This window comes from Pandoraea nosoerga (genome assembly GCF_902459585.1).
In the GTDB taxonomy this organism is placed as follows: Bacteria; Pseudomonadota; Gammaproteobacteria; order Burkholderiales; family Burkholderiaceae; genus Pandoraea; species Pandoraea nosoerga.
This window is the reverse complement of record NZ_CABPSC010000001.1, coordinates 170,759-286,101: the sequence shown is the minus strand read 5'-3', so window position 1 is coordinate 286,101 and position 115,343 is coordinate 170,759. Positions and strand designations below refer to the sequence as shown.

The 115,343-nt window shown below is 66.8% G+C and carries 98 protein-coding genes and 1 pseudogene (1 of these 99 cut by a window edge); 45 read left to right on the top strand and 54 right to left on the bottom strand.

The features are described from left to right. From phnA to PNO31109_RS01235, 4 genes are all read left to right on the top strand, one after another. Positions 1-1,058: the 3' portion of a phosphonoacetate hydrolase gene (gene phnA, locus PNO31109_RS01250; protein WP_150553816.1), read on the top strand. It extends 196 nt beyond the left edge of the window; only the last 1,058 of its 1,254 coding nucleotides appear in the window; the start codon falls outside the window, past its left edge; it ends in the stop codon at positions 1,056-1,058. Positions 1,059-1,193: 135 nt separating this feature from the next. Next, positions 1,194-2,648: a phosphonoacetaldehyde dehydrogenase gene (gene phnY / locus PNO31109_RS01245; RefSeq protein ID WP_150553815.1), complete on the top strand. Its 1,455-nt coding sequence runs from the start codon at positions 1,194-1,196 to the stop codon at positions 2,646-2,648. Positions 2,649-2,941: 293 nt separating this feature from the next. Further along, positions 2,942-4,750: a Na/Pi cotransporter family protein gene (locus PNO31109_RS01240; RefSeq protein ID WP_150553814.1), complete on the top strand. Its 1,809-nt coding sequence runs from the start codon at positions 2,942-2,944 to the stop codon at positions 4,748-4,750. Then, on the top strand, positions 4,710-5,258 hold the full coding sequence (locus PNO31109_RS01235; RefSeq protein WP_150553813.1) for a phosphonate degradation HD-domain oxygenase: 549 nt from the start codon (positions 4,710-4,712) through the stop codon (positions 5,256-5,258). The genes PNO31109_RS01240 and PNO31109_RS01235 overlap by 41 nt, the downstream gene beginning before the upstream one ends. An 80-nt stretch (positions 5,259-5,338) precedes the next feature. Here the strand turns inward: PNO31109_RS01235 and PNO31109_RS01230 are convergent, their stop codons facing one another. From PNO31109_RS01230 to uvrA, 6 genes are all read right to left on the bottom strand, one after another. After that, positions 5,339-6,334: a hypothetical protein gene (locus tag PNO31109_RS01230; RefSeq protein WP_150553812.1), complete on the bottom strand. Its 996-nt coding sequence runs from the start codon at positions 6,332-6,334 to the stop codon at positions 5,339-5,341. A 184-nt stretch (positions 6,335-6,518) separates the two neighbouring features. Further along, on the bottom strand, positions 6,519-6,917 hold the full coding sequence (locus PNO31109_RS01225; RefSeq protein ID WP_150553811.1) for a RidA family protein: 399 nt from the start codon (positions 6,915-6,917) through the stop codon (positions 6,519-6,521). Then, the gene (locus PNO31109_RS01220; protein ID WP_150553810.1) at positions 6,914-7,894 is read right to left on the bottom strand and encodes a threo-3-hydroxy-L-aspartate ammonia-lyase; all 981 of its coding nucleotides are present in this window, start codon (positions 7,892-7,894) and stop codon (positions 6,914-6,916) included. Before PNO31109_RS01220 ends, PNO31109_RS01225 begins: the two co-directional genes overlap by 4 nt. Beyond that, positions 7,891-8,619, bottom strand: a complete 729-nt coding sequence (locus PNO31109_RS01215; protein ID WP_150553809.1) for a helix-turn-helix transcriptional regulator — start codon at positions 8,617-8,619, stop codon at positions 7,891-7,893. Before PNO31109_RS01215 ends, PNO31109_RS01220 begins: the two co-directional genes overlap by 4 nt. A gap of 142 nt (positions 8,620-8,761) precedes the next feature. Beyond that, entirely contained in the window at positions 8,762-9,790 is a 1,029-nt protein-coding gene (locus PNO31109_RS01210) for an AI-2E family transporter (protein ID WP_150553808.1), read from the bottom strand. A 116-nt stretch (positions 9,791-9,906) separates the two neighbouring features. Beyond that, a complete protein-coding gene (uvrA, locus tag PNO31109_RS01205; RefSeq protein ID WP_150553807.1) occupies positions 9,907-12,771 on the bottom strand; it encodes an excinuclease ABC subunit UvrA in 2,865 nt (954 codons plus the stop codon). A 491-nt stretch (positions 12,772-13,262) separates the two neighbouring features. Here uvrA and PNO31109_RS01200 point away from each other — a divergent pair, with 491 nt between their 5' ends. From PNO31109_RS01200 to PNO31109_RS01160, 9 genes are all read left to right on the top strand, one after another. Continuing rightward, the gene (locus tag PNO31109_RS01200) at positions 13,263-14,426 is read left to right on the top strand and encodes an MFS transporter (RefSeq protein ID WP_150553806.1); all 1,164 of its coding nucleotides are present in this window, start codon (positions 13,263-13,265) and stop codon (positions 14,424-14,426) included. Positions 14,427-14,456: 30 nt separating this feature from the next. Then, the gene (locus tag PNO31109_RS01195; protein WP_150553805.1) at positions 14,457-14,951 is read left to right on the top strand and encodes a single-stranded DNA-binding protein; all 495 of its coding nucleotides are present in this window, start codon (positions 14,457-14,459) and stop codon (positions 14,949-14,951) included. Between the two features lie 143 nt (positions 14,952-15,094). Next, entirely contained in the window at positions 15,095-15,754 is a 660-nt protein-coding gene (locus tag PNO31109_RS01190; protein WP_150553804.1) for a GntR family transcriptional regulator, read from the top strand. A 455-nt stretch (positions 15,755-16,209) separates the two neighbouring features. After that, the gene (locus PNO31109_RS01185) at positions 16,210-17,277 is read left to right on the top strand and encodes a TauD/TfdA family dioxygenase (RefSeq protein WP_150553803.1); all 1,068 of its coding nucleotides are present in this window, start codon (positions 16,210-16,212) and stop codon (positions 17,275-17,277) included. A 177-nt stretch (positions 17,278-17,454) separates the two neighbouring features. Next, on the top strand, positions 17,455-18,339 hold the full coding sequence (locus tag PNO31109_RS01180; RefSeq protein ID WP_150553802.1) for an ABC transporter substrate-binding protein: 885 nt from the start codon (positions 17,455-17,457) through the stop codon (positions 18,337-18,339). A 13-nt stretch (positions 18,340-18,352) separates the two neighbouring features. Then, positions 18,353-19,492, top strand: a complete 1,140-nt coding sequence (locus tag PNO31109_RS01175) for an amino acid ABC transporter permease (RefSeq protein WP_150553801.1) — start codon at positions 18,353-18,355, stop codon at positions 19,490-19,492. Positions 19,493-19,506: 14 nt separating this feature from the next. Continuing rightward, complete coding sequence (locus PNO31109_RS01170) at positions 19,507-20,250, top strand: amino acid ABC transporter ATP-binding protein (protein ID WP_150553800.1); 744 nt, start codon at positions 19,507-19,509, stop codon at positions 20,248-20,250. Positions 20,251-20,375: 125 nt separating this feature from the next. After that, positions 20,376-21,044 carry an HD domain-containing protein gene (locus PNO31109_RS01165; protein ID WP_150553799.1) on the top strand — a complete coding sequence of 223 codons (669 nt, stop codon included), beginning with the start codon at positions 20,376-20,378 and terminating at the stop codon, positions 21,042-21,044. A gap of 194 nt (positions 21,045-21,238) precedes the next feature. Next, complete coding sequence (locus PNO31109_RS01160; RefSeq protein ID WP_241013720.1) at positions 21,239-23,398, top strand: TonB-dependent receptor; 2,160 nt, start codon at positions 21,239-21,241, stop codon at positions 23,396-23,398. A 141-nt stretch (positions 23,399-23,539) separates the two neighbouring features. Here PNO31109_RS01160 and PNO31109_RS01155 read toward each other — a convergent pair whose 3' ends face one another. Next, entirely contained in the window at positions 23,540-24,013 is a 474-nt protein-coding gene (locus tag PNO31109_RS01155; RefSeq protein WP_150553798.1) for an Lrp/AsnC family transcriptional regulator, read from the bottom strand. A gap of 271 nt (positions 24,014-24,284) precedes the next feature. Here PNO31109_RS01155 and PNO31109_RS01150 point away from each other — a divergent pair, with 271 nt between their 5' ends. The 3 genes from PNO31109_RS01150 (at position 24,285) to PNO31109_RS01140 (ending at position 28,192) form a co-directional block, all read left to right on the top strand. After that, the gene (locus tag PNO31109_RS01150; protein WP_150553797.1) at positions 24,285-25,553 is read left to right on the top strand and encodes a Zn-dependent hydrolase; all 1,269 of its coding nucleotides are present in this window, start codon (positions 24,285-24,287) and stop codon (positions 25,551-25,553) included. A 174-nt stretch (positions 25,554-25,727) separates the two neighbouring features. Further along, positions 25,728-27,029 (top strand): diaminopropionate ammonia-lyase, encoded by a 1,302-nt coding sequence (locus PNO31109_RS01145; protein WP_150553796.1) that lies wholly within the window; start codon positions 25,728-25,730, stop codon positions 27,027-27,029. Beyond that, entirely contained in the window at positions 27,026-28,192 is a 1,167-nt protein-coding gene (locus tag PNO31109_RS01140; protein WP_150553795.1) for a M20 aminoacylase family protein, read from the top strand. The genes PNO31109_RS01145 and PNO31109_RS01140 overlap by 4 nt, the downstream gene beginning before the upstream one ends. Before the next feature lie 26 nt (positions 28,193-28,218). Here PNO31109_RS01140 and PNO31109_RS01135 read toward each other — a convergent pair whose 3' ends face one another. Next, positions 28,219-29,028 (bottom strand): GntR family transcriptional regulator, encoded by an 810-nt coding sequence (locus tag PNO31109_RS01135; protein ID WP_150554152.1) that lies wholly within the window; start codon positions 29,026-29,028, stop codon positions 28,219-28,221. Between the two features lie 339 nt (positions 29,029-29,367). Here PNO31109_RS01135 and PNO31109_RS01130 point away from each other — a divergent pair, with 339 nt between their 5' ends. Further along, positions 29,368-30,822, top strand: coding sequence for a 2-hydroxymuconic semialdehyde dehydrogenase (locus tag PNO31109_RS01130; RefSeq protein ID WP_150553794.1), 1,455 nt, complete (start codon positions 29,368-29,370; stop codon positions 30,820-30,822). A 75-nt stretch (positions 30,823-30,897) separates the two neighbouring features. On the opposite strand, the gene PNO31109_RS01125 is transcribed toward PNO31109_RS01130, so the two are convergent. The 3 genes from PNO31109_RS01125 to PNO31109_RS01115 all read right to left on the bottom strand — a co-directional run bounded on the left by PNO31109_RS01125 (position 30,898) and on the right by PNO31109_RS01115 (position 34,780). Beyond that, on the bottom strand, positions 30,898-32,121 hold the full coding sequence (locus tag PNO31109_RS01125) for an aminotransferase-like domain-containing protein (protein ID WP_150553793.1): 1,224 nt from the start codon (positions 32,119-32,121) through the stop codon (positions 30,898-30,900). 21 nt (positions 32,122-32,142) lie between these two features. After that, positions 32,143-33,642, bottom strand: a complete 1,500-nt coding sequence (gene amaB / locus PNO31109_RS01120) for an L-piperidine-6-carboxylate dehydrogenase (RefSeq protein ID WP_150553792.1) — start codon at positions 33,640-33,642, stop codon at positions 32,143-32,145. A 112-nt stretch (positions 33,643-33,754) separates the two neighbouring features. Next, positions 33,755-34,780: a DUF1338 domain-containing protein gene (locus PNO31109_RS01115; protein WP_150553791.1), complete on the bottom strand. Its 1,026-nt coding sequence runs from the start codon at positions 34,778-34,780 to the stop codon at positions 33,755-33,757. Positions 34,781-34,964: 184 nt separating this feature from the next. Between PNO31109_RS01115 and PNO31109_RS01110 the strand changes: the two genes are divergently transcribed. Then, entirely contained in the window at positions 34,965-35,888 is a 924-nt protein-coding gene (locus PNO31109_RS01110) for a LysR family transcriptional regulator (RefSeq protein ID WP_150553790.1), read from the top strand. Here PNO31109_RS01110 and PNO31109_RS01105 read toward each other — a convergent pair. After that, positions 35,873-36,532, bottom strand: a complete 660-nt coding sequence (locus PNO31109_RS01105; RefSeq protein WP_150553789.1) for a YitT family protein — start codon at positions 36,530-36,532, stop codon at positions 35,873-35,875. The genes PNO31109_RS01110 and PNO31109_RS01105 overlap by 16 nt on opposite strands. A 134-nt stretch (positions 36,533-36,666) precedes the next feature. Continuing rightward, positions 36,667-37,764 (bottom strand): branched-chain amino acid aminotransferase, encoded by a 1,098-nt coding sequence (locus PNO31109_RS01100; protein WP_150553788.1) that lies wholly within the window; start codon positions 37,762-37,764, stop codon positions 36,667-36,669. A 472-nt stretch (positions 37,765-38,236) separates the two neighbouring features. On the opposite strand from PNO31109_RS01100, the gene PNO31109_RS01095 reads away from it, so the two are divergent. Beyond that, complete coding sequence (locus PNO31109_RS01095; RefSeq protein ID WP_150553787.1) at positions 38,237-38,590, top strand: hypothetical protein; 354 nt, start codon at positions 38,237-38,239, stop codon at positions 38,588-38,590. On the opposite strand, the gene yfcF is transcribed toward PNO31109_RS01095, so the two are convergent. Beyond that, positions 38,577-39,278, bottom strand: a complete 702-nt coding sequence (yfcF, locus tag PNO31109_RS01090) for a glutathione transferase (RefSeq protein WP_244958109.1) — start codon at positions 39,276-39,278, stop codon at positions 38,577-38,579. The two genes, PNO31109_RS01095 and yfcF, sit on opposite strands and share 14 nt — an antisense overlap. A gap of 215 nt (positions 39,279-39,493) precedes the next feature. Here yfcF and PNO31109_RS01085 point away from each other — a divergent pair, with 215 nt between their 5' ends. The 6 genes from PNO31109_RS01085 (at position 39,494) to PNO31109_RS01060 (ending at position 45,991) form a co-directional block, all read left to right on the top strand. Then, positions 39,494-40,393 (top strand): LysR substrate-binding domain-containing protein, encoded by a 900-nt coding sequence (locus PNO31109_RS01085; RefSeq protein WP_150553785.1) that lies wholly within the window; start codon positions 39,494-39,496, stop codon positions 40,391-40,393. 117 nt (positions 40,394-40,510) lie between these two features. Then, positions 40,511-41,431 (top strand): LysR family transcriptional regulator, encoded by a 921-nt coding sequence (locus tag PNO31109_RS01080; RefSeq protein WP_150553784.1) that lies wholly within the window; start codon positions 40,511-40,513, stop codon positions 41,429-41,431. A 146-nt stretch (positions 41,432-41,577) separates the two neighbouring features. Next, positions 41,578-42,441: a VOC family protein gene (locus tag PNO31109_RS01075; RefSeq protein ID WP_150553783.1), complete on the top strand. Its 864-nt coding sequence runs from the start codon at positions 41,578-41,580 to the stop codon at positions 42,439-42,441. A 55-nt stretch (positions 42,442-42,496) separates the two neighbouring features. Continuing rightward, complete coding sequence (locus tag PNO31109_RS01070; protein WP_150553782.1) at positions 42,497-43,237, top strand: class II aldolase/adducin family protein; 741 nt, start codon at positions 42,497-42,499, stop codon at positions 43,235-43,237. A gap of 126 nt (positions 43,238-43,363) precedes the next feature. Next, positions 43,364-44,692, top strand: a complete 1,329-nt coding sequence (locus tag PNO31109_RS01065; protein ID WP_150553781.1) for an MFS transporter — start codon at positions 43,364-43,366, stop codon at positions 44,690-44,692. Between the two features lie 156 nt (positions 44,693-44,848). Beyond that, entirely contained in the window at positions 44,849-45,991 is a 1,143-nt protein-coding gene (locus PNO31109_RS01060) for a porin (RefSeq protein ID WP_370749587.1), read from the top strand. Positions 45,992-46,162: 171 nt separating this feature from the next. Here PNO31109_RS01060 and PNO31109_RS01055 read toward each other — a convergent pair whose 3' ends face one another. After that, positions 46,163-47,212, bottom strand: coding sequence for an aldo/keto reductase (locus PNO31109_RS01055; RefSeq protein WP_150553779.1), 1,050 nt, complete (start codon positions 47,210-47,212; stop codon positions 46,163-46,165). 415 nt (positions 47,213-47,627) lie between these two features. Here PNO31109_RS01055 and PNO31109_RS01050 point away from each other — a divergent pair, with 415 nt between their 5' ends. Next, the gene (locus PNO31109_RS01050; protein ID WP_241013721.1) at positions 47,628-48,599 is read left to right on the top strand and encodes an AraC family transcriptional regulator; all 972 of its coding nucleotides are present in this window, start codon (positions 47,628-47,630) and stop codon (positions 48,597-48,599) included. Between the two features lie 28 nt (positions 48,600-48,627). Here the strand turns inward: PNO31109_RS01050 and ligD are convergent, their stop codons facing one another. Together ligD and ku are read right to left on the bottom strand one after the other, a co-directional pair. Next, the gene (gene ligD, locus PNO31109_RS01045) at positions 48,628-51,240 is read right to left on the bottom strand and encodes a DNA ligase D (protein WP_150553778.1); all 2,613 of its coding nucleotides are present in this window, start codon (positions 51,238-51,240) and stop codon (positions 48,628-48,630) included. Positions 51,241-51,248: 8 nt separating this feature from the next. Then, on the bottom strand, positions 51,249-52,241 hold the full coding sequence (gene ku, locus PNO31109_RS01040; protein ID WP_150553777.1) for a non-homologous end joining protein Ku: 993 nt from the start codon (positions 52,239-52,241) through the stop codon (positions 51,249-51,251). A 220-nt stretch (positions 52,242-52,461) separates the two neighbouring features. Between ku and PNO31109_RS01035 the strand changes: the two genes are divergently transcribed. Next, the gene (locus PNO31109_RS01035) at positions 52,462-53,250 is read left to right on the top strand and encodes a hypothetical protein (RefSeq protein WP_241013722.1); all 789 of its coding nucleotides are present in this window, start codon (positions 52,462-52,464) and stop codon (positions 53,248-53,250) included. Between the two features lie 31 nt (positions 53,251-53,281). Next, positions 53,282-53,533 carry a hypothetical protein gene (locus tag PNO31109_RS01030; protein ID WP_150553776.1) on the top strand — a complete coding sequence of 84 codons (252 nt, stop codon included), beginning with the start codon at positions 53,282-53,284 and terminating at the stop codon, positions 53,531-53,533. Between the two features lie 52 nt (positions 53,534-53,585). Here PNO31109_RS01030 and PNO31109_RS01025 read toward each other — a convergent pair whose 3' ends face one another. From PNO31109_RS01025 to gtdA, 6 genes are all read right to left on the bottom strand, one after another. Continuing rightward, on the bottom strand, positions 53,586-54,527 hold the full coding sequence (locus PNO31109_RS01025; RefSeq protein WP_150553775.1) for a 2-hydroxyacid dehydrogenase: 942 nt from the start codon (positions 54,525-54,527) through the stop codon (positions 53,586-53,588). Positions 54,528-54,800: 273 nt separating this feature from the next. Beyond that, the gene (locus PNO31109_RS01020; RefSeq protein ID WP_150553774.1) at positions 54,801-56,144 is read right to left on the bottom strand and encodes an MFS transporter; all 1,344 of its coding nucleotides are present in this window, start codon (positions 56,142-56,144) and stop codon (positions 54,801-54,803) included. Between the two features lie 236 nt (positions 56,145-56,380). Further along, positions 56,381-57,598 (bottom strand): 3-hydroxybenzoate 6-monooxygenase, encoded by a 1,218-nt coding sequence (locus PNO31109_RS01015; protein WP_150553773.1) that lies wholly within the window; start codon positions 57,596-57,598, stop codon positions 56,381-56,383. A 36-nt stretch (positions 57,599-57,634) separates the two neighbouring features. Beyond that, a complete protein-coding gene (maiA, locus tag PNO31109_RS01010; RefSeq protein WP_150553772.1) occupies positions 57,635-58,276 on the bottom strand; it encodes a maleylacetoacetate isomerase in 642 nt (213 codons plus the stop codon). A 7-nt stretch (positions 58,277-58,283) separates the two neighbouring features. Continuing rightward, positions 58,284-58,982: a fumarylacetoacetate hydrolase family protein gene (locus tag PNO31109_RS01005; protein ID WP_150553771.1), complete on the bottom strand. Its 699-nt coding sequence runs from the start codon at positions 58,980-58,982 to the stop codon at positions 58,284-58,286. A gap of 149 nt (positions 58,983-59,131) precedes the next feature. After that, on the bottom strand, positions 59,132-60,169 hold the full coding sequence (gtdA, locus tag PNO31109_RS01000) for a gentisate 1,2-dioxygenase (protein WP_150553770.1): 1,038 nt from the start codon (positions 60,167-60,169) through the stop codon (positions 59,132-59,134). Positions 60,170-60,358: 189 nt separating this feature from the next. Between gtdA and PNO31109_RS00995 the strand changes: the two genes are divergently transcribed. From PNO31109_RS00995 to PNO31109_RS00985, 3 genes are all read left to right on the top strand, one after another. Next, positions 60,359-61,309: a LysR family transcriptional regulator gene (locus PNO31109_RS00995; protein WP_150553769.1), complete on the top strand. Its 951-nt coding sequence runs from the start codon at positions 60,359-60,361 to the stop codon at positions 61,307-61,309. A gap of 94 nt (positions 61,310-61,403) precedes the next feature. Further along, the gene (gene ruvA, locus PNO31109_RS00990; RefSeq protein ID WP_150553768.1) at positions 61,404-61,985 is read left to right on the top strand and encodes a Holliday junction branch migration protein RuvA; all 582 of its coding nucleotides are present in this window, start codon (positions 61,404-61,406) and stop codon (positions 61,983-61,985) included. 147 nt (positions 61,986-62,132) lie between these two features. Then, positions 62,133-63,041, top strand: a complete 909-nt coding sequence (locus tag PNO31109_RS00985; RefSeq protein WP_150553767.1) for a LysR family transcriptional regulator — start codon at positions 62,133-62,135, stop codon at positions 63,039-63,041. 57 nt (positions 63,042-63,098) lie between these two features. Here PNO31109_RS00985 and PNO31109_RS00980 read toward each other — a convergent pair whose 3' ends face one another. Next, positions 63,099-64,418, bottom strand: coding sequence for an MFS family transporter (locus PNO31109_RS00980; RefSeq protein ID WP_150553766.1), 1,320 nt, complete (start codon positions 64,416-64,418; stop codon positions 63,099-63,101). Positions 64,419-64,908: 490 nt separating this feature from the next. Here PNO31109_RS00980 and PNO31109_RS00975 point away from each other — a divergent pair, with 490 nt between their 5' ends. Continuing rightward, positions 64,909-65,856, top strand: coding sequence for a 2-hydroxyacid dehydrogenase (locus PNO31109_RS00975; protein ID WP_150553765.1), 948 nt, complete (start codon positions 64,909-64,911; stop codon positions 65,854-65,856). A gap of 4 nt (positions 65,857-65,860) precedes the next feature. Further along, the gene (locus tag PNO31109_RS00970) at positions 65,861-66,592 is read left to right on the top strand and encodes a GntR family transcriptional regulator (protein WP_150553764.1); all 732 of its coding nucleotides are present in this window, start codon (positions 65,861-65,863) and stop codon (positions 66,590-66,592) included. A gap of 85 nt (positions 66,593-66,677) precedes the next feature. Here the strand turns inward: PNO31109_RS00970 and PNO31109_RS00965 are convergent, their stop codons facing one another. From PNO31109_RS00965 to PNO31109_RS00915, 11 genes are all read right to left on the bottom strand, one after another. Next, positions 66,678-68,366, bottom strand: coding sequence for an ABC transporter ATP-binding protein (locus PNO31109_RS00965; RefSeq protein WP_150553763.1), 1,689 nt, complete (start codon positions 68,364-68,366; stop codon positions 66,678-66,680). 36 nt (positions 68,367-68,402) lie between these two features. Beyond that, complete coding sequence (locus tag PNO31109_RS00960; protein ID WP_150553762.1) at positions 68,403-69,191, bottom strand: SDR family oxidoreductase; 789 nt, start codon at positions 69,189-69,191, stop codon at positions 68,403-68,405. Continuing rightward, entirely contained in the window at positions 69,188-70,750 is a 1,563-nt protein-coding gene (locus tag PNO31109_RS00955) for a class I adenylate-forming enzyme family protein (RefSeq protein ID WP_150553761.1), read from the bottom strand. Before PNO31109_RS00955 ends, PNO31109_RS00960 begins: the two co-directional genes overlap by 4 nt. A gap of 49 nt (positions 70,751-70,799) precedes the next feature. Continuing rightward, positions 70,800-71,711: an ABC transporter permease gene (locus PNO31109_RS00950; RefSeq protein WP_150553760.1), complete on the bottom strand. Its 912-nt coding sequence runs from the start codon at positions 71,709-71,711 to the stop codon at positions 70,800-70,802. Between the two features lie 69 nt (positions 71,712-71,780). Then, the gene (locus PNO31109_RS00945; protein WP_150553759.1) at positions 71,781-72,773 is read right to left on the bottom strand and encodes an ABC transporter permease; all 993 of its coding nucleotides are present in this window, start codon (positions 72,771-72,773) and stop codon (positions 71,781-71,783) included. A 17-nt stretch (positions 72,774-72,790) separates the two neighbouring features. Beyond that, the gene (locus PNO31109_RS00940) at positions 72,791-74,470 is read right to left on the bottom strand and encodes an ABC transporter substrate-binding protein (protein WP_150553758.1); all 1,680 of its coding nucleotides are present in this window, start codon (positions 74,468-74,470) and stop codon (positions 72,791-72,793) included. Positions 74,471-74,559: 89 nt separating this feature from the next. Further along, complete coding sequence (locus PNO31109_RS00935; protein ID WP_150553757.1) at positions 74,560-74,991, bottom strand: PaaI family thioesterase; 432 nt, start codon at positions 74,989-74,991, stop codon at positions 74,560-74,562. After that, positions 74,988-76,004, bottom strand: a complete 1,017-nt coding sequence (locus PNO31109_RS00930; RefSeq protein WP_150553756.1) for a quinone oxidoreductase family protein — start codon at positions 76,002-76,004, stop codon at positions 74,988-74,990. The genes PNO31109_RS00935 and PNO31109_RS00930 overlap by 4 nt, the downstream gene beginning before the upstream one ends. A 187-nt stretch (positions 76,005-76,191) precedes the next feature. Further along, entirely contained in the window at positions 76,192-77,298 is a 1,107-nt protein-coding gene (locus PNO31109_RS00925) for a M14 family metallopeptidase (RefSeq protein ID WP_150553755.1), read from the bottom strand. Then, a complete protein-coding gene (locus PNO31109_RS00920; protein ID WP_150553754.1) occupies positions 77,295-78,155 on the bottom strand; it encodes a VOC family protein in 861 nt (286 codons plus the stop codon). Before PNO31109_RS00920 ends, PNO31109_RS00925 begins: the two co-directional genes overlap by 4 nt. A gap of 281 nt (positions 78,156-78,436) precedes the next feature. Then, on the bottom strand, positions 78,437-78,778 hold the full coding sequence (locus PNO31109_RS00915; RefSeq protein WP_150553753.1) for a hypothetical protein: 342 nt from the start codon (positions 78,776-78,778) through the stop codon (positions 78,437-78,439). Between the two features lie 31 nt (positions 78,779-78,809). On the opposite strand from PNO31109_RS00915, the gene PNO31109_RS00910 reads away from it, so the two are divergent. Continuing rightward, a complete protein-coding gene (locus PNO31109_RS00910; RefSeq protein ID WP_150553752.1) occupies positions 78,810-79,040 on the top strand; it encodes a hypothetical protein in 231 nt (76 codons plus the stop codon). 357 nt (positions 79,041-79,397) lie between these two features. On the opposite strand, the gene PNO31109_RS00905 is transcribed toward PNO31109_RS00910, so the two are convergent. Genes PNO31109_RS00905 through PNO31109_RS00895 form a run of 3 tightly spaced genes read right to left on the bottom strand, consistent with a single transcriptional unit; the run spans position 79,398 to position 83,249 of the window. Next, complete coding sequence (locus PNO31109_RS00905; RefSeq protein WP_217433177.1) at positions 79,398-80,840, bottom strand: c-type cytochrome; 1,443 nt, start codon at positions 80,838-80,840, stop codon at positions 79,398-79,400. Between the two features lie 52 nt (positions 80,841-80,892). Further along, positions 80,893-82,551: a GMC family oxidoreductase gene (locus PNO31109_RS00900; protein WP_150553750.1), complete on the bottom strand. Its 1,659-nt coding sequence runs from the start codon at positions 82,549-82,551 to the stop codon at positions 80,893-80,895. After that, the gene (locus tag PNO31109_RS00895; protein ID WP_150553749.1) at positions 82,548-83,249 is read right to left on the bottom strand and encodes a sugar dehydrogenase complex small subunit; all 702 of its coding nucleotides are present in this window, start codon (positions 83,247-83,249) and stop codon (positions 82,548-82,550) included. The genes PNO31109_RS00900 and PNO31109_RS00895 overlap by 4 nt, the downstream gene beginning before the upstream one ends. 505 nt (positions 83,250-83,754) lie before the next feature. Here PNO31109_RS00895 and PNO31109_RS00890 point away from each other — a divergent pair. The 3 genes from PNO31109_RS00890 (at position 83,755) to PNO31109_RS00880 (ending at position 87,047) form a co-directional block, all read left to right on the top strand. Further along, positions 83,755-84,264: a ferritin-like domain-containing protein gene (locus tag PNO31109_RS00890; RefSeq protein WP_150553748.1), complete on the top strand. Its 510-nt coding sequence runs from the start codon at positions 83,755-83,757 to the stop codon at positions 84,262-84,264. A 357-nt stretch (positions 84,265-84,621) separates the two neighbouring features. Next, positions 84,622-85,950: an MFS transporter gene (locus PNO31109_RS00885; protein WP_150553747.1), complete on the top strand. Its 1,329-nt coding sequence runs from the start codon at positions 84,622-84,624 to the stop codon at positions 85,948-85,950. Positions 85,951-86,063: 113 nt separating this feature from the next. Continuing rightward, positions 86,064-87,047 carry a M14 family metallopeptidase gene (locus tag PNO31109_RS00880; protein ID WP_150553746.1) on the top strand — a complete coding sequence of 328 codons (984 nt, stop codon included), beginning with the start codon at positions 86,064-86,066 and terminating at the stop codon, positions 87,045-87,047. Positions 87,048-87,050: 3 nt separating this feature from the next. Here the strand turns inward: PNO31109_RS00880 and PNO31109_RS00875 are convergent. From PNO31109_RS00875 to PNO31109_RS00865, 3 genes and pseudogenes are all read right to left on the bottom strand, one after another. Further along, positions 87,051-87,406, bottom strand: a pseudogene (locus PNO31109_RS00875) (hypothetical protein); the annotation flags it as partial. Beyond that, a complete protein-coding gene (locus PNO31109_RS00870; RefSeq protein ID WP_241013749.1) occupies positions 87,407-88,417 on the bottom strand; it encodes a patatin-like phospholipase family protein in 1,011 nt (336 codons plus the stop codon). 203 nt (positions 88,418-88,620) lie between these two features. Continuing rightward, on the bottom strand, positions 88,621-89,019 hold the full coding sequence (locus tag PNO31109_RS00865; RefSeq protein ID WP_150553744.1) for a winged helix-turn-helix transcriptional regulator: 399 nt from the start codon (positions 89,017-89,019) through the stop codon (positions 88,621-88,623). 174 nt (positions 89,020-89,193) lie between these two features. On the opposite strand from PNO31109_RS00865, the gene PNO31109_RS00860 reads away from it, so the two are divergent. Then, positions 89,194-90,195 carry an LLM class flavin-dependent oxidoreductase gene (locus PNO31109_RS00860; RefSeq protein ID WP_150553743.1) on the top strand — a complete coding sequence of 334 codons (1,002 nt, stop codon included), beginning with the start codon at positions 89,194-89,196 and terminating at the stop codon, positions 90,193-90,195. A 109-nt stretch (positions 90,196-90,304) separates the two neighbouring features. Here PNO31109_RS00860 and PNO31109_RS00855 read toward each other — a convergent pair whose 3' ends face one another. Then, complete coding sequence (locus PNO31109_RS00855) at positions 90,305-91,573, bottom strand: NAD(P)/FAD-dependent oxidoreductase (RefSeq protein WP_150553742.1); 1,269 nt, start codon at positions 91,571-91,573, stop codon at positions 90,305-90,307. Positions 91,574-91,734: 161 nt separating this feature from the next. Continuing rightward, complete coding sequence (locus PNO31109_RS00850; RefSeq protein WP_370749694.1) at positions 91,735-92,568, bottom strand: aldo/keto reductase; 834 nt, start codon at positions 92,566-92,568, stop codon at positions 91,735-91,737. Positions 92,569-93,014: 446 nt separating this feature from the next. Here PNO31109_RS00850 and PNO31109_RS00845 point away from each other — a divergent pair, with 446 nt between their 5' ends. After that, complete coding sequence (locus tag PNO31109_RS00845; RefSeq protein WP_150553740.1) at positions 93,015-93,587, top strand: cytochrome b; 573 nt, start codon at positions 93,015-93,017, stop codon at positions 93,585-93,587. A 317-nt stretch (positions 93,588-93,904) separates the two neighbouring features. Here the strand turns inward: PNO31109_RS00845 and PNO31109_RS00840 are convergent, their stop codons facing one another. The 6 genes from PNO31109_RS00840 to PNO31109_RS00810 form a co-directional block, all read right to left on the bottom strand. Further along, a complete protein-coding gene (locus PNO31109_RS00840) occupies positions 93,905-96,199 on the bottom strand; it encodes a TonB-dependent receptor family protein (RefSeq protein WP_244958108.1) in 2,295 nt (764 codons plus the stop codon). Positions 96,200-96,545: 346 nt separating this feature from the next. Then, positions 96,546-97,052, bottom strand: a complete 507-nt coding sequence (locus PNO31109_RS00835; RefSeq protein ID WP_150553739.1) for a DUF2946 family protein — start codon at positions 97,050-97,052, stop codon at positions 96,546-96,548. 416 nt (positions 97,053-97,468) lie between these two features. Beyond that, the gene (locus PNO31109_RS00825) at positions 97,469-98,161 is read right to left on the bottom strand and encodes an OmpW/AlkL family protein (RefSeq protein WP_150553738.1); all 693 of its coding nucleotides are present in this window, start codon (positions 98,159-98,161) and stop codon (positions 97,469-97,471) included. A gap of 130 nt (positions 98,162-98,291) precedes the next feature. After that, complete coding sequence (locus tag PNO31109_RS00820) at positions 98,292-98,921, bottom strand: LutC/YkgG family protein (RefSeq protein WP_150553737.1); 630 nt, start codon at positions 98,919-98,921, stop codon at positions 98,292-98,294. After that, positions 98,918-100,342 carry a lactate utilization protein B gene (locus tag PNO31109_RS00815; protein ID WP_150553736.1) on the bottom strand — a complete coding sequence of 475 codons (1,425 nt, stop codon included), beginning with the start codon at positions 100,340-100,342 and terminating at the stop codon, positions 98,918-98,920. Before PNO31109_RS00815 ends, PNO31109_RS00820 begins: the two co-directional genes overlap by 4 nt. After that, a complete protein-coding gene (locus PNO31109_RS00810) occupies positions 100,339-101,142 on the bottom strand; it encodes a (Fe-S)-binding protein (RefSeq protein WP_150553735.1) in 804 nt (267 codons plus the stop codon). Before PNO31109_RS00810 ends, PNO31109_RS00815 begins: the two co-directional genes overlap by 4 nt. Positions 101,143-101,497: 355 nt before the next feature. Between PNO31109_RS00810 and PNO31109_RS00805 the strand changes: the two genes are divergently transcribed. From PNO31109_RS00805 to PNO31109_RS00790, 4 genes are all read left to right on the top strand, one after another. Beyond that, positions 101,498-102,214 carry a FadR/GntR family transcriptional regulator gene (locus PNO31109_RS00805; protein ID WP_150553734.1) on the top strand — a complete coding sequence of 239 codons (717 nt, stop codon included), beginning with the start codon at positions 101,498-101,500 and terminating at the stop codon, positions 102,212-102,214. Between the two features lie 86 nt (positions 102,215-102,300). Next, on the top strand, positions 102,301-104,859 hold the full coding sequence (locus PNO31109_RS00800; protein ID WP_370749570.1) for a transglycosylase domain-containing protein: 2,559 nt from the start codon (positions 102,301-102,303) through the stop codon (positions 104,857-104,859). 108 nt (positions 104,860-104,967) lie between these two features. Further along, positions 104,968-105,474 (top strand): GNAT family N-acetyltransferase, encoded by a 507-nt coding sequence (locus PNO31109_RS00795; RefSeq protein ID WP_150553733.1) that lies wholly within the window; start codon positions 104,968-104,970, stop codon positions 105,472-105,474. 157 nt (positions 105,475-105,631) lie between these two features. Beyond that, entirely contained in the window at positions 105,632-106,486 is an 855-nt protein-coding gene (locus PNO31109_RS00790) for a class I SAM-dependent methyltransferase (RefSeq protein ID WP_150553732.1), read from the top strand. 1 nt (position 106,487) lies between these two features. On the opposite strand, the gene PNO31109_RS00785 is transcribed toward PNO31109_RS00790, so the two are convergent. Next, complete coding sequence (locus PNO31109_RS00785) at positions 106,488-107,195, bottom strand: glutathione binding-like protein (RefSeq protein WP_150553731.1); 708 nt, start codon at positions 107,193-107,195, stop codon at positions 106,488-106,490. Positions 107,196-107,713: 518 nt separating this feature from the next. Here PNO31109_RS00785 and PNO31109_RS00780 point away from each other — a divergent pair. Continuing rightward, entirely contained in the window at positions 107,714-108,535 is an 822-nt protein-coding gene (locus tag PNO31109_RS00780; RefSeq protein ID WP_150553730.1) for an alpha/beta fold hydrolase, read from the top strand. Positions 108,536-108,686: 151 nt separating this feature from the next. On the opposite strand, the gene PNO31109_RS00775 is transcribed toward PNO31109_RS00780, so the two are convergent. The 3 genes from PNO31109_RS00775 to hppD form a co-directional block, all read right to left on the bottom strand. Next, positions 108,687-109,886: an amino acid aminotransferase gene (locus PNO31109_RS00775; protein ID WP_150553729.1), complete on the bottom strand. Its 1,200-nt coding sequence runs from the start codon at positions 109,884-109,886 to the stop codon at positions 108,687-108,689. 221 nt (positions 109,887-110,107) lie between these two features. Beyond that, positions 110,108-111,493, bottom strand: coding sequence for an amino acid permease (locus PNO31109_RS00770; RefSeq protein ID WP_150553728.1), 1,386 nt, complete (start codon positions 111,491-111,493; stop codon positions 110,108-110,110). Positions 111,494-111,700: 207 nt separating this feature from the next. Beyond that, complete coding sequence (hppD, locus tag PNO31109_RS00765) at positions 111,701-112,774, bottom strand: 4-hydroxyphenylpyruvate dioxygenase (protein ID WP_150553727.1); 1,074 nt, start codon at positions 112,772-112,774, stop codon at positions 111,701-111,703. A gap of 322 nt (positions 112,775-113,096) precedes the next feature. On the opposite strand from hppD, the gene PNO31109_RS00760 reads away from it, so the two are divergent. Continuing rightward, entirely contained in the window at positions 113,097-113,570 is a 474-nt protein-coding gene (locus PNO31109_RS00760; RefSeq protein WP_150553726.1) for an Lrp/AsnC family transcriptional regulator, read from the top strand. A gap of 30 nt (positions 113,571-113,600) precedes the next feature. Here PNO31109_RS00760 and PNO31109_RS00755 read toward each other — a convergent pair whose 3' ends face one another. Continuing rightward, complete coding sequence (locus PNO31109_RS00755; protein WP_370749566.1) at positions 113,601-114,887, bottom strand: MFS transporter; 1,287 nt, start codon at positions 114,885-114,887, stop codon at positions 113,601-113,603. Positions 114,888-115,343: the final 456 nt, after the last annotated feature.

The window sequence follows — 115,343 nt, the reverse complement described above, 5'->3', positions numbered from 1 at the left end:
CCAACCCGAACAACCTGTCCATCGTGACCGGCGCCCCCCCCGCCGTGCATGGCATCTGCGGCAACTACTTCTTCGATCCGGCGGCCGACGGCGGCCGCGGCGCGGAAGTGATGATGAACGATCCGGCCTATCTGCGCGCCGGCACGGTGCTTGCCGCCGCGGCCGACGCGGGTGCGAGCGTCGCGGTAGTGACAGCCAAGGACAAGCTGCGCAAGCTGCTCGGCCACCGCATGAAGGGCATCTGCTTCTCGTCCGAGAAGGCCGATCAGGTCACGCTGGCGGAAAACGGCATCGAGGACGTGCTCGGGCTCGTGGGCATGCCCGTGCCGGACGTCTACAGCGCGGCGCTCTCGGAGTTCGTGTTCGCTGCCGGCGTGCGTCTGCTCGAGACGCGCCACATCGACCTGATGTACCTGTCGACGACGGACTACGTGCAGCACAAGTGGGCGCCGGGCACCGAGGGCGCCAATGCCTTCTACGCCATGATGGACAAGTACCTGCGTCGCATGGACGAACTCGGCGCAGTGATCGGGCTGACCGCCGACCACGGCATGAACGCCAAGCACGATCCGAAGACCGGCCAGCCCAACGTCATCTATCTGCAGGATTTGCTCGACGACTGGCTCGGCAAGGGCGTCGATGCGGGCGGCGCACGCGTGATCCTGCCGATCACCGATCCGTATGTGGTGCACCACGGCGCGCTCGGTTCGTATGCCACGATCTATCTGCCGCGCGACATCGACGCTGACGCGATCGGCCAGCGCATTGCCGCGATGCCGGGCATCGACGTGGTGCTGACCAATGCGCAGGCCTGCGCGCGCTTCGAACTGCCGCCCGACCGCGTTGGCGATCTCGTGGTGGTGAGCGATCAGTCGGTGGTGCTCGGTACGAGCGCGAGCCGTCACGATCTGACGGGCCTCACCGTACCGCTGCGCTCGCATGGCGGCATCTCCGAGCAGACCGTGCCGCTGTTGTTCAACCGCAAGACCGAGGGCATTCCAGGCAAGGCGAGACTGCGCAACTTCGACATTCTCGACGTGGCGCTCAACCACGTCTGAGGCCAAACGCGTGTGACGAACACAGAGATAGCGAGATAGCAAGATAGCGAGATAACGAGAACCAGCGGCGACGCGGCCCGCGCAAGGGCCGCACCGCCGGGCCCCTGTCCAGTTGGATATGCTGTGGAGAACCCCATGAACGCGCCGCACAAGCTGCATCCCGAGTTCCGTGCCGAAGCCCTTCGCATCGGCGGTGAAAAAGTGACCCGTGAACGGATCATCGAAGTCTTCAATCCGTACACGGGCGATCTGGTCGGCACCGTGCCGAAGGCTTCGCTCGAAGACGTGCGCCGCGCGTTCTCGATCGCCAAGCAATATCGCTCGACGCTCACGCGCTTCGAGCGTGCCAACATCCTCGAGAAAGCCGCGGCGCTGCTGCGCGAGCGCACCGCTGAAGCGGCGGCGATCATCACGATGGAGTCGGGGCTGTGCAAGAAGGACGCCGTCTACGAAATCGGACGCGTGGCCGACGTGCTCGGTTTCGCCGCCGGCGAGGCGCTCAAGGACGACGGTCAGGCGTTCTCCTGCGATCTCACGCCGCACGGCAAGAAGCGCCGCGTGGTCACGCAGCGCGAGCCGCTGCTCGGTGCAATCTCGGCCATCACGCCGTTCAATCACCCGATGAACCAGGTGGCGCACAAAGTCGCGCCCTCGATCGCGACGAACAATCGGATGGTGCTCAAGCCGTCCGAGAAGGTTCCGCTCTCGGCCTACTATCTGGCCGACACGCTCTACGAGGCCGGCTTGCCCGCGGAGATGCTGCAGGTCGTCACCGGCGATCCGATGGAGATCGCCGACGAACTGATCACGAACGAGAACATCGACATGATCACGTTTACGGGCGGCGTGGCGATCGGCAAGTACATCGCGTCGAAGGCCGGGTATCGCCGCATCGTGCTGGAGCTGGGGGGCAACGACCCGCTCATCGTGATGGAGGACGCCGATCTGGATCGCGCGTCCGACCTCGCGGTGCAGGGCTCGTACAAGAATTCCGGCCAACGTTGTACGGCCGTCAAGCGCATGCTCGTGCACCGCGATGTCGCGGCGGCGTTTACCGATCTCGTGGTGGAGAAGACGCGCGCGTGGAAGTACGGCGATCCGACCGACGGCGCGAACGACATGGGCACCGTCATCGACGAGGCGGCCGCGCGGCTTTTCGAGGCGCGCGTGAACGAAGCGATCGCGCAGGGCGCCCGCCTGCTCGTGGGCAATAGGCGCGAGGGCGCGCTCTACTCCCCGACCGTGATCGATCGCGTGGACCCGAAGATGACCGTCGTGCGCGAGGAGACCTTCGGCCCGGTCTCGCCGATCTTGACGTTCGGCAGCATCGACGAGGCGATCGCTATCTCGAACGGTACGGCCTTCGGCCTGTCGTCGGGGGTGTGCACGAATCGTCTGGACTACGTGACGCGCTTTACCAACGAACTGCAGGTGGGCACCGTCAACGTGTGGGAAGTGCCGGGCTACCGGATCGAGCTCACGCCGTTTGGCGGCATCAAGGACTCGGGGCTCGGGTACAAGGAAGGGGTGCAGGAGGCAATGAAGAGCTTCACCAATACCAAAACCTTCACCTTGCCGTGGGGGATCTGAGCGCGGCGCCGAGTGCGGGGCAGGCGGTTGTTGGCACCCCTGTCCCCCTTGCGCAACAAGGCTCGCCGGAATCGCAGCAAAAATTGTGACAAATTGATGACACGATTGTTGCTGGGGTCGTTTTGGTGTACGGTGTACCGATTGGGGATGCGCATGACGCGTGAACTTCATACGGATCCCGACGCCAGTGTAGGGCTGACGCGGGATGCCGGTATGGCAAACCAGTGGGCGCGTCATGCTGGCGGCGCGCCGCGCTGCCTGTCCCGTCGACAACAAGATCACGGAACACTGGCATGCTGACACTGCTCAACCTTCTCTCCGGGGTGGCGATGCTGATCTGGGGTACGCATATCGTGCGTACCGGAGTCCTGCGCGTCTACGGCGCCGATTTGCGCCGCATTCTCTCCCACAGCATTTCGAACCGCTTTCTCGCGTTCGCCGCCGGTGTGCTCGTCACGGGCTTGGTGCAGAGCAGCAACGCGACGGCGCTCATCGTGTCGTCGTTTGGCGCGCAGGGGCTCATCGCGCTGGCGCCTGCGCTATCGATCATGCTCGGCGCTGACGTCGGCACTGCGCTCATGGCGCGAGTCCTCACGTTCGACCTGCATTGGCTCTCGCCGCTGCTGATTTTCTTCGGTGTCATTTTTTTCCTGTCGCGCAAGCAGACCCGCGCGGGCCAGCTCGGACGCGTCTGCATCGGGCTGGGCCTGATCATTCTCGCGTTGCAGCTGATCGTGGCGGCGACCACGCCGATGACCGAGGCCGCCGGCGTCAAGGTGCTGTTCGGTTCGCTCACCGGCGACGTCATGCTCGACACGCTGATCGGCGCCCTGTTCGCGATGATCTCCTACTCGAGTCTGGCGGCGGTGCTGCTGACAGCCACGCTCGCATCCTCGGGGGTGATCTCGCTCAAGGTCGCACTGTGTCTCGTGATCGGCGCGAACCTCGGCAGCGGCATGCTGGCCATGCTCACCTCGGCCGGTCAGAACGCCGCCGGGCGTCGCGTGGTGTTCGGCAGCCTGCTCTTCAAGCTGATCGGCTGCCTGCTCGTGCTGCCGTTCGTCGACTACGCGCCGCGGCTCGTCAACTGGATCTCGGACGCGCCGGCGCAAGCCGTCGTCAACTTCCATGTGCTGTACAACCTCGTCCGCTGCGTGGTGTTTCTGGCGTTTACCGAACCGATGGCGCGTCTGTGCGTGAGGCTGCTTGCGGAAAAGCCGGAGGCGGACGGGGCGTTGCGCCCGCGCCACCTGGACGAGAGCGCACTCGAGATGCCGTCGCTCGCGCTGGCCAACGCCACGCGCGAGACGCTGCGCATGGGAGACATCGTCGAGCAGATGCTCAACGGTCTGCTGAACGTGATTCGAAGCAACGACGTGGTGCAGGCGCGCGAGACGCGCCGGCTCGACGACGACGTCGATCATCTCTACACCGCGGTCAAGATGTACCTCACGCGCGTCTCGCGCGAAAACCTGAGCGAGCAGGACAGTCGCCGGTGGACGGACATCATCTCGCTCACGATCAACCTCGAGCATGCGGGCGACATCATCGAGCGCATGGTGACGGAGGTCGAGGAGAAGAAGATTTCGCACAAACTGTCGTTCTCAGAGGCCGGTTTGCAGGAAATCTGCGACATGCATGCACGGCTCGTGGCAAACCTGCAACTCGGCTTGTCGGTGTTTCTGAACACCGACCTGAAGAGCGCGCAGCGGCTCATGGCCGAGAAGGAGAGTTTCCGGGATCTCGAGCGCGCGTATTCCTACACGCACCTGAATCGTCTGGCCGGGCAGTCGGTGCAGAGTATCGAGACGAGCTCGCTGCATCTGGACATCATCAGCGACATGAAGCGGCTCAATTCGCTGTTCTGCTCGACGGCGTACCCGGTGCTCGACGATGCGGGCGCGTTGCGCAAGAGCCGCATGCGCGACAAGCCGAAGGAAACGAAGGAGATGAAGGACGCCAAGGCGCTCAAGGAAACGAAGGCGTCGAAGCTGGCGGCGCTTGCCGATGTCGCGACGGCCGCCGCCCCTGGTTCGCGCGACGACAACGAGAGTTCTCAAGATGGCTCTGAGCCTGCCGGACATCCGCACGCTGTTCGATAAATTCGGTTCGCTCGCCTACAGCGGCGAGCCTGTCACCCAGCTGGAGCACGCGCTGCAATGCGGCGCGCTTGCCGAGAGCGAGGGCGCCGACGAGGCGCTCGTCGCGGCCAGCTTCCTCCATGATCTCGGCCATCTGCTCAACCTGCAGGGCGACACGCCCACCGAGCGGGGCATCGACGATCTGCATCAATATTTCGCGTTGCCTTTCCTGCGGCCGCTGTTCGACGACGCCGTGCTGGAACCGATCCGGCTGCACGTGGACGCGAAGCGCTGCCTGTGCGCGGTCGACCCCGAGTACTATGGCCAGCTCTCGGCGGACTCCGTGCGCAGTCTTGCGTTGCAGGGCGGCGTGTTCAGCGACGAAGAGGCAAGGACGTTCCTGGCGCGTGAGCATGCCGGGGCCGCGCTGCGGCTGCGCCGATGGGACGATCGCGCCAAGCTGGCGGGCATGGCCACGCCGCCGCTCGATCACTACATGAGAGTGCTCGAGCGCGTGACGATCCAGTGATCGCCGCCGAAAGGAAGCCAAAAGACGAAGCCGCGCCGGGATGTACCAGCGCGGCTTTTTTTTGAGCGCTCCTGGGCGGCTCAGCGCGGCAGACGTGCCCGCCAGCTTGCGGGCAGCAAGCGAAGCACGGCGTTGCGCGACGGTTGCCAGAACACCGAGAGCAACAGCAGCACGCCGCCCACGACGATGGCGGCCATCGACATGGAGTGGTCGGGCGGCAGACTGGCGTCGTCGCCGTGCGGGGAGATGCCGATCACCATTTTCAGGATGGCGCTCAGCAGGTAGAGCAGCGAGGAAAGCATGAGCGCCCTGCGGTCGATCACCAGCGAGACGACGGTGAGCAGCGCGAACACGGCGATGACCGCGCCCGGATGCTGGGGCGAGAGCGCCCAGAAGACCGGATGCGTGACCATGCACGCGGCGAGCAGGTGAAGCCAGAAGGCGACGTCGGAGCGAATGGTGGTGCGCCGGGGATCCTGCGCGTCCCAATGCAGCGCCCAGAGGAAGATCGCGAGGCCGGCGGCGACGGTGACGGCCAGCAGCCAGTCGCCGGCGTTGGCATCGAACACGAGCACGTGGACCCATACGGTGATCACGATGCCGGCGAGGCCCATGGCAATGACCACAGGCACACGGAAACGCCACCAGAAGAGCGCGGCGCCGATCGCGGTGCATGCGCAGGTGGCGACGAGCGTCCACCCGCTCATCGACGCTCGCATGTTGTCGTCGAAGCTCAGCAGGGATGCATTGCCGAAGCCGAGCAGCGCAACCGAAGTGACGAAGCTGAACGAGAACCACAGCGCGGGTAGCGTCATGCGGCGCCGACGCACGAAAATTTCGGAAAGTCCCCATGCAATGGCGGCCGAAATGAGCATTTGCAACCATGACGGCAGGCGGTCGGTGAACCACACGGTGCCGAACGAGAGCAGCCAGGAGGCAATGACGACGAAGATGTCGTTGAAGCTGGTGACGAGGCGCAGCGGCTCGTCGTCGATGCGTTGCTGCGGCGCGGCCGTGGCGGTCGATGCGTGGTGGCGGGCGTCGTGCGAGGGTGGCGCAGAGAGTGGTTTGGTCATTGACGTGGTCGTGGATGGGCGTGGTCGGCGTTCGTGGCTCGAAGTGTATCGCTCTGACGAGCCTTCGATTCCGGAAATCCCGCGCCGTCGTGGGTTTCCTCCCCAAAGTTGCCTCGTTTTGGGAAAAAACCCGCATCGGGCGAGGCGACGGCGCCCAAGCGGCGGGCGCCGCGCCGCTCGCCGCTCACCCCGCCAGCGCCGTCGCCTCGATTTCCACGGCCACGCCGTGGCTCAATGCCGGGACGGGAACGACGCAGCGCGCCGGCCTGGCGTCGCCGGCCCAGGCGGCATAGACCTCGTTGAACGGTCCCCAGTCGTCCGCGTTGGTGATGTACACGCGCACCTGCACGAGCCGGTCGATGCGCGTGCCGCACGCCGTGAGAATCTGCGCCACATTGTCGAGCGCCTGCCTGGCCTGTACCGCGAACGGCGCGCCCGCGAGGCGCTCGCCCTCCGGCGTGATCGGCAGTTGTCCCGACACGAACACGAAACCGTTCGCGCAGACGCCGTGCGAGTAATGCCCCCGCGGCGGCGGCAGCGTGGGGACGTTCACCGCCTCGATACCACGTTCCCGGGTGGTCATGCCGGCTCCCCGAGCGTGAGTCTGGCAAAGCGCGCCATATCGACGTTGCCGCCGGAGAGCACGATGCCCACGCGCTTGCCGCGCACGTCGAGCTGGCCTTGCAGCACCGCCGCCGCCGCCAGGCAGCCGGTCGGCTCGAGCACGATCTTCATGCGGCTCGCGAAGAACTGCATCGTCCGCACCAGTTCGTCGTCGGTCACCGTCAGAATGTCGTCGACGAGCGATCGGATCACCGGAAACGTGTATTCACCCAGATGCTGCGTCTGCGCACCATCCGCAATGGTGCGAGGCGTTTCGATGTGCACGATCCTGCCCGTGCGCAAGCTCTGCTGGCCGTCGTTGCCCGCCTGCGGCTCCACGCCGTAGATCTCGATATCGGGGTTGAGCGCGCGCGCGGCCACCGCGCTGCCCGAGAGCAGTCCGCCGCCGCCCAGGCAGACCACGAGCACGTCGAGTTCGCCGGCGTCCTCGATCAACTCCTTCGCGGCGGTGCCCTGACCGGCCATGACGTGCGGATGATCGTAGGGCGGAATCAGCGTCATGCCGCGCTCGGCGGCCAGTCGCTGCGCGAGCGCCTCGCGGTCTTCCCTGTAGCGATCGAACAGGATCACCTCGGCGCCGTAGCCGCGCGTGGCGTCGATCTTCATCTGCGGCGCGTCCTGGGGCATCAGGATGAGCGCCGGCACGCCGAGTTCCCGCGCGGACAGCGCGATCGCCTGCGCGTGGTTGCCGGACGAGAATGCCAGCACGCCGCCGCGCCGTTGCTCCGTTGTGAACTGCGAAATCGCGTTGTATGCGCCGCGAAACTTGAAGGCGCCCATGCGCTGGAGGTTCTCCGCCTTGAAGAACAGGTGCGCGCCGGTCATCGCGTCGGCGGTGCGCGACGTGAGCACGGGGGTACGATGCGCGGCCTCGCGGATGCGGTCGTGAGCGGCGGCGATGTCGCCATAGGTGATCGCCAGGGGGGGAGCAGTCATGATGAGCCCTTCGGGTCGGAGAGGTAGGTATAGACGGTCGATCGCGCCACGCCCAGTGTGCGCGCCACTTCCGCGTGGGCCTGGCGCAAGTCGAGCAGGCCGCGCGCCTCGAGCACGCGGATGACGTCGCGGCGCTGCGCGAGCGTGAGGCCCGGCGGCGTGGTGTTGTGCCGCGCGGCGAACTCCGTGATGAGCGGGGCGATGTCGTCCAGACGTCGCGGGGCGAGCGTCTCGCGCACGGGCGCCGGCGCGGCATTCGCCACGTTGACCAGTTGCTGCACGCTGGCCGCGGCGGCTGCGAGCATCGAGACGTCCATGTTCAGGCAGATGGCCGCGACGTACTCCCCGGCGCTGTTCTTGAGCCCGATGGACGTGCTCTTGGCCGGGCGTCCGTCCGGAAACCGGTTCGCGTAGTTCGCAATGACTTCCGGGAACGCCGGGTCCGCAATGCGGGCCAGTCCCATTTCCGTGACGGCGTCGCCCGGCTGGCGGCCCGACAGGTTGTTGGCGATGGCGACGATCGCGTGGTCGGGATCGGTCAGGTCGTGCAAGACCACTTCGACGAGCGGCGCGAACGTCGCGCCGAGCGCCTCGACGATCTTGCGGCCTTCGCGCAGCAGCAGTGCGTTTTCTTCGAGCGGCCTCGTGGCGCTCACGCCCGATGCGGTGCGCGTGGCGGCGGGTCCGACGGCTTGGGGCGGTTTGGCTGATCTGGTGGAAGTCATGCGTTGACATTATGTCATTGAGTGACGGAATGTCAAATTTCGACGGGTTCATGACGGCCCTGCGAATTCGGCATGTCAGGAAGGGGGGCTGCGCTCAGGATGGGCGCAGAAGAAGCGCGGCGCGGTATTCGCGCCGCTGCTGTCAGACGAGCTGTTTCTCGGCCAGTTCGCTCTTGAGATAGCCGTAGTAAATGGGCGCGGCGATGAGTCCGGGCAGTCCGAATGCCGCCTCCATCAGAATCATCGCCAACAACAGCTCCCACGCACGCGACTGAATCTGCGTGCCCACGATGCGTGCGTTCAGGAAGTACTCCAGCTTGTGAATGATGATCAGGAACGTGAGCGCCGCGATGGCCACGTACAGCGACACCGACAGGCCGAGCACCACGATGAACGTGTTCGAGATGAGGTTGCCGATGACCGGCAGCAGTCCGACGACGAACGTCACCACGATCATCGTCTTGCGCAACGGCAGATGAACGCCGAACATCGGCAGCACCGCGAGCAGGAAGATGCCGGTGAAGAGCGTGTTGATGGCCGAAATCTTCACCTGGGCAAACACGATGCGGCGAAAGGCGTCGCCAAAGCGGGTCACGCGCCGCGTGAGCGCGGCGGCGAGCGGACGCATGTGCTGCACCGGCCGCACCGACGAGAGCGCGACCAGCGCACCGAGCACCAGTCCCACAATGATGTGGACCATGGCGTTCAGCGCTTCCTTGCCCACGAGCGACATTTCCTGCGTGTGGTCCTTGAGGTATTCGGTCACGGCCTGATGAATGTCGTCGCTGTCGGCGGGCAATCGCGCCGTCAGCCACACCGGCAACTGCGCACGGGCCTGTTCGACCACGTCCATCATGCGGGTATTGAGGTGTTCGAGGTGCCCCGCATCGCTGCGAAAGAAAGTCAGAATGCCGAAGATGAGGGCGGTCATCAGCGCGACGATCACGGCCGAGAGCAGCGCTACGGCCACCAGCCGCGCGCGCTCGCTCGAGATGCGCAGTTGCAGGCGCGGCCCGAGCACGTGGACGAGCTGGTAGACCACCATGCCCGAGAGCACGGCAGAGAGCAGGTGCACACTGAGAATCAGCCAGAGCGCCACGGCCGCGAAGACGTAGCTCGCCAGTTCGGTCCAGAACTCCCGGTTCGGATTCCAGCCAGAGCGCGGTTCCATGCAATGACGTCCTTGAAAGAAAACATCGTCCAGCCAGGCGGCGTGCGCGGCGTGCCGAACCCGCACTGCCTGCGCCGGACGTGCGGTGTTACACGATCTCGTGCATCCTCAGGCGTTCATTTGCCGCGTGCGAGCAGCGGCGCGAGATACTTGCCGGTGAAGCTCGCCTTGTTGGCGGCGACCTGCTCGGGCGTGCCCTGCGCAATGATCTGCCCGCCGCCCGCGCCGCCCTCCGGTCCGAGGTCGATCACCCAGTCCGCGGTTTTGATCACGTCGAGATTGTGCTCGATGATGACCACCGTGTTGCCCTGGTCGCGCAGGCGGTGAATCACCGTGAGCAGCAGTTCGATGTCGTGAAAATGCAGGCCGGTGGTCGGTTCGTCAAGGATATACAGCGTGCGACCCGTGTCGCGCTTGGAGAGCTCCAGCGAGAGCTTCACGCGCTGCGCTTCGCCGCCGGAGAGCGTGGTCGCAGACTGGCCGAGGCGAATGTAGCCCAGCCCCACGTCGAGCAGCGTCCTGAGCTTGCGCGCCACCACTGGCACCGGCTTGAAGAACTCGTGTGCCTGCTCGACCGTCATGTCGAGCACCTCGGAGATGTTGCGCCCCTTGTATTGCACCTCGAGCGTTTCGCGGTTGTAGCGCTTGCCGTGGCAGACGTCGCAAGGCACGTAGACGTCCGGCAGGAAGTGCATTTCGACCTTGATCACGCCGTCGCCCTGGCACGCCTCGCAGCGCCCGCCCTTCACGTTGAACGAGAAGCGGCCCGGATCGTAGCCGCGCTCCTTGGCGGTCGGCACGCCGGCGAACAGTTCGCGGATCGGCGTGAACACGCCCGTATACGTGGCCGGGTTCGAGCGCGGCGTGCGGCCGATGGGCGACTGATCGACGTTGATGACCTTGTCGAAGTGTTCCAGCCCGTCGATCTGCTCGTATGGCGCCGGCTCGGCCGACGAGCCGTACAGATGACGCGCGACCGCGTGATACAGCGTGTCGTTGATCAGCGTGGACTTGCCGGACCCGGAGACGCCCGTCACGCATGTGAGCAGGCCGACCGGCAGGTCGAGATTGACGTGTCTGAGGTTGTTGCCCGTCGCGTCGACGATGCGCAGATAGTCCTCGCCCGGCGCATGGCGCTCGGCCGGGACTTCGATGCGCCGCGCGCCCGACAGGTACTGGCCGGTCAGCGACTCCGGCGCGCGCTCGATCTGCTCGGGGCTGCCCTGGGCGATCACCGTGCCGCCGTGCACGCCCGCGCCGAGCCCCATGTCGACGACGTAGTCGCTCGCGAGAATCATGTCCTCGTCGTGCTCGACCACGATCACCGAGTTGCCGAGATCGCGCAGATGCTTGAGCGTGCCGATCAGCCGATCGTTGTCGCGCTGGTGCAGCCCGATCGACGGCTCGTCGAGCACGTACATCACGCCCGTGAGGCCGGAGCCGATCTGCGAGGCCAGGCGGATGCGCTGCGCTTCGCCGCCCGAGAGCGTGTCGGCGCTGCGCTCGAGCGAGAGATAGTCGAGGCCGACGTTGTTCAGGAACGAGAGCCGCGCGACGATTTCCTTGACGATCTTGTCGGCAATCTCGCGCTTGGCGCCGTGCAGCACCAGCTCGTGGAAATAGCCGAGCGCTTCGCGCAGCGGCAGGTTGCCGATCTCGTAGATCGCCCGCGCCTGCGGGCCTTCGCCCACCTTGACGAAACGCGCTTCGCGGCGCAGCCGGCTGCCTTCGCAGTCGGGGCAGGCGCGGTTGTTCTGGTACTTGGCGAGCTCCTCGCGCACGGCCACGGAATCCGTCTCGCGATAGCGGCGCTCCAGATTCGGGATGATGCCTTCGAAAGCGTGCGAGCGCACCGACGTGCGGCCCTTCTCGTTCACGTAAGTGAACGGGATTTCCTGCTCGCCCGAGCCGTACAGCACGATCTTCTGCGTTGCCTCGGGCAACTCCTCGAAGGGGGTGTCGACATCGAAATCGTAGAACGCCGCGAGGCTTTGCAGCATCTGGAAGTAGAACTGGTTGCGGCGGTCCCAGCCCTTGATTGCACCGGACGCGAGCGACAGCGCGGGGAAGGCGACCACGCGCTTCGGATCGAAGAACGTCATCTGGCCGAGGCCGTCGCAGGTCGGGCAGGCGCCCATCGGGTTGTTGAACGAGAACAGGCGCGGCTCGAGCTCCTGTAACGCGTAGGAGCACACCGGGCACGCGAACTTCGAGCTGAAGACGTGTTCCCTGTCGGTGTCCATCTCGAGCGCGATGGCGCGGCCATCGGCCAGGCGCAGCGCTGTCTCGAACGATTCCGCCAGACGCTGCTTCAGTTCCGGGCGGACCTTCACGCGGTCGATCACCACGTCGATGGAATGTTTCTCGGTCTTCTTGAGCCTGGGCAGCGCGTCGATGTCGTATACGCGCGCCGTGCCCTCGTTGGCCGCACCGCCGCCCGAGCGAATGCGAAACCGCACGAAACCCTGCGCCTGCATCGATTCGAACAGATCGGCGTGCTCGCCCTTGCGGTCCACGACCACCGGCGCGAGGATCATCAGCCTGGTCTCCTCGGGCAGCGCGAGCACCGCATCGACCATCTGCGAGACGCTTTGCGATTCGAGCGGCAACCCGTGGTCGGGGCAGTACGGGGTGCCCACGCGAGCGTAGAGCAGGCGCAGGTAATCGTGAATCTCGGTGACCGTGCCGACCGTGGAGCGCGGGTTGTGCGACGTGGCTTTCTGTTCGATGGAGATGGCCGGCGACAGTCCCTCGATCAGGTCGACGTCGGGTTTCTCCATCAGTTGCAGAAACTGGCGCGCGTATGCGGACAGGCTCTCGACGTAGCGTCGCTGGCCTTCCGCGTAAAGCGTATCGAACGCCAGCGACGATTTGCCGGAGCCGGACAGGCCGGTGATCACCACGAGCTGGTGACGCGGCAGATCCAGATTGACGTTCTTGAGGTTGTGGGTACGGGCCCCACGAATACGAATGGTTTCCATTGACGGTTCCGGGTCGTCGCCGAGGAATCCGCGCGGCGAATTGTCGCGGGGCGGGTTCCGGCCCCCAAGCGCTCGAATTTCCCGGAACGTCGAGCCGCGTCGGCACGGCGTTGGCCGGGCGTCGACGCGGCAGGGCGGCGGGAGCGGTCGGGCGGGCCGCTGGGGGGAAATCCGGGCGGCTAAACCTGCTAATATACCTAAGTTTGATTGCCGGAGCTGAACCGTCTGGCGGGCCATCCGGAGCGGTACGCCGGCACCCGGTGCAGATGGGGCCGAACCGCCCGATTTCCAGAGGCTGGCGCCCCTCCTTCGCGCCTTCGGCGGCAGGAACGCCAGACATCGGGCGCTATCCGGGCGCTATCCGGGCGCTATCCGGGCGACTCCGGGACAGCAAGCGGTTTTTTCCTGCCATTTCCATCCCTCAGGACGTAATGTCTATCGATTCCGTGACTTCCGCTTCCCCTGCCACGACGCGCGGCCGAGGTGGCCGCATGACCCCGCTAGAAGTGCGCGCCAGCGCGTCGCTCGCGGGGATTTTTGCGCTTCGCATGCTCGGATTGTTCCTGATCATGCCGGTGTTCTCGGTATTCGCGCAGACGATCCCGGGCGGCAACAATACGTTCCTCGTCGGGCTGGCCATCGGCATTTACGGTCTGACGCAGTCGCTGCTCTACATTCCTTACGGCTGGGCGTCGGACCGCCTGGGCCGCAAGCCGGTGATCGTCTTCGGGCTGATCGTATTCGCGCTCGGCTCGCTCATCGCCGCCATGGCGCACGATCTGACGTGGATCATCGTCGGCCGGGCGGTGCAGGGCGCGGGCGCGATCTCGTCGGCGGTGATGGCCTGCGTGGCCGATCTGACGAGCGACGCCAACCGGACCAAGGCGATGGCGATGATCGGCGGGAGCATCGGCGTGTCGTTTGCGGTGGCCATCGTATGTGCGCCGTTCCTGTATCACTGGCTGGGCATGAGCGGGCTTTTTTCGGCGATCGGCATTCTGGCCGTCCTGGCGATTTTCGTTGTGCTGTGGGTCGTGCCCGCGCCGCCCCCGCATGCGCCGGCCGGTCCGGCACCGTTTTCCGAAGTGCTGCACAACCCGGAGCTGCTGCGCCTGAATTTCGGCGTGTTCGTGCTGCATGCCACGCAGACGGCGCTTTTCGTGGCGATGCCGCGCATGCTGGTGGCGGCCGGCTTGCCGGTGGCGCAGCATTGGGAGATCTATCTACCCGTGATGGGGTTGTCGTTCGTGGCGATGGTGCCGGCCATCATCGCCGCTGAAAAGCGTGGAAAAATGAAGGCGGTGCTGCTCTCGGCGATTGCGCTGGTGGCGGCGGCGCAGGTGGCCCTCGGCGGGCTGCCGCCGACGGTCGGCGTGATCGCGGTGGTGCTTTTCGTCTACTTCCTCGGCTTCAATGTGCTCGAGGCGTCGCAGCCGTCGCTGGTGTCGAAGCTGGCCCCGGGGCAGCGCAAGGGCGCGGCCGTGGGCGTCTACAATACGACGCAGGCGCTCGGGCTGTTCTGCGGTGGTGCGCTAGGGGGTTATCTGATGACCCACTACGGTCAAAACGCAATATTCGCCGCCTGCGCGGCGGGGGCATTCGTGTGGCTTATAATCGCCGCACCGATGAGGACGCCAGCGCCTCGTCAGTCCTGAACGGATTTCAGCAATACCGGAGAAAGATTCATGGCATCAGTCAACAAAGTCATTTTGGTCGGCAATCTCGGCGCCGACCCCGAAGTCCGCTACATGCCGAGCGGCGATGCGGTCGCGAACATCCGTCTGGCGACGACCGATCGTTACAAGGACAAGCAGAGCGGCGAATTCAAGGAGATGACGGAGTGGCACCGCGTGTCGTTCTTCGGTCGTCTGGCCGAGATTGTCAACGAATACCTGAAGAAGGGTTCGTCGGTGTACATCGAAGGCCGCATCCGCACGCGCAAGTACCAGGCGCAGGACGGCACGGACCGTTACAGCACGGAAATCGTGGCTGACCAGATGCAGATGCTCGGCGGCCGCAGCAGCGGCGGCGAAGGCGGTGGCGGTGGCGGTTACTCGCGGGGCGGCGGCGACGAAGGTGGCGGTGGCTATTCGCGCGGCGGCGGCGGCGGTGGCCGCCAGCAAGCGCCGGCCAAGCCGTCCGGCGGCTTCGACGACATGGACGACGATATTCCGTTCTAACGCGATCTTCGCGCGCAACGAACGAAAGCCCGCCCCCTTTGGGTTGCGGGCTTTTTTGTATCTTCCGAAAAAGTATACGGAAGTCGTGAATTGTATAATTCACGCGTCGTCCACCTCACTCCGATCCGCCGTCTTCCGTGACCATGAACGACGTTCCTCTCCTCTCCACCGTCGAGCGCGCCTACGAAGAAATTCGCCGGCAGATCCTGTCCGGCGAATTGCCGGAAGGCGCGCCCATTCGGCAGGATGACGTCGCGGCCAAAATCGGCGTGAGCAAGATCCCCGTGCGCGAAGCGCTCATGCGTCTGCAATCCGAGGGATGGGTGACACTCAAGCGCAACGCCGGTGCATTCGTCACACCGCTCACCGCAAGCGACTGCGTGGAGATGCTCGATCTGCGCATCGCGCTCGAATGCCGCGCGCTCGAGATCGCCGTGCCGAACATGGCGCCCAGCGACCTCGCACTTGCCGAACACCTGCTCAAGCGCTACGAGAAGGCCGACACCCCGCAGTCCTGGAGCGAGCTCAATCTCGCCTTTCACCAGGCGCTCTACGCTCCGGCGAACCGGCCGCGCCTGGTCGCCACCGCGCAGGCCGCGCAGGAGCGCATGGGGCGCTTTCTGCGCGCTCACCTCCTCGCCGTCAACGATCATCAGCGCTCCTACGACGAGCACGTCGCCATCCATCAGGCATGCACGGCCGGCGACACGAAGACGGCTGTGCGTCTGCTTCGCAAACACCTCGAGCAAACCCAACGCGAAGTGATGGCCTATTTCCGTCTGACCGGCAAGACATACGCCTGATCACACAGCTCGCGCCGGTCGCTCGCCTTCGCATTCTCATGCGGGCCTCGGCGGCCTCGCGTTCCACCGCCGTCTCTTCCGGAAGCGCGGGCCGTCCAGCACGAGAGCGAGGCGTTGTTCTCGCCAAATCGTATACGAAAATAATAAATAATATACGTAGACAATTTTGTTCGCGTATAGTCGAGTCGACCGGGAGTCCACGTACCCGGGGGTTAGGGTCGTCCCGCGCGGGATTTCAGACCCGCGATTCGCGCCGTCCAGCCCGCCGGGCAAGGCGTTGCGAGCCGTCATGCCGTTGCGCAAACAAGCTTCGCGAGCCTGTTGTTTTCCGAGGCTAGGACTTTCCCTGATTGGACGCCGCTCCCGATTGTCGGACTTCAAAAGATGGGTGTAACGTCTTTACATGTATATACAACGTAAGGCGTACTGCTCATCACATCTATCAGGAGGATTTCATGGCCGAGTCGCAGAGTCTGCAAGGCGCGTGTGTTTGGCGAGGGACCGAAATGGTCAATCACGATCGTTGGGTCAAGACATTCCCGCCGATCGTGCTCGAGCAAATCGACGCTGCGCTGGACGCAACGAAGGACATCGACTGGCGCAACGTCAACCGGCATAACTTCCCGCTGCCGGATGCGGCTGCTTTCTTCGACGACGTGCGCGAAGAGCTGGAAAACGGCTCGGGCATGGTCAAGATCCGCGGCCTCGACGTCACGCGCTACAGCGTGGAGCAACTGCGCCGCATGTGGTTCGCGCTGGGCGCGCATCTGGGCACGCCGATGTTCCAGAATCGCCGCGGCGAGGTCATGCGCGAGATCAAGGACGAAGGCATGGGCGTCGGCGCCCGGCTTTACGGCGCGACAGTCGACAGCGCCGGCAAGCCGTTTCTGTCCTCGGGCGCACGCACGCTCTCGCCGGGTCAACTGCGCTTTCACACCGATCGTTGCGACGTGGTGGGCCTGCTGTGCGTGCGCCAGGCGTCCGAAGGCGGCGTGAGCAAGCTCGCGAGCAGTGCGACGGTGTACAACGAAATTCTCGCGCGCCGCCCGGACCTGCACGCGCTGCTGTGCAAGCCGATTCCGCGCAGCCGTTTCGGCGAGGAGGCGGGCGGCGAGCATATCGCTTACGATTTACCGATTTTCGGCGTGCGCGACGGCAAGCTCACGAGTCATTTCTCGCTGACCTACATCGAGAACGCGCAGATGCTGCCCGGCGTGCGCAAGCTCTCCGAAGCCGAACACGAAGCCATTCAAATGCTCATGGCCGTGGCCGAAGAGCAATGCTTCGAGATGCGCTTCGCACCGGGCGACATCCAACTGCTGAACAATCACATCGTCTATCACGGCCGCACGGCGTTCAAGGACGACGCGACGACCGGCCAGGACCGCATGCTCATGCGGCTGTGGCTGTCGATGCCGAACTCGCGCGCACTGCCGGAAGATCACGCGGTGCTCTGGGGCGACGTCGAGTCGGGCAGGCCGCGCGGCGGCATCGCGCAACCGGCGGCGGCGCTGCCGGACTGATCGCCCCGAAGCAACGCCGGCGCGCGTGGCGTGAATGTCGCGCGCGCTTTGGCAAATTCACAGTAACGTAGCGGTGCCGCGACGCGGCGAAATCCCGAGCGCGTGGGGCACCGCCCCCCAGCCGCTCAACGTCGTCAGACACAACCTCGAACCTCGAAGACGCAAGGAGACTCCCCCATGAAACTGATCGAACGGCAAGACAAGACACGCGCACCTCGCAAGATGGCGCACGCGCGCATGCTGCTCATTTCGGCCGTGCTGGGCGGCCTTTGCGCGAGTGCCGCGGCCGCGCCCGATTACGGCAAGTGCGAAGTCACCGGCACGCGCGGCTCGGTGAAGCTCGAGACGGTCACGCCGGGCGCGCTGTCGGTGCGTCCCGTGCTGCCGGCGCCCGGCTGGTGGAACGGTGACTCGCCCGACACCATCAAGGACGGCTTCGAATACTGCATGGCCGCCAACATGGCGTATCGCGCCGGCCTCGATCGCGTGATCGTGGTGAACCGCTCGTTCGCGCAGGTCGTCACCGGTCAGGCGAAGGGCTTCGACATTGCGTTGAGCGAGATCACCATCACCGACGAGCGCAAGAAGGTCGTGAACTTCACCGATCCGTACTTCACCTCGGACCAGGGCGTCCTCGTCAAGACGGGAACCAAGGTCGACAAGGACAGCATCAAGAAGATGCGCCTCGGCGTGAAGCAGGGCACCACCATCCTGCCGTACTTGACCGACAAGGTGAAGGTCGCCGAGCACCCGAAGGTCTACACCGACACGGCCGCCATGTACGCCGCGCTCGCCGCCGGCCAGGTGGATGCCGTGCTGTACGACACGCCCAACGTGCTCTCCATCGCGAAGAAGTCCGAAGGCCGCTTCGAAGTCGTGGGGCGCTACGACACGAGCGAGCAGTGGGGCGGTCTGGTGAACAAGGATTCGCCGAATCTCGCGGCGTTCAACAAGCTGATCGCCGAGATGAAGAAGGACGGTACATTCGACCGGCTGGCCACGCAGTACCTGGTGCCGAGCCTCGGGGCAGACCCGGCCAAAGTGCCGGTACTGACGCCGTGAGGTCACCGTGTCGATGAGCGAATCCCCTCGGAAGGCGGCCGGCGCCGGGATCGGCGCGGCGGGGCGCGAGCGGCGGCTGAACATCGGCGGCATGCCGTCCTCGCCGTTCACGCTGTTGCTCGTGGCGCTGATCGGTGCGCTCGTCGCCATCGCGGGCAGCGCCTACACGATCGTCGCCTTGCGCGAAGGCCTCGTCGCGAACCAGCTCGACGGCTGGTGGGTGCCCGTGGGCGCCGTGCTGCTCGGCCTCGTCTCGCTGATCGTGCTCATGCCGCTTGTCCGGGCATTCGCGCGATGGCGCGCGTTTCGCCGTGCCGCCGCGCGCCGCGACGTCGTCGCCGCGCGCGTGGCGCGCGCCGAGGCAGACGTCCAGAGCTGGATCGCGCTCGGTTACACGCTCGCGCAGGTCATCGTCGTGCTTGCGCTGCAGTTCGTGCTCGCGAACCATCTCGCCGTGGCCAAGACGTTTTTCTTCCTGCCGCTGATCGTCAAGACGTTCCCGCTCGTGCTCGACGCGTTCTGGGTGAACGTGAAGATCTTCATCATCGCGGAAGTCTTCGTGCTGATCTGGGGCCTCGTCGTGGCACTGGCGATGTTCGCGCCGGGGCAGGCGGGCAAGCCACTGCGCTTCATTGCCACGGCCTACGTCGATATTTTCCGCGCAATGCCGGCCGTGCTGGTCATCTATCTGGTCGGCTTCGGCCTGCCGCTCACCGGCGTGCCGATCCTGAAGGACCTGTCGCTCACCACGTATGTCGTGATCGCGCTGACGCTCACCGTCGGCGCTTACGTGGCGGAAATCTACCGCGCGGGGATTCAGGGCGTTCACTGGAGCCAGGTGGCCGCCGCCCGCTCGCTCGGCCTGTCGTACACGCAGACCCTGCGCTTCGTGGTGCTGCCGCAGGGCATCCGGCAAATCATCCCGCCGCTGCTCAACGCATTCATCGCGCTGCAGAAGGACACCGCGCTCGTGAACGTGGTCGGCGTGATCGATTCCTTCAACCAGTCAATGGTCATCGCCTCGAATCACTACAACCTGTCGGCTGCCACGACCGTGGCCGTGCTGTTCATCATCATCTCGATCCCGCAGGTGCGTTTCGTGGAACGGATGGCGCAACGCGACCGGGCCCGCATGCGTGCGGGCGGCGCCTGAAGGAGCGAACGACCATGTCATTCCTCGAGATTCGCGACGTCACCAAGTCATACGGCGACGTGCCGGTCCTCAACGGGCTCGCGCTGAGCGTCGAAGAGCATCAGGTAGTCTGCCTCATCGGCCCCTCGGGGTCGGGAAAGTCCACGCTGCTGCGCTGTATCAACGGGCTCGAGCCCATCGACGCCGGCGAGATCCTCGTGCACGGCGACCGGATTTCGGGGCCGGGCGTCGATGTCAATTCGCTGCGCCGCGACATCGGCATCGTGTTTCAGGGCTACAACCTGTTTCCGCACATGACGGTGCTGGAGAACGTGACGCTCGCCCCGATCCGCGTGCTCGGGCAGCCTCGCCGCGAGGCCGAGGATCGTGCGATGGCGCTGCTCGAGCGCTTCGGTCTCGCGCACAAGGCAGCGGAGTATCCCGACCGCATGTCGGGCGGCCAGCAACAACGCGTGGCGATCGTGCGCGCGCTGGCAATGGACCCGATGGTGCTGCTGCTCGACGAGATCACCTCGGCGCTCGATCCGGAACTGGTCTCCGAAGTGCTGAACATCGTGCGCGATCTGGCGCACGACGGCATGACCATGCTGCTCGCCACGCACGAGATGGGCTTCGCACGCGAGGTCGCGTCCAAGGTCTGCTTTCTGTGCGACGGCGTGGTCTGTGAAGAGGGGCCGCCCGAGCAGATCTTCGGCGATCCGCAACAGGAGCGCACGCGAGCCTTCCTGCGCAGCATCCGGCAGGCCAAACGTCTTTGAGAGGGGCGACATTCGACTCGATTGCTCACCCAGTTTGGGGGACCTTCGGGTCCCCGTTTTTTTTGGCGAAGAACGACGCCCCGGCAGGTAAAATTGCGGGCTCTTTCCGCCGGGACATCATCGCCATGCTCGCCCACGCCTTCGCGCCTTACGGCACCACGATCGCCGCAGTGCTCGCCGCCGCGGGCGCCACGGAACCGTCGCACAGCGGCGACGGTTCACACGACGGATCGCATCTGATTCGCGTGTGGCGCCTCGTCAAAGAGATCGCCGCCGGCGAGTCCGGCGCCGATCTGGAGGTGCTGGCTGTCGCCACGTTGCTGCACGACTGCGTGCAGGTGGAGAAGACCGATCCGCGTCGCGCACACGCGTCGCGTTTGTCGGCGCAAAAGGCCAGCGGCATTCTGCACACGATTGGCTGGCCCGCGGCGCGCATTGCCGCCACGGCGCACGCTATCGAGGCGCACAGCTTCTCGGCGGGCATTGCGCCCGAGACGCCGGAAGCGAACATTCTGCGCGATGCGGACCGGCTCGACGCGATCGGCGCCATCGGCATCGCGCGCACGTTCTACGTTGCCGGCCGTGTCGGCTCCCGCCTCTACGACCCCGCCGATCCGTTCGCCGCCGCGCGCCCGCTCGACGACCGGCGTTTCGCGCTCGATCATTTCGAGACGAAACTGCTGCATCTGGCCGACGGCCTGACGACGCGCACCGCGCGACGCATCGGCGAGCAGCGCGTGGCGAGCATGCGCGCATTTCTCGACGTGCTGCGCGAGGAAATCTCGCCATCGTGACGGTTCGGTAATTTCCGGCCCGCGGCCATACCTTGCGACGCCGGTTTCGTCCCGGCGCCCGGCTGACAGCCGGGTCTGCCCCCCGCCTTGGAGCAAAATTCGGAGCAAAAAACAGTCATTGACCTGCTTTTTCTTTCAAATGATAATACGTCTCGTTTTTATATTACGAATCATTACAAAAGATAGGCAGGGAGATGAAACGAGTATTGCATCCGGCACGCCGCGTCGCGTGGGTGGCGCTCGCGTGCCAGCCGATGATGGTGGGCGCCGCGCTGGCACAGGACGGCGCGCAGCCGGCGGGCACGGAATCGGCTGGTGCGGCGGCGACCGTGCTGCCGGCGGTGGTGGTCAACGCCAGTTCGATCCGCGATCCCGGCGAGGGTTACAACCCCACGAGCGCGGTGAGCGCCACGAGGATCGACGCCCCGCTGCGCGACATTCCGCAGACGGTCAACGTGGTGACGGCGGAAGTCATGCGCGATCAGCATGCGAATTCCGTGCAGGACGCCCTGAAAAACGTGGCAGGCATCGGGTTTTCCACGGGTGACGGCCAGCGCGATCAGGTGACCATCCGCGGGTTTTCGGCCATCGCGGACCAGTTCGTCGACGGCATTCGCGACGATGCGCTGTATTTCCGCGATTTGTCCAACGTCGACCGTATCGAGGTCGTCAAGGGGCCGGCCGCGGTGCTGTACGGCCGCGGCTCGTCCGGCGGATTGATCAACCGGGTGACCAAGAAGCCCGGCGTCGACGTGACGAGCGTCGGCGTGAGCTACGGCTCCTGGGCAGACCGGCGTGTCGAAGCCGACGTCGCCCGCGTGTTGGGCGACGGCGCGGCGGCGTTCCGTATCACGGGGGCGCACGAGGAAGGCAAGAGCTACCGCTCCCAGCAGTTTCTGAACCGCTCGGCCGTCGCGCCCTCCCTGGAACTGCGCCTCGCGCCGAGGACGACCGTGCTGCTGCAGGCGGACTATCTGGAAGATCGCCGTCTGACCGACTTCGGCATTCCGGCCTATCGGGGGCGCCCCGTCGATGTGCCGGCATCAGCCTATTACGGTGCGGCCAATGCGGGACACGTCGACTACACGCGCTCGCGCGTCTATTCCAGTACCGCGACGATCAAGCACGAGTTCAACGACGAGTGGTCGGTCCGCAACGCCACCCGCTACTACCACTATTCGCTCGATCGGAACAACACGCTCGTGGGCACCGTCAACGAGGCCAATCGCACGTTGACGTTCAATCACGGCAACGTCTATCGCGAGGAGCACGGCTGGTTCAACCAGTCCGAACTCACGCAAAAAGCCGTGCTTTTTGGCATGAAGCACGAGCTGCTGTATGGCGTGGAGATCGGCCAGCAGAACAAGGATCTCGTCAGCTATTCGGCGCCGGTGACCGACGCGAGCGGCAAGACGATCAACTTCGACCTGTTCGCGCCGCGTTTGCCGACGCTGCCGCTGCATACCTCGACGACGCCGACGGCCAACAACCTCGGCGTGTTCAAGACGCTCGGTTTCTACACGCAGGACATGATCGCCTTTAGCGAGCATTGGAAGGCATTGCTCGGCATTCGTTACGATCGGTTCGAGCAGCAGACGTTTGAGCGCCGTCCCAACCAGCCCAACCTTTCGCGCACCGACACGGCGTGGAGTCCGCGCGCGGGGCTGGTCTGGCAGCCCAGCACGGCGCAGTCGTATTACGTGTCGTGGAGCCGGTCCTTCCAACCTTCCGGCGAAGCGTTTTCGCTGGCGGCCAACAATGCCGAGCTCGCGCCCGAGACCACCACGAACACCGAAGTCGGGGCGAAGTACGACTGGCTCGACGGCAAGGTCACCACGACAGTGTCGGTGTTCCGGCTCGAGCGCAGCAACATCAAGGTCGCCAACGCGGCTGGTACGGCGTTGATCCCGATCGGCGAGCAGAGAACCGACGGCGTGGAGCTCAGCGGGGCGGCGGAACTCGGACAAGGCTGGCGCATCCTGGCCGGCTACGCGTATCTCGATGCAACCGTCACCAAGTCGACGCCCGCGCTGCAGGGCAAGCGCGCGACGCTCACGCCGCGCCATTCGGGCAATCTCTGGCTGACGAAACGCCTTGGCGGCGGTTTCGGCGTTGGCGGTGGCCTGAACCTGGTGGGCGCGCGCATGGCCGACCCGCTGAACACGGTGACGCTGCCCGGCTACGTTACGGCCGACTTCATGGCGTGGTATGCGTACAAGCGGATGACGCTGCAACTCAACGTCTACAACGTGTTCAACAAGGGCTACATCGTCTCCGCACACGGCTCCAGTCCCAACCTGAACATGCCGGGCGCGCCGCGCAGCGCCATGGTGACGCTGCGCTACGAAATGTGAGGTGGCGGGCGGAACACATGCCGCTCGCGCGCGAGGAAGCGCCCGCGACGCCTCGCGCGGGCGGCCGCGCCCGCCCAACCGACCTGGCGCGGCCGACGTGAGACCGGCCGCGCCACGCCTGCCGGCGCAGCGGCTCGCCGATTACTTCTGCGCCGCGTCCAGCGGCACCTCCAGTCCCGCCTTGACGTGGCTCATCGTCACGAGCGTCTTGAAGCGCTTGACGTTGTTGCTCTCGAAGAAGAGCGCTCGGGTGAGTTCGGTGTACTGCGCCATGTCGCGTACCACCATGATCACGACGAAGTCGCATTCTCCCGCGACGTAATAGCACTGCTGCACTTGCGGACACGCGAGGAAGCTGCGCTTCATGGCGTCGAGCAGATCCAGCCGCTCGTTCTCGACCTCCACTTCGGTAATGACCGTCAGGGGATAACCCACGCTTGCGGGATTGACCAGCGTGACGGTCTTGCGCGTCACGCCCTCGTCCGCAAGCTTCCTGAGCCGCCGGTTTACCGCCGCGGACGACAGATTCACCTGCGCGCCGAGCGCATGCTGGGGAGTGGTCGCGTCTCGCTGAATCGCCGCGAGCAGGGCGACGTCGTAACTGTCCAGGCTCATGATGCGCAACAAAAATTCGTTTTGAACGCCCAAAACGCGCGATTACTACGCGCGCGTCGGAATATTATTCAGGCTATCCGATGATACTCCGCTAGCGGTGACGCGCGCACCCGCCGCGTCCGCCAGCGAAGACGGCGCCGCCCGAGCAGGCGTCCCAACCCTTGCTCGCCCCCTACGGGCCTCTTGCTCGCTCTTACTCATCCTTACGCGTCCTCACCCATCCCTTACTTATCCCTTACCCATCCCTTACCCGCCAACACATCACTGACTCATGCAAGCTTCGAAAGTCGCCGCCCCCCTCCGTCTGAACGGTTCCGTTCTGTTGCAGCAGCTTCGCGAGCTGGGCGAAATCGGCGCCGATCCCGTCGCAGGCGGGCGCACGCGCATTGCCCTCACGGACGCCGAGAAAGCCGGTCGGGATCGGGTCGTCGCGTGGATGCGCGAACTCGATCTCGACGTGCAGATCGACCGCATCGGCAACATCTTCGGCACGCTCGCAGCCGAGGCAGCCTCCGGCGATGCGCCCTTGCGCCCGCTCATGATGGGCTCGCACATCGACACGGTGGTCAACGCCGGTGCGCTTGACGGCTGCTACGGCGTGCTGGGCGGACTGGCCGTCGTGCGAGCGTTTCGCGACGCCGGCATCTCGCCATCGCGACCGATTACCGTGGCCGCATTCACCAACGAGGAGGGCGCGCGTTTTCACCCGGACATGATGGGCTCGCTCGTGCACGCGGGCGGCTTGCCGCTTGACGAGGCGCTCGACGCCATCGGCACGGACGGTGCCCGCCTTGGCGACGAACTCGTGCGCATCGGTTACGCCGGCGACATGGCGCCGGGCACGCTCGTGCCGCACGAGTACCTCGAACTGCATATCGAGCAAGGGCCGATTCTCGAAGCCGAGGGGCTGGAGATCGGCGTCGTCGAAAACCTGCAAGGGATCTCGTGGCAGCAGGTCACCGTAGAGGGCAACGCCAATCATGCGGGCACGACGCCGACTCGTCTGCGCCACGACGCCGGTTACGTCGCCGCCGCGGCTGTCGCCGAGCTTCGCCGCATCGCGGTGGCCTCGGGCACCACCCTCGCGACGGTCGGCACGTTGCGCGTCGAGCCCGGCGTCATCAACGTGATCGCGCGCAAGGCGGTGTTTACCGTCGACATGCGCGACCCGGACGAGCAGCGTCTTGCCGCCGGCGAAGCGCGCTTTGCGGAATTTCTGGCGACCCTTGCGAGGGAAGAGGGCGTGCGCGTGACGACCGAGCGGCTGGCGCGCTTCTCGCCCGTCGTCTTCGATGCCGCACTCGCCGAGGCGATCGAAGCCAGCGCGAAGCGCATGGGCCTGTCGTACAAGCGCATGACGTCGGGCGCCGGCCACGACGCGCAGATGATCGCGCGCATCGCGCCCGCCGCCATGATTTTCGTGCCGAGCCGCGGGGGCATCAGCCACAACCCGCGCGAGCATACCGATGACGACCAGTTGGTGCACGGCGCCGAGGTCCTGCTCGACGTCGTCGCACAGCGGCTCGGCATCGCGCGCTGAATCGGGGCCCGGCGATGCCCATGGACGCCATAGACGCCCATAGACGCCCACGCCCATCAACGAGGTTTGCGAACGCGCGTCGCAACGCGGCGTCCGCCGGGCGCTGGCAAGGCAATTCGCCGGCTCATTCGTCTCATGTCTCATTCGCTTCATTTGCTTTACCGGAGCCCCCCAATGCTTTACGTCAATCCGCATGTCATGCGCGCGCCGTATCCCGCGCCGCTTCAGGACATCATGAGCATCGCCCGCGCGCAGCAGAGCCGCACATGGCTCTCGCACTGGAGCGGGTTGCGCCCGGGCAGTACGCCGTTGCGCGTCCTGCCTGAGCTGGCCGCCGAACTGGGCGTGAGCGGTGTGCTGGTGAAGGACGAAGCGCAGCGCTCGTCGCTCGGCAGCTTCAAGGCATTGGGCGCGCCGATCGCGCTCGCGCGCCTGCTGCTGCGCGAATACGGCGGATACGATGAATACGGCGAACATGGCGAACATGGCGAACATGGCGAACATGGCGGAAGTGGCATCACGGCCGCCACGCTGTTCCAGGGCGAGCACCGCGATGCGCTGTCGGACTTCACCGTGATCAGCGCCACCGACGGCAATCACGGACGCGCGCTCGCGGCCGCGGCGCAGAGCATCGGCTGCCGTTGCGTGATCGTGCTGCACGCCCATGTGAGCGAAGAGCGCGAGCAGGCGATCGCCGCGCACGGTGCGCGGATCGTTCGCATCGCGGGCAACTACGACGACTCGGTGGCCGAGGCGGCGGCGCTCGCGCATCGCCATGGCTGGCATGTGGTTTCGGACACCTCCTACGAAGGCTATGAGGCGATTCCGCGCGACGTCATGCAAGGTTATGGCGTGATCGCAGCCGAGATCGAGGAGGCGCTGCACGCCGACGGCCGGGCGTGCCCGCTGACGCACGTCTTCCTGCAGGGTGGGGTGGGCGGACTGGCTGCCGGCGTCGTGAGCTATGTGTGGGAGCGCTGGGGCGCGTGGCGTCCGACGTTCGTGGTCGTCGAGCCGGTGCAGGCCGACTGCCTGTATCAAAGCGCGATGGCCGGCAAGCCGGCATCCGCGTCGGGTTCGGTCGACTCGGTCATGGCCGGGCTGGCGTGCGGCGAGACCTCGCCGCTGGCGTGGCGTTTCCTGCAACCGTCGGTCGACGCGTTCATGACCGTCACCGACGCGCAGGCCGTCGCCGCAATGCAGCGGCTTGCGCGCGGCAGCGAGCGCGACGCGCCCTTCGTCGCCGGCGAATCGGGGGCCGCGGGACTGGCCGGCCTGATGCAGGCGGCCGCTTCGCCGGAGATGGCGCAGGCTATCGGCCTGGACGCGGCGTCGCGCGTGTTGCTGATCAACACGGAGGGCGCCACGGCGCCGTCCGTGTATGCCGAGCTCGTCGGCGAGCCGGCGGATTCGGTGCTCGCGCGCGGGCAGGCGTGGCACGCACGCCGACAGACTCACGGAGGGAGCCTCGCATGACGCAGGACATCTATTTCGCCAAGGCGCTGCGTGCATGGCGGCACGCGTTTCACCGTCAGCCGGAGACCGGCTTCGAGGAGGTGGGCACGTCGCAGACGGTCGCGAAGATCCTGGAGAGCCTCGGGCTGGACGTGCATCGCGGCATCGGCGGCACCGGCGTGGTCGCGAGTCTGCGTGCCGGCGACGGCAAGGGCGTCATCGGCATTCGCGCCGACATGGACGCATTGCCCATCGCGGAGAATGCACCGGGTCGCGAGCATGCGTCGCAGGTGAGCGGCAAGATGCACGCCTGCGGACACGACGGCCACATGTCGATGGTGCTGGGCGCGGCGAAGCTGCTCGCCGAGTCGCGCGACTTCAACGGCACCGTCCGTTTCATCTTTCAGCCGGCCGAGGAGCATGGCCGGGGTGCGCGCGCGATGATCGCCGACGGCCTGCTGGAGCGCTTTCCCATCGACGCGATCTATGGCGTACACAACATGCCCGGCATTCCGAGCGGGCACATCGCCACGCGCGCGGGCGGCATCATGGCGAGCGAGGACAACTTCGTCATCCGCATTCGCGGCAAGGGCACGCACGCGGCGCGTCCGCACATGGGCGTCGATCCGCTCGTGATCGGCGCACAGATTGTGGTGGCGCTGCAAACGGTGGTCTCGCGCAGTGTCGATCCGGGCATGTCCGCGGTGGTGTCGTGCACGGAGTTCATCACCGACGGCATTCGCAACGCGATTCCGACGAACGTCGTGATCAAGGGCGACACCCGCAGCTACACACCGCAAGTGCAGCGGCTGCTCGAGTCGCGCATGCGCGAGATCTGCACGGGCATGTGCGCGATGCATGGTGCGCACTGCGAGTTCGAATACACGCACGAGTTCGCGCCGACGGTCAACCATGCCGAAAATACGGCGCTCGCCGTGCGGGCGGCGAGCGCGGTCGTGGGGGCGGCGATGGTCGACGCGGACGTGGCGCCGGTAATGGCGTCGGAGGATTTTGGCGTTTTTCTTCAGCACGTGCCGGGCAACTTCGCCTTCATCGGCAACGGCTGTGGCGACGAACCCGGCGCGACCCCGCTGCACAACGCGGGGTACGACTTCAACGACGCGATCTTGCCGGTGGGCGCGCGCTATTTTGCGCAGATCGTGCGTGAGAGCCTGCCGCGCTGAGCGATCCGTTCCGGGCGTGTCGGCGCCTAGCGCACCGCCGCGAGCGGCGCCGTCCCGGCGTTGAGGATGGCCTCCGGTAATTCGCGCACGGCCTCCAGCGTCTTGCGGATGTGGGCGGCAAGCAGTGCGGCGGCCCGGTCCGCGTCGCGCGCGAGGCACGCATCGAAGATGGCCTGATGTTCTTCGTGAACGTCGCGCGGCACCGGCCGGTGCGTGATCGACAGGCGCCGGTATCGTTCGGACTGGCGATACAGGATCGCCAGGAAGTGATGCAGCCAGCGCGACGGGCATGCGCGGATCAACGCCTCATGGAACGCGCGATTGCGCGCCTCCCACTGCGCAAACCGGTTGCCGCCGCCATCCCTGCCGTTGCCGCTGTCTTCCTCATCGCCCACATCGCCCTCCTCGCCATCTCCTTTTCCTTCCTTGCCTTGCGCCGCACCCCCCAGTCGCTCCTCGGCGAGCGTGAGCAGGTGAAACGCGCTCGTCAGGTCAGCCTCCCAGGCGTCGTCGCCCAGCGACACGGACTGGCGTAGCGCTTCGGTCTCCAGTTGCACCCGCGTCTCGGTAATGTCGATGAAGTCGGCCAGCGAGATCGGCGTGACGCGAAAGCCGCGATGCCCGTGCTGCACGACGAGCGCATCGGCGACGAGCAGCGCGAGCGCCTCGCGCAGCGTGCCAGCGCCCACCTCGTAGCGATCTTTCAGGTGCTCGACGCGCAACTTCTCTCCCGGTGCGAGCCGCCCTTGCACGATGTCGGCGCGCAGGCGCAGGTAGGCGCTTTGCGCGAGCGTGGCGTCGGCGGCCTGGAGGGAAAACGGACTGGAGCTGTGCATACGGTGCGTGGGGGCTGGAAGATGGGCAGGGGAGATGGGTTGGGCGATGAACTGGGCGATGAGCCGGGCGTAAAGGGACGTTGCGGGAAGTTGCGTGACGTTGCGGGACACTGCGCGTGCGCGGTGTGTCGGGAATGCCGAGATTATAAGCAACTTGCTCCGGACTTTCGTTAAATTAAATAAAAATCGATATAAATAAAAATTCTCGAGAAAATGTTGACGGCGACGGACGGGCGGATTTATCGTGTGCGGCATGCCGTGAGCGGCGCGCCGCCGCCCGAGCGGCCCGGACCAACCCAATACGGCCCGATACAACCCGATACAACGAGAGAGCGAGACATGAAGGATTTCCAGAATTTCATCAACGGCGAGTGGGTGTCGACCGCCCGCACGTTCGAGAACCGCAACCCCGTGGACAACGGCCTCATCGGGCACGTGCATGAAGCCGGGCGTGCGGAAGTGGACGCCGCCGTGCGCGCCGCCCGCGCCGCGTTGCAGGGACCGTGGGGCAAGATGACCGTCGCGCAGCGCGTGGAACTGCTGCACGCGGTGGCCGACGGCATCCATCGCCGTTTCGACGACTTCCTCGCCGCGGAGATTGCCGACACGGGCAAGCCGCACGGTCTGGCAAGCCATCTCGATATCCCGCGCGGCGCCGCGAACTTCAAGGTCTTCGCGGACATGATCAAGAACGTGCCGACGGAGTCGTTCGCGATGGTGGCCCCGGACGGCGGCAACGCGCTGAACTACGGCGTGCGCACGCCGCGTGGCGTGATCGCCGTGATCTGTCCGTGGAACCTGCCGCTGCTGCTCATGACGTGGAAGGTCGGCCCCGCGCTGGCCTTCGGCAACACCGTCGTCGTGAAACCGTCCGAAGAAACGCCGGCGACCGCCACGCTGCTTGGCGAGGTCGTGAACGAGGTGGGGGTGCCGGCTGGCGTGTACAACGTCGTTCATGGCTTCGGGCCTGATTCGGCCGGCGCCTTCCTCACGGAACATCCCGGCGTGAACGGCATCACGTTCACCGGTGAGACGCGCACCGGCGAAGCGATCATGAAAGCCGCCGCGAATGGCGTGCGTCCGGTCTCGTTCGAACTCGGCGGCAAGAACCCGGGCATCGTGTTCGCGGATGCCGATTTCGACAAGGCTGTCGCCGGCATTGCGCGCTCGAGCTTCGACAACAGCGGTCAGGTCTGCCTCGGCACGGAACGCGTCTACGTTCAGCGCCCGATCTTCGAGCGCTTCGTGGCGGCGCTCAAGGCGCGCGCGGAGTCGCTGACGCCCGGCGATCCGTATGCGCCCGGGACGACCTTCGGGCCGCTCGTCTCGCAGGTGCACCGCGAGAAGGTGCTGTCGTATTACGCGAAGGCGCGCGAGGAAGGGGCGACGGTGGTCACCGGCGGCGGCGTGCCCGACATGCCCGCGTCGATGAAGGAAGGCGCCTGGGTTCAGCCCACGATCTGGACGGGGCTGCCGGAGACCGCATCGGTCATTCGTGAAGAGATCTTCGGGCCATGCTGCCACATCGCGCCGTTCGACACGGAGGAGGAAGTCATCGAGATGGCGAACGCGACGCCGTATGGCCTTGCGGCTACCGTGTGGACCACCGACGTGAGCCGCGCGCATCGCATGGGCGCCGCGCTCGAAGTCGGTGTGTGCTGGGTCAACGCCTGGTTCCTGCGCGACCTCCGGACCGCCTTCGGTGGCGCGAAGCAGTCGGGGATCGGACGTGAAGGCGGTGTGCACTCGCTCGAGTTCTACACCGAACTGCGCAACGTCTGCGTGAAGCTCTGAGTCCACCCGCCGACAGCACGGCCCAATGGAACGCTCGGCGCTCGCGAGGACGCTTTGCCGCCGAGCGTCGGTACGCTACGCCGTTTGCGAGGCGCTCGCCGCCATCGCCCGTGCCAGGCGGGCCACGCCTTCGTCGATGGCGTCCACGGCCGGCGCGGCGAACGACAGGCGTAACGACGATTCGGCTGCATCGTCTGTATTGGCTGCATCGTTCGCATAGAAGGCCTTGCCCGGTACGAACAGCACCTTCTGCGCGATCGCGTGCGGCAGCAGCTCGCTGGTCTTTCGCGCCGACAATCGCGCCCACACGAACATGCCGCCCTGCGGCGCGTGGAATTGAATGGCGCTGCCCAGCCGCTCGCGCAGGGCGTTGCACATGGCCTCGCATTTGCGCCGGTACGCGTCGGTGATCTCGGGCAAATGCCGGCTCAGTGCTCCGTTTGCCAGATACTCGGCCGCCACGGCTTGCGTCCACGGCACGCTGCACAGGTCGACCGTCTGCTTGGCGATCACGCATCGGCGCGCGATCTCCGGCGGTGCGATCGTCCAACCGATCCGCAAGCCGGGCGCCACGATTTTGGACAAGCTCGAAAAATGCACGACCCAATCGCGCGACCCCGGCACTTCGGGGGTCAGCGCGAGCAGGGACGGCACCGCTTCGCCCGCGAAGCGCAGGTCGCCGTAAGGATCGTCCTCGACGATCACGAATCGATATTCCACCGCGAGCTTCAGCAGGGCAATGCGCCGCTCGCGCGACAAGGTCGCGCCCGTCGGGTTCGCAAACGTCGGCACCGTGTACAGCAGCTTCGGGGCCACGATCCTCTCCTCGCGCAGCTGGGCGGACAAATGGCCGACGTCGAGCCCGTCCGCGTCCACCGGCGCGGTCACGATGGTTGCCTGCTGCAGGCGCAGCGCCTGCAACGTGGCCGGATACGCGGGCTGCTCCGTGACGACGACATCCCCTGGCGCCACCATCACGCGCAGCAGCAGGTCGAGCCCCTGCTGGGAGCCGGTCGTCACCAGCAGTTCCTGCGCCGCGCACGGCGCGCCGCGCGAAGCCATCAACGCGACGAGTTGCGCCTTGAGTTCGGCCAGGCCGTCGGTCGGACCGTATTGCAGGCACCGCGTCGGCTGCGCGAAGGCGCGGGCCTGTGCGGCCGCCAGCCCCTCACCGTCGAACAGGTCGCTCGCCGGATAGCCGCCGGCGAACGAAATCATGCCGGGCTCGGACAGGTATTTGAACAGCTCACGGATCGGCGAGCCGGCCGGATCGGCAAACGGAGAAGTGAACGCGTACATGGAGGCTTTGCTATCGCGACTTCACTCGATCGAGAAGTCGATGCCTTGCGCGAGCGGCAGGGCCGACGAGTAGTTGACAGTGTTGGTCGCACGGCGCATGTAGCCCTTCCATGCGTCCGAACCCGACTCGCGACCGCCGCCCGTTTCCTTTTCGCCGCCGAACGCGCCGCCGATTTCCGCACCGCTCGGACCGATGTTCACGTTCGCGATGCCGCAGTCGCTGCCCGCCGACGACGTGAAGCGCTCGGCTTCGCGCAGATCGGTCGTGAACACGCACGAGGACAGACCGTGCGAGGCGGCGTTGTTTGCCTCGATGGCTTCCGCGAAGTCGCTGTACTTCAGGACGTACAGGATCGGTGCGAAGGTTTCGCTCAGCACCACTTCCGTCTGCGACGGCATTTCGACGATCGCCGGCTTCACATAGAAACCGTTCTCGGCGCCGGCTACGACGTGGCGCTCGCCGCCGGTCACCTTGCCGCCTTGCGCGCGCGCGCGCTCGAGCGCGTCCTGCATGCGCCCGAATGCGCCTTCGTCGATCAGCGGCCCCATGAGCGTGCCGCGCTCCAGCGGATTGCCGATCGCGACCTTGCCGTACAGCGCCTTCAGACGCTCGAGCGTCTTGTCGTAGACGCTCTCGTGCACGAACAGGCGGCGCAGCGTGGTGCAGCGCTGACCGGCCGTGCCCACTGCCGAGAACAGAATGCCGCGCAGGGCGAGCTCCATGTCGGCGCTGCCCGTGACGATGCCGGCATTGTTGCCGCCGAGCTCCAGGATCGAGCGACCAAAGCGGCGCGCCACTTCCACACCGACCTTGCGGCCCATCTCGGTGCTGCCCGTCGCGCTCACGATGGCGGAGCGCCGGTCGGCGACCAGCGCCTCACCCACCTCGCGGCCGCCGATTACGAGCGCCGTCAGGCCCTCCGGGGCATCGCCGAATTCGGCAATGACTTCTTCCATCAGCTTGTTCACGGCCAGTGCGCTCAGCGGCGTTTTCTCCGACGGCTTCCACACCACGGCGTTTCCGCACACGAGCGCGAGCGCCGCGTTCCACGACCAGACGGCGACCGGGAAGTTGAACGCCGAGATGACCGTACACACGCCCATCGGATGCCACGTCTCGGCCATGCGGTGCCCCGGGCGCTCGGAAGCGATCGTCAGACCGTACAGCTGGCGCGACAGGCCAACCGCGAAGTCGCAGATGTCGATCATTTCCTGCACTTCGCCCAGGCCCTCCTGCAGGATCTTGCCGGCTTCGAGCGTGACCAGCGCGCCCAGCGCCTGCTTGCGCTCGCGCAGCTTCTCGCCGAGCAGCCGCACGAGTTCGCCGCGGCGCGGCGCCGGCACGTTGCGCCATGTCGCGAAGGCGCTCTGCGCGCGCGCCAGTGCGTGCTGGGCGTCGGCCACCGAGGCGCTCGCCACGCGGCCGATCAGCGCGCCGTCGATCGGCGAATGCACGGCGATGTCGCCGCTCTCGGCCAGCTTGGCGATGCCCAGTTCGTTGAGAATGGAAGATGCGTTCACGTTGTTACCCCTTATGGAATTCAATGTTGGCCGACGGTGTTGCAATCGCGCCGGCGGTAAAGCGCGCAGCATGGGCACACGCCGCCATTGTGCGCCGGCTGCGAGCCGAGACTCATTTGGCGTTGGCCGTCATCTTGAAAATGCCCTGTGCGTTGCCGGCGTCGAAACGCAGGTCGATCTTCCAGCGGCGCTCAGCGGTGTCGTACTCGCGATGGCGCGTGATGAACTCGTAGAACGAGCCCGGCACCTCGCGCGTGACGGTCTCGCCGTCCTTGCCGCGGAATTCCCGGCGCACCGTGTCGGCGCGATACGCGGTCTGGAACACGCGTCCCGAGCGCGAGCGCTCGACCTCGGGTTTCATCGGGCGGCCCTTGGCTTTCTCGGCGTCGGAGAGCGCGAAGACGTCCGCCACGCGGTCGGTCGCGTGGTTGAACGCGTTGCCCTCGGTCGCGATCCACGCCATTTCGGCGGATTCGGCCAGCAGCAGTTCATAGTCGGCTTCGCTCGGCATGTCGTGCTGACGCGCGAACGCCCCCACGATCACCGGCAGCAAGGCCTGTGCGCTTTCGAGCGGCAGCGTGCCGTCGCGCTCGAGCTCCCACAACTGGCCGACGGCGGCTGGCGTCAACGGATCGCGCGAGGTACCGACCACGCGCGACACCGCTTGCTGGAACGTCTCCGAAAAGCGCTCCGGGTGCAGCTCGCTCACGAAAAACTGCGAAATTTCTTCGGGGGCGTCTTCATGCGCGTAGGCTCGGCCCGTCATGCCCAGACGGTCGAGCGCATAGCGACCGTTCAGACGGAAGCCGAGCGGGCGCAGGATACGCGTGAAGGCCGCCTCGCCCGGCGGTAGCGCGCCGTTTTCATGCCAGCGCACGGTGCGCAACGCGCCATGGTCGAAATAGACGCTGCCGCCGTTCGCGATCGTCTCTTCAGTGTAGGTCCGGCCATTCGGCGAACGCGCCAGTAGTCCCTCGAACAGCGCCATGTTCATGGCCTGCGCCAACTCGGCGCGGCTCACGTGGCCCGGCTCGCAGTCGGCGAGGATCGACGGGGAATTAAGTGTGGCGAACAGCGCGTCGGTACGCGTCTGCCCAATCAGGGAGACCAGCAGGGACTGCACGTTGGCATTGCGCATCGGTTTGTCTCGCAGGGAGGGCGCCGTCTTGGGCGGCGCCACGGAGTGTCAGGGCTCGGCATGCAAGCAAAGGCGGCGCCCCCGGGGCTGGCTCCCTACCTCTTGCAGTGACAGCATTATTGAAACGGACTGGGCGCGCGTAAAGCGAGATAAAATTGCCACTTGATGCGTTTTCGGAATCAACATGCGTAAATTCAAGACGCCCGGCACCGCCGCGCTGCTGGCGTTCGAGGCTGCCGCCCGGCACGAGAGCTTCACTCACGCGGCGCGCGAGCTGTTTCTTACGGAGAGCGCCGTGTCGCGTCAGATTGCCACGCTCGAAGCGCAGCTCGGCGTGCGTCTTTTCGTGCGGGCCAAGCAACGCGTGGTGCTCACGCGCGCCGGGCGACTCTACAGTACGCAGGTGCGCCGCACGCTCGAGCAACTGGATCGCGACACGCTCTCGATCATGGCGCATGGCAGCGGCGGCGGGTATCTGGAACTGGCGGTGCTGCCGACTTTCGCGTCGGAGTGGTTGATTCCGCGAATGAAGGACTTCAACGAACGCCACCCGGACGTGCGCGTGAACATGGGCGTTCACACGGATCTCTTCACATTCGACGAGACCCACTTCGAAGCGGCCATTCACTTCGGGCAGCCGACGTGGCCCGGCACGTCGTCGGACTATCTGTTCGGGGAAGAGGTGGTGCCGGTCTGTCGGGCGTCGCTACTGGCCGGCCCGGTGCGCTCGGCGGCCGATCTGCTGGCGTATCCGCTGCTGCACTCGACGACGCGCCCGAGCGCCTGGACGCGCTGGTTCGCCGAGCAGCGCATCGAAGACAATCGCACGCTGCAAGGCGTGCGCTACGAGCTGCACACGATGCTCATCGCCGGGGCGGCGGCCGGGCTCGGGGTGGCGCTCGTGCCGAAGTTCTTCGTGGAAGGGCAACTCGACGCGCTGGGCCTCGTGATCCCGTTCGACGTGAAGAGTGTGGCCGAGTCGGCGTATTACCTCGTGTATCCGACGGAACTCACGCATGGGCAGCCACTGAGCGTCTTTCGCGAGTGGCTGCTGCGTCAGGCGAGCGCCTATCGTCCGGGTCGCGGTCCGGATCAGCGCCCGGTGTAGCGGCCCGGCCGGTGCCATGCCACGACCATGCCGCTCATCGCAACGGCCGAGAGCGCCGACCACGCGACGCGGCCAGCCGGAATGGTGGCGAGCGAGGCGAGCAGAATCGTCGCGTCGATGCAGACCTGCGAGATGCCGGCGTTGATGCCGCGCTCGCGTTGCAGCCACAGCGTGACGATGCCGGTGCCGCCCACGCCAGCCCCGTGCCGGGCCAATGCCAGGATGCCCATGCCGCACAGCGTGCCGCCGACGAACGAGGCGAACAGCGGATTGATGAAGGCCACGTTGAACGTCTGCGGCATGGCCGCAAGCGCGAAGGTGATGCCGAAGCTCGCGACGGTGGACTTGAGCGCGAAGCGCGGGCCCATCGTGAAATACGCGAACAGGAAGAACGGTATGTTCACCAGCGTGAAGATGGTGCCAACCGGCAGCGGAAAGACATAGGAGGCGAGCAGTGCAATGCCGGCCACGCCGCCGGTCACCAACCCGGCGGCCTTGAGCAGCACCAGACCCACCACCACAAAGGCCATGCCGATGATCATCGCGTAGATGTCTTCGAACACGGAGTGCGGAACGCCGATTGTGTCGGTTGCCGCAATGGCGCCGCGGGTCTTGCCCGCCATCGCGCCCGTTTCGTGTTTCATGATCTGTCAATCGAGGACAACGAGACGGCGCGTCCGACTCTCCTTGTGTCGTCACGCGCCGCCAGAGATTTCCCGCGTCGCTGTCTCGGGCGACGCGCAGCTTCACAGCTTGTTATGAATGGATAAATGCCCTATCAGGCTACGTGGTGGACCCAGCCGAACGGATCGGCGACCTTGCCGCGCTGGATGCCCGTGAGCTGATCGCGGATACGCCTGGTCACCGGACCTTCGCCGCCGTCGCCGATGTTGAATTCGCCCTTGGCATGACGCACTTGCCCGATGGCCGTGACGACCGCCGCCGTGCCGCACGCGAACGTTTCCTTCACGCGGCCGCTGGCCGCATCGGCCTGCCACTGCGCGAATTCATACGGCGTTTCATTGACCGTCAGGCCCTCGCGCCTGGCCAGTTCGATGATCGAGGCGCGCGTGATGCCCGGCAGGATGGTGCCCGAGAGCGGCGGCGTTTGCAGCGAACCGTCGTCCATCACGAAGAAGACGTTCATGCCGCCCAGTTCTTCGATCCAGCGATGTTGGGCGGCGTCGAGGAACACCACCTGGTCGCAGCCCTTGGCGCTCGCTTCGGTCTGCGCGATGAGGCTGGCGGCATAGTTGCCGCCGCACTTGGCCGCGCCGGTGCCGCCGGGGGCGGCGCGCGTGTACTGGTCAGACACCCACACGGTCACGGCCGACTTGCCCGGCTTGAAGTACGGGCCGACCGGGCACGCGATCACGCAGAAGATGTACTCCTGCGCGGCGCGCACGCCCAGGAAGCTCTCCGAGGCGAACATGAACGGGCGGATGTAGAGGCTGCTGCCCTCGGCGCTCGGGATCCACGCCCGGTCGATGTCGACGAGCTTTTCCACGGCTTCGAGGAACACGGCCTCGGGCAGCTCCGCCATCGACATGCGCTGTGCCGACTCGCGAAAGCGCCGGGCGTTCGCCTGCGGGCGGAACAGCGAGATCTTGCCGTCTTCACCGCGATAGGCCTTCATCCCTTCGAAAATTTCCTGTGCGTAGTGCAGCACGGCGCACGCCGGATCGATCTCGAACGGCCGGCGGGCTTCCACCTTCGCGTCGTGCCAGCCCTTGCCCTCGGTCCAGCGGATCGTGACCATGTGGTCCGTGAACACGCGCCCGAACACCGGGTTCGCCAGCTTGGCGGCCACCTGGGCGGCGGGGGTAGGGTTGGCGTGCGGCTCCACGACAAAACGCAGTTCAGTATTGGCGCTCATGTTTCTTCAATGTCTCGGCAGAGGGGGCTTTGAGTCGTCAGTGCCGTTAACGTAAACGGCAAGGTGGCGGTATTTTCCTCCTTCGCGGCCTGCCTGTCGACTGCCTTCACCGTTTCCCGCGTCACGTCGCCGTTTGTGTGGCCACCGCGCTGGGAAAAGTCGCAATTCAATCGGTTTTTGGCGGAAAAGCGCGAGATTTCAGATGATTTGACGAAAACAGGCCACGGCCGCAGCCGTGCGCCGCCTCGACCGAACCCCACGGGGACGTGGCGTGGCCGAGTGTAAAAAATCGTTTCCTGTCACAGGACGGCCGACACTCTGCATTTAACATCGCAACGGGAAGACGCCGGCAACGCTGCCGGGTTGTGGCCGCAGCCGCCGCAGTCACCCCAGTCGGCAATTGGCAAATCGACAGATCGACAGATCGGCAAATCGGCGGCTCCCGGCGGTCGGGACAAGGGTGGGAGGACTGATGAAATCGTCGACGATTCGGATGTTGCGCGCATACCTGCTGGTGGCTTCGCTGGGAGCCGTCTGTATCGACGCGTGCGTGGTGATCGCCATGCTCGTTTTCGACATTCCGGCGCGAGTGTTTACCTCGGGAGACTTCCGAATCGCCATGGCCGCTTCGTTGCTGCTGCTCGTGCTGGCCGCACGCTCGGCAGCGCAATGCGCGTTCAACGCCGCGCTCGCAAGCCGCCACGCCAGGGTGGACGGTGCGCGCGGCAATGGCGAGGTCGCCTTGCGCGACGACTGTCCGTACCGGCCGCTGGTGCTGCTGCATGTACGCATTCATCGCCAAGGGCTGACGCTCATGCCGAGCTGACGCCGGCCTGAAGTCCGCCCGCCGCCAGATTCGCCGCCAGATCCGCCGCCCGCGGCGGGCGCGTCATCGCGAGCCATTCCTGCACGGCGGGACGCGCGAACTGATGGCGGGCATACGCCGCGAGCGCGGGCGGCACCACGTCGTCGTTGTACACCAGGCGATTGAGCATCAACGCGAGATCGACGTCCGCGATGCACCATTGGTCGAACAGCGACAGACGGCCGTCGGGCAGCAGGCTTTGGGCGATCGCGATCAGTTTGCTCGCCGCGGCGTAGCCGGCGTCCGAGAGCGGCCGGTCGGACGCGCGGTAGAAGATGACCTCCGTCGAGCGCTCCTCGCGCAGTGCGCCGAGATCGCTGCGCAGCCACGCCTGCACCTGGCGGGCGCGGGCGCGTTCCCGGGCGCCGGCCGGATAGACCGGCGCAGCCGGCGACACCGTCTCCAGATACTCGCTAATGGCTGATGACTCCGACAACGTGAAGTCACCATGCACGAGCGTGGGCACGCGCCGCGTGAGCGACATGTCGGCGAAGCTCGTCTCGTGATGCGCGCCCTGGCCGAGATCGACCGTGCGCAGCTCGAACGGCAGTCCTTTCTCGCGCAACGTGACGAACACCGACAGCGCATAGGGACTGGAGAACTGTGAATCCACGTAGAGGGTGAACGGGGCGGGGGCAGCGGCTGACACGATGAACTCCTGAGGTGAGGATGGGAGAAAAACGGCGCGTTGGCGGCATGTCCGAAAGGGCGCGCGCGACGGCGATCGAGTCGCCATGTTGCCGCACCGGTGCGGTGATAAGCTACTGCACGAATCGACGGCAAGCTGTGAGTCACGTTCACACCTTGCCGATGGCGCTCGCGTGCGTGCGCCCGCCCGAACCCGCTGAAATGTTGCCGACGACCATGAACGCACCCCATCGCGCCCGTCCGCCGCTGGCCAATCTCGAAACCGTCTGTCTCGTGGCGCGCCACGGCTCGTTTACGGCCGCGGCCGAGGCAAGCGGCCTCACGCACGGGGCGATCAGCCGCCGCGTGGGCGCCGTGGAAAACTGGCTGGGCTGCGCGCTGTTCGAGCGGCACGGGCGCGGCGTCAGCCTGACGTGCGACGGCCAGCGTTTTCTGGGCCGCATCGAGCATGCGTTCGACGTGATCGACGCGGCCGCCGATCAGTGGCATCAGGCGCGCAAGGCGCCGGCGGTCCGGCTGAGCGTCGTGCCGTCGTTCGCCAAGCTGTGGCTATTGGAGCGGCTGCAATCGCTCGAAGCCGGGCAGCCGTTCATCAACATCCAGGTCGCGACGGAACATCGCAACGCCGATGTCGGCGCGGGCGAGGTCGACATCGCGCTGCGTTACGGCCGCGGCGGCTGGAGCGCGGTCGACTCGGAGCCGTTGATGGCCGAGACGCTATACCCGGTCGCGTCGCCCGAGGTGGCGGCGCGTCTGAAGGGCGCGAGTGCGTCCGACATGCTCGCCATGCCGCTGCTGCATGACTCCGATCTGACCGGGTGGCGGGCGTGGTGCGGTGCGCAAGGCGTCTCGCTCAGACCGAGGGCGCGTGATCGCCGCTTCGAGGACTACACGGTCGTGCTGGCCGCGGCCGAAGCGGGGCTGGGCATTGCGCTCGCGCGGGCGCCGCTGGCCGACGCCGCGATCGCCAAAAGCCGCCTCCGGCGCTTGTCGGACACCGAAGTCGAATGTCCGTTGAGCTACCACATCGTGACGGCCAAGCGCGAGAAGCGGCCGGAAGTGCTGGAGGTCATTGCCCGCCTGCACCGCGCCGCGCAGGCCGGCTCGCGCACGTGAATACCACGATCGCCGCCGCGAGCGTGGGCGGGTTTCCCGCAATGCGCACGTGCGCGGGCGTTGCCTAAAATGCCGCACGGCCATTCACGCGACTTTTGCAGGAACGCACCGCTGGGGATGAACTTACGCTCGCTGGATTTGAATCTGTTGCTCGTGTTCGAGTCGCTGTTGCGCACACGCAGTACGACGGTGACGGCCGAGGAACTGAACCTCACGCAGTCGGCTGTGAGCAACGCGCTCAAGCGACTGCGTCTGGCGTTCGGCGACCCGTTGTTCGTGAAGACGCCGCAGGGCATGCTGCCGACGGAGCTCGCCAGCTCGCTCGCCCCGCCCGTGACCGAAGGTCTCGGGCTCATTCGCGGCGCCGTCGAAGCGCCGCACGACTTCGATCCCGCCAAGGCGCAGCGCACGTTCCGTCTCTACCTGAGCGACATCGGGCAATTGATCTTCATCCCGAAACTGATGGCCACGCTCGCCGCCGAGGCGCCGGGCGTTCGCATCGTCACCGTCGACACCACGCCGCGCGAAGCGCAGAGCGCGATGGCGATGGGCGACATCGACCTCACGCTCGGCCTCTTCACGCGCTTCTCGTCGGGCTTTCATCAGCAGCGCCTCTTTCGCGAACACTACGTGGCGCTCGTGCGCGAGGGGCATCCGACGATACGGGGCAAGCTGAGCGCGGACGCGTTCCTCAGCGCCGCGCACGCGGTGTATCGCCCCACCGCCGGCAACCACGACGTGTTCGAAACGGCGGTCGAGCAGTGGTTTGCGCAGGCGGGCCGCAAGCGTCACGTGGCGCTGCGCATGGCGCATTCGATGGGGCTCTCGGCGCTTATCGCGGCAAGCGATCTCGTGGTGTGCGTGCCCACGCGCCTCGGTCGGGCGCTCAAGGCCGCCACGGCGCTGCACACCTACGCGCTGCCCTTCGAAGGGCCCGAGTTCGACATCTCCCAGCTCTGGCATGAACGCTTCCACGCCGACGCCGGCCACCGCTGGCTTCGCAGCACCGTCTTCCGCCTGTTTCACGGCGAGGACTGATTCGTCAGCGCGCCTTCGCGCGCCCATGCTGCATCGTTGATTCACGACGTAAATACCGCGCATTTACGCAATTTGTTGGCGTCATTCGTCGCGTCTCCTTATCGTATCCGTCACGACATTCGAATTACATCCGCAGGAGACAGGCGGTGATCAATCTGCACGACATTCGCTACGTGCGGCTGGGCACGCGCGACCTGGAGGGGGCGACACGCTACGCGCGCACCATTCTCGGGTTGCAGGAAGTGCGTCGGGAGGCCGGTTACGTATTCCTTCGCAGCGACAGCCGCGATCATTCCGTTTGCTACTTCGAGGGCGACCCCACCGATCACACGGTGGCCTTCGACGTGGCGAGCGACGCGCATTTCGACGCCGCCGCCGCGCAGCTCGAGGCCATGCGAATCGACTTTCGCCGTGGCACGCGCGACGAAGCCGATCTGCGTCGCGTGGCCGACTTCCTGACGTTTTGCGATCCTACCGGCAACCGGATCGAGCTGGTGCTGCGCGCCGCGCAGACGGGCCGCCGGTATCACGGCGAGCGCGATGCGGGCATCGATTCGTTCAGCCACGTCGGTCTGTGCACGACGCACGCGCGGCGCGACGAAGCGTTCTGGACGAGCGTATGCAACGCCCGCGTGTCCGATCGCATTGGCGACGCACCGCTGCTGCGCATCGACGACGTGCATCACAAGATCGCGCTGTTCCCGGCAAAGCGCGCAGGCATTCAGCATGTGAATTTCCAGGTCAACGGCATCGACGACCTCATGCGCTCGTGGTACTTCCTGCGCGAGCAAGGCGTGCCGATTCGCTTCGGCCCGGGACGCCACCCCACCTCGCACGCGATGTTCCTGTACTTCGCGGGCCCGGACGGCATGGTCTACGAATACTCCACCGGCGTGCGAAAGATCGCACCCGAGGACGAAGCGACTTACGTCCCGCGCCAGTTTCCGTTCGATCCGACCGGTTTCTGCATGTGGGGCGCGAAGCCCGAGATTCCCGAATTTTCGGCCTGACGCGGCGCGTCGCAATTTCACTTCCAATTCCTGGCGGCAAGGCCGCCGGCTGCCCATGACACAACACACGTTCGATGCCGCGCGCATCGCCGAACTCGACCGCGCAGTGCGCGTGGCGGCGCGCACGCTCGCCCGCGCGGGCCTCGCGCATGCCTACGGCCATTGCAGCGCGCGCCTCGACGCCGATCACTTCCTCGTGTGCGCGGCGCGTCCGATGGGGCTTCTCGGCGTCGGCGAAGCGGGCACCGTGGTGCCGGTCGAGGGCCCGCTGCCCGACGGCGTGCTCGGCGAGGTGCGCCTGCATCAGCAGATTTATCGGCGGCGTGCCGACATCGGTGCGGTCGCGCGCACCATGCCGGCCCGGACGATGTCGCTCTCCACGCTACGCCGCACGCCGCGCGCCTTGCATGGCCCGGGCGCGTATTTCGCCCCGGGCGTGCCGCTGTGGGACGACCCGCAGTTGATCCGCTCCGACGCACAGGCCGCCGCGGTCATCGACACGATGGGAGAGTGCGCGGCCGTGGTGATGCGCGGCAACGGCGCCGTCGTGGCCGCGGACACGCTCGAGGCGATGGTCGCGCTCACCTGGTATCTCGAGGATGCCGCGCGCGTGGAACTCGACGTGCTCGCCGTGCAGGCGAGCGCGCCGGCTGCCGTGCTCGGCCCCGACGAATGCCGGGCGCGCGCCACGCGCTCGGGCCGGATCATCGAGCGCATGTGGGAGTACCTCTCGGCAGGCGACCCGGAGCTCGCGCCCGGCGCGGGCGCGTGTGCGTCAGCCGTTTCGTTGCGCTAGCAGGTTCTCGATGTAGTTGCCCCCAATGTAGTTGCCCCCAACCGGCGGCGCGGCTTGATACAGAGCGTCCGACAGGCGCCACGGCCCGCCGCGCAGTCCACGGTATCCACCGTACAGGAGACAGACATGGAAATATCCGCCCTGATGAATCGCAGGGGCATCACGCCATTTCAGTGGCGCGTGATCGCCCTGTGCTTTCTGATCGTCACGTTGGACGGTTTCGACACGGCCGCCATCGGCTACCTCGCACCGGCCATCCGCAGCGAGTGGGCCATGGCCACCACCAGTCTCGGCACCGTGTTCGGTGCGGGCCTCGGCGGCCTCATGCTCGGCTGCTTCATCTTCGGCCCGCTCGCCGATCGCATCGGCCGCAAGCGCGTGCTGATCCTCTCCGTGGTCCTCTTCTCGCTGGGCAGCATTGCGTCGGCTTACGTCCACAGCCCCACCGAGCTGGCTGTCATGCGATTCATCACCGGCATCGGTCTTGGCGGCGCCATGCCCAACGCGATCACGCTGAGCTCCGAGTACTGCGCGGAGCGCATGCGCTCGCTGCTGGTGACGGCGACCTTCTGCGGTTTCACGCTCGGGTTTGCAATCGGTGGCGAGATCGTCGCGCAGACGCTGCCGCACATCGGCTGGCGGGGCGTGCTGATCGCGGGCGGCGTGGTGCCGCTCGCCATCGTGCCCGTACTCATGCGCTGGCTGCCCGAATCGATGCGCTATCTCGCGGCGCGCGGCGATCGTGGCCAGCAGTTGCTGGCGATCGCGCGCCACATCGATCCGCAGGTCACGCGCATCGATCCGGAGGTAGCGCCGGCCGGCGCATCGCGCTCGGCCGTGGGCGGTCTCTTCGCACGTCGCTATGTCGTGGGCACGATGCTGCTGTGGGCAACGTACTTCTGCACACTGTGCGCCTTCTACCTGCTCACGAGCTGGCTGCCGCTGGTCGTGAAGGACGCGGGCTACACGCTGTCCGAAGCGGCCCGTATCGGCGCGATGCTCCCGCTCGGCGGGACGGTCGGCGCAGTGCTGATCGGTTTCGCGATGGATCGCACGAGTCCGTACCGCGTGCTGGCGGCGTCCTACGTGATGGCGGGCGTTGCGCTGTGCCTGCTCGGCACGCTCACGCATCAGGCCGGCTGGCTGATGCTCGTGGTCTTTCTCGCAGGCTTCGGCGTGGCCGGCTCGCAGACCGGCGCCAACGCGCTCACGGCGGGGTACTACCCGACGCCGTCGCGCGCCACCGGCGTGGCATGGGCACTGGGCGTCGGCCGCCTCGGTTCGATTCTCGGCTCCAGCCTCGGCGGCGTGCTCATCGCATCGGCGGCAAGCATTGCCCAGGCGTTCCAGATCGTCGCCATCCCCGCGTTCCTCGCGGCGGCGCTCATGCTCGTCATGCGCCGTCGTGTGAACCGCGAAAGCGCGGTGCCGGCGACGGCGGCACGCACCGCCTGACGCGTTTGCTCGCGGGCGGGCCATCGGCTCGCCCGCATGGGCAGCTCCCGCGGCGTGCGTCCCGTCCTCCCGGCGGCCGCTCGCAGCGGTGCAACGCCCGACGTCTACCGGCCGGGACAGGCCGGACCACCCCATGCATTTCATGGAGACATCATCTTGACCTACAAGGGACTGCCCGCGCTCGCGCTGGCTGCCGGCCTCGCGTTGGCCCACACTCCCGCCCCGGCCCAGAGCGTGACGCTGTACGGCATTCTGGACACCGGCATCGAATACCTCTCGCATGCGGGTGCGAACAACAGCCCGCTCGTGCGCATGCCGGCCAACACCGGCTCGCTTCCGTCGCGCTGGGGACTGCGCGGCGACGAGGATCTCGGCGGCGGTCTGCACGCCGTGTTCGCTCTGGAGAACGGCTTTAACTTGCGGGCCGGCGATCTGAACCAGGGCGGGCGCCTGTTCGGCCGTCAGGCGTGGGTCGGGCTGTCGAATCCATACGGCACGCTGACGTTCGGGCGCCAGTATTCGATGACGTTCTGGGTCATGAACGACGCGGACATTCTCGGCCCCGACCTTTACGGCAGCGGCTCGCTCGACAGCTACATCCCCAACGCGCGCAGCGACAACACCATTGCGTACAAGGGCGTATTCCAGGGGCTGACGCTCGGCGCGACGTACTCGTTCGGTCGCGACAGCGGCGGCACCGGCAACTCGCCGGGGCAGGGCACGTGCGCGGGGCAGGCGGCTGGCCAGATGACGTCGTGCCGTCAGGTTTCCGCCATGCTCAAATACGACACGCCATGGTTCGGCGTGGCCGGTGCGTGGGACGAGCAGCGCGGCGGTGCGGGCGCCGCCGCGAATTTCTTCAACGGCGCAGCGGCAGTGCCGCTCACGAGTTCGTCGGACAAGGACACGCGCTGGCAATTGAACGGCTACGTGAAAGGCGGCAACTGGAAGGCCGGCGCCGGCTGGCTCGGACGCCGCGTGCAAACCGCTTCGGCCGCGCTCGCCGACGTGAATTCCGACATGTTCTACGTCGGCGCGTTGTATCAATTCACGCCGACGTTCGCGATCGACGGCGAAGTGTTCCGCATGCTCAATGCGCGCCAGAACACGCGCGCGACGATGGCAACCGTGCGCGGCACCTACTTCCTGTCCAAACGCACGGCCGTCTATACGCAACTCGCCTGGCTGGGCAACAGCAGGAACGCAGCGTATTCGGTGAGCTCGGGCGGCGCGGGCGGCTCGCCCACGCCGGGCACGAACCAGTTGGGCGTGAACGTCGGCATGCGGCATACCTTCTGAGGCCGCCCGCCTTTCACCGCGCCCCTGGCTACCCGTCAACGAAACACGGCGCACCGCTTGCGCGGTGCGCCGGTGACGCTTGGAGGTCCTCAGACATGCTCCGGGGCGCTCCGCCGTGTGCTGCCGTGCGTCGTTTGGCAGTTCGGCACGTTCCGCGCCGGACTCGCGGGCTTACAGCAGGCCGGCTTCGGCCAACTGCGCGCGGCGCGGGTCGCCCTGGCGGGAGAGCATCCAGCCGGGATACTCGCTCGGCAGCTCGCTGGCGGCGTTGATCGCCGCGAGCTCGCGCTCGGTCAGGGTGACGCGTGTCGCCGCAATGTTGTCGTCGAGCTGATCGGTGCGCTTGGCGCCGATGATCACCGTTGACACGACCGGCTGGGCGAGCAGCCACGCGAGCGCGATCTGCGCCACGGACACCCCTTTTTCCGCCGCGATGTCTCGCATGACGTCGATGGCATCGTAGGCGCGCTCCACGTTGACCGGCGGGAAGTCGAACGCCTGACGGCGGCTGCCGGCTTCGGCCTGACCGTCGCGAGTGTACTTGCCCGAGAGCAGGCCGCCGGCGAGCGGACTCCATACCATCAGGCCGACGTTTTCGCTGCGCAGCATCGGCACGATTTCGCGTTCGAGGTCGCGGCCCGCGACCGTGTAGTACGCCTGTAGCGACGCGAAGCTCGCGAGGTTGAGCCGCGCCGAAATGCCGAGGGCCTTGGCGATCTGCCATGCCGCCCAGTTCGAGACGCCGATGTAGCGCACGTGCCCCTGGCGAACGAGCGTGTCGAGCGCACCGAGCGTTTCTTCGATGGGCGTGGCCGGATCGAAGCCGTGCACCTGATACAGGTCGATGTGATCGAGCTGCAGGCGCTGGAGGCTGGCCTTGATGCCGTCCATGATGTGATAGCGCGACAGGCCGCGCGAGTTGGTGCCCTGCGCGCCCGTCACGCCGAATACCTTGGTGGCGACCACGACGTTGTCGCGCGGCACCTTGAGGTTGCGCAGCGCCTGGCCCGTGAGGATCTCGGACTGGCCTTCCGAATAGACGTCGGCGGTGTCGATGAAATTGATGCCCGCGTCGAGCGCGCGGCCCACGAGGGCGTCGACGTCGTTCTGCTGCAAATGACCGATCTTGCTCCATAGTTCGCCCTGTCCGCCGAAGGTCATCGTGCCAAGGCACAATTCCGAGACGAACAGGCCGGTGTTGCCGAGTTTGCGTTGTCGCATTGCATCGCTCCGTTGAGATTGCCGCCCATGACGCGCCGTCGAAAGGGGGGCGACGGCGTGGACGGGATGGAGGGCATTATGCGGCGCGGGGCATCAGGCAAGCAGTACCTGTTCCTGCACATTTCCTGCCTGATCCTGCAAGCGGTCCGCCCGGGCAGCATGGCGCGGCACGTCGCAACGCCCGTGAGTGGCGGCAAACCATTGACGCACGGGCCAGGAATGATGACGTCGACCATGCCGGATCGGCCCGCACTCCGTCCCCGATCGAGCCGCTCGCGCGGCGAAATTTGCCGGATTCTCCGGAATTTTTGCCCGATCATGGGCGTTTCTCGCCGGAGGATCGGGCAAGTCACGTCGGCAGGCGTATGCTCTCGCCTATGCGGCCAATGGGGTCGCGCCGGTTGAGGGGATGGACATGCATCTGGTCAAGACACTGCCGCGTGAGGCGCCGAAGCGCGACTTCGCGGACGATCCGTCGCAAGGCGCGCGCGTGGAGCTGGTGCGCCTGCTCGAGCGTGCGACGCACGGGCTGGACGGCACCTCGCCCACCGCCGTGGCGGGGCTGTCCGTGCATCGAATTCCGTACCCGGGCGGCCCGAAGCCGGCCATGCAGCAGCCGGCCTTTGCCGTCATTGCGCAAGGAGAGAAGCGGCTTCAGATCGGCGACGAGCGTTACGCATACGACCCGATGCATTACCTCGTGTCGTCGGTGCATTTGCCGGTCATCGCGCAGGTGTCGGGCGCGAGCGAGCAGTCGCCGTATCTGGGCATGCGACTGGATCTGGACGCGGAAGACGTCACGTCGCTCATCGGCGACGAGAATCTGCCGCCCCCGGCCGCGTCGGCGAACGGTCGGGGGATGTACGTGAACCGCTTGGATGCGGCGTTGCTCGACGCGGTGTTGCGTCTGCTGCGCTTGCTGGAGTCGCCGCGCGACATTCCGATTCTCGCGCCGATGATCAAACGCGAGATCGTATATCGGCTGCTGATGAACGGGCAGGGCGTATTGCTGCGGCAACTGGCGTTGCAGGACAGCCAGATGAACCGTATCGCGCGCGCGGTGCGTTGGCTGCGCGAACACTATGCGCAGCCGTTGCGGGTGGAGGCGCTGGCGCAGGAGGTGCACATGAGCGTGTCGTCGCTGCATCACCATTTCAAGCTGGTGACGGCGATGAGCCCGTTGCAGTATCAGAAGCAGTTGCGATTGCAGGAGGCGAGACGCCTGATCTTCGCGGCAGACGCGGCGGTGGCCGCCGCCGCGCAGGCGGTCGGCTACGAGAGCGCCTCGCAGTTCAGCCGCGAGTACGCCCGGGTGTTCGGCGAGGCGCCGCTGCGCGACAAGCGTCGCTGGCTGCAGGAGGGGGAAGCGGGCCCCGGACGGCGTTAGCCGGCGCCCGCAAGGGCGCGTCGGACGCTCAGTCGCCCAGCCGTTCCAGGATGTCTTTCGTAATGCGTTGTTGCGAGGCCTTCTCGTAGCCGGCCCACGGGTCGCGCCCAAGCGCGCGCAGGCGCTCGAGCGCATTGCGCACGTTCCACTGGTCCGCGCGCTCGAGGTCCGGCAATTCGTCCCATGCGATCGGCATCGACACGGCCATGCCTTCTCGCGCGCGAGCCGAATACGCGCAGACGGTCGTCGCGCCCCGGTAGTTGCGCAAGTAGTCGATGAAGCACTTGCCCACGCGGTGCTTCGGCCCCATCGTCGCCGTGAAGCGGTCCGGAAAGACGCGCGTCATATGTCGCGCCACACGTTCCGCAAAGCCCTTCGCGAGGTCCCAGTCATGGCGGCGCGCGAGCGGCGTCACCACGTGCAGGCCCTTGCCGCCGCTCGTCTTCACGAACGCTTCCAGTCCCAGCGCTTCCATCAGGCTGCGGATCAGTTCCGCACCGTCGCGAATGTGCCCGAACTCGACGCCCTTGCCCGGGTCCAGGTCGAAGATCACCCGGTCGGGCCGCTCGATCAGATCACTGCGTGCATTCCAGGTGTGAAATTCGATCGTGCCCATTTGCACGGCGCCCACGAGGCCGCGCGCGTCGTCGATCTGCATCAGCGGCTGATGGTCGGGATCGAGCGCTGGGTCGAGTTCGTGCACGCCGGGGATCGTTTTTGCCGCGTGCTTCTGGAAGAACATCTCGCCGCCGATGCCTTCGGGCGCGCGCAGTACCGCGAACGGGCGTTGCGCCAGATGCGGCAGCATCCACTCGCTCACCGCGTGGTAGTACGCCGCGAGTTCCGCTTTCGTGACGCCCGAGAGCGTGTCCATCACCCGTTCGCCGTGCGTGATCTTCATCGGCAGTGCGGGGCTGCGGTTCTTCGACGGCGCGGCGCGAGTCATGGATGGAGCCTCCTCATGGACGTTGGCGCGGCCCGCGCGCGGGGCCTCCCGCCGGATCTCTTTCGCTTGTTTGTCGTCGCGCATCGCAACGAAGGACGCCTGCCGCACGTTGCCGCCGCGCGTCCATTGCGCAAAGCGCACCTCCGCGACGAGCCCGGGGCGCAGCCAGTGGACCGGGGCGCGCCCGCCCGGATGCGGCGCGGGCGAGAGCGGTGCACGCGGCGTCTCGAACGTGTCGAGCCGCTTGCGAAGGCGCACCAGTCCGGCCGTGTCGAAACCGGTGCCGACTTTGCCCGCGTATCGCAGTGTCTTGCCGTCGTCATCGTAGTAGCCGAGCAAAAGGGCGCCCAGCCCCTGCCGCGAGCCGGACGGCTCGGTGAAACCCAGCACGATGAACTCCTGGCGTTGCGAGCATTTGAGCTTGCGCCATGCATCGCTGCGACCGCTCACATAGGGCGAGTCGTCGCGCTTGATCATGATGCCTTCGAGGCCTGCGTCGCACGCGCCGTGCCAGAGCGCTTCGAGCTCGCCCGCGACCGGTTGCAGAAAACGAACCGCGTGCTGGTCACCGCCCTCACTGCCCTCACCGCCCTCATCGCCCTCACCGCCCTCGCCTTCATCGAAAAGCATGGCCAGCGCGGCTTGCCGCTCGCGCAAAGGCGTCTCGCGCAGGTCCTGGCCATTGCACCACGGCAGGTCGAAAACATAGATGACGATGGCGTGCGTGGCGTTCTCGTCGAAGGCGCGCTGCAGCGCCTGAAAGTCCGGCAGACCGTGCGCGTCCATCACGACAGCCTCGCCATCGAGCCATGCGTTCGGTAATTTGCGCGCGCGCAGCGCCCGGACGGCGGCGCTGAACCGATGCGTCCAGTCCTGGCCGGAGCGCGTGAAGACGCGAATGTCGTCGCCGTCGATGCGAATCAGCACGCGATAGCCGTCGAGTTTGACCTCGGCGTGCCATCCCGCCGACGCCGGGGCCGTATCGACGAGCGTGGCGAGCATCGGCTCGACGTGCGCGGGCGGCGACATGGCGGAGCGGGCGGAGCGGGCGGAGCGGGTGGTGGGCGCCGCGCGGGCCGGGCGGCCGGTGCGACCGGAGCGGTCTTTGTTCGTGTTGCCGGTGGCGGGGGCCTTCGGTGGGCTCGCACTCGCGGACGGCTTCGACGCCTTGTCGTCGCGCCGGTGGAGCAGCAGCCATTGCGGTTGGCGCGCGGGCTTGTCGGTGCGCACCAGCGTCCAATGCCCTTTCAGGCGCTCGCCGTGCAGCGTGAAAGACAGCTTGCCGTTGGCGTAGTCGCGCCGTGCGTTGCCGTCGGGCTCCCATGAGCCGCTGTCCCAGATGTCGACGTGCCCGGCGCCGTAGTTGCCCGCCGGGATATCCCCTTCGAAATCGGCATACGCCAGCGGATGGTCCTCCACCTGCACGGCCAGGCGCGGACGCGTCACGTCCGGGCTCGGTTGCTTGGGCAGCGCCCACGACTTCAGTGTGCCGTCCAGCTCCAGGCGAAAGTCGTAGTGCAGATGGCTGGCGTCGTGGCGTTGGATCACGAAGCGCAGCGCACGACCGTTGCCCCCGCGCTTGCCACGCGGCTCCGGCGTCGCGGCGAAGTCGCGCTTGGCGTCGTAGGCCGCGAGGGGGCCACGGTGGCGCCCGCGCACGGTTTTTGTCGATGGCTTGGTGCTTCGTGCCGGCATGATCCTCGTCACTCGTCCCTGTTTTTTCCGGCGCCCTTCGCACGCTTTGCCGGCGTCTTGTTTGGCGTGCCCTTCTTCGTCGAGCTCTTCTTCGTCGAGTCCTTCTTCGCCGTGCCCGAGCCCTTCGCGGACGCCCCCCGGCTCGGCTTCGCCGGTTTCGTTTCGACGTCCTCCGCCGCCTCGGCCGCCGGCTCACGCTTGCCTTTGGCGCCGAGACTTTGCCTGAGCAGCGCCATCAGGTCGGTGACGTTGCCGCCGGACAGTTTCGGCGCGCTCGCCTCGATCTGCGCGACCTCACGCGTCTGGCCAGAGGCGATCTTGCGATCGATCAGCGCCTTGAGGTCGTCCTGGAACGTGTCGTGGTAGTCGCCCGGACGCCAGGGCCCGGACATCTCGTCGATGAGCCGCATGGCCATGTCGAGCTCGCGCTCTCCGGGCGCGCTCAGTTTCTCGAGTTTCTCGCGCGTGAGCCCGACCTCCGCCGGATCGCGCATCTCGTCCTGCCAGCGCAGTGTGTCGAGCACGAGCGCATCGCCGGCCGGGGCGAGCACGGCCAGGTGTGCCCGCGTGTGCATCACCACACGGGCAATGCCGAGCTTGCCCGCCCTCACGAGCGCGGCATGGAGAAGGGCGTATGCCTTCGCGCCGCCGCGCTCGGGCACAAGGTAATAGGGCGTGTCGAGATACATGAACGACACATCGGTCGCGGCCACGAACGCCAGAATGTCGACGGTCTGCGTCGCCTCGGGGTTGGCGGAGCGGATCTCGTCGTCGCTCAGCACCACATAGTTGCCCTTCTCGTACTCGTAACCGTGCACGATCTGCTCGCGCGGCACCTCCTTGCCGGTCTCCTTGTTGATGCGCTTGTAGCCCACCGGAGACATGGTGCGTTTATCGAGCCAGTCGAGATCGAGCCTGTGCGTGGTCGACGCCGGAAACAGCGAGACAGGGATATTGACCAGTCCGAAGCTGATGGCGCCTTTCCAGATCGCGCGAGCCATAAATGCTCCCCATGCAGGATTCGGTGACAGGCAATGCAGGCGAGCCCGCTGCAATACCTGCACTATATGCACATGCGATCCGCGGTGCAGCAGTGGGTTCCAGCGTATTGATTTTCTCAATGTGTCTCGTCGACCGAAAGGATTCCTTGATGAAACGAAGCGGCATGTTCGTCATCCCACCGGAATCGGTACCTGCATCGAAGGCAAAGGGAGAATGGCGATGGCGAAGATTGTCGCAGGGCGTTTCACGACGTTCGATCAGGCGAATCTGGTGGCAAGCCGTTTGTACGACCGGGCATTCCGCCCGGCCGACGTTTCGGTGTTCTTTCTGAATCCCACGGGGCAGCACGCGCGCTTTGCGGTGGGCGGCGACGTGAATGCCGACGCCGCGGCGCGTCCGGCAGGCAAGGGCGCGGCGCAGGGCGTGGTGGCGGGCGGCGCGTTCGGGCTCGCGCTGGGCGCGTTGTTGTTCGTCACGCTGTGGCGCTTCTGGCTCGTGCCGGTGGTGGGGCTGATGGCCGGCGCCTATCTCGGCGCCTTTCTCGGCGCGTTGCAACGCCTGCGCGGTCGCGAGCAGGTGTCGGCGGCTCAGGCGGGCATGCGCGACGCCGGTGTGATGCTCGCCGCCCACGTCGACGATGTCACCTCGGATACGGCCATTGCCGTGCTGCGCGACGCTGGCGCGGCCGAAATCGAGGAGGCGGATGGCGTATGGGAAAACGGCGAGTGGCGTGACTTCGATCCGACGCGGCGCTCCGGCGCGCCGGAAAGGGACGTGGCGCGTCCGGAGCCGACCGTGGGCGTGGCGGCCAACGACGGGCCGGCGCGGCGGGAGCCGCGTGAGGGGCAGCGCGCACCGCGGGGGGATCAGCAGGCGGATCAGCAGGCGGATCAGCAGGACGATCAGCAGGCGGATCGGCAGGACGATCAGCGTGAGGCAGGGCGTCCCGACGCACGAGGGCGCGAGGACGCCACGCGCGCCAGTCCTCGTCGCACGGACTGGCTGTAGCATTTTCGATGTCGATTACGGGAGATTTGCCATGTTGTCGATCCACACCGGTTTCGTCGTCTGTCCCATCTGCCAGGCGCGCTTTCCCGTGGCGGCGAGCGAGCCGTCCGTCCAGGCGATGCTCGACTACCTGAGCTCCGATGCACAAGTCCGTTGCCCGACATGCGACACCGCGTTCCTCACGAGCCATGCCAAGAGCAGCATCGAACTCGAGCCCGTGAACGACGGCGAGACCCTCTCGCCGTCGCCCGAGCGCAGCATCGACGGGCTGGATAATCACTGACGCCAGTGATAGCCCATAGCCCACGCAGCCCGGGCGGCCCTGGTGCCTGTCGTCACAACGGCGTCAACAGCGCCTCGCCTGCCTGGTGGCGCCGCGTGTTCTCGAGGAACATGGCGAGGGTCGCGGCTTCGGCTTCGGGAGAGCGGCCGGCAACGTGGGGGCTGAGCACCACATTCGGCAAGTCGATGAGCGCCTGGGGCGGTGACGGCTCCCCCTCGTACACGTCCAGGCCCGCGCCCGCAATGACGCCCGCGCGCAGCGCGTTCGCAAGGGCTGCCGTGTCCACGACGCTGCCGCGGCCCACGTTCACCAGAAAGCCGTCCTTGCCCAGCGCGCGCAGCACTTGCGCGTCCACGAGATGGTGCGAAGCTTCTCCGCCCGGAGCCGTCACCACGAGATAATCCGCCCACTGCGCCAATGCCAGCACGCTGTCGAAATACCGATAATGCGCCGGCAGGTCGTTGCGAGGATTGCGATTGCGGTAGCCGATCTGCATGTCGAACCCTTCGGCCCGCCGGGCGAACTGGCGACCGACCGCGCCCAGCCCGACGATGCCCATCTTCTTGCCCGACACGCCCGGCTGCATGGGCAGCGCATCGCGCCATACGCCCTTGCGGCACGCCGCGTCGTACTCGGGAATGCGACGCACCGCCGCCAGCAGCAGCGCAAAACCCTGGTCCGCCACCGTCGCCGCGTTCGCGCCCGCCCCGTTGACCGCCGCGATCTGGCGAGCGCGCATCGCGGCGAGGTCCAGGTTCTCGTACCCGGCGCCCAACGCGCACACCAGCTCGACGTTCGGCAGATGCGCCAACTCGGCGGCGCTCAACCCCCGCGCGCCGTTGGTAAGCACAAAGCGCGCGCGCTCGCCTTCGGCGCCCCAGCCCTCCGGCACGGGCTGATGACCTGGCCGGTACACCACGTCGAAGTGCGGTCGCAGTTCGGCCAACTGTTCCGAATGCAGGGGAATCAGGACGAGAAGCGGGGGCAGTGACACCTTCAATCTCCACGGAAGTCGTGACAGGAATGAAAAAAGAACGCGAGGAGCGCACGATGCGGGATCGGTCCCCCCGGACATCGGCTCGGCCGCAGCAGCGGCACCCGCGCGCCATCCGACACTGTATTCCTGTTTGCGAGGGTTTGCGCCGCAGCATTCAATGCGCTCGCCGCGGGTGTCGCCATCCGCGCCACAAACGACGACGGGCGCCATCGCATGCCGCGAATGGCGCCCGAAGAATGCCGGGCCGGGCGTGGCGTCAGCCGAAACGGCTCAGGCCGCGATTTCCAGCGCGCGCGACGCCTGACGGTGGCGCAAGCGGCCCAGCGTGAGCATCGTCAGGCCGGCGAGTACGGCCGGCACGCCGATGGCGGCGAACAGCGCCGGCATCGACCAGCCCATCGCGAGCATGGACGCGCCCCCCACCGAGCCGACCACCGAGCCCAGACGTCCCACGCCGTTGGCCCAGCTCACGCCTGTCGCGCGGCAGTCGGTCGGATAGAACTCCGCGGACAGCGCATTCGCGCCGACCTGCCCGCCGGACACGCAGAAGCCGGCCCAGAACACGGCCACCGACGCGAGCACGGGTGAGCTGGCCAGCGGTCCCACGGCCGCAATGCAGATGCCGGCCAGCACGTAGGCCCCGGCCAGGACGTAATGCGGATTGAAGCGATCCATCAGCCAGCCCAGCACGATGGCGCCCAGCGTGCCGCCGACCTGGAACATGGCCGTGACGATGGCCGCGTTGCGCAGCGTCAGTCCGTTCGTGCGCAGGAGCGTCGGCAGCCAGCTCGAGAGCAGATAGATCACGAGCAGGCTCATGAAGAAGGTGACCCAGAACAGCAGCGTGCCGCGCAGCAGCTCCGGCTTGAACAGATGACCCACCGGCGACGTCGTGGACGGCTTCGATGCAATGTTGAACGTCGCGCCGCGCAGATCCTCATGCGGGGCAATACGCTGCAACGCGGCGGCCACGCGCTGCGGCGACTTGCCCGCCATCACGAGATAGCGCACAGACTCCGGCAGCGCACGCATCAGGACCACGCCCAGCGCGAGCGGCACCACGCCGCCGACGATCAGCACCGAGCGCCAGCCAAACGCGTCGATCAGCCCGGCCGACGCGAGACCGCCCAGCGCCGAGCCGAGCGTGAAGCCGCAGAACATCGTCGTCACGAGGAACGACCGGCGCGAGTCCGGGCAGTACTCGGACGTGAGCGTGATGGCATTGGGCATGGCGCCGCCCAGCCCGAGGCCGGTGAGAAAGCGCAGTGCAATCAGTTGCCACAGCTCGGCCGAGAACGCCGAGGCGAGACTCGCCAGTCCGAAGAACATCACGGAGAAGACCAGGATCGACTTGCGGCCGAACTTGTCGGCGAGCGGGCCGAACAGGAATGCCCCCGCCATCAGGCCCGCGAGCCCCGCGCCGAAGAGCGGGGCGAGGTGCGCCGGCGTGAGCGACCACTCGGCGCGGATGGCTGGGGCGATGAAGCCGATGGCCGCCGTGTCGAAGCCGTCGATGGCCACGATCAGGAAGCACAGGACGACGATCATCACCTGGAACGGCGAAATGCGATGCCGGTCGATGAACGCCGTCACGTTGATGGGGGTGGCTGGCATAGGTTGTCTCCTCGAAGGTGCCAGTCGCGGCGAGGCACAGGGCCCGCGTCGCGGTTGCGTTGCAGCGATTGTCGTGATGAGGCCGCCGCTGCCCGCGCGCGCCAGACGACAGGCGACGCAATGTCGGGCAGGGCGGCGGGCGGCAGCGCGGCGGCGCATACCCACACGCCGCGCTGCCGTCCGACCGGCTCCGTGCTGCCGGTTTTCTTGTGGTGATCCTGTGGCGATGCGGGGGCTTACTCGGCGCTCAGCCAGGGCGTTTGCGACAGGCAGTGCTCGGCGCGCCATCCGTGCAGCCATTGCAGCGCGTCGTAGAACTGCGTCTGCGTTCGGCCTTTCCACAGCGAATTACGCACCCAGCGATCCACGCCCTTGGCGTGATATACGCGGCCCATGTCGCGCGCGCCGTACAGCACCCGCGCGGTGCGGGGAATGCGCGCATGTTCGTATCGGCCGAAGGCGTCGACGAAATCGCCGTTGGCCGCCGCATACGCCGCGCCGAGCGTGACCGCGTCTTCGAGCGCCTGGCACGCGCCCTGCGCGATGTACTGCGTCATCGGGTGCGCCGCGTCGCCGAGAATCGTCGCGCGGCCGAAACTCCACTGCGCGACCGGGTCGCGATCGGCGGTGGCCCAGCGGCGCCACGACGTCGGACGGTCGAGCATCTGATGCGGCAGCGGGTCGATGCCCTCGAAGTACGACAGCACTTCCTCCTTGCTGCCGTCGCGCACGCCCCAGACTTCCTGCTCGCGGCTGTGGAACGTGACCACGAGGTTGTATTGCTTGCCGCCGCGCAGCGGGTAGTGCACGAGGTGGCAGTGCGGGCCGGCCCACACCACCGGCGCATTGACCTGCAGGTCCTCCGGCATGTTCTCGACGTCGACCACGGCGCGGTACACCACGTGCCCCGTCACGCGCGGCTCGTCGCCGATGAGCACGGCGCGCACGGCGGACTTCACGCCGTCGCAGCCGATCACGGCGTCGGCCGTATGGCGCTCGCCATGCTGGTCGACGACCGTCACGCCGGCGTCGTCCTGCTCCAGCGAGACGACGCGCGTGGCGGTGCGGAACCGGATGAGCGGATTGCGCTGCACCGCCTCGAGAATCGACAGATGGATGTCGGCGCGGTGGATCACAGCGTAAGGGTTGCCGAAGCGCTCGCGATACGGGGCGCCCACGTCGACCTCGGCGATCACGCTGCGGTCGATCGCGTCGCGCAGCGTGATGTGGTCGGTGAAGACCGAGCGTGCGCGCGCCGCCTCCCCCACGCCGAGCGCGTCGAGCGCGGCGAACGCATTGGCGGCGAGCTGAATGCCCGCGCCGATCTCGCCAATGGTCTCGGCCTGCTCGAGCAGTTCGATGCGCACGCCCTGATTGGCGAGGGCCAGCGCGGCCGCGAGGCCGCCGATACCGCCGCCGACCACGAGCGCCTTGGGTTGATGGGTTTGTGTCATGTTGTCTCCTGCGGCCCTTCCAGCCGTGAATCGGGATTACGCCGTGTAGTCCGGCTGATGGTCGGGGGCGGCCGCGCGGAAGGCCGGATGCGCCGACGCGTGCTCGAACACCGCCATCGCCTTCGGGTAGGCCGACAGGTCGCACCCCATGCGCCGGGCGTTGGCGATCTGCGGGACGAGGCAGATGTCGGCGAGCGTGGGCGCCTCGCCGAAGCACCACGGGCCCTGGCCGTGCTTGTCGAGCAGGCGCTCCACGCCGGCCATGCCCTCAGCGACCCAGTGCCGATACCACGCGTCTTTCTGCGCGGCCGTGAGCGCCAGCGGGCCTTGCAGGTACTTCAGGACGCGCAGGTTGTTGACCGGGTGAATATCGCAACTGACGAGCATCGACAGCTCGAGCACGCGGGCGCGCGCTTCGGTGTCCTGCGGCACCAGACGCACCTGCGGATACTTCACGTCGAGGTAGTCGAGGATCGCCAGCGACTGGCCCAGCGTCATCTCGCCGTCGACGAGCGCGGGCACGGCCGCCGACGGGTTCACTTCGTCGACGTAAGTGCTGGCCCGATGCTCGCCCAAGCGAATGTTCACCGGGATCGTGTCGAACGCCAGTCCCTTGAGCGCAAGCGCGATGCGCACGCGGTACGACGTCGAACTGTTGAAGAAGCTGTAGAGCTGCATGACGACCTCAGACCACGCGCACCTTGATTTCGCCGAGCCCTTCGACTGCCGTGACCATCGTCTCGCCGGCCTTGACCGGGCCCACGCCCTCGGGCGTGCCGGTGTAGATCAGATCGCCCGGCTCCAGGCGGAAGAACTGCGATAGATACGACACGGTTTCCGCGACCGACCAGATCAGATGCGTGATGTCGCTCTTTTGCTTTTGCACGCCATCGACCGTGAGCGAGATCGCGGCCTTTTCGATGTGGCCGACGACCGAGGCGGGATGGATCGGGCCGATGGGCGCCGACGCGTCGAAGGCCTTGCCGATTTCCCACGGCCGGCCCATCTCGCGCATCTTCATCTGCAGATCGCGGCGCGTCATGTCGAGCCCGACCGCGTAGCCCCAGACGTGCTCGAGCGCCTGCTCGAGCGGGATGTCGGAGCCGGCCTTGCCGATCGCGGCCACCAGTTCGGCCTCGTAGTGGTAGTTGTTCGTCTGGGCCGGATACTTCAGCGTCAGCGTGTCGCCGTAGGCGACGGGGAGCACGGCGTCGGCCGGCTTGCAGAAGAAGAACGGCGGCTCGCGGTCCGGATCGAAGCCCATCTCGCGCGCGTGGGCGGCGTAGTTGCGGCCGACGCAGTACACGCGGCGCACGGCGAACTGGTCGTTGCTGCCGGCAACGGGAATGGCGACGGTGGCGGGTGGAGCGAAGACGAAGGACATGGTGTTTGACTCGACTAAAAGGGAAACGTTGGGGCGTCGCCGATGCGGGGCGACGCCGGTTCGTGAATGAATGAAGCGAAGGCGTTCGTGGTGTCCGTTGCGTTCGTTGCGTTCGTCGGGCCCGCGATGGGCGGGCAATGAGGCCGCGCTCAGGTGCGCGACTCCCGCAGCAGGTTCAGCGCGGCGAGCACCGGGCGGTCCGAGTAGCTGAACAGCACCGCGTCTTCGAGCGCAGCGAGCTGCACCGGCGCCCACGACGGCACGACGAAGTGGTCGCGCGGCTCGAACTGGAACACCTCGTCGCCGATGCGCACCGTGCCGCGGCCTTCCACGACCGAGAACACCGTCGCGTCGGTGCTGCGATAGGTCTTGCCCTGGAACCCGGCGGGCAGGTATTGCATGAACGTGGCCATCGTCGGCATCGGCCAGCCGCCGGTGGCCGGGTTGACGTAGCGCAGCTTGATGCCGTCCCACGGATCGAGTTCACCGTTGCGGTACAGCGTGTCGAGCGCTTCGCGCGAGCGGGCATACGGGTAGCTGAAGATGGGCGAGGTCGGGTCGCTGACCTTGTGATGCACCGGCAGCATGTTGAAGCCGTAGCGCGCGAAGCTGTCGCCTTCGGGGCGCTGCACCGGTTGCTGCGCCTGCGGGTAGTTCTCGGCGAAGCCGGCGTCGAAGTACTGCACGAGCGGAATGTCGAGGCCGTCGAGCCACACGACCGGCTCGCCGTCGGCCGGGTTGCCGTGGTCGTGCCAGGTCCACGACGGCGTGATGATGAAGTCGCCCGGCGCCATGGTCGTGCGCTCGCCGTCCACGGCGGTCCATGCGCCGCGCCCTTCCACGATGAAGCGCAGGGCCGATTGCGTGTGACGGTGGCTCGGCGCGATCTCGCCCGGCAGGATCAGTTGCAGGCCCGCATAGAGCGAGCCGGTGATGCTCGACGAGCCTGGCGTGCCCGGATTTTGCAGGATGAGCACGCGGCGCACGGCCTCTTCGGCGCTGATCACATTGCCCGCTTCCATCACCAGCGGGCGCACCTCGCGGTATTTCCAGATCGCCGGCACCACGCGCGGGCGCGGCTGGGGCGGCACGAGGCTATGCAGCGATTCCCACAGCGGGGCCATGTGGTTGCGGCCAATGTGTTCGTAGTAGGCAGCGCGCTCGGCGCTGGGGGCGCGTTCGGACATGCGTGTCTCCGTATGGCTCCGTATGGTTATGAAGTCGGGTGGCCCGGGAAACGGGCCGCCGGCTGATCTATGGATAGCGTTATACTCGGCGAGACATAATCTTTGAAATGAAAAAATCATCGAATCCATACGAAAAATCGTATGGATCGACCGATCTGAAAGGCATCCCCGGGTGCCCGGAGAGCGCGCATGGACTGGACCCACCGCCTGCGTCTGCGCAATCTGCAGATGCTGCTGACCCTTGCCGAGACCGGCAACATGAGCCAATCCGCGGCTTTGCTCAATACGACGCAGCCCGGTTTGTCGAAGTGGCTCAAGGACCTGGAGGACGATATCGGCCTGCCGTTGTTCGAGCGTCAGGCGCGCGGCCTGCGCCCCACGGTCTACGGGGAAGCCCTGATCGAGCACGCCCGGCGCATCGAGGCGCAGCTCGACACGGCCCGTGACGATCTCGACGCCATGCGCGAGGGTGGCAGCGGGCTGGTGGCGATCGGCACGTCGGGCGCGTCCTCCGCGGACACTGTGCCGCTCGCGGTGCTGCTGTTGCTCCAGCGCATGCCGCGCGTGCAGGCGCGTGTCATCGAAAACACCATGGACCGGCTGATGAACCAGCTCGCGCACAGCGAGATCGACATCGTCGTGGGGCGCTCGGCGCCGGAACTGCAGGATCGCAACGTGCGCGCCGAGGCGCTGTATCTGGAGCCGCTGCACTTCGTCGCCCGCGCCCGGCACCCCGTCTTCTCGCTCGCCAGCGTCGACTGGCCGGACATTCATCGTTATCGGTGGGTGGTGTGGCCGCGCGGCACGCCGATTCGCAACGCGCTGGAGGCAGCACTCGGTGAGGCGGGATACCCGCTGCCGAACGACACGGTCGAATCGAATTCGACGATTCTCAATCTCACGCTGCTCAACAACAGCGACATGATCGGTCTGGCCTCGCACCGAACCGCTCGACGGCTCGAAGCGCTCGGCGCGCTGCGCATCGTGCCGCTGCGTCTGGCTGGCTTCGGTGCGATCTCGATGTACTGGCGCGACGATGGCGCCAACCGCGCGGCCGTCGCGGCGGCGCTCGAGTGCCTGCGCGCGGCGGCCACGCGATCGACCGGGGACGCCGTCGCGGGCGTCGAAGGGCAGGGGTGAGCCCCCGTGGCGGCGCGGCGACCTGCCCGAGCGCGCCGCCACGTCGCCGTTTGCTACACTTGCCGCCTGTCGAAGTCACTCTCTCGGGGCGTCAATGATTGGCCGCATCTCCGGCACGTTGCTGGAAAAGAACCCGCCGCACATCCTGGTCGATTGCCAGGGCGTGGGCTACGAAATTTCGGTGCCCATGAGCACCTTCTTCAACCTGCCCAACGTGGGCGAGCGCGTGACGTTGCTCACCCAGTTCATCGTGCGCGAAGACGCGCAGCTGCTCTTCGGCTTTGGCTCGCCCGACGAACGCAACACCTTTCGCGAACTGCTCAAGATCTCCGGCGTGGGCGCACGCACGGCTCTCGCCATCCTCTCCGGCATGAGCGTGGCCGACATCGCGCAGGCCGTGACGCTGCAGGAATCGGGGCGCCTCACCAAGATCCCGGGCATCGGCAAGAAGACGGCCGAGCGACTACTGCTCGAACTCAAGGGCAAGCTCGGCGCACAACTGGGCACCGTGCCGGGCGCGGCGACGCCGCATGATCACAAGAGCGACGTCGTCAACGCACTGCTCGCGTTGGGTTATTCCGACAAGGAAGCGATCGCGGCCGTCAAGACCGTGCCCGAAGGCACGAGCGTGTCGGACGGCATCAAGCATGCGCTCAAGTCGCTTTCCAAGGCTTGACGCGAGTGCGGGCGAAGGGCGAGACCGGAAGCGCAACGGTAAGCGCAACCGAATGTGGCCGCCACTGCGGGCCGAAAGGGTATGGCAGGCGCGGCGCGCCGAGGGCCATGCGCAATACGGCGGCAGGGGGAGCGGTGGGGAGACGGCATGCAACTGCGATGGCTTGAAGACTTCGTCGAACTCGCACGCACGCGCAGTTTCACGCGGGCGGCCGAGAATCGCTTCGTCACGCATCCGGCCTTCGGCCGGCGCATTCGCGCGCTGGAAGAATGGGTCGGCACCCGGCTCATCGAGCGCACGAAGCCGCTCGAGCTCACCGCCGCCGGCACCGTCTTTCTCGACGCGGCCACCAACGCGCTCGACATCCTTCACAGCGCCCGCACCCAATTGCAGGACGCCGCGCCCACGCTCGAAAACAACCTGAAGATCGCCACGGGCCGCACGCTCGCCGCCACGTTTTTCCCGGACTGGTACGACCAAACCGTGGCGCGCATCGGCGCCTTCACCGCCACGCTGTCCACCGGCGGCGCGGAGCAGGCGATTTTGCGGCTCGCCGCCGGCGAAGTCGATCTGCTGATTGTCTATTCCAGCGCGCACACGCGGCTGCTCATCGATCAGGACCGTTTCGACTGGTTGAGCGTGGCGCGCGAGGTGCTGGTGCCGGTCAGCGCCCTCGACGCCCAGGGACGCGCCAAATACCGGCTGGCGGCCGGGCCGACGCCGATTCCATGGCTGGCGTTCACGCGCACGCTCACACTGCGCGCGGTGCTCGCGCGCCACCTCGCCGAAATGCCGAACCGGCCCACGCTCAGGCCCGTCTATCAGGCCGATTCGTATGAGGCGATTCTCGCAATGGCGCGCCGCGGCGCCGGCATTGCCTGGCTGCCGCAGCGCCTCGTGGCGGACGACGTCGCGTGCGGCACGCTCGCCATCGTCGGCGGCAAGGACTGGCAGATCGGCTTCGACATTGCGCTGTACCGCCGCCGCCATCAACCGCATCCGGTGCTCGACGCGATCTGGCAGAGCACGCGCCAGGCCTCGGGGGACGACGCCTGACGCCCGCGCGCTCGCCGGGCAGGCTCGGCCATGCGCCTTGCCGCCCGGCCGTCACGATCAGTGTTCGTGATGCAGATACCTGGCTTCGCGCGGCAGACGCAGACTCACGAGGAATGCGATCACCATCATGCCGGTGACATACCAGTAGAACGTCGGCTCCATGCCGGCCTTCTTCAGCCCCAGCGCCACGTATTCGGCCGAACCGCCGAAGATCGCATTGGCGACGGCGTAGGCCAGACCCACGCCCAGGGCGCGCACTTCCGTCGGGAACATCTCGGCCTTCACGATGCCGCTGATCGACGTGTAGAAGCTCACGATCGCCAGCGCCACGCAGATCAGCACGAAGGCGACGACCGGGCTGTGCACGGTCTTGAGCGCGGTGAGGATCGGCACCGTGGCGATCGCGCCGAGCGCGCCGAAGAGCAGCATGTTGTTGCGGCGGCTGATGCGGTCCGAGAGCATGCCAAAGAGCGGCTGCATGCACATGTACACGAACAGACAGCCCGTCATGACGTAGCTGGCCGTCTTGATCGGCATGCCGGCCGTGTTGACCAGGTACTTCTGCATGTACGTCGTGAACGTGTAGAAGATCAGCGAGCCGCCCGCGGTATAGCCCAGCACCGTGAAGAACGCCGCCTTATGATGGCGGAACAGGCCCGCGAGCGTACCGGCTTCGCGATTGGTGCGGCTCGCCGTCGTCGACGTTTCGTGCAGCGTGCGACGCAGCAGCAGCGCGACCACGGCCGTGATCGCGCCGACCACGAACGGAATGCGCCAGCCCCATGCCTTGAGTTCGGCCTCGTCCAGCAGTTGCTGGAGAATCACGACCACCAGCACGGCGAGTAGCTGGCCGCCGATGAGGGTGACGTACTGGAACGACGAGAAGAAGCCGCGGCGGCCCTTGAGCGCCACTTCACTCATGTAAGTGGCCGTGGTGCCGTACTCGCCGCCGACCGACAGGCCTTGCAGCAGACGCGCCAAGAGCAGCAGCGCGGGCGCCCAGTTGCCGATGCTCGCGTGCGTGGGCAGCGCGGCGATGAGCAGCGAGCCGAAGCACATCATCATCACCGAGATGACCATCGAGTTCTTGCGGCCGTTGCGATCGGCAATACGGCCGAACAGCCAGCCGCCGATGGGGCGCATGAGAAAGCCCGCGGCGAACACGCCGGCCGTGTTGAGTAGCTGCGCGGTCGGATCCGAGCTGGGGAAGAACGCCGGCGCGAAATAGATCGCGCAGAACGCATAGATATAGAAGTCGAACCACTCGACCAGATTGCCCGACGATGCAGCGACGATCGCGAACACGCGCTTGCGGACTTCTTCGGGGGTGGGGGGCTTGGCGCCGATTTCGGCGTTGAGTGTAGCTGTCTCTTTCATTTCTACTGGCGATGGGGGCACCGCGTTGACTACGTTTGCAACACGACGCGCAACGCCCGCCGTCATATCCGGTTCACACCGGGTCTCGTTGGCGGAGCCTCGCGTCGCGGGGGCGGGGCCACTATAGCGGGTATGGGCGGGACCGCACAATGCCCGGGCGCCAGATCCATTATTGTGAATATGGAAACAATCGACGGAATTGTTGCTGTGCAGCATGGCGATCACGCCCGCCGGGCGGCGTTCCCCGTCGGATGAAGATCCGTCCCGGCCGCAGGGAAAGCCGGGGGAAATTTTCCGAAATTTTCTCGCCGGACGAGAGCCGGGCGCGGGCGTCGCCGCTTATGCCCGGACGCCACGTACATTTGCGCGGTGCATTCATAAGCTATTCGATAAGAAATGCTTAGCCGGCCGGGAAGCGGCCGGTAGCATGGGAGGCCGCTCTCTCTCCCGAAGCCCTCGCGTGTTGTCGCGAGGCGCCACTCCAGAAGTCATGCAAGGCGATACGTTATTGATCAAGTCGGGCGGCGCCGCCGCATTGCCCGAATGGCAGCACCACTTTGCGCGGCTGATGCCTGGTCTGCGCGTGTGCGGATGGGACGACCCGTTCGTCGATGCGCGCAATGTCAGGTATGCGCTCGTCTGGCAACCCGACCCGGGGCGCCTCGCTCGCTATCCCCGGCTGCGTCTGATCCTGAGCGCGGCCGCGGGCGTCGATCACATTCTCGCCGATCCGAAGCTGCCGCCCAACGTGCCGATCGTCCGCATGGTCACCGAGGAGACGCGCGAGCGCATGAGCGACTTCGTTACCCTGTCGGCGCTGGCCATCGTGCGCGACATGCCCGCGCTCGTGGCCGCACAACGCGACGGCCAGTGGGCCTGCGACCTTACCGGGCGCCTCGCGCGTGACACCCGCGTGAGTGTGCTCGGACTCGGCGAGCTGGGCCGTGCAGTGGCGGCGAGGCTGCGCGCCAACGGCTTTCGGGTGAACGGCTGGACGCGCACGGCGAAGCCGGCGGAGAACGTGCCGGTGTTCTCGGGGGAAGGGCAACTCGACGCGTTGCTCGCGCAGACGGACATCCTGGTCAACCTCCTGCCCGATACGCCGGCCACGCGCGGCATTCTCGGCCGCCGCCTCTTCGCTCGCCTGCCCGCGGGCGCCAGCCTCATTCAGGTGGGACGCGGCGCGCACCTCGATCGTCATGCGCTCCTTGACGCCCTCGACAGCGGACGCCTGCGCTGGGCCGTGGTCGATGTCTTCGACATCGAGCCACTGCCGCCGGACGATGCGCTGCGCCGCCATCCCAAGGTGCTCGTGACGCCGCACATCGCATCGACGGTGTCGTATGCCGCTCGCGCCCGGCAGGTGGCCGACGTCCTTGGCGCGCATTTGCGCGGCGCGCCGCTGCCATTCGTCTACGACGCTGCGCGGGGGTACTGACATCATGACGAGCGACTTGCGCGCGAGTGAAGACGCCGCCGCCACCGCGCGCGGCGACGACGCTTACGAGCGCATCCGGCACGACGTCCTGACTTGCGCGATCATGCCCGGCGCCATCGTGAGCGAGGCCGAGCTCATGCGCCGCTACGGCATCGCGCGCACCAGTTGCCGGGTGGCGCTGGTGCGGCTCGTGCACGAAGGCTTCGCGCGAGCGATCCCGCGTCAGGGGTATCGCATCTCGCCGATCACGTTGGCGGACGTCGAGGAAATCTTCACCCTGCGCGCACAGCTCGAGCCGATGGCGGCGCGGCTTGCGTGCGGCAACGTCGACACCGAATTGCTCGCGCGGCTGGACCAGGCCTGCGAAGCGCCTTACGCCCACAAGCCCATCGGCCACCAGATCGCGTGGTTCCTGCACACCAACCGCAAGTTTCACCTGACGATCGCGGCCGCGAGCGGCAATGCGCGGCTATACCGCACGCTGGCCGGCCTGATGGACGACATGGCCCGGCTCGTGTCACTCGGCTTCGGCGTGCAGGGCGTGCGCCCCGGCATCGAACACGACCACGAGGGCATCATCGAGGCGTTCGCGGCCGGCAATGGCGCGCGCGCCGAAGCGCTCGCCCGCCGGCATATCGAGACCTTCCTGCAGCAAACCAAGGAGCAGGTGTTCGCGAGCCTCTCCAGTGCGGGCACGTGGCTTCCCTATTTTTCCATTGCCGAGCTAAGAAAGTAGCTGGCGCATGCCCACTGCCCCTGCCGCTCATGTGCCGCTCATGTGCCGCTCATGTCGCTCATGTCGCTCATGTCGTTCATGTCGTTCATGCCGCGGTGCGAGCGCGCGCGTCTTCGTGACGCCGCCCCGGAATCGCGTCGAGCAGTGCGCGCGTGTACGGATGTGACGGCGCGCGGAAGATCGACGCCGTGTCGCCGTACTCGACCACGCTGCCCGATTTCATGACGGCGAGCGAGTCGCACAGCTGCGCGGCGACGCGCAGATCATGCGTGATGAAGATCATCGACAGGCCCAGTTCCGTCTTCAGCCGCGCGAGCAGGCGCAGCACCTGCGCTTGCACGGAGACGTCGAGGGCGGAGACGGGTTCGTCCGCCACCAGCACGCGCGGGCGCATCGCGAGCGCGCGCGCGAGCCCGATGCGCTGTCGCTGACCGCCGGAGAATTCGTGCGGGAAGCGATCCAGCGCGTCGGCGCTCAGGCCCACCAGCTCGAACAGCTCACGTGCGTGCGTCCGTGCCTCGCGGGGCGGCTCGCCGCGTGCGATGGGCCCTTGCGTGACGATGTCGCCCACACGGCGTCGCGGGTTGAGTGAACTGAACGGGTCCTGGAACACCATCTGGATGTCGAGGGCCGCTCGGCGCGCTTCGGCGCTGAGCGTACCGGCGGCAAGGTCGGCGTCGCGATAGAGGATGCGTCCGGCGTCAGGCGTCATCAGCCGAAGGATCGCGCGCGCGAGCGTCGACTTGCCCGACCCGCTTTCGCCGACGATGCCCAGCGTCTTGCCTGCGCCGACTTCCAGGCTCACGTCGCGCAACGCGGCCGTGTGTGCCTGCGCCTTGCCGGGCCAGCCATGGCGCCGGTACGTCTTGCGCACCTGCTCGACACGCAGCACCGCCGGCGTGCCGCTGCTCTCGCGGCGGGGCATGCCCGACGCGTCCGGCACGCCGGACACGCCTGACACGCCGGACGTCGCCGGACCCGGCCGGGGCAACGCCGGCACCGCCGCGATCAGCGCTCGCGTGTACTCGTGCGAAGGCCGGGTGAGCAGCGTTTGCGCGGGGCCTTGCTCCACGATCTCGCCGTGCCGCATCACTGCGACCCGGTCGGCGATCTCGGCCACCACGCCGAAGTCGTGCGTGATGAACAGCACGCCCGTGTCCTTGCGCTGCTGGAGTTCGCGAATGAGCGCGAGGATTTGCGCTTGCGTGGTCACGTCGAGTGCGGTGGTCGGCTCGTCGGCGATGAGCAGCTCCGGCTCGAGGGCGAGCGCCATCGCGATCATCGCGCGCTGGCGCTGGCCGCCCGACAGTTCGTGCGGATAACGTTTGGCGGCGTCGGGCGGCGACGGGATATGCACCGCCTCCAGCCATTCCAGGGTGCGCGCGCGAATCGCGCTGCCGGACAGGCGCGTGTGCGTGCGATAGACCTCGGCGATCTGATCGCCGATGGTGCGCAACGGATTGAGCGCCGTCATCGGTTCCTGGAAGATCATGCCGATGCGCGCGCCGCGCCAGCGGCGACGCTGCGCTTCGGGCAGCGCCAGCAGATTCCCTTCGCCGTGCCAGGCCGCGCGCCCCGCGCTCACGCGCACACCCGGCGGCAGCAATCCGAGCAGCGTGCTCGCGGTCATCGACTTGCCCGAACCGCTTTCTCCGACCATGCAAAGAATTTCGCCGCGTGCGAGGGAGAACGACACGTCGTGAAGCGCGTGCGGGCGGTCCGCCCCGGCAGGCAGATCGAGAGTGAGGTGTTGGACGTCGAGCAGTGTCGTCATGATGCAAGTCCGTGAAGGCGGCGGCCAGCCGCACGTTCAGAGGCGCTGACCGCCGCTCGCGTCGAGCGACTGGCCGGTGATCCAGCGGGCGGCGTCGCTGGCGAGAAACGCCACGATGTCGGCGATGTCGCGCGGCTCGCCCACACGGCCGAGCGCTACGGTTTTTGCGATGACTTCGCGCTCGACGGGGTCGCTCGCGCGGCGATTCAGATCCGTGGCCGTCGCACCGGGCAGCACGGCGTTGACCGTGATGGCGCGCGCGCCGAGATCGGCGGCGAGCAGCCGGGTCAGCGCTTCCAGACCCGCTTTCGCGGGCGCGTAGACGCTCATCTCGGGATATGCCGCCCGGGTGCCCATCGACGACACGTTCACGATGCGCCCGCCGTCGCGCAGGTAGGCAAGCGCGTGCTGGATCAGAAAGAACGGCGACTTGAGATTGACCTGCAAGACGCGGTCGAACGCCTCGGGCGTCACGGCGTCGATGCGCGCACGCAGGCCCACACCCGCGTTGTTCACGAGAATGTCGAACCGCGGCGGCAAATGGTGCGCGGCGAGTGCGCCGGTGAAGCGCTCGATGAGCGCGAGCGCGCCGTCGGGCGAGGCCAGGTCCGCGCGCACCGCAAACGCGCGCGATCCGTTCGCGTGCAGCGCTGCGACGAGCGTCTCGGCGTCGTCTTGCGCGGCGTTGTAGTGCACGGCGACGGTTGCGCCGCGCGCGGCCAGCGCGATAGCGATGGCACGACCGATGCCGCGGCTGGCGCCGGTGACGAGGGCGACTTTGCCGTCGAGACGGATCGGGTCGCGAGATTCAGGCAGAAGATTCATGAGGCGCGGGCTCCGCAGAGGACGGATGTGTGGCTTCGGTCATCGCTCCAGCCGTGCTCGGCTTCGAGCTTGCGCGCCAGTTCCAGCAGCGCGTGACGGTCGACCTTGTTGGTGCCGGCCCATGGCAGTTCGGCAACGAACGCCACGCGTCGCGGATGCTGATACGCGGGACCATTGGCGAGCGCATGCTGCTTGAGGGCGTCGACGCCGAGCGTGCTGCCCGGCTGCCGCACGACGAAGGCGACCGGCACGGCGGCACGTTCCTCGTCGGGCAGCGGCACAACGCTCGCCTGGCGCACTTCGGGGTGCGCCTCGAGCAGCTTTTCCACTTCCACGGGATAGATGTTCTCGCCGGCGCAGACGAACATGTCGTCCGCGCGCCCCACGAAATAGAAGAAGCCGTTCGCGTCGCGCCGCATCACGTCGCCGCTGTAGTACCAGCCGTCCTTGAGCACCTGCGCCGACTTTTCCGGCAAACGGTGATAGCCGCGCATCACGGCAGGGTTGCGCATGCACAGTACGCCGTGATCGGCGTCCGCTCCGTCGACGAGCTTGACGGCGTCCGGCGAGAGCGGATAGCCCAGGGCGAGCGGCGGCAGCGCAATGCCATCGGGGTGCGGGCCGAAGATGCTCGGGCCGGCTTCGGTCGTGCCGTAGCCGTGATGGATATGCGTGTGCGGGAATGCGGTCTGGATTCGGGCGAGGAGCGCGGCGCTCATCGGCGCGGAGCCGAGCATCACGCGCCGCAGCGACGAGACGTCGCGGCCCGCCAGCGTCTGCGGGTCCTTGACGAGCCGCGCGAACATCGTGGGCACGGCGGTGAGCACGGTGATGCGATAAAGCTCCAGCGCATCGACATACGAGGCCACGTCGAACGACGGCAATATCACGAGCGAAGCATTCGCCGCGAAGGCGCGCTTGGCCATGAAGAGCCCGTTCATGTGAAACAGCGGTTGCGCGAGCAGATAGCGCTCGGCCGACGGATCTTCCGGCGGGACGTGCGTCGCCCCAAGCGCCCAGAGCTGCCCGGCGTGCGTGAGCGGCACGCCCTTGGGTTTGCCGGTGGAGCCGGACGTGTAGAGCATCTGGGCAATGTCGTCGTGCGCGGGACGCACGGATTCGAAGTCGGTCGGCCGGACCTGCGCGGTGAAACCCCCGGGACCGTCGTCGTCGAAATCGATGACCGGCACGCGCGAGGCGAATGCTTCGCGGCGTGCACCGTCGACGAACGCGAGCGAGATGCCGGCGTCGTCGATCACGTAATCGAGGATTTCGCGCGACTGCTTGATGTTGATCGGCACGGCGACGTAGCCCGCACGCATGATGCCGAAGTAGGCGATCAGATACTCGGCCCGGTTGAGCGAGGCGATGGCCACGTGGGCGCCGGGCGGCAGGCGCCGGTCGCGCAATAGGGCGGCCACGCCGCCGGCGAGCCGGTCGATGTCGGCGTGGGTATAGCGATGCGGCAGCTTGCCGTCGCGCAGATCGACGATCGCGGTGGCGTTCAGATCGAGCGTTCGGTCGATGAGGTCGCCGAGGTTGTGCCAGCGGTGAGTCATGAGATTCGGTCGGGTGATGAGGGAGTCGTGAAACTGGCGCGAGGCGTGTTCAGCGCTTGCGCAGCGAAGGGTTCAGCGCGTCGTTCAGGCCGTCGCCCACGAGGTTGAGCGCGAGCACGGCGAGCATGATGGCCACGCCGGGCTCCGCGCACAGATACCAGGATGAGCGGATGAGCGTGCGGCCTTCCCCGATCTGGCGGCCCCAGCTCGCCACGTTCGGATCGCCGAGCCCGAGAAACGACACGACCGATTCGTACAGAATCGCGCCGGCCACCACGAGTGTTCCCATCACGAGCACCGGCGGCAGCGCATTGGGCAGCACCTCGCGCAGCGCGATTCGCCATGGCGACAGGCCGACGGTGCGGCATGCCTGCACGAACTCGCGCGACTTGAACGACAGGCACTCCGCCCGTGTGAGGCGCGCGATGGCAGGCCACGACACCAGGGCCACGGCGAGCACCGTGTTCTCGATGCGCGGGCCGAGAATCGCGACGACCGTGAGCACGAAGACGACGTTCGGCACGATCTGGAACAACTCCGTCAGGCGCATGAGCACTTCGTCGATCCACCCGCCCCACCATGCGGCGAGCGCGCCGATCGACACACCGATGAGCGTGGCCGCGACACTGGCGGTAATGCCGATGAGGAGCGTGGCTCGCGCACCGTGCGCGAGCTGGGCGGCGATGTCGCGCCCGAGCGCGTCGGTGCCAAGCGGGTATTGCCATTGCTCGAACGGCCAGATCTCCGGCGCGGCCACGATACGCAGCGGATCGCCCGGATACCACCAGTTCGCGCATAGCGCGACCACGGTGATGAGGGTGAGCAGCGCCGCGCCGGCCACGGCGCCGCCGTGTCGCGTGAATTGCCGCCAAGCGCGGGGGCGGCGCCGCCCGTCGCGAAGCGAGGCGGCGCCACGGCCCGGACGGAGCGCGTCGAGTACAGGTTCTGCGGAAGGCGTCATGGGAAAAAACGGTTCGTTACGGTGGAGCAATGGGAAAACGGATGGCGTGCACGGGGCGCGCCGGCGACATCACGGCGCCTGAGTTCGTATGCGTGGGTCGAGCCGCGTGTAGATCAGATCGACGGCGATGTTCGCGACGATGACCAGGGCCGAGCTGAGCACCAGCAGCCCGAGCACGACCGGGTAGTTGCGACTCATGACACTGTCGAAGAGCACGCCCCCGATGCCGGGCCAGCTGAAGACCGCTTCCACGACGATGCTGCCGCCGAGCACCGTGCCGAGTTGCAGGCCGAGCAGCGTGACTACGGGCAGCATGGCGTTGCGCACCATGTGCCGCACGATCACGGTGCGGCGCGCGAGCCCCTTCGCCAGCGCGGTGCGCACGTGATCCTGGCGCGCCACTTCGAGCATGGACGCGCGCATCACGCGGGCATACGTCGCCGCATAGAAAAGGCCGAGCGTGAGCGCGGGCAGCGCCAGGTGGTGGAGCACGTCGAGCGTGGCGCGCCACACGCCGGCGAGGCCCGTGCCATAGTCCATGCCGATCGTGGTCATGCCGCCCACCGGCGCCCAGCCGAGCTTCACCGAGAACAGGATGATCAGCATGATGCCGAGCCAGAAACTCGGTGCGGCAAAGCACACCACGGCGGCAACGGACACGAGCGTGTCGCGCCACGTATTCACGTTCACGGCAGCGACGACGCCGGCGCTCACGCCCACGAGCACGGCGATGGCCAGACTTGCCAGCATCAGCACGAGCGTGGCGGGCAGATGCGCCACGATCACGTCGAACACCGGCAGGTTGTGGCGGTACGAGTAGCCGAGATCGAGATGCGCCACCGCGTTGATGTAGTGCAGCAGTTGCTGCCACAGCGGCTTGTCCATGCCGTAAGTCACGCGCAGCCGCTCGATCAGCGCCGGGTCGGTGACCTGCTGCTCGGCGGTCATCACGTCGAGCAGTGTGCCGGGCACCGACTGGATCAGGCAGAAGTTCATGACGATCACACCGAGCAGCAGCGGCACGGCTTGCAGCACCCGGCGCAACAACAGACGCGTCACCATGACAGTCGCCTCCCGCCTTACGCGAGCCACACGTCGGCCAGCGCGTCGCCCTGCACGTTGGCGCTGGTCGTCGCGCGCCGCACGTTGGTGCGCGAGAGCGTGAACGATTCCATTTCCACAAGCGGCACGTGCGGCACGTCGGTCGAGGCAAGGCGCGCGAAATCATGGGCGAGCGTTATTCGCTTCGCGTTGTCCGTCTCCACCGTCAGGCGATCGACGAGCGCGTCCATCGCCGGGTTTGAATAGCCGGTGGCGTTGCGAAACGCCGCGCCCTTAACAATGCCGTCCGTCGTGTAGAACTGCGTGACCACTGGCACGAGTTCGAGCGGGGCGGTGAAGTTCGAGATGGCGATGTCGTAGTCGTAGTCGCCGTAGATGCGCTTGAGCGACGTGGCCCGGTCGAGCGAGTCGAGCTTCACGGTGATGCCGATGTCCTGCAGCGCCTGTTTCACGTACTGACCGAGCTTGGCGTTCTCCTCGAACCAGGCGGCGGCAACAAGGTTGACCGTGAAGCGCGAGCCGTTCTTGCGGGGCAGGCCTGCGGTGTCGAGCAGCGCGCGCGCCTTGGCGGGGTCGAACGGGTATTTCGGCACGTCGTCGGTGAAGAACAGCGGATTGCTGCGGAAAATCGGCGAGACGGCGGGCTTGCCGCGCCCGAAGTAGATCGTGTCGATGATGAACTTGCGGTCGATGGCATGCAGGATCGCCTGACGCACCTCGCGTCGCCTGACGTGCTCGCGTCGCTGGTTGAATTCGATGGTGACCGCCCACGCGGCGTTTTCGTAGCCCTTCGTCTCCACCGCGATCTTGCCCGTCTTCACGAGACGGTCGATGTCGCGCGCCGGCACCGGGTTGGAGAACGCCACCGCGAGTTCACCCGTTTCCAGTGCGGCCGAGCGCGACGCCGGATCGCTCCACCAGCGAATGATCAGCTTGTCCGGATACGGCTGCGCATTGTTCCAGTACTGCTCGTTGCGCGAGTAGGCGACGTGGCTGCCGCGCACCCACTGGCCGTACTTCCACGGCCCGGTGCCGACCGGCGCGTTGTTGAGCGGGTTCGTGATGATGTCCTTGCCCGCATAGAGGTGTTTGGGCACGAGCACCTGGTATTGACCCGCCAGGATCGATTTGAAGAAGAACTCCGGCACCGGCGTGGAGAATTCCAGTTTCACGGTGTGAGCGTCGAGCGCGCTCACACGCTTGAGCGCCTTGAGCGCGACGCCGGCCGAGATCGGCTTCCAGTGTTCCTGCACGTTATAGACGACGTCGTCCGCGGTAAAGGGCTTGCCGTCGTGCCATAGCACGTTCTTGCGCAGCGAGACGGTGTAGGTCCTGAAGTCGCCCGAGGCGCGCACGTCGGTGGCGAGCACCGGCTGGAAGGCGAGCTTCTCGTCGATCTTGAGCAGCCGCTCGAGGATCTTCGTCGAGGTCATGAACGGGCTGGAGCCGCCGCCGCCCGGCACGAACAGCGCCTGCGGCTCGAGGCCGCCCCAACTGGCCACGAGCGTGCCGCCGCGGCGTGGTGTCCCGCCCGTGATCGTGCCTGCGCCGCCGGCATTGGTCGCGCCGGCTGCATTGGCGCGCGTGGGCGAGACAAGCCATCCGGCGGCGCCGGCCAGCGTCGTGGAGGCGGCCAGGGCGCCGCCCGCGCTGCGATAGAGGAACTGACGTCGGGAAAGGCCCCGTGATTTACGCATGATGAACTCCGGTAAGGCTGGGCACTCGTGCGTGCGCGCGAGTGCCTTGCAACGTCTTGGCGATGAAACCCCAGCGAATGTCCGGCGCGTCAGGCGGGCGCCAGCGTGGCGTAGCTCGCCCGGCCGATCGCCACGAGCGCGCCCTGGTCATTGAAAAGATCGACGTCCGCGACACCGATGCTCTTGCCGAGCCGGCGCACGCGCGCCACGGCGCGCAGATCGGTGTCGACGGCCGGTCTCAGGTAGTCCACACGGAAGTTGACCGTCGGCAGCCCGCGGCCGACGAGCATGCCCACGGCGAAGTCGCCGACCGTGTCGATGACCGCCGCGAGCGGGCCGCCGTGCCACTGGCGCGTACCCGCGCCGCGCTCGAAGGCCGGCTGGAACGGCACGCGCACGTCGAGGGTTTGTGCGTCGTGATCGAGCGCCGTCACACGCAGGCCGAGCCACGCGATGAACGACGACTTGTCGAACGCCTGCTGGACCTGTTCGGCGCGAAGGGGCTGGACGGACGTGCTCATGCGGCCACCAGCACCTTGCCGATGACCTGGCGGTTCTCCAGCGTCGCGAGGGCTTGCGCGCCATGTTCCAACGGCCACTTCTTGTCGATCAGCACGCGCAGCTTGCCGCTGGCAACGAGTTCGAGCAGTTCGTGGAGGTCTTCGCGCTCCCAGCCGTTCGAGCCGCGGATCTGCAGCTCGAACGTCCAGATGAAGCGCAGGTCTTCCTTGGGATCGAAGCCCGCCGTGGCGCCGCAGGTGAGCACGCGTCCGCCCTGGCGCAGGGTGCGCAGCGAGCGCGTCCACGTGTCGCCGCCGGTGAAGTTCACCACCACGTCGACACCGCCGTTCTCGGCCGCGCCGCGGCGGCGCGCGGCCTTGCCGTAGCGGGCCCGCACGACTTCCACGAAGTCTTCCTCGGTGTAGTGGATGATGTCGTGCGCGCCAAGCTCGCGCAGACGCTCGCCCTTCTCGCGCGAACCCGCGCAGGCGATCACATGCGCGCCGGCGAGCTTCGCCAGTTGCACGGCGCACACGCCCACGCCGCCGCTTGCGCCGAGAATCAGCACACGTTCGCCGGCCTTGATCTGGCCGATGCGGTGCATCATGCGCAGCGCGGTGCCGTAGGCCACGGGCAGGGCGGCGGCGGCGTCGAACGAGACAGCGTCGGGCAGGCGCACCAGTTGATGCGCGGGTACGCGGCACAGCTCGGCCAGGCCGCCGTGGGTCGTTTCACCGACCAGGCCGCCCGTGACGCGGTTGATGGGATCGACGAGCACGCGATCGCCGACCGACCAACCTTCGACACCCGGGCCGACGCTGGCGATCTCGCCAGCCACGTCCAGCCCGATGATCACCGGGAACGGCAGCTTGATGCCGGGCATGCCGCGACGGGTGAATACGTCGTGGTAGTTCAGCGACGAGGCGCGCACGCGCAGGACCACTTCGCCTTCGCCGGCAACGGGGTCGGGGAAGTCGGTCTCGAGTCTCAGGGCGTCGTTGTCGCCGTGTTCACGCAATACGATGGCTTTCATGTCGTTTGTCAGTCGTTTGTCAGTCGTTTCTCGGTCGATTCAGGGTGAGCGACGCCCTCGGGCAGTCGCCGATCAGTGTTGAAAACGGAAAACGTGGCGCCGGCGCGGACCGCCCTGGCAGCCGCGCGACGCCCAGGGTCGGGCGTCAGCCGGTCATGGGCTTGCGTTCATACGTGCTTGCGCCTCGCTAAGCCGCCGTGGCGAGTCCCTGCAGCGCCTGCTGCGTGATCTGCAGGCCGTGCGCGAGCACGCTGTTGCGCCACACCGAGGACACCGGTACGAAGGCGTCGAGCACGTCGGCGCGCAGTTGACGGTCGCGCGCGGCGTCGGGCTGTGCGCCTGCGCGTGAGCGCAGCCATTGATCGAGGCGATTCGCGAGGCTGGCGTTCGCGCCGCGCGTGCCGAATTCCACGACTGCGCCGATCACCGGACGTCCCTTTGCGAACTGCTCGACGCCGCGGAAGACGAGACCCTGATAGTCGGGGCGGCGCAGGCCGTGCGGCCGTTGATCGAGCACGCGTTGCTCGCCCCACCAGCGCGCGGCTTCACGCTGCTCTGCGCTGTTCTCGACGTTAAAGCAAAGGAAGAAGGGCTCGCCGTACTCGCCAATGCCGGTGTGCCAATCGATCAGGCCGATGCGCTGCGCCTGCGCGAGGTCGCGCTCGACGATGGTCTGCAGTGTCACGTTCGACCATTCCCGTGCGCGTCCGCCGTAGATGAGGCCGTCGGCGTGGGTGTACTGGCCGCTCGCGAGCGTGTTGAAAAGCGCGTCGGCGCCGTGCGTTTCGCGAAAGGCGTCGATGGCCTTGGCGCTTTTTTCCAGACCCTCGCTCGTCCATTCCTCGGGAATCAGATGATCGTGCAGCGACGCGTAGTGCGCATTGGCCGGCGGCGTGCGGGCGTGGTCGATGAAGTTGCGGTTCAGGTCGACGTTGTTTTCCGTGGTCCGCGTGGCGTGGGCAAAACCGTAGGGGTTGAGCGCGTGCACGAAAGTCACGGCCACGCCGGAAGGCAACGTGCTGGCCGCGTGTGCGAGCCATGCGGTTTGGACGGCCGAGCCCGCGCCACCTTCGAGGCCGTGCGTGCCGCTGATGGCGAGCAACTGATGCGGTGCGTGCGCCGGACCGAGGCGCGCGACGTCGATGCTGAGCTCGCTGCCGTCCGGCGCCTTGGCATTGGGGTGAACGTAGGTCGTGAGGCTCGCGCCCGCGTGGTCGGCGGCGCGCCGAAAGCGTTGCCGGGCGTCGCTATAGTCGACGCCGAACGCCTGCCACCAGGTCGGCTGCGTGCTCATGCGGCGTCCCCTTCGACGAACTGCAGTGCCACGCGAAAGCCGTCCGCGGCGGCGACGAGCACCGAGCGCTCGCCCGGCGCCGTGAATGGCACGCCGTTCTCGCGCAGCGTGGCCCGGGTCTGCACGAGCGAGCGGGTGCGCAGGACGAGCGCGACGTTGCGCTCGCTGCCATCGTCGGTCGTCTCGACCTTGCCGAAACGTTGCTCGGCTTCGGCGGGTGTGACGAAATGCACGCGTGCGCGACCGGCGGCGAACGAATAGCCTTGTGAGCCCGTGGCCGTGAGCACGCCGGGTCCGAAGACGCGCTCGTACAGCGTGGCGGTCACGGCGGGGTTCGGCGAGCTGATGACGAAGCCGACAATGTCCGTCACGCCGTTGGGATGATCGCGCCACTCGTCGCGCCAGACGTTCTCCGGCGTGAAATGATGGCAAAAGAACGTGCGGCCGTTGCGCACCAGTTCAGCGGCCAGACGCACGGTGCGAAAGCGGGCCTCTTGCGTGGCGCCGTCGGGCAGGCGCACCGGCCGGAAGAATTCGGCGGGGGTTTCCACGCCGATGTTGCGCGCCTGCAGGGCGCTGAAGAGACCGTGCGAGTCCTGCGTCTTGAAGACGAGGCCCGTGAGACCGAGCGGCGCCTGCGTCACGTCGGGGCGAGCCATCGATTTGCCGGCCTCGTAGCCGAGCAGTTCGAGGTAGTTCTCGCCGAAGATGGCCAGATGGTTGCTGGTGCCGAGCGAGTGATGGCCGCGTTCGGTCAGCGAAAAACCGAGACGGCGGTAGATGTCGACGGACGCGTCGAGCTCGCCTTTGACGTTGATGACCACATGGTCGAGCACCGGGGCGGGAATCTGGCTCATGCCCGGCCTCCGTTGCGGTGATGGGGATGTCGGGCGGTGGCGGCGACGGAGGTAATGGCGCTAATGACGGTGAGGGCGACAGCACCGACGGCGGCGCCTTGGGCAAAACGGCTGAACACGACAGCTCCCGGCAAAATTGGACGACTCGTCCATTCTAGGAGCGTTGACGCCCACGCCCAACTGACCGTTTTTGCTTTGCTTAGTGAAGAGATTGCGGGTCGTGAGGGCCTCACGAGGGCCGGCGCGAAACCCCCGGCCACTTCTCGTCGGGCGATGCGCTTTCAGAAGCGCCGTTTCACGTACACCGACGCGCCGATGTCATGCTGCCCCAGCACCGGGATCTTGGCGCTGGCCGAGACGGTCCAGTCGTCGGTCTTGAGCGACAGGCCTCGCTTGGGATCCGAGCCGAGCTTGTCGTCGGCATTGTCCCATTGCACGAGCGACAGCCGTGGCGACGTGGAAGGCCCGATCGCCAGATAGCGCTGCGCGGGCCTGGCGGCGGGCTCGGCGGGCGTGGTGTCGACCCACCGGGCGTGCCGGATGCTCCCATCGGCGGACGCGGCGCCGTTGATGGCCTCGATACGGGTGTAGAGCAGCGCGCTGTCGTCAGCCCGCGCGCTCACGTCGGGGCCAGGGCGGCCAAACGGATATACCGTGACGGGAACGGCAGGCACCGCGGCGACAGACACAGGGGCCGACGCTGGCGGCACGCTGACCGGCAGCGGCGCGGGGCCAACGTTGGCCAACATCATCTTTTCGGATGATCCCGGGCTGACGCCCTCCGCCGTCGCCACGCCGGTGAGGGCGGCGACACAGGCGCCGATACAACCGCTGGCCATCCACCTGTTCAGGCACGTCATGGACATGCCTCCCGTGAAGGAATGAAACCCCTACATCACGAGCCCAATTTCTACCTTCGCACAACGAATCGTCTTGCGCGGTCTTTGTGCAACTTCCGTACTTAGGAAGTGTAGTCCGTGATTGGCGGTGCGCCACCCCAATTTGCACCGATCCCCCCGCCTTGGCGGTCCCCGAAGGCCGAAGGCCCCGTCCGACGTGAGACTCCGGGCGCGGGGCATGGTGACGCTCCGGGTTTATCCCGATCGTAAGCGCCACCGGCCGTGCGCCGGGGCGTTCATACGCCCTCGGGCGCAGCCGCCGCCACGCCGGACGTCCTCGGACTGACCGACGAGGCGGCGCCCAACCGGGAGTGTCGGCAAAGCTGCGAAACCGGGTCGGGCGTTACCGCGAGCCCGACGGCGCAGGCGGTCGGGGGGGCGGCGTGCGGCTATGGCGCCGGCGCACGATAAATGCCACGGCCGCGAGCATGATGGCGAGCGCGAGCGCCAGCGCCGTCACCCACGCTGCCGGAGGCAGGCGCGCGATCAGCGGACGCGGACCGCCGTGCCGTAACGCCGAGACGCGCTCGGCGGACACGGGCTGCGCCTTCGGGTTGCCGTAGTGCGCCGTCACATAATTCGTGATGGCGGCGATGTCTTCGTCGGAGAGCGATGCCACCACGGACTTCTCGTCGAAGCGCGGCATCGCCACGGTCTTGCCGCCCACCGTGCGCGTGACGCCATTGAGGATCGTGGCGACCACGTTCGTCGGATCAGGATGCCCTGTGGTGGTGTTGTGATACAGCGCCGGGTATTGTCCGTCGCGGCTGCCGCCGCCGTCGGGACGGTGGCAGCTCGCGCAGTACGCACTGAAGAGTCGCGCGCCGCCCCTGATCGCGTCGTGCGAGTTGCTCTTCTCGGCGCCCCGCTGTCGGGCCTCGTCGCTATAGGGGCCGCCCAGCGAGAACGCGGCCGTCTGAGGGGCGGCCTGTGGCGAGACGGACGGCACGGTACGCAGATACGCGACGATGGCGTGCAGATCGGCGTCCGTCAGATATTGAAGGCTGTTCTGCACCGCCTCGGCCATCGGTCCCGCGGCATTGGCCTTGCCGGCCAGGCGCCCCGTGCGCAGGTACTCCACCAACGCCTCGTCGCGCCAGCGGCCGATGCCCGAGTCGCCCGAGGTGATGTCCGGCGCGAACCACGGCCCCACCTGGGCGCCCGAGAGCGCCTTGGATGACATCTCGTTCATGAACGCACTGCGCGGCGTGTGACACGCGCCGCAGTGCGCCAGTCCGTTGACCAGATAGTTGCCGCGATTGACCTGCTCCGATTTCGATGGATCCGGCCGGAAGCGTTCGCGATCGAGGAACAGCACGTTCCACGCCGCCAGCGTGCTGCGCATGCTGAACGGAAAGGCGAGCTGCGTCTGCGCCGCGCGCACGTCGACCGGTTCGACGCCATGCATGAAGTAGACATAGAGCGCGTGGATGTCTTCGTCCGATACCTTCGCATAGGACGTGTAGGGCATGGCCGGGTAGAGATGCTGTCCGTCGGCCCGAACGCCTTCTCGCACCGCGCGTGCGAACTGCGCTTCCGTGTAGTTGCCGATGCCGGCCTGCTTCGACGGCGTGATGTTGGTCGCGTAAATCGCGCCGAGCGGCGATTCGAGGCTGTAGCCGCCCGCGAACGGCTTGCCGGCAGGGGCGGTGTGACATGCCGCGCAATCGCCCGCGATGGCCAGATACTTGCCACGGGCGAGCGTGGCGTTGTCGGCCGGCGCGCTGGCGGCCTGCCCGGCAAGCGCGGCGCCGCCCATTGCGAAGAGCGCCAGGCTCAGGGCCACACGCGCGACGCACGCGCGCCGCCCGGCTCGAAGGCGTGGTGTCGGCTTCATGCTAGGTGCGCCCGAGCGTGGCGAGGATGTTGGCGGCGGCCTTCAGGCCGAGCGCAGCCATCGTCAGCGTGCTGTTGACCACACTGGCGGACGGCATCGCACCGCCGCCGGGCAGCCACAGGTTGGCGTGGTCGTGCGCGCGGCAGTTGCCGTCGACGACTGAGTCCTTCGGGCTGGCGCCCATGATCGTGCCGCCCATGATGTGGTTGTTTGCATTGAGCTGCTGCGTGATCTCGAAATCGACCGCATGGAACAGGCTGCCGATATGCTCGAGCTGCGCTTTGCATGCCTGGGCGCCTTGCGTCACGTACTCGCCGACGTCGTAGTAGATGTCCGGGCAGGCGAGGCCCAGCGGGTCGCGCCGGGTCCGGCTCAACGTAAGGCGGTTCGTCGGGTTCGGCAGGGGCTCGAGGCTGATCGACAGATCGACGCCGAAGATGGTGCGCCGCCGGATTTCGTCGTCGAGCGCCTTGCCCACGAGCCCGAGCTTGAGCGCCTGTGTCGCCGCCGGCCCCACGCGCGTGATGTTGTTCAGGATGATCTTGTTGGCGGAGTAGCGCGACCGGAACTCGCCGTCGCGCGCGCCGACCATGCAGCTGCTTTGCGCCGGACCGCGGCCCGTCCATAGTGGCTCGCCGGCGAGGAACGTGCAGTGAAAGCCGGAGTGGTCCATCATGTTGCGCCCGACCTGATCGGATGCATTCGCGATGCCGTTCGGATTGCGCGCGTTGGCCGCGAGCAACAGCAGGCGCGGCGTCTCGATGCCGTTGCACGCGAGCACGAAGCACTTGCCCGTGGCCTTGCGGGACTTGCGCGAGGCGTCATACCAATGCACGGCCGTCACGCGATTGGTCTCGTCGGTGTCCACGCGGTATGCGACGGCCTGATCGAGCACCTTCGCGCCCAGCCGCTCCGCGCGCTCGACATGGTGGATGCCGTTGTACATCGCCGAGATCGGGCAGATCGGCTGGCAATTGTTGTTGCCGCAGCAAGCGGGCCGGCCGTCCCACGGCACGACGTTGCGCGCCTGGGGAATCGGCACGAGGCGATAGCCGTGCGGATTCACGATCTCGGCGAAACGCCGGTCGGCGTATCCCCACGGGATCATGTCCATCGGATACGGCTCGCTGCGCTCCGGGGGCGACTGCAGCGCCGGGTCATGCGGACCTGCGACGCCCATCTCGCGCTCGGCCTCGCAATAGAACGGCTCGAGCTCGCGATACTCGATCGGCCAGTCCCGGCCCACGCCATAGGTGCTTTTCATTCGCAAGTCGACGGGCAGATGCCGCCAGCACGACGCCGCCCAGTGCCATGTGGTACCGCCCACCACGCGCAGGTAGCCCTGTTGAAAACCCTGTCCGCTCGGGCCGCTCAGGCCGACGTAGTTGTTCTTCGGAAAATAGAGCGGGGCCGGCGCGAGCGGGGATTGCGGAAAAGGGCTCTGGAAGTCGGACCCCACACGCTGCGCGAACGGAAGGTTGCGCCAGTTCTCGACGGCGCGCCCGCGCTCGATGCGCGGGCCCGCTTCGAGCACGAGCACCGAATAGCCCTGCGCGCTCACGCGCGCGGCGATCATTGCGCCGACCACGCCGGAGCCCACGACGACCACGTCGGCCTGTGCGTCGCCGTTGGCGCTGAATGCGGGGGAGCGTGCCTTCATTGCGTGGACTCCTTCTGGCGGTTCGACGGCGTCGGGGTGGTCTTCGGCGGGGCGGGCTGGTCCGTCGTCGGCACCGGGAAGCCGGTCGTCGGCGCGGGGGTTACCGGGCGGTTGACCGGCGGCGATACCCCCGCGGCCGGCGGCGCCTCCGTCCACCAGGCGGGCCCGCCGCGGCAGTACGTCGGCGGGCTCTGACCGTCGGCCACGGGCTGGTACATCAGCGCGTCGTGATACGCGACGACGGTCGCGTCCGCGCCCTCGCCGACGGTGCCCGTGTACCACGCGGCCACGACCGACAGACACGCGTCGCGAAGTCCTTCCTTCGACGCTGCCGCCAGTAGCGCGTTGGCGTCGTCATTGGCCGCCGCCGCGAGATCGGCCAGCCGGCGGGCGTCGCTCGCGAACGTGTCCGAATGCGCACGAAACGCGAGATAGATGCGGCGGGCCGTCTCGGTGTCGAGCGTCTTATGCCCCGTGATGGCTGTCGAGAACGCGACGAATTGCCGCAGCGCCGCGGCATCGACGGCATTGCCCGCCGCCGCAGCGCTGGCCGCACCGGCGCCCGGCGTCGCAGCGCTCGACGGCGACGCCCATGAACTGCCGCGCAAGGCCAGTTCGGCGGCCGTGCCGGCAAAGGCGAGCATCAACGTGCGTCGCAGCCGATTGACGGTGCGAAAGGGTTTCCCGGGTCTCGGCATGGTCGATCCGTGGCAGGGTTTCCGGAGTGCAAAGCCGGCCGGCTGGCCGTCCGGTTCTGCATCAGGCAAGTTGCGTGCCTTCGTGTGCCTTCGTGTGCCTTTGTGTGCCTTTGTGTGCCTTTGCGTGCCCCGTGGGCCGTTGCCACCGTGGTAGCCCACGACGCCCCGCAGGTTCGTCGACGTAGCGGGCGAACCGGCCCCCTGTTCCGACGGCGCGCCGCGCCGGGCGTCGCGCGCGGCGTTTTGCCGTTTGCCGCTTGCCGCTTGCCGTCTGGCCGCGTCGGTGCGCGCTTGCGAAAGAGGTGATTTCTACAGACTTGTGCACATTCTCCGTTCCGGCGCGCCGCCGCGGCGGGCGGGTAGCGTCGGCGGCGTGCTGGCACGCCCGTTGCGTGCTTCGGCAGCGAGGTCGCGCCTATCCCTCGACGAGACCTTCGGAGATTCGGGAGGGCGGCGAGTGTGGCAGCCGCCGTCTGGCGCTCATTCAATCCAACAGGAGAGATTCATGAACGAAGCACAGGATCATCTGATCGATTGGCTCCGGGATGCGTATGCGATGGAAAAGCATGCGGAGACGATGCTCAAGGCGCAGGCGTCGCGTCTTGAGCATTACCCCGAACTCAAGGCGCGAATCGAACAGCACATCGAAGAGACGATCGGGCAGCAGAAGTCGCTCGAAGCGTGTCTGGACAGCATGGGCAGCTCGCCTTCGACGATGAAGGACCTTGCCGGACGTATCGGCGCCTTCGGGCAGGCGCTTGGCGGCGGCCTCGCCTCGGACGAGGTGGTCAAGGGGGCCATGGCCGGCTATGTCTTCGAGAACATCGAGATCGCGGCGTACACGACACTGATCGCCGCCGCGCGCACCTGCGGGCGCGACGACGTGCGCGAGACCTGCGAAATGATCTTGCCCCAGGAAGTCGAGATGGCGCGGTGGCTGCTCGAGCATCTGCCGCACGTGACCGGCGCATATCTCACGCGTGACGCGATGGACGAAGACTCGGCGAAGCGATAAATCGCCACGCCGCGTGCGCTGGCGGGTCGTTCGCGCTCGCCGGGACTGCGGCGGCCCCCAACGGGCTCAAGCGCGGCGAGAATACGGTTCCCTCTTGGCCGCGGCTTGCCCGCGGCGTTTTTTTGGCAGGTCGCCGGGCGCTCGACCTGTTGCGCTGCAATCAGCACATTTGCGTGCCGAAACGGCACGAAGCCCGAATTTCTCCCGCCTACACTCCGCTTCCTGAGACTGGCCGGTGGCCCGCGCGCCTCATGAATGGGCCCCATGCAGCTGATGCGCCTCATGCGCCTCATGCGCCGCGCGTGCGGCCGCCACACACTTCGACTTCAATGCCAGCCACCCCCAGAGGAGCAGGGTATGACCAGTAGCACCGCCAAACCGGCACAACACAATCCGTGGCGCGAAATCTGCGCCGCGAGCATCGGCAATGCACTCGAGTTCTACGACTTGCTGATCTATGGCTACTTCGCCATCGTGATCGGCCAGTTGTTCTTCCCCGCGCACGACGCGACCACCTCGCTGCTGCTGTCCGTCGGCACGTTCGGGATCTCGTTCGTCACGCGTCCGCTCGGTTCCATCATTCTCGGCAGCTACGCCGACCGCGCCGGCCGCAAGGCTTCGCTCACGGTCTCCATCGGCCTGATGATGCTCGGCACCGCCATGATCGCGTTTGCGCCGACTTATGAGCAGATCGGCATAGCCTCGCCGCTCATCATCATCGTGGCGCGCATGCTGCAGGGCTTCTCCACCGGCGGTGAATTCGGCGCGGCCACGGCGTTCATGGTCGAGCACGCCGACGCCAGGCGCCGCGGTTTCTTCGCCAGTTGGCAGATGTCTACGCAGGGGCTGGCCACGGTGCTCGCCGCCGGCGTCTCCGCGCTGCTCAGCCTGTTGCTGAGCGCCGACCAACTGAGCGCGTGGGGCTGGCGCATCGCCTTCGCCGTGGGGCTGCTTATCGGCCCGGTCGGCCTCTACATTCGCCGCAACATCGACGAAACCGCCGACTTCAAGAAGCTCGGCGAGAAGCAGCGCGAGAAGTCGCCGCTGCGCGAAGTCTTCGGCCGCGATCGCGCCAACATGCTGCTCGGCGCCGGCGTCGTGGCCGCGGCCACCGCGTTCAACTACGTCCACAAGCTGTACATGCCCACGTATGCGGTGAAGCAACTTCACATTCCGGCGACGTCGTCGTTCCTCGGCGCGGTCGTGACCGGCGTGATGCTGATGATCGCGGCGCCGGTCGTCGGCCATCTGTCCGACAGGTTCGGCCGCATTCGCGTGATGCTCTGGGCGCTGATTCTGGTGGGCGTGACGACGTATCCGCTGTTCGTGCTGCTCAATCGCTATCCGACGTTCCAGACGCTGCTGATGGTGCAGGCGCTCGTCGGCCTGCTCATCGCGGTGAGCCTCGCGCCGCTGCCCGCGCTTCTCGCCGACATCTTCCCGACGAGCACTCGCGGCACGGGCCTGGCGCTGTCGTACAACTTTTCGGTAACGGTGTTCGGCGGTTTTGCCCCGCTGATCGTGACCTGGCTCATCGACGCCACGCACAACAAACTCGCCCCGAGCTTCTACGTCATGGCGACGGCCGTGCTCAGCATCTGCGCCGTGATCTCGCTGGGGCGCCGCGTGCGTGCAGGCAAGATCGTCGGCATTGCGCACGGTTCGACGCGTGCATCGAAGGCCTGACCGGCCGGCGCACCGACCATCGACTGATTGATTTTCGCCGCAACGACGACGTCCGCCGCTTCTGCTGCCGCGACGTCGTCTTTTTTTCGGCATCCCCTTGCGGAGCATTTTCCATGACCACGCTTGAAGCCATCCGCGCCGCCCTGCCGGCGTACCCCATCGAAGTCTCGTTTCCCGACATCACCCGCTGGCGCGAAGGCAACACCGGCATCGACTATCTGCATACGTTCGATAGCGGCAAGCCCGGCCGGCACGTCATGATTCTTGCACTCACGCACGGCAACGAAGTGAGCGGCGCCATTGCCGTGGACGCGCTGCTCGCCGCGGGCGTGCGCCCTTCGGCCGGCCGTCTGTCGCTGGGCTTCGGCAACGTCGGCGCGTATGAAGCGTTCAATGCCGAGAACGCCGATGCGACCCGTTTTCTCGATGAAGACATGAACCGCGTCTGGTCGCCGGCGGCGCTCGACGGCGAGCGCCAAAGCCGTGAGCTGGCGCGAGCGCGCGCCATGCGTGCGCTCATCGATACGGTCGATCTGCTGCTCGACATTCACTCGATGCACGAAGCCTCGGCGCCGCTGATGATGACCGGCCCGCTCGAGAAGGCCATCGCACTGGCCGCCGAGATCGGCACGCCCGAGCATGTGATCATCGACAAGGGACACGCCAACGGCACGCGCATGCGCGACTACGGCGGTTTTGGCGATCCGGCAAGCCCGAAGAACGCGCTGCTCATCGAGACGGGCCAGCACTTTGCGGCCAGCGCGCGCGACGTCGCGCTCGACGCGGCCGCGCGTTTCCTGCTCCACGCGGGCGTGGTGTCGGCGCAGGACGTGGCAGCGTGGCTCACGCTGCCGAAGCCGGCGCGCCAGAAGTTCGTGGAAATCACGCAGCCCGTGGTGGCGCGCTCGATGGACTTCCGCTTCTCGCAGCCGTTCAAGGGACTGGAGGTGATCGAAAAGGCCGGCACGGAGATCGCGCGCGACGGCGACGAGATCATCGTCACGCCCTACGACAACTGCGTGATCGTGCAGCCGTCGATGCGCCATCTCGGCGTGAATGTCACGATGATGCGTCTGGGACGCCTGCTCGATCGCTGAGCCCGAGGCCATCAGGCCGAGTCCCGGTGCCGCGAACGGGGTCGTGCCGGAAAAAAAGTATTGGAATGGCGTTCTGGAGGGCGGGCGTGCCGGGCATGGCGGACATCGTGAAGGTAGAGGCGCCCAGCGCAATGGCAGCCGGCATCAACCGCACCGGGATGTCGGCCTCGCGAAAGAGTGCGCCGTGGGGGCCAGCACGAAGAAGGCCGCGAACAGGCTCATGCCGCCGTAAGTGACGAACGCACCGCCCAGCCCCACTGCGAGATCGCCCGCCGCGGGCGCGGCAGCAGCACGGTCCAGCCGCGATAGGCGAGCCAGACGAGTAGCCCCAGGCCGATCAGGATGCCGGCGAGCTCCATTCAGGGCGCCTGTGCGAGCGGATCGAGGCCAATGTCCAGATCGAGCGTCGCGCGACGCCCGATGTCTGCGCCGTGCCGTTGCAGGAAGGCGTCCGCGCAGCGTCGCCCCTCGTCGCGCAGCATCACCAGAAAATCCCATTCGGCGGAGAGTTTCGACGAGTAGCCGAGCGAGGTCATCATGTCGCTCGCGATGCGATGCATGCGCATCTGCGCCCAGCGCCTGCCTTCGTCGCTGCCCGCGTCCACGACCTGGCGCAGCACTGCGATCATGCGCAATTCCTTGAGCAGCGTGGCGTTGAACGACACTTCGTTGACGCGGTTCAGGATGTCGCGCGCCGAGCGCGGCACTTCGGCGCGCTCGACGGGGTTGACCTGTACGAGAATGGTGTCGCACGACACCGTCTCGCGCACCAGTGGCGTGATCGACGGATTGCCCGCGTAGCCGCCGTCCCAGTACGATTCGCCGTCGATGTCGATGGCGCGATAGAGCATTGGCAGACACGCGGATGCGAGGAGCACGTCGGCCGTCATCTCGGCGTTGCGAAAGACGCGCCCGCGTCCGGTGCGCACGTTCGTCGCGGTGATGAAAAGCTGAATCGGGCAGGCGCCGATACCGTCGAAATCGATGTGGTCGGCGAGCAGCCGACGCAGCGGATTGAATTCGAGCGGTGCGAGATCGTAGGGTGACACGACGCGTGCAGCCAGATCGAAAAACATGAAGAACGGTGAATTGTCGAGCGACCAGCGGCCCAGCACGATGTCGAGAGGGGTGCGACGCAACGGACTGAACCGGCCGGCGTGAGCGACGTCACGCCAGAAACGCTCGAGCGCGCCGCGCGCTGCGTCTGGGCCGCCACGGGCATAGCCGGTCGCGAGCACTGCGGCGTTCATGGCACCGGCCGACGTGCCGGAGATGCCTTCGATGTGAAAGGGCGAGGTGTGGGAGATCTCTTCAAGCAGTCGGTCGAGCACGCCCCATGTGAACGCGCCGTGCGCGCCGCCGCCCTGCAGCGCAAGGTCGACGGGCAGGGTGCCGGATGCGCGCGCCGTTGCGCGGGCGTTCGCTGACGCCCGCGTGGCGGCACGGGCTTTCTGGTGGCTTGGCATGATCCCTCGGCGATGCGGCGCGAGGCCAGTCGGCGCCGGCCGCGGAGTTCGTGACGAGAGTACGGCTGCAGGCGCGACGCACTTTGCGCTGCAACATGGCCACTCTGTCAGATAACCGTGAAATCGGCAACCGCGGGAGAGGGGCTGCGCTTACCGCGGCGCAGACTCAATTGTGCGAGGACGTCTGCATGCTGGTTGCCCCATCGGTAAAGCATTTCGATCGGCTCGATGAAGAGCTCGCCCAGCGGCGTGAGCGAGTATTCGACCTTGGGCGGGACCACCGCGTAGACCTCGCGGTGAATCAGACCATCCCGCTCGAGCTCGCGCAGCGTCTGCGTGAGCATCTTCTTGGAAATGCCAGGCAGGCGGCGCTGCAACTCGCCGGTGCGCGTGGTGCCGCACTGCAAGGCGTAGAGCACCATGCTCGTCCACTTCACGCTGAAGAGTTCCAGCACGCGGCGCGGCACACACGTCTCTTCGAAAACGAACGGTTCGGGTTTGCTCATGGTAACCAAATGGTGACTATTCAACTAAAGGGTGCCTACTGGGGATTTGGCACCTTCGTCACTATACTTTCTGCCGGTAGTGCGCGTCACCCCGGGAGCGTGATCGCCCCGCGCGAGGACATGGCGCGGCCGGGCGATGGCCCTGCCAGTATGCGCACGTAAATGGAGAATCCCATGAGCAGTCTGTCGAAAACGGCCCTCTCGATGCTGGACCTGGTGCCTGTACGCGCCGGTGGCACGGTAGCCGAAGCCCTCAAACAGTCCACGGAACTCGCCCAACACGTCGAGCGTCTCGGGTTCACGCGGTTCTGGCTGGCCGAACATCACAACATGGATGGCATTGCGAGTTCGGCGACGGCGTTGCTGATCGGCCACGTCGCGGGCAAGACGTCGCGAATTCGCGTCGGCTCGGGTGGCGTGATGCTGCCGAACCACCCTCCGCTGGTCGTTGCCGAAAACTTCGGTACGCTCGCGGCGCTGTATCCGGGGCGCATCGACCTCGGGTTGGGCCGTGCTCCGGGCGCCGATCAGGCGACGATGCGCGCGCTGCGCCGCGATCGTCTGTCCGATGGGGACGATTTTCCGGAGCAGGTCGCGGAGTTGCGTGCGCTCCTGGCGCCGGCGCAGCCTGGGCAGCGCCTGGTGGCGACGCCCGGCGCGGGCAGCGACATTCCCGTGTGGCTGCTCGGTTCATCGCTTTTCTCGGCGCAACTGGCCGCGCATCTGGGTCTGCCCTACGCGTTCGCATCGCATTTCGCGCCGCGGTTCATGTTCGATGCGATTCGTCTTTATCGCGACCTTTTCCGTCCGTCCGCCGTCCTCGACAAGCCTTACGTCATGATTGGCGTGCCGGTCGTTGCAGCACCGACCGACGAAGAGGCCGCTTATCTCGCGACTTCGGCACAGCAGAAGATCCTTGCGCTGATGCGCGGACAGAGCCTGAAGCTGCAACCGCCGGTGCACGACATGGACGAGCGCTGGGACCCGGCCGAGCAGCACTCCGTGGAGGCGTTCCTCGGCGTGGCCGTCGTTGGCGGTCCGCAGCGCGTGCAGGACGGACTGTCGCACCTGGTCGAGCGCACGCGGGCGGACGAGCTGATGCTCGTTACCGACGTCTACGACCCTGCGCTTCGCCTGCGCTCATGCGACATCGTGGCGAGCGTGTGGAAGGCGTAATGCGTAATGCGTCGCTGACGGGCGGCGCGTGGCGTAGTGTGACCCGATGTGACCCGATGTGGCCCGATGTGGCCCGATGTGGCGTGGCGCCGCGCGCCGCCGTCTCGGCTCAGCGGAAGCGGCCGATGGAGAACGGCGACAGGTCGATCGTCGGTCGCTCGCCGCTTACCAGCGCCGCAATCGTGCGGCCCGTCGATGCGGCGGCGGTCAGACCCACGTGCCCGTGGCCGAACGCATAGAACGCGTTCGGTACCTTGGAGGCCGCGCCCAGCACCGGCAGCGAGTCGGGCGTGCTCGGGCGGAAGCCTTGCCACCGCGCGCCGTCCACCGACGCCGTCGACTTCGCGCCCGGCGCTGCGCCGGGGAACATCTGGTGCAACTGGCGCAGTAGCAGGTCCGCGCGACGCCAGTTCGGCGGCGCCTGCAAGCCTGCGAGCTCGACCGTGCCGGCGCCGCGAAGGCGTCCGTTCATCGGGGTGGCGAACAGCTTGCCCTCGGCCCACATCACTGGCCGCGACGGCATTTCCTCCGGCGCAGGAATTTCAACGTGGTAACCGCGTTCGGTGTCGAAAACGATTCGGTCACCCAATTGGCGCGCGAACGGCGCCGACCAGGCACCGGCGGCCACGACGACTGCGCTCGCGACTTCGCGTCCCCGATCGGTATGCACGGCAACCGCGCGCGCGTCGTTCGTCTCGATGGCCACGGCGGAGCCGTCGACCACGCGCCCGCCGCGGGCCGTCACCTGCGCTGTCAGCCGGGCGAGCAACGCGCCCGGATCGAGCGTATGTCCCGTCTCGCTGATGTAGCGTGCACCGACGAAGTCGCGGGATAACGTCGGCTCGAACTCGCGCAGCGCGGCAGCGTCCAGCGTCTCGATCAGCACGCCGTTCTCGCGCCGCAGCGCCATGCCGCCTTCGTCGCCCCGCATGCCGCTTTCCGTCGAATACGCAATGAGATAACCGCGACGCGTGACGAGGTCGTTTGCGTTGGCGTCGTCGAGCAAGGGCTGATAGGCCTCGAGCGCCGGGCCGAGGAGCGCGCGCAATGCACGTGCCTGTGCCGCGACCCGATCGGGCTGACTCGCCGCAATGAACCGCAGCAGCCAGGGCATCATGCGCGGCAGATAACGCCAGCGCAGCACCAGCGGACCATCGGGCTGCATCAGCCAGCCCGGCACCTGCCAGAGCACGCCGGGCATGGCGATCGGAACGACAGAGGATCCGTTGATGCACCCGGCATTGCCGAGCGACGCCGCTTGGCGCGCAGACTGCCGATCGACGATGACAACGGTGTGCCCGGCACGCTGAAGATATGCGGCGGTACACACGCCGACCAAACCGCCCCCGATGACGACGACGGGACGCGAATCGTTCATGAAGCCGTCCTGCGAAAAACGAAAACGCTAAGTGTACTGCGTCGGCCGCGTCAGCCCGAGGGACGGTCAAAAATGGCGGATGCGAAAAACGGGGTCGTGAAAATTGATTCGCTAAATTGATTCGCTATCCTCCCTGTATGCGAGACGGGCCGGCGATGCGCTCAGATCATCTCCAGCGGGCGCTTGCGCGACGGCGGCTCGAAGTGATGGTCGAGCATGGCCAGCTCTTCGGCGCTCAAGGTAATGTCGAGCGCCGCGCGATTGGCACGCACATGGTCCTCGGAGCCAGCCTTCGGGATCGCGATGACGCGCTGGCGGTTCAGCACCCAGGCGAGGGCGATCTGCAATGGGGCGACGTTTCGTGCCTGTGCGATGTCGCCGAGCACGCCTTTCGTGGGCAGCCGCCCCTGCTCGATGGGCGAGTAGGCCATCATGGGTAGTCCGTGCCGGGCGAGCCAGGGGACGAGGTCGTATTCCGGCCCGCGCCGGGACAGGTTGTAGAGCACCTGATTGGTGATGCATGCGTTGCCGCCCGCGGCGCCGAACAGCTCCTCCATGTCGTCAGTGTCGAAGTTGCTCACGCCCCAATAGCGAATCTTGCCCGCGTCGCGCAGCGTTTCGAATCCCGCGATCGTTTCCTCGAGCGGCACTGCGCCGCGCCAGTGAAGAAGATACAGGTCGAGCCGGTCCGTGCGCAGGCGCGAGAGACTACGCTCGCAGGCGTCGATCACGCCGCGGCGCGATGCGTTGTGCGGGTACACCTTGCTCACGAGAAATACCTCGTCGCGAAGGCCGTCGAGCGCTTCGCCGACAAGGGTCTCGGTCGCGCCCTCGCCGTACATTTCGGCCGTGTCGACGAGCGTCATGCCGAGCGAGACGCCAAGCCGCAGCGCCGCGATCTCGCCGCGGCGGCGCTCGGGCTTCTCGCCCATCATCCACGTGCCCTGACCGAGCACCGGTACTGATTCGCCGCCGGGTAGAGAGATGTTTCGCATCATGTGTCCTCCTCGATTTTTGCGTCCATTATCGGCCTGCACGTCGAACTCTGACCAGTGCAGTGAGGGCTTGGCGCAACACTTCGCGGTGTCGTCCTATCTTTTGGGTCGGATTCGTCCTGGCCATGGCCCGGACATCTCCGCTATGGCGTTCGGTCGTCGATTCTCTCGGATAGTTCACAAGCCTTTCGCCGATCCGCGAGGCTAAGCTTGCCTCACCGATGCACGCAGCGAATGTTGCTCCGCAGCGAGACGGCTCGGTGGCGGCGGTTGCTGTGTGCGTCGGGCCGGGCGCAAGCCGGCATTGGTCGACGGCTCATGTGAGGAGGAATCCAAATATCAATCGGAAACGCGGCGTAACAACTGTGACGTTTTGTGACCTTTTCGCGTAACGACCGGAAGGCGATAATGCGTCAGTCCCCGATGAAAAGAGGAGTGCCACGAAAATGGACAACGCGATCAAGTTTCGCTCGCCCGGTTCGCCGTTATCGCCCGTCGGACGCTATGCCCCGCCGGCGATCTTCTTTCACTGGGCGATCGCGCTGCTGATCGTGATCGCGTACGCGGCCGTGATCACGAAGGGCTATCTGCCAAAGGGCAGTGCTCCGCGTGCATTGTCCATGACGATTCACGAATGGGCGGGGACGTTGGCGCTGCTGCTGGCGGTGCCGCGGCTGCTGTGGCGGCTCGTCAAGGGGGCGCCGGCGGCATTGCCGGGCCAAAGCTGGATGGTGCGTGCGGGTTCGGCGGTGGTGCACCTGCTGCTGTACCTGTTCATCTTCGCCCAGCCCGTCCTCGGCTATCTCACACTCAATGCGGGTGGCCATGTGTTGACGATTCCCGGGCTCGACGTTGCGCTGCCCCAGTTCATCGCTCAGGACGACGCTGCACGCCGCGCCATCAAGGATATTCACGAGACGGTGGGCAACGCGTTCTATTGGGTCATCGGTTTGCACGCGCTGGCGGCGCTGTGGCATCACTACTTCCGCCGCGACGACACCTTGCGGCGGATGCTCTGAGCATAGGCTGGCCATCGGCTGGCCGGACGGCGCGCGCGACTGGCTGCACCGCGCGCGACCCGCCCGCGGGCTGGCCGTGCGTCCGCAGTCCTGAGTCCCCGGCGCACCGGTCCGACCGCCGACAGATCGCGGCGCCCGCCGAGGCGCCGGCCGGAATGCCCACTGAAATGCCCACTGAAATGCTCACTCAAATGCCCACCGAACCCATCGCCGAAACGCCGATCGCGATCGTGGTGCAAATCAGCATGCAATCAGAACGCGAGTAGGGACGTGAGTCAAGAAGCGAGTCAGGACGCGAATCAAAATCAGAACGCAAATCAGAATGCAAATCGCAGACCGGCGAACACGCTGCGGCCATCGCCCGGATAGAACACGGCGGTGTTGGCGGTGCGCGCATCCGTCACGGTGCTGAAGTCGGTGACGTAGCGCTTGTCGGTCAGATTGCGGGCGTCGACATAGAACGTAACGCCGCGCTGCACCTGATACGACGCCTGCACGCCAAGCAACGTGTAGCCGGGTACGCGCATCGTGTTGGCGTAGTCGACGTAGGCGCCCGCGGGTACCCAGTCGAGTGACGCAGCGATCTGGAAGCGGTTCGACAACGCGTAGCCCAGCGTAGTGCGCAGGACGTTTGTCGGCACGCCGGCAATCCGGTTGCTGCCGTACTGCGGATCATCGCGGAACCGGAAATCGCTGTAGTTCCAGATCTGCGCCAGCGTTACGCGATCGCCTGTCGCTATCACGTTTTTGAACAGGTCGACGCAGGCGCCGATCTCCAGACCCTGCAGCACGGTCTTGTTCGCGTTGAACGTGGCCGCCGGGACGTCCGGTGTGGTCGTGTACTGAAGCAGTTGGTCGCGCACGAGCGAGCGGTAGGCGGTGACGTCCCACGCGAAGCGATCGAGCTTTCCGCGCGTGCCCGCCTCGATCGTCCACGCGTGCTGCGAGGCGAGCGGCACGAAGCGCGAGGTGGCGCCGAACGTCTGCGACAGGTCGGTGAAGTCGGGCACGTCGGCGCTGCGCGTAACGTCGAGGAACGCCTGCACGTCCTTGCGCGGCTCCCAGAGCAGCCCGATCTTCGGATTGACGCCGGAGTACGCCGCACTCGTCGAGCGATAGTTGGTGTCGCCCGGCATGCCACCGTAGTCGACGTACTGTCGGACGTCGCGATAGGCTTTGGCGCCGATCATCAGGCCGATCGTCGGCAGGAAGAACAGCCGGTTCTCGAAGTATGCCTCGTAGTTGTAAGCACTCTGCCGGGAGGCCAGGGTCTGGGCGCCGCGGTTGCCGTTCACGTTGACGTACTGATCGGCACGCGTGTTGCCGCCGAAGAATCGTGCGCCGACGATCAGGTCGTTGCGCATGCCCGCCAGCGTGAGGTTGGCGGTGTAGCGAGGGGCAACGCCATACGTCCAGCCGTCCTGGTCCAGTACCTGGAAGATCGGGTGGTACAGGCTTTTGTGAATGACCCAGGACGCGATGTCGAGCTGACCGGTCTCGAGGCGGATCGTGGTGAGGTTGCCAAGCCGCTCCGTGCGCGTGTTGCGCGCCTGGTCGCCGGAGATGGCCGATGCGGCGGCTTTGGTCGGGTTGTGGAGCGCGTCGGACAGCGAGAGAGTGCCGGGCAGCTTCTGGTCGACCACGTAAGCACCGAAGAAGAAGCGGGTCTCCACGCGCGGAGAGAATTTATAGCCGACGTTCGCGTTGATCTGCGCGTAGTTGCCCTTGGCGTGATCGCGATAGCCGTCCGCGCGGTTGACCGTGACGGTCGCCAGTGCGTCGAGCGGGCCGAAGATGCGCGACATCTGGGCGCTCGCCCGCACGGTGCCGAAGCTGCCGCCATCGATGCGGAACTGATTGGCGGCCTCAGCCGTGTAAGCGGTGGGCGTCACGAAGTTCAGGGCGCCGCCGAGCGTCGTCGAACCGTAGGCGAGGCCGTTGCCGCCCTTGTAGATCTCCGTCGAACGAAGGCCGAGTGGGTCGATCTGGTAGTAGTCGCCGCTGCCGTCCGCCGAGTTGGTCGGAATGCCGTCCTGAAGGATCTCGAGGCCGCGCACGTGGTAGCCGCGGGCAATGCCCGAGCCGCGAATCGACACGCGCATTTCCTGCCCGTAGCGGTTCTGCACGTAGACGCCGGGACTGTCCTTGAGCACGTCGCGCAAGTTGAAGGCGTAAGTGTCCTGATAGCTGCCTGCGTCGACGAAGCCGACGGAGCCCGCCGTCTGGAACAGCGCGGCCTTCTGGTCTTCGATGCTGGGCGAGGTGAGCGACTCGGGCGTCGCCGTCACGGTCGTGGCGGGCAGTGTCGTTGCTGCCGAGCCCGAACTCGTGGCGGCGAAGGGGGGCGCCGTGCGCGTCGCGTCGGGCACGATCGCCTGTGCGAGCGTCAACGACGCCACTGGGGTAGCGCCGGCTCCCGAGGCGCTGTCTGTCTCCGACAAGCGATTCCTGGCATGCGCCCCGGTGTGCGTGGCGGCATGGGTTGCTTCGGCGGCCACACGCATGCCGGTGGTCTCCGGGTCGGTGGCGAGCGCGTGCGCGGTGCCGCCCAGCGAAGCGAGGGCGAGTGCAATGGCCGTTTGCAACGGCTTCTGTGGCATGGAACGTGACATGAATGTCTCTCTCGCGGCCGGTGGCCGGCCGCCTGGTGATCGTAGGTGTCGAACGTGCTCGCCTCGCTCGCTCGGCCCTGCCCGGCTGACGTGGGTCAATGGGCGCGGCGCGGGGCGCGGGGTGCGGGCCTGATAAGGCGACGCGTCGTCACGCTACCCGGAGCGGCATCGGTGCCACGCACGGCGCGGGCCGCACGCGCACCGACGCGCGGCCGCCTGTGGGCCAAGCGCGTCCGTCAGACGCGATGGACGAGTCCCGCTGCGCGTGGCATGAGCGACATGATTTGCCGCAAGGCGCGGCACGTTCGGTAAAGGCTTCCGGCATCGACCGGAAGTCGACGTGAGATCAGACCGAGAGGGCGGGCGGTGCGCGTGCGAGCGCGGCGTAGAAGCGGACGCGCGGGTAGTGCGGCACCAGCACCCGCGGGGCGGTGGAGACGCCGGGCGCAGACGCGGGCGGGAGAGAAAGGAGGTCGGTGGTGACGAGCGGCTGATGGGACCAGAGCGTGCAATAGCCGCACTTTTCCCAGTGTTGCGCCGACGCGAGCGAATGATCGCCGCCGCCGTGCTCGCTGTACTGGCCGTGCAGGCTTGCGGCCTCGGCGTTGATGGGTGGCGCCTGCGCGTCGTCGTGGCCCGAGTGCCCGTCGTGCGCGGGCTCGCGCTGCGCATCGACGCGTGGCGCGGTGGACGCGCCCAACGCGGCTTGCGCGCCTTGCACCGTGCAGTAGACCGCAAACGGGTCCCGCTGCATGGCGGCCCGCCATTGCGCAATCGCTGGCATGAGCGCTGCCAGCAGGATCGCCGTCAAGGCGATCCCGATTGCGACGCGATGCTGACGGAGCTTGCGCATGCCTGGGCCGGGTACGAATGTGAAAAATTCAGGGAACCAGGCATTGTAGGCGCTGTCGTCGCGCAGCGTAAATGACTTGCGTTCTCATGTAGGGGCTGCGCGACAATTTGCCGCATCGCCCTTTATGCCGCATCGCGTTTTAGGACAAGGCAAACGCCCCGAGGCGCCTCTGCTGCTCCCGTCGCCCCCACGGCATCAACGGCATCAACGGCATCAACGGCATCAACGGCATCAACGGCATCAACGGCATCAACGGCATCAACGGCATCAAGGGGACCCACGCGCCGGAAGAAAAGGGGACGCCACAGACGGGCTTGCGTGGCGCCCGGCTCCCCTCGCCGGCGTACCGGATTGCCAGCGTTTCGGAACCCGGCGCTCGGCACCCGCCGAGGCGTGCGTTGATCGCGCGGCGCCGCTCAGAACTTGATGCCGAGCCCGACGCCGACGATCAGCGGATCGATGTGCAGCGTGCCGAGATCCGCGCCCGCGAGCGACGTATCGGTCTTCATCCAGATCTTCTTGATGTCGAAGTTGAAGAACACCGTCTTGGTCATCTGAATGTCGACGCCAGCCTGCAGGGCCGGACCGACGCTGTGGTTCCGGATGGAGATCGGCGTGCCGCCCGCGTTCAGATTGCTGTTCCAGAAGCGCGTGTAGTTGATGCCGGCGCCGACATACGGCCGCACCCTGCCGGCGTGATTGAAGTGGTATTGCAGCAGCAGCGTCGGCGGCAGCACGTTCACGCCGCCCAGGTGACCCAGACTCGAGGTGAGCTGATGCCGTGACATGCCGAGGATGAGTTCGATGCCGACGTTGTCGAGAACCATGTACGTGAAGTCGAGCTCCGGCACGATCGCGTTGTTCACCGTGACGCCGAGCGTCGGCAATACGCTTCCGCTCGCGTGCGAGTCCGGCATGATGCCGATCGCGCGCACGCGCGCGAGAACGTCACCGGCGTAGATGCCTTGCGAGCTGTCCTTGATGAAGCCGAATGTCTTCGGCGATTCGATGGGGGTGTCGGCGGACTGGGCTGATGCGCCGGCGCAGAAAAGCGCGGCGCCTGCGACGAGCGCGGCGGCGATGGCCTTGGCGCCGAGGGTGTGCTTCATGATGATTTCCAAAGTCGTGAGTGAGCACGGCCGATGGTAGAAGCAGCACCCGCCACGCGACTTGACGCGCGTCAAGCGTGCACGCCCCCCGGCGCGCGACGCGACAAACTGTCGCGCGCGCCGGGGCGGATCAATCGCGTGGCAGCAGCACGACCGTCAAGGACCGCACGCCCTGCGCGCCCCGAATGAGTACGCCTTCGATGTCGGCCGTCGCAGACGGCCCCGTCACGAGCACCGCATAACGCGCCTGCGCGAAGTCGGGTTTGCGGTAGATGTCTTGCAGGCCATCGACGATGTCGCGCGGATCGAGCAGCACGACAAGATGCTGTACGAGATAGCCGAGCGCGTTCACGCCATACTCGCGCTCCGAGAGCCACACCGAGCCTGTCTCCGCCACGCCGTAGCGGGCGCGCACGACGCCGACGTCGACGTCGTGCAGCGACGCCGGTGCGCGCAGCACGTCGATCCGTTCGGCAACTGCGGCTTCTGGCGCGGCGCTCACAGGCCTAACCCCGGGGAACCGCTCGGCGAGCCATTCGCACAACTCGCGGGCGTCGCCAAGCGCCACGAGCTCGCCGCCCATCGTCGTCAGATTCGTGCCGAAGCGCTCGGTGCGATCACCGGCCGGCGTGTCGAACACGGGCAGCGGGGGCAGCGCAAACGGATCGCGGGCGCCGGGCGCCGGATGATCGTCCTCGCGCAACGCCACCCGCTGGGCGGCGCGCACGCGCACCAGGAATGCCTCGCGCGATGTGCTCATCGTGCCTCCTGGTTGTCGTCGATTGCCGACGCGGTATCGCTGGCGCGACGGTTCGCGTCGTACCAGTCACGGAACGTCTGCGTGGGAGCCTCCGGCAAGTCGCGGCCCTTGCCCCACGTGTTGAGCGGGTTGTAGAGCACGAGATTGGGCAGCCGGTGCAGCGCGGCGTTCATCGACCTGACCGATGCCCGATACAGCGCCGGGCTGGCGAGCAGCTTGCCGGCGAGCTTGATCAGGTGTCGCTTGACGCGCGGCAGCTCGCCTTCTTCGGCGACGATCTGGCGCCATTTGTACAGTTGTTCGTGGATGTTGATGCGCACCGGGCAGACGTTGCTGCAACTGCCGTTCATCGTCGAGGCGAACGGCAGCGCGCTGTAACGCTTCAGATCGGAGGCCGGATTGAGAATCGCCCCGATGGGGCCCGCATACGTGCTGCCATACGACAGGCCGCTGCTGCGCCGGTACACGGGGCAGGTGTTCATGCACGCGCCGCAGCGAATGCACTTGAGCGAATACCAGAAGTCGTCCATCGCCAGACGCGCCGAGCGGCCATTGTCGACGATGACGAAGTGCATCTCGGTCCCGGGCCGCGGCGCACGGAAATGCGACGTGTACTGTGTGATCGGCGAGCCCAGTGCGCTGCGCGAGAGCAGCCGGACGAACACGCCGAGATCGGCCATGCGGGGAATCAGCTTCTCGATGCCGATGGAGACGATGTGGACCGGCGGCACATTGGCGGACAGGTCGGCGTTGCCTTCGTTGGTGCAGACGACGACGGTCCCTGTCTCGGCCACCGCGAAGTTGCAGCCCGTCATGCCGGCGCCGGCCTCCAGAAACGCCGGGCGCGTGGTCCGCCGCTGGCTCTCGGCGAGATAATGCACGTCGTCGTTCGTCGGGTCGGTGCCGAGCGTGCGGCCGAAGAGCCGGGCGACGTCGCCGCGCAGCTTGTGCACCGCCGGCACCACCACGTGCGAGGGCGGTTGCTTGTCCAACTGCTGGATGCGTTCGCCGAGATCGGTCTCCATGACCTCGATGCCGCGCGGCTCGAGATATTCGCGCAACTCGCACTCGTCGGTGAGCATCGACTTGCTCTTGACGAGCGTGCGCACGCCGTGGGCGGCGAGAATGCCGTGCACGATCGCGTTGTGGGATACCGCGTCGAGCGCCCAGTGCACCTTCACGCCATTGGCTTCGGCTTGCGTCGCGAACTGCTCGAGATAGTCGCCGAGCCGCGAGAGCGTATGTTCCTTGATCTGCGAGGCGAGCGTGCGCAGCGTCTCCCATTCGTCGATGGAAGCGGCCTGCGCGTCGCGCTTCATGCGCAGGTCCCACAGACGCTTGTCGTGGAACGCGACGTGCGCCGTCTTGGCGAGAAATGCCTCGGCGTGTTTCGCATGATCGACCCGCTTGCTCGTGTTCATGCGCGCACCCCGGCATTTCCGTTCGTCGCGTGCGTCGCTGCCAGGGCCCGAGGCGCATCGAGGCGCGCGCCGTTGAGCACCTGCGCGATGTGCACGAAGCGCATCGGCATCGCGTTGCGGGCGGCGCAGCCCTTTTGATGCATGAGGCACGACATGTCGGCCGAGACGATGACTTGCGCGCCGGCCTCGAGGTGATCGCGCACCTTGTCCTGCCCCATTCTGACGGACACGGCCTGCTCGGACACGGAGAACGTGCCGCCGAAGCCGCAGCATTCGTCGGCACGGCGTGGCGCCGCGAAGCGGATGCCGCGCACGCCTTCGAGCAGCGTGCGGGCTTTCGACCATGGCTGGCCGGGAATTTCGCTGGCCGAGGCCGCGTGCAGATGACGGATGGCGCTGCAACTGTCGTGAAGGCCCACCGTGTGAGGAAAGTCCGCCCAGGGGAACTTGCGGACATCGAGCACGTCGTGCAGGAACTCGGTGAGCTCGTAGGTGTTTGCCCGCACGGCGGCGATGCGCTCCGACTCGCCGGCCGCTCTCAGGTGCTTGCGGACGTGATGTACGCAACTCGACGATGGCGCGATCACGTAGTCGTACCCGGCGAAGTTCTCGACGAAGAGCGCTTCTGCGCCGGCGGCATCCGCCTCGCAGCCGTTGTTTGCCAGCGGCTGCCCGCAGCAGGTCTGTCGGCGCGGGTATTCGACACTCAGGCCGAGCTTCTCGAGCAATTCGAGCGTGGCGACGCCGACTTCGGGAAAGAGGGCGTCGATGAAACAGGGGACGAACAGCGCCACCTTCATGAGGTTTCTCCTACGGCGACGAAGTCCTCGCCGCGCGCCGCGATCCATAGCGTGCCACCCGGCACGTAGTCCTGAACCCACACTTGCACTTACGCCTCCTCGATTTGGCGGTCGATTTCTCTACGGTCTGGTGCCGTGCGCGTGGCCACGCGTTGCGCGAGGGGCGCGGCAATTCGCGCGGACCTGTCGTCCGGCTGCCGCGATGATCGACACTCGAGAAGCGTTCGGGCAAACTGGTCGTACCAGTTGCCGCGGCATGCGCCGGGGCGGGCAAAATCGCCGGACTCTCCCGGCATGGGAGACGCGCTCGCACCGGCGCATCCACCGCATACCGTCATTCGCAGGAGACGCCACCGTGAGCGGCCCCAACCTGACCGAGCGCATCACGCGCGAGCTGGAGACCCGTCTGATCGAGGGCGTCTGGTCGCCCGGCGAGCGCCTTCCGTCCGAGCGTGCACTCGCCGAATCGCTCGGCGTGGCCCGCTCGACGGTACGCACCGCGCTGCAACGCCTCGTCGCACGCGGCTTGCTCAAGACGCGCGCCGCCTCCGGGGTGTTCGTGTCGGATCGCCTGCAGACGGGGCTGATTTCGCCGTGGCGGCAGTTGGTGAGCGATCACCCGGAGCTGCGTCCGGACATGCTCGAATTTCGCCTGATGCTCGAAGGCACCACCGCGTATCTCGCCGCGGTGCGTGCGACCGACGAAGATCTGGCGCGAATGCGTGAACTGGTCGACGGCCTGGTCGACGCGCACCAGCGCGGCGATACGGTGCTCGAGTCGCGGCTCGACGGCGACTTCCACACCGCCCTTGCCAACGCGTCGCACAACGCGATGCTGCGGCATTTGCAGGGCAGCGTGGTCAAGATGCTCTACGAGCACATCTCGCTCAACAACGCAGGACTCGTGGAGCTGCGCGAGCAGGCGTCGGAGCACATCCTCGCGCAGCATCTCGCCCTGTGGGAGGCGATCCGCACGCGCCAGCCGGAAGAGGCGCGCCGCGTCATGCGTGAGCACATCGGGTTCGTGTGGCGCAAGCTGGAGCCCGATTCGCCGGTGCCCATCGTGCCCTGACACCCCGGCAGCCCCGCCAGCGCTGAAACGGCCGGCAAGGCCTCCCGGTTTGGTAGGATGCGGACTTTGTTACGCGTTCTCGCATCGTGAAGCGCCCGATTTCGTCGCTGTTTGCGTCACTGCTGCGCGCCGCCGCCCAGGCCGGCCGGCACGCGGTTCGACTTGCCCAACCCCTGCGCCCCTACGTGTCTCGCGCCGGGTATCACCTGCGTCATCCCACGCGCCGCGGCGTGCTCATCGCCATCGCCGCCGGGCCCTGCCTGCTGGTGGCCTACGCGCTGATCCTGATTCCTTTCACGCCGGGTATCCGCGACATCCGGCGAGCGAAAGTGGACCGTCCCGCACAGGTGCTGTCGGCCGACGGCAAACTACTCGCCGAGTTTCGTCCGTCGAACCGCGAATGGGTGCCGCTCGCGAAGGTGTCGCCCAACGTCGTCAAGGCGCTCGTTGCCACCGAAGACCATCGCTTCTACGAACACCACGGCATCGACCTGAAGCGCACGGCGTCGGCGGCGCTGCATACGTTCTCGGGCGATCGGCAAGGCGGCTCCACGCTCACGCAACAGCTCGCGCGAAACCTGTATCCGGACGAGATCGGCCGCGCGCCCACGCTCACGCGCAAGCTCAAGGAAGCGATCACCGCGTTCAAGATCGAGGCGCTCTACACCAAGCCGGAGATTCTCGAGACCTACCTGAACACCGTGCCGTTCCTGTACAACGCCTACGGCATCGAGATGGCCGCGCGAACGTACTTCGACAAGTCGGCCGATCAGCTCGACGTGGTCGAGGCGGCAACCCTCGTCGGCATGCTCAAGGGCAACAGCTACTACAACCCGGTGATCAATCCCGAGCGCGCGTTGCAGCGCCGCAATACGGTGCTCGCCCAGATGGTCAGGTTCGGGGATCTCGACGCATCCAGGCTCGCAGCGCTGCAAAAGCGTCCATTGCGCATCGATTTCGAGCGCCAGGCGGAAGAGCCCGGCCCGGCGCCGCACTTCGCGCAGCAGTTGCGCAAATGGCTCATCGGCTGGGCCGATCGCAACGATTACAACATCTACTCCGATGGCCTCGTCGTGCACACGACCCTCGATTCGCGCCTGCAGACGATGGCAACGCAGGCGCTCACGCGACAGGCGAATCAGCTCCAGGGCATCGCGGACGCCAACTGGTCCGCGCGAGGCGGCTGGCGAGACAGCGCGGCGCTCGTCCAGTCGTTCGTGCGCGAGTCGGCGGAGTACCGCAACGCAGTGGCCGGCGGCGAGGCGCCCGAGGTCGCCATGAAGCGCCTTCTGGCCGACCGGGCGTTCATGCACAGTCTGCGCGCGACGAAAACGCGCGTGCAAGCCGGCTTCCTGGCCGTCGATCCGCGCACCGGCGAGATCCGTGCGTGGGTCGGCAGCCGCGACTTCACCACCGACCCGTTCGACCATGTGCAGCAGGCGCGCCGTCAGCCCGGCTCCACGTTCAAGCCGTTCGTGTACGGCGCGGCGTTCGTGAAGGGGCGCAAGCCCGAGGACACCATCGTGGATCAGCTCGTGGAAATCCCGCTCGCGGGTGGCGAGATATGGCGTCCGAGCGACGACAGCGCGCCGACGAACCGGCCGATGACGCTGCGCGACGCGCTCGCACAGTCGCGCAATACGGTCACGGCGCAGCTCATGCAGGACGTCGGGCCATCCCGCGTCGTGGGGCTGGCGCGCGCCATGGGCGTGCGCGAGAGCAAGCTCGAGCCGGTGCCGTCGCTCGCGCTCGGTACGAGCCCCGTGTCGCTCAAGGAAATGGTGGCCGCCTACGGCACGATCGCCGACGGCGGCGAGTACCGCGAGCCGACGATGGTCACGCAGATCACGAACACGGAAGGCGACGTGCTCGCGACGTTCTCGCCGGCGCGCCCGGAGCGCGCGCTGTCGGCCGACGACGACTACACGCTGCTCGACACCATGCGCGGCGTGATCGATCGCGGCACCGGCAGCGCGATCCGCACCCGCTTCGGCATTCGCGCCGACGTCGCGGGCAAGACCGGTACGACGCAGGACAACGCCGACGGCTGGTTCATCCTGATGCAGCCGCAGCTCGTGGCCGGGGCGTGGGTCGGCTTCAACGACAGCCGCATCACGCTGCTCAGCGACTACTGGGGGCAGGGCGCGCACAGCGCGCTGCCGATCGTGGGCGATGTCTTCTCGCGTGCGTTGCGCGCCAGGATCATCGACGCCAGCGCGAAGTTCGAGGCGCCGGACCACCACCACTGGTACAGCGACTGGTGGGCGCGCGCGTCGGAATGGATCAGGCAACGGTTCGCGAAGGCGCCGGCGACGGAACACAAGCCGAAGGCGCCAGTGAAGCGTCAGGCGCCGCCGCCGAGCTCGGCACCGGCGGCGGTGCTGCCCGACGCGGCAAGCGATGCCGCCCCGCTGCCCGTGCCGGTCGCGTCCGCGGTGCTGGCGCAGCCCGAATACGCGGCGCCGGCGAGCGTGCCGCACGGCACCACGATTCCCGGCGTGCCCGGCGAGTGGGATGGCCCAGGCGGAGCGCCGCCGCCCGCGTCCGCGGGGCCCTCCGCGCCGACAGTGCCGGCGAGCCCGTCGGCAACACCGCAAAACCTTGCGCTCCCTCCCGCGCCCTCGGCTTCGGCGCCCGCGCAGTGATCCACCGCCCGCCGTGCGGTGGGCGGCGCGACCTCCGGGCGCGTCGACCGCGCCCGCCGACGTCGGCAAAGTCGGTGCTTTGCGCTGTCACGGCATACAATGCCGTCCATGACCCTCCATATCCGAAGTGAAACCCCGGCCGACGTCGACGCTATCGAAGCGCTGACCGTCGCCGCTTTCCGAGATGCGCCGCATACCGCTCACACGGAGCAGTTCATCGTGAATGCACTGCGTCGCGCGGGCCAACTGACGATCTCGCTCGTTGCTCAGGAAGGCCACGACATCGTCGGTCACGTGGCCGTCTCGCCGGTGACGATCTCCGACGGGAGCGCGCGCTGGTACGGCCTCGGCCCCCTCTCCGTGGCCCCGGAAAAACAAGGGCGCGGCATCGGCAGCCAACTCGTGCGCGCGTCGCTCGGCGCGCTGCGCGCGCTTGGCGCAGCAGGGTGCGTCGTGCTCGGCGAGCCAGCCTACTACGGACGTTTCGGCTTTCAGGCAGCGTCAGAGGTCACGCTGCCGGGCGCACCCGCCGAGTACTTCCAGATCGTGCGCTTCGACGGCGCCATGCCTTCGGGCGCCGTCGCATATCACGACGCCTTCGGCGCGAGCGCGTGAAGCGGCGCGAAAACGTCCCGGCGAAAGACTTTGAAAAGTGCTTGACCTGAAGTCGACTTGAATTGGCAAACTGTGTGAGGTCAGCCGTGCCGAGCGCAGATCACGACATCATGGGGATCGCGTGGGCGCTCCCGGCGAGCACGCAACGAGGTTTGCAATGACGCATCAGGCCAATCAGGAACAATCCGCGCTATGGAACGGCCGATCGGGCAACGCCTGGATCGACAACCGTGTCGCGATAGACCGGATGTTTGCGCCGCTGGCGCGATTTCTCATCGACCGGGTGAGGGAGACGGCGCGGCGTGTGCCATCGGGCCGCTTGCTCGACGTCGGCTGCGGCACTGGCGGCGCGACGCTCGCCATCGCCGGCGCGCTGGGCGAGCGCTGGCAATGTACGGGGGTGGACATTTCGGCGCCGATGATCGCCACGGCACGTTCGCGCGCCGCGCATGCACGGGTTCCCATCGAGTTTCTGTCCGCCGACGTGCAAACGCATGACTTTCCCGCCGGGCAGTTCGATCTCGTCGTCTCGCGTCTGGGCGTGATGTTCTTCGACGATCCCGTCGCGGCTTTCGACAACCTGCGCACCGCGGCGAAGCCGGGCGCATGGCTGCACGCGCTCGCCTGGCGCAGTCCCGCCGAAAATCCATTCATGACGACCGCCGAGCGTGCCGCCGTGCAACTGCTGCCGGCCTTGCCGCCGCGTGAGCCGGGCGCGCCCGGCCAGTTCGGCTTCGCGCAGCGCGAGCGTGTCGAAGCGATACTGACGGCGGGCGGATGGGAGGACGTCGCGCTCACGCCGGTCCAGTTCGAGTGCGCGTTCGCACGGGCCGATCTTCGCGACTACGTGTCGCGACTAGGACCGGTCGGCCAGGCGCTCGCCGGGCTTTCACCGCCGGAACGGGAGCGCGTCGCCGATGTCGTCGTGCAAGCCTTCACACCGTTCATCGAAGGCGACGAGGTGCGTTTTACCGCGGCGTGTTGGCATCTCGCGGCACGCGCCCCGGCATAACTTACGCGGGGCGCTTCGGAATATCGAGCCCGCGAACGACCGCCGGGCGCGCAACGAACGCGTCGAGCGCGCGCTGCACGTTCCTGAACTGGCTGAAGCCGACCAGCTCGCCCGCCTCGTAGAACCCGACGAGGTTGCGAATCCACGGGAACGTGGCGATATCCGCGATGGTGTACTCGTCGCCCATGATCCACTGGCGATTGGCAAGGCGTCCGTCCAGTACGGCCAGCAAGCGCTTCGCTTCATTCACGTAACGCTCGCGCGGGCGCTTGTCTTCGAACTCCTTGCCGGCGAACTTGTGGAAGAAGCCGACCTGGCCGAACATCGGTCCCACGCCGCCCATCTGGAACATTACCCATTGCAGTGTTTCGTAGCGCGCGGCCGGGTCCGAGGGCAGCAGCTTGCCTGTCTTCTCGGCCAGGTACCACAGGATCGCGCCCGACTCGAACAGCGGCAGCGGCTTGCCGCCGGGGCCGTCGGGATCAAGGATCGCGGGAATCTTGTTGTTCGGGTTGAGCGAGAGGAATTCCGGCGAGAACTGGTCGTCCGTCTGAAAATTCACCAGATGCGGTTCGTAAGGCAGCCCGATTTCCTCGAGCATGATCGACACCTTCACGCCGTTGGGCGTGGGCAGCGAGTACAGTTGCAGGCGGTCGGGGTGCGCAGCGGGCCACTTGCGCGTGATCGGAAATTGGGAAAGATCGGTCATGGGGATCGACGTATTCGGTTCGAGCGGCTCGAAACGCCGCGGGACAGCCAATATAACGCCAAGCGCGCAAGCTTGCCCAACGACCCCGCGCATTCCGACGCATTCCGACGCATGCAAGCGCGTGCCGGCGCACATCGGCGCATACTGGCCGCCCCCCTCGCTCGCGTCGCCCGCGCGTGCGGCAGAGCTGCGCCGCAACCGGGCGCCGGCGCCTGCAGGCCGCGCCTATGTGCCGTGCATATGACGGCAGCGTGGGTTCGTGCATGAATCTGGCTCACGGCGACATCAAGCGTTCTTCCCTTGAACGCGCGCCGCGCACGGCATTAAATGAAAGCCTTCAGGTGCGCCGCCCCCCTCCCCTCGAATCGCACGTCGGCGCGTGAAGCTCGATCCCCGGCCGGTGCGACGCACCGCGCCTCCCGCCGTGTCGCGTCGTGGCGCTGCCTCCCGCCTTCACAGTGCCGCGTCCGACGTTCTTCGTTGCCGTTTCGATTCGCGCATCGCGCAAGGATCCCACCATGAGCACCTTTCAGACGAAAGATGGCACCACGATTTTCTACAAGGACTGGGGCGAGGGCCGTCCGGTCGTGTTCTCGCACGGCTGGCCGCTCTCGGCCGACGCCTGGGACGCGCAGATGCTGTTTCTCGTGCAGCACGGGTACCGCGTGATCGCGCACGATCGACGTGGGCACGGCCGCTCGGCGCAGCCCGGCACCGGCAATGACATGGACACCTACGCCGACGATCTGGCGGAGCTCGTTGAACGGCTCGACCTGACGGAAGCGACGTTCGTCGGCCACTCGACCGGCGGCGGCGAGGTCGCCCGCTATCTCGGCCGGCATGGCACGCGCCGCGCGGCGCAGGCGGTGCTCATCGGCGCCGTGCCGCCCGTCATGGTCAAGTCGGACAGGAACCCGGGCGGCCTGCCCATCGGTGTGTTCGACGAAATCCGGGCGAACGTGGCGAACAACCGTTCGCAGTTCTACCGCGATCTCGCCATGCCGTTCTACGGCTACAACCGGCCGCACGCCAAGCCGTCGCAGGGCGTGATCGACGCGTTCTGGCTGCAGGGCATGTGGGGCTCGCACCTCGGCCAATACCTCTGCATCAGGGAGTTTTCTGAGGTGGATTACACCGAGGATCTGAAGAAGATCGACGTGCCGACGCTCGTGCTGCACGGCGACGATGATCAGATCGTGCCGATCGACGACGCGGGCATGCTCAGCGCCAGGATCATTCCGCACGCGACGCTCAAGGTGTATCCCGGCGGCTCGCATGGCATGTGCGTGATCGACGCCGACAAGGTCAACGCCGACTTGCTGGCGTTCCTGCGCGGCTGAGCGTCTTTGGCTCGGCGCCAATGAGAAAGGGACGGGGGACGGCATTCGCCGTCCCTTCTCGTGCCGCCGGCAGCGCCGACCCCTAGTGCTCAGGTAAGTGCTCAGGTAAGTGCTTCGGCAAGTGTCTCGGTGAGCGCTCCGGGGCTGCGCCTCAAGCGTTGCCAAGCACCTTGGCGATGCTGTCCGCCACGACCGCCACGTTCTTCTCGTTCAGGCCGGCCACGCACATGCGGCCCGAGCGGATCAGGTACACGCCGTGCTGCTCGCGCAGCACATCGACCTGCGCGGACGACAGACCCGTGTAGGTGAACATGCCGCGCTGCTCCAGATAGCGCGAGAGCATGGTCTCGGGCACGCGGCCGCGCAGACCTTCGTGGATCGCGCCGCGCATGCGGGTGATGCGCTGACACATCTGCGAGAGCTCGTCTTCCCACGACTTGCGCAGTTCCGGCGTGCCGAGCACCTTCGCGACGATTTTTGCGCCGTGCGTCGGCGGGTTGCTGTAGTTCGAGCGCACCGCGCTCGTCAGTTGGCCCAGCACGCGCTCGGCCGCCTCGGCCGATTCGCAGATGACCGACAGGCCGCCGCAGCGCTCGCCGTACAGCGAGAAGTTCTTCGAGAACGAGTTGGCGACGAAGGCCGGCAGGCCACGACGCGCGAGCTCGCGGATGACGAACGCGTCCGCGTCGATGCCCGAGCCGAAGCCCTGATAGGCCATGTCGACGAACGGCAGCAGTTCGCGCTTGCCGAGCACCTCGATGAGCTGTACCCACTGTGCATCGTTCAGGTCCACGCCCGTGGGGTTGTGGCAGCACGCATGCAGCAGCACCACGCTGCGCGCCGGCAGCTTGTCGATGGCGTCGACCATGGCTTCGAACTGCAGGCCGCCGGTCGCCTCGTCGTAATACGGGTACGTATTTACCGTGAAGCCGGCTCGCTCGAAGATGAAGCGGTGGTTGTCCCACGTCGGATCGCTCACCCACACCTGCGAGTCCGGGAAGTAGCGCTTGATGAAGTCGGCGCCGACCTTCAGGGCGCCCGAGCCGCCGAGCGTCTGAACCGTGGCGATGCGGCCGTCGGCGCGCGCGGGCGAATCTTCCCCGAAGACGAGGCCCTGCACCACGTCGCGATAGTTGGCGAAACCCGCCATCGGCAGATAAGGCTTCGGGCCGACTTCGGCGAGCAGCAGCGCTTCGGCCTCGCGCACGGCCTGCATGACCGGCAGACGGCCATCGTCGTCGTAATAGATGCCGATGCTCAGGTTGACCTTGTTGGCACGCGGATCCTTCGCGAAGTTCTCGTTGAGCGAGAGGATCGGATCGCCGGGGTAGGCATCGATATGTTCGAACATGGCAGTTCCTGGAATAACGAGAGAAAGTCGGTGCGGCGGCCCCGCGGGCCCGCGGAGCGGGTCGCCCGGCGCAATGCCGATGGCGCCAAACGACTGATGATACCGCTAGTGTGGCGTTGCCGGGTATGCCCGGGCGTGGGCGGCCGGCCACCGGCCGACCGGTCAGCCGGCGCGTTGGGTGCGTTGCGCGTTATCCCGGGCGCGCGGCCCGGGACACGGCCTCAGCGCGTGACGCCGGCCGGCACCGGCACGGCGCCGTGCTTCGTGCGAAGGCGGTAGCCCACGCCCAGCACGAGCAGCCACACCGGGATCAGATACACGGAAATGCGCAGATCCGGGATCAGGTACATCACGACCAGGATGCCGGCGAGAAAGGCCAGGCACAGGTAGTTCGTGAGCGGATAGGCGACGCTCCGGAACGAGGTCGTCTCGCCGGCGCGCGCCTTGGCGCGGCGGAACGCGAGGTGGATCACGCTGATCATCGCCCAGTTGATGATGAGTGCCGAGACGACGAGGCCCATCAGCAGTTCGAACGCCTTGCCGGGCATGAAGTAGTTGATCACCACGCACACGGCCGTGGCCGCGGCGGAGACGCCCAGCGCCACGAGTGGAATGCCGCGGGCGTTGACCTTGAGCAGCGCGCGCGGCGCGTTGCCCTGACCGGCCAGACCGTAGAGCATGCGGCTGTTGCAGTACACGCCGCTGTTGTAGACGGACAGCGCGGCGGTGAGCACCACGGCGTTGAGCACGTTCGCGACGAAGTTGCTGTTGAGCTCGTGGAAGATCAGCACGAACGGGCTGCCGCCGGTCGCGACCTTCTCCCACGGGTACAGCGAGAGCAGCACGCCGAGCGCACCCACGTAGAAAATCAGAATGCGGTAGATGACCTGATTGGTCGCACGCGGGATGGTGCGCGACGGATCGTCCGCCTCTGCCGCCGTGATGCCGACCAGCTCCAGGCCGCCGAACGAGAACATGATGACGGCCATCGCCATGACGAGCCCGGACATGCCGTTCGGGAAGAAGCCGCCGTGCTGCCACAGGTTGGCCACGCTCGCCTCGGGGCCGGCGTTGCCGGAGAGCAGCAGGTAGCCGCCGAAGCCGATCATGCCGACGATGGCCGCGACCTTGATGATGGCGAACCAGAATTCCATCTCGCCGTAGGACTTCACGCTCGTGAGGTTGATGGCGTTGATGATGCCGAAGCACACGAGCGCCGAGACCCATGTCGGAATCGCGGGCCACCAGTACTGCACGTAGATGCCGACAGCCGAGAGCTCGGCCATCGACACGAGCACGTAGAGCACCCAGTAGTTCCAGCCCGATACGAAGCCGGCGAACTGACCGCAGTATTTGTTGGCGAAGTAACTGAACGAGCCGGCGACCGGTTCGTCGACCACCATCTCGCCCAACTGGCGCATGATGAAGAAGGCGACGACGCCCGCGATGGCGTAGCCGAGCAGAACGGAGGGGCCGGCGGTCTTGATGGTTTGGGCGATGCCGAGAAAGAGGCCGGTGCCGATCGCGCCGCCAAGCGCGATCAATTGGATGTGACGATTCTTCAGGCCGCGGTGGAGCGACCCTTCTTGTGCTGCGTTGCGGGACATGTCTGTTCCTTACCCGAGGGTCCGCGAACAGACCCTCCTTCCTTGCCAAGCGGCGCGCTTCTCTGTTTTCGCCCTGTACGAGCGAACCGGAACCGTTGAGCCGCCACGGCGCGGCGCTCGTGACGCCGCCGCCGTGTCCTTTGGGATCCCCGCTCGCCGGCGAGGATCATGTGCCGGCGCACAGGCCGCCGGTTGTCTCCCCAGGACTCAGACCTTGAGCGTGCCGCGCTCGATCTGGTCGCGCTCGAGCGATTCGAACAGCGCCTTGAAGTTGCCTTCGCCGAAGCCGTCGTCGCCTTCACGCTGGATGAACTCGAAGAACACCGGGCCGAGCAGCGTCTTCGAGAAGATCTGCAGCAGCAGGCGCGGCTTGCCGCCTTCGGTCGTGCCGTCGAGCAGGATGCCGCGCGACTTGAGCTCGCCGACCGGCTGGCCGTGGCCCGGCAGACGGGTCTCGAGCGCGTCGTAGTAGAAGTCGTTCGGTGCGCTCATGAGTTCGACACCGGCCATTTGCAGGTTGTCGATGACCTCGATCAGGTTGTCCGTGAGGAATGCAATGTGCTGAATCCCTTCGCCGTTGAAGGCCATCAGGAATTCCTCGATCTGGCCGCTGCCCTTGGCCGATTCCTCGTTCAGGGGAATGCGGATTTTACCATCGGGGGCGGTCATGGCCTTCGACGTGAGGCCCGTGTACTCGCCGGAGATGTCGAAGTAGCGGATCTCGCGGAAGTTGAACAGCTTCTCGTAGAAATTGGCCCAGTACGCCATGCGGCCGCGGTAGACGTTGTGCGTGAGGTGATCGATCAGGCGCAGACCGTGACCGAGCGGATGGCGATCCACGCCTTCGATGTATTCGAAGTCGATGTCATAGATCGACTTGCCTTCCTCGAAACGGTCGATCAGATACAGCGGCGCGCCGCCGATGCCCTTGATCGCGGGCAGACGCAGCTCCATCGGACCGGTGGCGATCTCGACAGGCTGGGCGCCCAGTTCGAGCGCGCGCGCGTAGGCCTTGTGCGAATCCTTCACGCGGAACGCCATGCCGCACGCGCTCGGGCCGTGCTCGGCCGCGAAGTAGGCGGCTTCGCTGTTCGGCTCGCGGTTGACGATGAAGTTGATGTCGCCCTGGCGGTAGAGCAGCACGTCCTTCGAGCGGTGACGTGCGACGAGCGAAAAGCCCATCTTCTCGAAAATCGGTTCGAGCACGTTCGGCGTGGGCGAGGCGAATTCCACGAATTCGAAGCCCATCAGTTGCATCGGGTTGTCAAAAAGGTCGGCCATGATCGTCTCGGCTCAATGAGTTTGTGAGGTGGTGAATTCGTTGGACGCATTGCACTGCCCGGCGGTTTGGCGCCGAAGCGCTTGGGTATGGGCGCGGAGGGTGCAACAAAATTGTGGTTTGCTGACCGATGGGTCGGGAAATGGCTTTCCCGCCGTTCCGTGCGACGAAACTCGCCTGTCTGCGGCTCGCGCGAGCGCGTTTGCGACCGTTTACGGCGCCCAGTGTAAGTGGTGCGTCGCAAAATAGGATTTCGTTACGAACACAGGCAAACCCTAGGTTGTGCATTAATATTTCTCCATATCGATATGTGGAGAAATTAAGATGCACAACATCGAGATCGATCGGATCGACGTCCGGTTGCTCGGCATTTTGCAGTCGAACGGGCGGATTTCCAACCTCGAGCTGGCCGAGGCGATCAAGCTTTCGCCGGCGCAGACGCTGCGGCGCCACCGGCGGCTCGAGGAGATGGGCGTGATCAAGGGTTACGACACGCGGCTCGACGCGCAGCGTCTTGGCTTTAGCGTCGTGGCCTTCGTTCACGTGACGATGGAGCGCGGACACATTCGCGACCTGTCGAACTTCAAGGGCCTCGTCGCCGAACTCGCGCAGATTCAGGAATGTTTTTCGGTGACGGGGGACATCGACTACGTGCTCAAGGTCGTGGCGCGCGACCTCAAGGCGCTGTCCGAATTCCTGCTCGACACGCTCATGCGCATTCCCGGCGTGAGCGCGGTGAAGTCGAGCGTCTGCCTCGACGAAATCAAATGCACCTCCGCCGTGCCGCTCTCGGCCTGAGCCCCGGCGCCGCCCTGGCGGGCACGGCGCTCAGGGGCGCTCGCGCGTGGCGCTCCAGGCGAGCCCCACCGCCAGCGCGACGAGTGCGCAGCCGACCCACGGCGTGAGCGCGAGCGCACCGGCGCCCACCAGCGCACCGCCGACGCCCGCGCCGAGCGCCACGCCCACGTGCATGGCGGCGACGTTCACGCCCACGTTGGCGTCGGCATCGTGCGGCGCCACGCGGATCAGATGGTTCTGCACCACCGGCGAAATCGACCACGAGAGCGAGCCCCACACCATCATCGCGGCCAGCAACAACAGGACGGGCAGGGCGCCTGCTGCCGCCCCGACGCCCATGGCGGCAAGCGGCACGCACGCCATCGCGGCGAGAAACAGCGCCGGACAGCCGCGCAGCGAGCGCATCGGCCCGGCCCGGTCCGCAGCCCATCCGCCAAGCCATGCGCCGCCCACGCCGGCCACGCCGAACGCAAGAAACCACAGGCTCATTTCGCCGGCTGACGGCGCGACGACCGACTGGAGATATGGCGCGAGGTAAGCGAACAGCGTGAAGTGCCCACCGAGCATCGCGATCGTCACGCCCTGCGCGGCAAGGCGTCGCGGCTGGCAAAGCGCCCGCACATACGCGCGCAGGGTGAGCGCCGCGGGCGGCGTGCGAGCCGGCAACACCCGCCACAGCACGAAGACGAGCGGCGCGCTCGCGAGTCCGATGGCGGCAAACACGCTGCGCCAGCCCGCCCAGTGTTCGAGCGTCATGCCCAGCGGCACGCCGAGCACCAGCGACGCGCTGATTCCCATGAAGATCATGCCGACGGCGCGCCCGTGATAGTCCGGCGGCGTGATTTCCGCGGCCAGGCGTGAGCACAGCAGCACAATGGTGGCGCAACTCGCCGCCATGGCGATGCGCGCGGCGAACAGCGCCGCATAACCCGGTGCGCCCGCAGCAGCGAGGTTGCTCGCGCTGAAGATCGCGATCGCCGCGAGGAGGGCGCGACGGCGTTCGAAGCGCGATAGCCACGCGGCCATGACGAACGCCCAGAGCGCGAATACGGCCGAGAAGACCGTCGTGAGCTGCCCGGCGGAGGCCGTCGATACGCCGAGGCCCGCCGAGAGCGCCGGAAGTATGCCGGTGCAGATGTTCTCGGCAATGCCGGCGAGAAACACCGTCAGCGCGAGCCATCCGACCTGCGCGGCGCCGCGCGGCCGGGGCGAGGAGGGCGCCGCGTCCGCGGCGACCCTGTTGTCGTGGGCGATGGGCGCGCTCGATGCGCCGGCGGCGCACGAGGCAGGAGGGGATGAGGCGCGCACGGATGCCACAGCAGTCTCCGATGTCGTGACATGTCCCGCACGACACCGGGATTGGCGCCGACGGCTGAGCATGTCGATCCGTCGGGTTTCGAGGCTGAGCTTCGGTTATCCCATAGGCTCACACCATATCGAAGACATCGCCGCGCCGCAACCTGAGAAGTGGGGTCAGGGGCAGGGCAGGGGGCAGGCCGTCCGTCGCGAGATCCACGAGGCGACACATCATGGTTGACAGGTTCCGAAAATCTGTGCTTTCATGTGCCACATGATCACCGCGCAATTCACCCTCTCGCTACGACTACTAGCCCGCTCCACCGGGCTTGGTCCGTTGCTGCGCGCGTGCATCGTCTGAATTCCTCACTGAAGCACCGCTGATTTTCCCCAGTTACGCCGACCTGAGCCCCGGTTCATCCAACCGGAGGTCGTAGCTGCTTTGCGCTCATGCGTCGTCCGGTTGCCACTTTTGCC

Coding starts and splice junctions, on each gene's coding strand:
- phnY (WP_150553815.1), top strand. CDS start 1,194: ATGAACGCGCCGCACAAGCTGCATCCCGAGTTCCGTGCCGAAGCCCTT.
- PNO31109_RS01240 (WP_150553814.1), top strand. CDS start 2,942: ATGCTGACACTGCTCAACCTTCTCTCCGGGGTGGCGATGCTGATCTGG.
- PNO31109_RS01235 (WP_150553813.1), top strand. CDS start 4,710: ATGGCTCTGAGCCTGCCGGACATCCGCACGCTGTTCGATAAATTCGGT.
- PNO31109_RS01230 (WP_150553812.1), bottom strand. CDS start 6,334: ATGACCAAACCACTCTCTGCGCCACCCTCGCACGACGCCCGCCACCAC.
- PNO31109_RS01225 (WP_150553811.1), bottom strand. CDS start 6,917: ATGACCACCCGGGAACGTGGTATCGAGGCGGTGAACGTCCCCACGCTG.
- PNO31109_RS01220 (WP_150553810.1), bottom strand. CDS start 7,894: ATGACTGCTCCCCCCCTGGCGATCACCTATGGCGACATCGCCGCCGCT.
- PNO31109_RS01215 (WP_150553809.1), bottom strand. CDS start 8,619: ATGACTTCCACCAGATCAGCCAAACCGCCCCAAGCCGTCGGACCCGCC.
- PNO31109_RS01210 (WP_150553808.1), bottom strand. CDS start 9,790: ATGGAACCGCGCTCTGGCTGGAATCCGAACCGGGAGTTCTGGACCGAA.
- uvrA (WP_150553807.1), bottom strand. CDS start 12,771: ATGGAAACCATTCGTATTCGTGGGGCCCGTACCCACAACCTCAAGAAC.
- PNO31109_RS01200 (WP_150553806.1), top strand. CDS start 13,263: ATGACCCCGCTAGAAGTGCGCGCCAGCGCGTCGCTCGCGGGGATTTTT.
- PNO31109_RS01195 (WP_150553805.1), top strand. CDS start 14,457: ATGGCATCAGTCAACAAAGTCATTTTGGTCGGCAATCTCGGCGCCGAC.
- PNO31109_RS01190 (WP_150553804.1), top strand. CDS start 15,095: ATGAACGACGTTCCTCTCCTCTCCACCGTCGAGCGCGCCTACGAAGAA.
- PNO31109_RS01185 (WP_150553803.1), top strand. CDS start 16,210: ATGGCCGAGTCGCAGAGTCTGCAAGGCGCGTGTGTTTGGCGAGGGACC.
- PNO31109_RS01180 (WP_150553802.1), top strand. CDS start 17,455: ATGAAACTGATCGAACGGCAAGACAAGACACGCGCACCTCGCAAGATG.
- PNO31109_RS01175 (WP_150553801.1), top strand. CDS start 18,353: ATGAGCGAATCCCCTCGGAAGGCGGCCGGCGCCGGGATCGGCGCGGCG.
- PNO31109_RS01170 (WP_150553800.1), top strand. CDS start 19,507: ATGTCATTCCTCGAGATTCGCGACGTCACCAAGTCATACGGCGACGTG.
- PNO31109_RS01165 (WP_150553799.1), top strand. CDS start 20,376: ATGCTCGCCCACGCCTTCGCGCCTTACGGCACCACGATCGCCGCAGTG.
- PNO31109_RS01160 (WP_241013720.1), top strand. CDS start 21,239: ATGAAACGAGTATTGCATCCGGCACGCCGCGTCGCGTGGGTGGCGCTC.
- PNO31109_RS01155 (WP_150553798.1), bottom strand. CDS start 24,013: ATGAGCCTGGACAGTTACGACGTCGCCCTGCTCGCGGCGATTCAGCGA.
- PNO31109_RS01150 (WP_150553797.1), top strand. CDS start 24,285: ATGCAAGCTTCGAAAGTCGCCGCCCCCCTCCGTCTGAACGGTTCCGTT.
- PNO31109_RS01145 (WP_150553796.1), top strand. CDS start 25,728: ATGCTTTACGTCAATCCGCATGTCATGCGCGCGCCGTATCCCGCGCCG.
- PNO31109_RS01140 (WP_150553795.1), top strand. CDS start 27,026: ATGACGCAGGACATCTATTTCGCCAAGGCGCTGCGTGCATGGCGGCAC.
- PNO31109_RS01135 (WP_150554152.1), bottom strand. CDS start 29,028: ATGCACAGCTCCAGTCCGTTTTCCCTCCAGGCCGCCGACGCCACGCTC.
- PNO31109_RS01130 (WP_150553794.1), top strand. CDS start 29,368: ATGAAGGATTTCCAGAATTTCATCAACGGCGAGTGGGTGTCGACCGCC.
- PNO31109_RS01125 (WP_150553793.1), bottom strand. CDS start 32,121: ATGTACGCGTTCACTTCTCCGTTTGCCGATCCGGCCGGCTCGCCGATC.
- PNO31109_RS01115 (WP_150553791.1), bottom strand. CDS start 34,780: ATGCGCAATGCCAACGTGCAGTCCCTGCTGGTCTCCCTGATTGGGCAG.
- PNO31109_RS01110 (WP_150553790.1), top strand. CDS start 34,965: ATGCGTAAATTCAAGACGCCCGGCACCGCCGCGCTGCTGGCGTTCGAG.
- PNO31109_RS01105 (WP_150553789.1), bottom strand. CDS start 36,532: ATGAAACACGAAACGGGCGCGATGGCGGGCAAGACCCGCGGCGCCATT.
- PNO31109_RS01100 (WP_150553788.1), bottom strand. CDS start 37,764: ATGAGCGCCAATACTGAACTGCGTTTTGTCGTGGAGCCGCACGCCAAC.
- PNO31109_RS01095 (WP_150553787.1), top strand. CDS start 38,237: ATGAAATCGTCGACGATTCGGATGTTGCGCGCATACCTGCTGGTGGCT.
- PNO31109_RS01085 (WP_150553785.1), top strand. CDS start 39,494: ATGAACGCACCCCATCGCGCCCGTCCGCCGCTGGCCAATCTCGAAACC.
- PNO31109_RS01080 (WP_150553784.1), top strand. CDS start 40,511: ATGAACTTACGCTCGCTGGATTTGAATCTGTTGCTCGTGTTCGAGTCG.
- PNO31109_RS01070 (WP_150553782.1), top strand. CDS start 42,497: ATGACACAACACACGTTCGATGCCGCGCGCATCGCCGAACTCGACCGC.
- PNO31109_RS01065 (WP_150553781.1), top strand. CDS start 43,364: ATGGAAATATCCGCCCTGATGAATCGCAGGGGCATCACGCCATTTCAG.
- PNO31109_RS01055 (WP_150553779.1), bottom strand. CDS start 47,212: ATGCGACAACGCAAACTCGGCAACACCGGCCTGTTCGTCTCGGAATTG.
- PNO31109_RS01050 (WP_241013721.1), top strand. CDS start 47,628: ATGCATCTGGTCAAGACACTGCCGCGTGAGGCGCCGAAGCGCGACTTC.
- ligD (WP_150553778.1), bottom strand. CDS start 51,240: ATGCCGGCACGAAGCACCAAGCCATCGACAAAAACCGTGCGCGGGCGC.
- ku (WP_150553777.1), bottom strand. CDS start 52,241: ATGGCTCGCGCGATCTGGAAAGGCGCCATCAGCTTCGGACTGGTCAAT.
- PNO31109_RS01035 (WP_241013722.1), top strand. CDS start 52,462: ATGGCGAAGATTGTCGCAGGGCGTTTCACGACGTTCGATCAGGCGAAT.
- PNO31109_RS01030 (WP_150553776.1), top strand. CDS start 53,282: ATGTTGTCGATCCACACCGGTTTCGTCGTCTGTCCCATCTGCCAGGCG.
- PNO31109_RS01020 (WP_150553774.1), bottom strand. CDS start 56,144: ATGCCAGCCACCCCCATCAACGTGACGGCGTTCATCGACCGGCATCGC.
- PNO31109_RS01015 (WP_150553773.1), bottom strand. CDS start 57,598: ATGACACAAACCCATCAACCCAAGGCGCTCGTGGTCGGCGGCGGTATC.
- maiA (WP_150553772.1), bottom strand. CDS start 58,276: ATGCAGCTCTACAGCTTCTTCAACAGTTCGACGTCGTACCGCGTGCGC.
- PNO31109_RS01005 (WP_150553771.1), bottom strand. CDS start 58,982: ATGTCCTTCGTCTTCGCTCCACCCGCCACCGTCGCCATTCCCGTTGCC.
- gtdA (WP_150553770.1), bottom strand. CDS start 60,169: ATGTCCGAACGCGCCCCCAGCGCCGAGCGCGCTGCCTACTACGAACAC.
- PNO31109_RS00995 (WP_150553769.1), top strand. CDS start 60,359: ATGGACTGGACCCACCGCCTGCGTCTGCGCAATCTGCAGATGCTGCTG.
- ruvA (WP_150553768.1), top strand. CDS start 61,404: ATGATTGGCCGCATCTCCGGCACGTTGCTGGAAAAGAACCCGCCGCAC.
- PNO31109_RS00985 (WP_150553767.1), top strand. CDS start 62,133: ATGCAACTGCGATGGCTTGAAGACTTCGTCGAACTCGCACGCACGCGC.
- PNO31109_RS00980 (WP_150553766.1), bottom strand. CDS start 64,418: ATGAAAGAGACAGCTACACTCAACGCCGAAATCGGCGCCAAGCCCCCC.
- PNO31109_RS00975 (WP_150553765.1), top strand. CDS start 64,909: ATGCAAGGCGATACGTTATTGATCAAGTCGGGCGGCGCCGCCGCATTG.
- PNO31109_RS00970 (WP_150553764.1), top strand. CDS start 65,861: ATGACGAGCGACTTGCGCGCGAGTGAAGACGCCGCCGCCACCGCGCGC.
- PNO31109_RS00965 (WP_150553763.1), bottom strand. CDS start 68,366: ATGACGACACTGCTCGACGTCCAACACCTCACTCTCGATCTGCCTGCC.
- PNO31109_RS00960 (WP_150553762.1), bottom strand. CDS start 69,191: ATGAATCTTCTGCCTGAATCTCGCGACCCGATCCGTCTCGACGGCAAA.
- PNO31109_RS00955 (WP_150553761.1), bottom strand. CDS start 70,750: ATGACTCACCGCTGGCACAACCTCGGCGACCTCATCGACCGAACGCTC.
- PNO31109_RS00950 (WP_150553760.1), bottom strand. CDS start 71,711: ATGACGCCTTCCGCAGAACCTGTACTCGACGCGCTCCGTCCGGGCCGT.
- PNO31109_RS00945 (WP_150553759.1), bottom strand. CDS start 72,773: ATGGTGACGCGTCTGTTGTTGCGCCGGGTGCTGCAAGCCGTGCCGCTG.
- PNO31109_RS00940 (WP_150553758.1), bottom strand. CDS start 74,470: ATGCGTAAATCACGGGGCCTTTCCCGACGTCAGTTCCTCTATCGCAGC.
- PNO31109_RS00935 (WP_150553757.1), bottom strand. CDS start 74,991: ATGAGCACGTCCGTCCAGCCCCTTCGCGCCGAACAGGTCCAGCAGGCG.
- PNO31109_RS00930 (WP_150553756.1), bottom strand. CDS start 76,004: ATGAAAGCCATCGTATTGCGTGAACACGGCGACAACGACGCCCTGAGA.
- PNO31109_RS00925 (WP_150553755.1), bottom strand. CDS start 77,298: ATGAGCACGCAGCCGACCTGGTGGCAGGCGTTCGGCGTCGACTATAGC.
- PNO31109_RS00920 (WP_150553754.1), bottom strand. CDS start 78,155: ATGAGCCAGATTCCCGCCCCGGTGCTCGACCATGTGGTCATCAACGTC.
- PNO31109_RS00900 (WP_150553750.1), bottom strand. CDS start 82,551: ATGAAGGCACGCTCCCCCGCATTCAGCGCCAACGGCGACGCACAGGCC.
- PNO31109_RS00895 (WP_150553749.1), bottom strand. CDS start 83,249: ATGCCGAGACCCGGGAAACCCTTTCGCACCGTCAATCGGCTGCGACGC.
- PNO31109_RS00890 (WP_150553748.1), top strand. CDS start 83,755: ATGAACGAAGCACAGGATCATCTGATCGATTGGCTCCGGGATGCGTAT.
- PNO31109_RS00885 (WP_150553747.1), top strand. CDS start 84,622: ATGACCAGTAGCACCGCCAAACCGGCACAACACAATCCGTGGCGCGAA.
- PNO31109_RS00880 (WP_150553746.1), top strand. CDS start 86,064: ATGACCACGCTTGAAGCCATCCGCGCCGCCCTGCCGGCGTACCCCATC.
- PNO31109_RS00865 (WP_150553744.1), bottom strand. CDS start 89,019: ATGAGCAAACCCGAACCGTTCGTTTTCGAAGAGACGTGTGTGCCGCGC.
- PNO31109_RS00860 (WP_150553743.1), top strand. CDS start 89,194: ATGAGCAGTCTGTCGAAAACGGCCCTCTCGATGCTGGACCTGGTGCCT.
- PNO31109_RS00855 (WP_150553742.1), bottom strand. CDS start 91,573: ATGAACGATTCGCGTCCCGTCGTCGTCATCGGGGGCGGTTTGGTCGGC.
- PNO31109_RS00850 (WP_370749694.1), bottom strand. CDS start 92,568: ATGCGAAACATCTCTCTACCCGGCGGCGAATCAGTACCGGTGCTCGGT.
- PNO31109_RS00845 (WP_150553740.1), top strand. CDS start 93,015: ATGGACAACGCGATCAAGTTTCGCTCGCCCGGTTCGCCGTTATCGCCC.
- PNO31109_RS00840 (WP_244958108.1), bottom strand. CDS start 96,199: ATGTCACGTTCCATGCCACAGAAGCCGTTGCAAACGGCCATTGCACTC.
- PNO31109_RS00835 (WP_150553739.1), bottom strand. CDS start 97,052: ATGCGCAAGCTCCGTCAGCATCGCGTCGCAATCGGGATCGCCTTGACG.
- PNO31109_RS00825 (WP_150553738.1), bottom strand. CDS start 98,161: ATGAAGCACACCCTCGGCGCCAAGGCCATCGCCGCCGCGCTCGTCGCA.
- PNO31109_RS00820 (WP_150553737.1), bottom strand. CDS start 98,921: ATGAGCACATCGCGCGAGGCATTCCTGGTGCGCGTGCGCGCCGCCCAG.
- PNO31109_RS00815 (WP_150553736.1), bottom strand. CDS start 100,342: ATGAACACGAGCAAGCGGGTCGATCATGCGAAACACGCCGAGGCATTT.
- PNO31109_RS00810 (WP_150553735.1), bottom strand. CDS start 101,142: ATGAAGGTGGCGCTGTTCGTCCCCTGTTTCATCGACGCCCTCTTTCCC.
- PNO31109_RS00795 (WP_150553733.1), top strand. CDS start 104,968: ATGACCCTCCATATCCGAAGTGAAACCCCGGCCGACGTCGACGCTATC.
- PNO31109_RS00790 (WP_150553732.1), top strand. CDS start 105,632: ATGACGCATCAGGCCAATCAGGAACAATCCGCGCTATGGAACGGCCGA.
- PNO31109_RS00785 (WP_150553731.1), bottom strand. CDS start 107,195: ATGACCGATCTTTCCCAATTTCCGATCACGCGCAAGTGGCCCGCTGCG.
- PNO31109_RS00780 (WP_150553730.1), top strand. CDS start 107,714: ATGAGCACCTTTCAGACGAAAGATGGCACCACGATTTTCTACAAGGAC.
- PNO31109_RS00775 (WP_150553729.1), bottom strand. CDS start 109,886: ATGTTCGAACATATCGATGCCTACCCCGGCGATCCGATCCTCTCGCTC.
- PNO31109_RS00770 (WP_150553728.1), bottom strand. CDS start 111,493: ATGTCCCGCAACGCAGCACAAGAAGGGTCGCTCCACCGCGGCCTGAAG.
- hppD (WP_150553727.1), bottom strand. CDS start 112,774: ATGGCCGACCTTTTTGACAACCCGATGCAACTGATGGGCTTCGAATTC.
- PNO31109_RS00760 (WP_150553726.1), top strand. CDS start 113,097: ATGCACAACATCGAGATCGATCGGATCGACGTCCGGTTGCTCGGCATT.